Consider the following 115,343-nt stretch of genomic DNA (forward strand, 5'->3'; position numbering starts at 1 on the left):
AGAAAAATTTGACTCAAATCTTCAAGAGTCTGACATCTTAGCTACCGGACAAAATAACCTTGTCAATCTAGTTTATGAAAATAATGTTTCAGACTATCGTTATACCTATTCATGGCCAGAAGCAACTACTGGAGTTGCTTATAGAACCTTTGTAAAATACCAGGATATCACAGATAAAACCATAACCAGCAGGTATATGGTTCCATTAATTCGGATTTCAGAAATGTATTATATCGCTGCGGAATCTACTACAGATCAAGCCCAGGCCTTATCATACTTAAACACCGTAAGAAACCACCGTAATCTATCTGCTAATATTACAGATTATGCACAATTTGAAAATGAATTAACCAAAGAATACATGAAGGAATTTTATGGTGAAGGACAATTGTGGTATTTCTATAAGCGCAAACAAAAAACCAATATTTTCTCCGTAAATACAGGTGATAATAAATTGAATGTAACCAATGCGGCATACTCAGTTGCAATTCCTGAAGAAGAAACTAATGGTCGTTAATCTTTAATCACATGAAATACATAAATAATTACATATGGCTTCTTTTGATAGTTTTGTTTGCACAAGGCTGTAAAGAAGATACCCTTTCCACATACCCAGAAGAAGAGGGCGGAGACAACATCTATTTTGTTGAGAAATTTTTCAGGAACTCTCAAGATCCTATGGTCAGAATGATCTCTTTGGGGCAAACCCCAACTAGTGTGAAGGATAGTTTAATCAATATTCTTATCCGAACCACTGGGGAACCATCTACAGAGGATAGACCTGTAACAGTGTATGCTGCAGACACTTCTTCCATGAAGGAAGGTGTGCATTACGACTTCGTTGGATCACCAAAAATCCGTGCAGGTCGTGTCACTGATACATTGCAAGTGTTATTACACCGAACAGAAGATCTTTTAACGACTCGTGTCTATTTAAATCTTCAATTAAAAGGTAATGAAAACTTCCAAACCAATATTGCTACTAAAAAGAACGGCAGTAATGTTCAGGATTTATTAAGTCTACAGCTTTATTTGGATGACCTTTTCCCTGTACCGTATTTATGGACAACATTTTCAGGAAAATCCTTAGTAGAGGGTTATTGGGGTCCTTATTCTAGAAAAAAGGTAGAATTGATGTTAGAGGTAATGAAAGTGGATGCTAGTGTATTCTACGATAGCAAAAAACCATTTTCCCTTGGTACTCTACTCAACTTTGCTAGTTACATGAAATACTGGTTAACAAAAGAGGAAAATGAAGGTCGAATTTACTACGATGACAAAGGAAACAAAATCACAATGGGACCTTTTGCAAATTAAGCCAAAATGAAAAAGAATTTACTAATAATGCTATTCTTCGCCAGCGTTTTGGCGGTTAGCTGTAATAAAGATCTTGGAAATTATTCTTATTCGGAACTGGACCAAATGGCCATTGCTGATTTCCCAGATACAGTCAATATTAAAGTTGGAGATGAACTCCTTATTTCTCCTAACCTTACTTTAGGAAATGGTGCTTATAATCCTGAGGAATTCACTTATGAATGGTATTCCTATGATTATTCAACAGGAAATGACTCAAAAGCAAGAATTTTTTTAGGTAAAGAATTAACCTTAAAAACTATACCTAAAATGCTAGTTGGACAATACCGTTCTTATTTAAAAGTTACGCATGTTACAACAGGAAGAATATGGTCTTATAAATACATCCTTAATATTGATGGAACTTTTGGTAAAGTAGGTTGGTTTGTTCTATCGGCAAAAGATGAAAAAGCTCATTTAGATTACTTCCAAGATGATCCTAAAAATTGGAATAGCAATGGAACTGTCTATAGAGATATTAATACATTTTGGAATGACCAAATCACGAATACATCTATTGATTTTCAAGGTGAACCAGTTTCTATGGAAATTTTTTACAATCGTGACCCTGTTGTCCCTGCAGTTAAATCCTACTTGTATGTAAATACGAAAAGTCAAACCTACAAGATCAACCAATCGGACGGATTTACTTACAATTCGGTAAAAAACAATTTCAAAAATGAAACAGCTAGTGGAAGCCCTGCCTCCGCAGAATTTCTTTCTCCTAGTGATGATTTCGCTAATTTAGCTTATAAGGATAATAATATTTATAGTTATTACTATATGCTAAATAAATATTATAATGTTCCTTTAAATAATAATCCAAATGGCACAGTATATCGAGTTGCTCCTTTTATCGCCATGCCGATGGGTAATTTTTATTTGTACTCGATGTACTACGATATGGATGCGAAACGCTTCATGCGTACTTTTTATACATCTGCAAGAGGAACTGTTGTTAACTTTCAAAGTGGTGATTTTAGCACAGCAGACACAAAAATGGATATGGTTTGGATGTCCCACACCGCAGCATTCAACGGTCAAACTGTAGCAATTCTTAAAAAGGACAGTCAATATTTTTTAGTTAGAATCAATTTCACAGCAAATGGAGCAGTCTCTTTACATTCTGTAACCGATGTGACCTCAATCTTAACAGACTTATCCTCAGCTAAACATTTTGCCTTAGATAATAAATATGGGTATTTATTCTATGTGGCAAATGACAAGCTTTATCAGTTTGAAATGGACACCAAAACCTTAAAAGTAGCTAAAAACTTAAATGGACGTAAGGTTTCTTTATTAAAATCAGAAAGGTTAGTAAGATTACATCCTTCATCAGGCTATAGTATCAATTTTACAGCTCGTATGGATCCTGTTTTATACAGCATCATCTTAGGAACTTACGATGAAGGTAGTCCAAACACTTCCGGCAAGGTGGAATTCTTGCATGTACAGGGTTTAATGGGTGACCTTATACAAACCATCAAGCCAATGGAAGGTTTTGGTATAGTTAAAGATGTTCAATATACCGATATGGTGTCCTAAGGCATTTTAACTACCCCATACTTTCATCTTGTAAAGTACATCAAATAAAAGATTAATTAACAGTTAGTGGTTTTATTTTGCATGTCAACCATAGATTTTGGAGGGAATAATTCCCGAGACAGAATTGTCCCTCCGATCCTATGGGAATGTTAAATCACTTTCCCTGCTCCAGATTCCTCATGTTATTCACACGTAAATTAGCTATACTATTTAGCCTATTGCTATGGTCAAGTCAGCAAATAAATGCCCAAGACATTAGCAGTAAACTTCAAGATGCATTCCTAAAAAAAGATAAAAGTAGTCTGCAATCCGTATTGTCAAGCAATTTCTCTATCGCTGGAAACACAGATGAATCTGCCCAATTTAGATTAGAGCAAATTATTAACAAATACCCTATCACCGCTTTTAAACAACTGGAAAACAACAAAGAAAAAACTAATAATACGATCCTACTGCAGGTTCATAAACCTAATAATACATTTGATACCACGTTGGTTCATTTATCCAATGATGGCAAAATCAAACATATTGACCTATTCGATAAATTGTATGGCTTGCAACGATTGCCTATAGCTAAACTTAGAGCAAGCATTCCATTTAAAAATCAAGCTGGAGCGATTATTTTCCAAGTATACATCAATAATCATCCAAAACCGCTGAATCTTCTATTTGATACCGGTGCAGACGGCATGGCTATCAATGAGGATGTGGCTAAAGAATTAAACCTAACGATTTCTCGTACCAACAACGCTTCTGTTGTAGGTGGAACTCAGCAAATACAAGTATCTGACAATAATAAAATTCGTATAGGAAACCTAGCACTTGACAACATGGGAATAGCCATCTTCCCAGCTCATAACGACAAACATACCGATGGACTTATTGGGAACACCTTGCTTAAAAGATTTTTAACCGAGGTAAATTATGACCAAAGTATCATCAACCTATATGATTTTGGTGCTTTTGAATATCCTAAAAAGGGTTTTACTGTACCCATTTCATTACCGGAAAGTTTAATCGAGATCCCCGCAAATCTAGAGCTTGTTGCTAATAAAAAAGCCGAAGGTCGTTTTATATTTGATACTGGGGCTTCGTATAACCTAATCTGCTTCCGTCCTTTTGTCCGCGAAAATAAAATGTTGGTCAGCGGCTTTAAACCGCAAGGGCAAACCTTCACCGTTAGCTTTGGAATCAATACCCCAACATTCTTTGGCAATGCCGCAGGTTTTACTATCCAGGGATTACCAAATTTAATAAACATGCCCGTTTCTTTAATGGGAGGTTCAGGCTCAGAGAATCAATGGAACCCTACTGAACAAGGATCTATCGGTAACCGATTGATTGCTCGTTATAACCTGATCGTCAATATCGCTGAAGGAGAAATTCATTTCTCCCCTAATAAACTATATGAACAACCTTTTGACTTTGTAATTCATAGCGCGGTATTAGGATGGAATGAAAAGGCACAATTGGTCATTCTAACGGATCCAGCCAGAAAGGAAATTCATGATAAAGTTGACCTCCCTATCAAAGAAATAAATGGTTTATCTGTGAAGGATCTCCTTAAGAAAAAAGAAAATATCCAAAAAATCATTGATCTATCTAAAAAAGGAAACATTACTGTCCAATTAGAAGATGGATCATTTTTATCCATTTAATCCAATACAAAACATTCCATAAAAATGAAAACTTTAACAACGATTGCATTCTCCCTATTCTTTCTATTTACAGCCTTGGCTCAACCCAGTAATATCACAGGAACCACGGAAAAAGGGAAATTTAAAAAAATCTACCTATACAAAGTCCTAAACGGAAGACTAAATGAAGTAGCAACCTATGTACCGGATGAAGAAGGTCGTTTCGCGTTTCGTTTCACTCCTGAGTACGAAGGCTTCTATTGTATTGGCTATGGCCAACCACACATGATTCAGGGAATGAACAAACTTTATTTCCGTGGAAAGGAAGATCTAACCGTAAAATTGAATACTGAAGGGCTTGAACTGATTAAAAGCAACAGTAAAGAGAATAATGCGTTAGCTAATTGGCATAAAATAAGCAATAACATTCAAAGCAAATCCACTAATATAGGCAACATGTCCACTTATGTTGACTTCTTCCCTGAGCTGGAAGAATTGCGGTCTAAATATGATTTATACAGTAAAAACCCGAAAACTGGAAATAAAATATTCGATGCCCTATTTCCTCAAATTGTAAAGAACGACATCGCTTTCTATGCTTTAAACTTTCTGTATACACCACATGCAGCACACCCTAGTAAAGAAGAATATACCGCATTCTACAACGATATCAATACCGATGAATACATGAATGATGGTTTATTAGCTTATCCATTTGGAGACCGCCTACTTTCTAGTCTTGTGATGTTCAAAAATATGGGAGGAAAAAAATTCGATATCAATAATCTGATTGAAAGCATCCCCAATCCAGCCTTAAAAGGTCAATATTTCTTAGCTTATGCTGAAAGATTAAAATCAATGGAAGATTACCTAGTCTTATTGGAAAAGAACAAATCAAATTTGATTCTCGAAGAGCAAAAACAACGTGCATCTGCTATTGAAGCAAAATTAGCAGAAACCAAAGCCGGAGTACCTGCCTTTAACTTCAGCTTTACCGATGTGAATGGGAAAGCCACTGGATTAACAGATCTACGTGGTAAAGTGGTATTACTTGACCTGTGGGCTACTTGGTGTGGCCCTTGTCGTGCAGAAGAACCACATTGGGAAAAACTCAATGAAGAATACAAGGACAAAGCTGTTGCATTTGTCGGAATCTCTACCGATCAAGACAAAGCAAAATGGGTAGAATATGTAAAAGAGAAAAATGCCAAAGGAATTCAACTACATGCTGGCCCAAGCAATCCGCTTTCGGAAGCATATAAGGTAAATGCAATTCCTCGATATATCCTAATTGACAAAAAAGGAAATCTAATCACCGCAGATAGTCCAAGACCATCAGATCCAAAACTTAGAGAACTTTTGGACACTTGGATAAAAAAATAGTTTGTTGTTTGTTTTATTTGTTGATGCAGCTCCCGGGCTGCATCTTCTTTTTCTACAGATCTCAGATTCAACCATTACCACTAACGCACAAGTTCCATAAAACATAAGACAGAATTTAGCGTTTAATAATAAAGTAAAATGCACTTATGTCTAAAAGAGAAGAAATAGTTAGAAATTACATCCAAGCTTATAATAACTTCGATGTAGAAGGAATGGTAGCTCATTTTTCCGATAATATTGTTTTTGAAAATATCCTGAACGGTCAAACGACCGATACCCTAGAAGGAATCGAGGATTTTAAAGAACAAGCTGAAACAGCAAAATCCTATTTCGAAGACAGAGAGCAAACCATCACGGAACTCATCGAACTGCGCGACAATATTGAAATCCGTATTCAATACACCGCGACTTTAGCAATAGACTTCCCAAATGGACTCAATAAAGGAGAAAAACTAGAACTCGCCGGAAAATCAATTTTTCAATTCAATGATGATGACCAAGTCGTAAGACTATTGGATATAGCTTAATAGACCGCTACGCCCTGAGGGCAGTATTTAGTAAAAAGTATTTAGTAGTTAGACCTATTGGCGATTACTATTCCCAACTCAGAGCGAAGTGAAGAGTCTCCTTTTTCCTCCCAAACATCCCGTTCATCCTAAAACGAAGGTTTAGGATCTTTGAACTATATAGGGATTTAAGGATTTTTATTTATTTAAACGGTCGAAGCATGCTTCGACCCTACAGTTATGGTATTTAGGTATCTTAAAATCACGAATGTTTGTAAGATGGATGCATGCATCGTCCGGTCAATTTAATTTAATTATATATTTATAAACGGGCAGACATTCCGCTCGTTTTCATCAGGGATAAACCTCTCTTCAAACTCGCTCAGTACTGCCCCTAGCGAACGTACAATCTATACAGTTTTCTAACCGCCCAGTAATCCGCCACGCGTAGGGGCAGTACTTAGTGCAACGGAATGTCTGCCCGTTGAAAAGTATAAAGTTTTAAATAGTGAGTACATTTAGATCTGAGGCTGTGCTAGACATGAGACCGCTTCGCTAATAGAAAAGGGTATAAGGTTGGATTTTCCGTTTCATGTAGGGCGATGCATGCATCGCCCGCCTATAAAACTATTCCCTTTTATTCTTTAAAACAATTCTGATTTACAGAAAAATGGTTTCTTCGGCCAGCCTCAGAATGAACTGGTCATGGGGAGGGGGGTACAAAGACTCTTCGCTTTGCTCTGAGTTGTAAATAGCAAATTTTTATCACGCCATAGGTCTTTATACTAAATACTAACTACTAACTACTACCGCAACAGCATAGCGATCTCTCTCTAAAAAGCATCCACAACAGCATTCACAAACTCAATCTCATCATCGCTTAGATTGATATCCATGGCTTTCGCATTTTCTACTGCTTGTTTGGCATTTCTAGCACCAGCAAGTGCAATGGTAATACCAGGTCTCTCAACGGTCCAGCGTAGCACCAATTGACCTAGAGTTACCCCTTTATCATCTGCCAGCGGCTTTATGCGCTCCAATAAAATATTGGTTTTCTCCACAAAATCCGGTTGGAAGTGTGGTAATTTAGCGCGGTGATCCCCTTCCTGAAAAGTGTAACCTGGATGAATCTTTCCAGTTAACAAACCTCTTTCCAAAGGGCTATATGCTAATACTGCCTTGTTATGTTTTATACAATATGGAACCGTCTCTTCTTCAACAGCACGATTAACCATGGAGAAGGGAATCTGATTAGAAACCAAAGGAAGAGTTCGCTCCGCCTCAGCCATCAATTTAGCATCGTAATTACAAACACCCGCATAACGAACCTTCCCTTGTTCAATCAAACGCCCTACGGCCTCAAAGGTCTCGTCTAACGGCGTTGTACTATCTGGCCAATGGATTTGATACAAATCGATATAATCAGTGCCCAAACGCCTTAAACTCTGCTCACATTCATAAATCACACTATCCTTACCAGCAAACTTATAGATCTCGATATCTTCACCTTGATTGTTCTTACTATGGAAGGCAAAGTCTCCAGCTTCATGATCCCAGCGCATCCCAAATTTGGTAAGCAATTGGACCTGATCCCGAGGAATATCCTTCAACGCTTCACCAACAATTTCTTCACTTGTGCCCTGACCATAAATAGGAGCGGTATCAATGGAAGTAACGCCTAAATCATAGGCTGCACGAATGGCCTCTACAGCATCGTTCCTGTCGGTACTACCCCACATCCATCCGCCTGCTGCCCAAGCTCCAAATGTAATAACGGAGACATTTAAATCGCTGTTCTCTAAAAATCTATATTCCATGGCTTTTGTTTTTTATGTATCTATAACGAATTGATTTACAATATTGGTATAACATTGTCTTATAAAGATAAGGCATCCAAAATTTGCAAACAACTTAACTAATACATACACGAAGTTTACTTATATTTATTGTCAAAATCACAGGTAAGCATTATGAAAAAACTCCCAATCATTTTTTTTGCTGCAGCATCTATTTGTCTTGTAGCATGTAATTCAGCACAAAAGGCAGATTCAAAAGATTCTGTTTCCACAACTTCTCAAGCAGAAAAAGAAGTGGATAAGTCCGTACCTTATGAGGAAGCAAAAAATTACTTTGTAAAAAACACCGTTCCTTCAGGTGAAGTTGGTGCTCGTAAAATCGAAACTCAAGAGCATTTTGACTCTTACTTCGGCCCTGCGGCAACAATGGGAGAAAATGGAATGCCAACAAAAATTGATTTCAACACACATTTTGTAATCGCCATTTTATCACCAGAAACCGACTTAAAACGTGAAGATGTACATGTTGGTCTAAGCCAAATTGATAGCAATATTATCGTTTCTTTCCATGAGCATCTGGGTGAAAAAATGTCTTTCACCACAAGAGGTGCCACCATCTTGATCGTTGATAAAAAATACAACGGACCAGTTACACTTCAAGAATCAGAAGAAGATCACTCTGGACATGACCACGGTCATGATCATTCTCATTAATCAAATAAACTAGGATGCTGAAGCATCCTTTTTATCACTGTAAATTTCATCCAGCAGCTCATAAAGCTCTGGATGATCTTCCTTTAGGAGTTTTGGCTTTTGAAAGAAGTATTCCGAAACAACTGCTAAAAACTCCGCCGGATTAGTTGCTGCATAATCACGGATATCTGATTTATCTCTTCGGATAGCACTTATCGTTTGATGCATTTCCTCCAACCATGGCTGAATCAATTCCTTAGGTATCAAATATTCTGGAATTCCATCTACTTCTCCATCGGCTTTATCTATGAGGTGAACAAACTCATGTATGGCAGTATTACCATCTGAATTCTTAGAAAACCCAGCTAATAAGGCTGGCAAGGAAAGTATCATTTTTCGGTGCATCGCACCATCACCTACCATACCTAGTATATTACGTTTCTCTTCAGCGGTATTGTATTTCTCGTTGAATGTACCAGGATAAATCAGTACCTCATCTAGATTCTCATAAGACCAATTGTGAAAATGAAATAAGGGAATGGTTGCACTTGCGGCCACTAATACCCGGTGTTCATCGGTTATGGATACCCCTTTCTCTGGTGAAATCTTCGTCGTCTTTAGGAAGTAAGCAACCCGAGAAATAAAGACCTCTTGTTGATCCTTTGATAATCGATTGAAAAATCCTACATGTGCCGTTAAGACAGCTTGTATCTGCTCCGTACTAGGGATAACACTATTGACTATCTTCTTATTTCCTACTCTTTTCCATACGAAATAAATCATAATAGCACCAAACAAAAAAACCAATACAAGCATCCATATCGCACGATCATCCATAATTAAATACATTTTTATCCTAACGAATATACTGATTTCCAAAGGCTCTTAAAACTTATAAAAAGAAGAAAGAGCCTCCAATATGGAAGCTCTTTCGGTAATATTATATGAATTGGAATAATGATTACATCATGCTGCCCATGCCACCACCCATCGGAGGACCACCAGCACCTACTGGATTCTCTTCTGGTTCGTCAGCAAGGACACATTCTGTTGTTAATAACATAGACGCTACTGATGCCGCATTCTCTAAAGCAACACGTGAAACTTTAGTAGGGTCAATAACTCCAGCTGAAATCAAATTCTCAAATTTATCAGTGCGTGCATTGTAGCCATAGTCTGCAGATCCTTCTTTCACTTTCTGAACGATTACTGCACCTTCGATACCTGCGTTAGCACAGATTTGACGTAAAGGCTCTTCGATAGCACGTTTGATGATATCAATACCGATTTGCTCATCTTCGTTATCACCTTTTAGGTTAGCTAAAGCTTCAGTAGCGCGAATGAAAGCAACACCACCTCCTGCTACGATACCTTCTTCAACTGCTGCGCGAGTAGCATGTAAAGCATCATCAACACGGTCTTTCTTCTCTTTCATCTCCACTTCAGTAGTTGCACCTACATAAAGTACCGCAACACCACCTGATAACTTCGCTAAACGCTCTTGCAATTTCTCACGGTCGTAATCTGAAGTTGTAGTTTCAATTTGCGAACGGATTTGTGCTACGCGTGCTTTAATATCTTCTGCATTTCCTGATCCATTGATAATAGTTGTGTTATCTTTATCAACAACGATTTTCTCTGCTTGACCTAAGTAAGAAAGTTCAGCATTCTCCAATTTGAATCCTCTTTCTTCAGAGATTACAGTACCACCAGTTAAGATAGCGATATCTTCTAACATAGCTTTACGACGGTCTCCAAATCCTGGCGCTTTAACAGCTGCCACTTTCAGTGAACCGCGAATTTTATTAACTACTAAAGTAGCTAATGCTTCACCATCTAAATCTTCAGCAATGATCAATAATGGTTTACCAGTTTGTACTTGTTTTTCCAATACTGGCAACAATTCTTTCATGTTGCTGATTTTCTTGTCGTAGATTAAGATATAAGGATTATCTAACTCCGCTTCCATTTTGTCCGAGTTGGTCACAAAATATGGCGATAAATATCCACGGTCAAACTGCATACCTTCTACAGTTTTCACTTCAGTTTCTGTACCTTTCGCCTCTTCAACGGTAATAACACCATCATTACCTACTTTTTCCATCGCTTCAGCGATTAAAGAACCGATAATTTCATCGTTATTTGCTGAGATAGAAGCTACTTGTTTGATTTTATTGTTGTCAGCTCCTACTACTTGAGATTGTGATTTCAAGTTAGCAACAATCGCCGAAACAGCTTTATCAATACCACGTTTCAAATCCATTGGGTTTGCACCAGCTGCAACAGATTTAATTCCTGGCGCAACGATTGCCTGTGCCAATACGGTAGCTGTAGTTGTACCATCACCCGCTTGGTCAGCAGTTTTTGAAGCTACTTCTTTCACCATTTGAGCACCCATATTCTCAAGGGCATCTTTTAGTTCAATTTCCTTCGCTACAGTAACACCATCTTTGGTAATTGCTGGTGAACCGAATTTCTTCTCAATAATTACATTACGTCCTTTTGGACCTAAAGTTACTTTTACTGCATTTGCTAAGGTATCAACACCTTTTTTCAGGGCGTCACGTGCTTCAACGTTATATTTTACTTGTTTTGCCATTATCTTTTTTATTGTTTGTAAAAAGAACTACTCATGCAGCCTCCTGCCCGAGTACTCTTAAACGATTAATTTCTTTGGATTGATTGAATTATAGAACTGCGTAGATGTCAGCCTCACGCATAATTAAATATTCTTTTCCTTCATAGGTGATCTCTGTACCTGCATATTTACCGTACAATACTTTATCGCCTACTTGAACGGTTAAAGGCTCGTCTGGCTTACCTGAACCTACAGCTACAATTGTTCCTTGTGATGGTTTCTCTTTTGCAGTATCTGGAATATAGATACCTGATGCTGTTTTTTCTTCCGCTGGAGCAGGTTCTACAACTACTCTGTCTCCGATAGGTTTAATACTTAATGCCATAATAATATATCAGTTTTTTGATTTAAATGCTTAATTAATAATGAGGCATCACGAACTATGCCAATCCAAAATACAACTTTCTTTGTGTCAATTTTACATTTGTTGACAAAATAATTGACAGAACACGGCACCTATAGGTGTCAGCATGTCACCTTTAACAATGTCAGTTCAACTTAAACAACCTATAATAATAAAAAATCCCCAGCTGCATGGCAGTTGGGGATTCCTATATCTTCTCTAATTCTTATTTAGAAGAATCAGCAGGTGTTGTGCTTTGTGGAAGTGGTGCAGCTTGTGTTGGAGCAGCATTTGGATTCAAGTTTAATGTCGGAGATTGTGCCGGAGCCTCAATCTGATCACCTAAACCACCACTTGTACTTGACGACGGACCAAAAATATTGATACCAATACTGAAAACCATTAATGAAATGATTAAGATCCAAGTACCTTTCTCTAAAATATCACCTGTACGTTGTACCCCAATTAAGTTCGCTCCTCCAGAAAACCCAGATGATAAACCGCCTCCCTTAGGATTTTGGATAAGTACAAAAAATGATAATAATAAACTTACTAGAATAATTAGGATAATAAATAAAACGTCCATTTTCTATATTTCTTTTATAACTTTTGTTCTAATTCTTTAATTCGGGTCGCAAAGTACGATTTTTTTTCTGGATTCTCTGAAATTAATTTTTTAAATACAGATATCGCCTTTTCGTACATCCCTTGCGACTCATAAATATTTGCTAATGTCTCTGTTACCACCGAAAACTGATCCTCCGAACTGCTTCTCGCCTTATTCTCTGTATTGATCGTCTCCGCCTTTGGTGGCTGTATCTGTGGCTCCTCACGAATGAACTTTTCGATAACCTCATCATTTGGTTCATTTGAACGAAACTCGATCGTCTCCTTCTTGAATTGCTCGGAAAGTTTATCCTCCGGGTTCTGTAAATGAAAGATATTCTCGCGGATCTGTTGATCCAAAATAGCCTCATCTAATTTCTTTGGATCAAATTGACCATTTTGCGGCTTAGGCAATACTGGCGACACGAATGGTTGATAGGTATCGGCATGCTCCAAACGGGTCTTGTATAACCACCAACGGAAACTATAAGGCATCAAATCATCATTGTATAGACTGACATCCTCTTCCCGCTGACTAGTCTCCATCTCCAAAGTGGTCTCAACTATTTCTGCTTTGTTATCCTCCTCCAGAAAAACAGATTCAATATTGTATGCTAATGGTGGATCAAAAAGATCTTCTTCTAATTCTTCCTCTTTTACATCAACTTCCGCATCCTCCATGATAGGATTTTCTGCTTCCATTGGAACAGGCTCCTCTAACGGCTCTTCTGCTAGTAGAAGGTCATCCTCAACTATGCCTGCATCAACCTCAACCTCCTGCTCAATCTCTCCGCTATCCATCGTTTCCACTTCAATGAATGGAACATAATCATCCGATTCTGTTGCTAATTCCGGTATTTCTGGAATAGGTTTCTGAAGATAATCACGTAGCCAGAAGGAATTATAGGCATACATTAAGGTTTTCTGCTTATCAACTTCCCCACCTTCCAATGCTTTTTTGCGTTCATGAGCAAAGATGATCGGCTGAGAATATGGGAACTTGAATAACAGTCGTTGAAATTCAGCCTCCGATACTTCCAGGGGATTGTCTATTGCTTTACGAAATACAGTTTGTAAATCCATAGGTTGATTAAGCTTTTAATTTACCAGTTATTAAATGCCTTATTGAAGATATCTTCTGTCAACATCTTCACAATTTCCGCATTTAAAGTCTGCTCTTGTGATGTTACGTCGCCTCTAAACTCCTTAAACTGCGTAAAACTCTCCTCAAAGTCACTCTTTCCAGTGTCATCCTTACGATTCATGTATTTTACCTTTACCGTAATGGAAAGTCTATTCAATGCAGCCATCTCTGAGCCTGCTTCAACAGCAGCAGGAGTAATGGAATAGCTCGTAATCGTTCCATCAAATTGCGCATCTCCATCCTGATTGACTTGACTTAGCCTTGATTGCGTACGAATGCGCTCTTTTAACCCTTCAGTCATCGACTGACTTAAGGTTGCCGAAACCATAGGCGAGATATTCTCGAAAAATGTAACCGTATAAGTTTTCATATTCTCCGGAATCTTACTACCGCCTAAGCTATAACGTACTCCACATCCCTGAATAGTGAACATGAATAAGACTGTAATTAAAAACGCTATATGCGCTCCTTTTATTTTGAGCATGGTGATTTCCTTAATCTAGGTTTAAATCCTTAATTTTTCTATATAACGTACGCTCCGAAATACCCAATTCTTGAGCTGCAGCCTTACGTTTTCCTTTATGCTTCTTCAATGCCTTCTTAATCAAATCAGATTCCTTATCCATCAAGGACAAAGACTCTTCGACCTCTTCTACATCTTGCGTATCATAGGTAAGATAATCATTCGAATTGGCATTCGACGCATTCGGATTATGTATCGTCAATGTTGAAGAATTTGGTGTCACATACTCTTCATTCACTAGCGCTGCAGTATTTGGTCGAACCTCTTGATAAAGCTGATTGATATAAGGCGAATGTTGTTCTATAGTTCCTGGGTTAAAGCCTTTTTGAATCAACTCGACAACTAATTTCTTCAAATCGACCATATCCTTCTTCATATCAAAAAGAACCTTGTACAATAAGTCACGCTCCGAAAAGTTTTCCTTACTACTATCTTTAATCGCCATAGGCAGATTAGAACCCGATTCTTTTGGAATATACTGACTTAGAATCCTCACATCAACTACACGCTCCTTTTCCAGTACAGCAATCTGCTCTGCAATATTTTTCAATTGGCGAACATTCCCTGGCCAAGAGTAATTACGCAATAATTCCTGAGCATCCTCTGTTAATTGGATTCCCGGAGTACGGTATTTATCGGCAAAATCGACGACGAATTTGCGAAATAACAGGTAAATATCATCCTTACGTTCGCGTAATGGTGGAATATACAAAGGCACCGTATTTAACCGGTAGTACAAATCTTCACGAAATTTACCTTTCTTAACAGCCTCGAACATCTCCACATTCGTAGCAGCAATAACGCGAACATTTGTTTTTTGAACCTTTGATGATCCAACACGGATATATTCTCCTGATTCCAAAACACGTAATAATCGAGCCTGTGTACCTAATGGTAATTCCCCAACTTCATCTAAAAAGATGGTTCCTCCATCGACCACTTCAAAATAGCCTTTACGTGCCTCATGGGCACCTGTAAAAGACCCCTTCTCGTGACCAAACAATTCGGAATCAATAGTTCCCTCAGGAATAGCACCACAGTTTACCGCAATAAACTGTCCATGCTTACGAGAACTCAGTTGATGAATGATATGAGAAAAGACTTCTTTCCCCGATCCACTCTCCCCTTGAATCAACACCGATATATCAGTCGGTGCGACTTGTCGAGCAATGTCGATCGCACGATTTAATAATGGAGAGTTTCCAATTATGCCAAATCTATTCTTAATATCCTGATTATCCATGCTTTATTCTTCCTTCTTTTTTAGAGATTAATCGATGATCTTTCCGATTAATGTTGCTGAGGTACAGCTCTCCCCTAATACATGCACATAATCACCTACTTTATAGCGTGCATCTACTGGGAATACAACCATGGTATTCTGGTCATTTCGTCCACAGAAATCTTGATCAGAACGTTTCGAGAAACCTTCAATCAATACTTTCTGAACTTTTCCCACAAAATTCTTAATACGATATAAACTGTGCTCACGTTGTAAATCAACCACCTCGGTCAAACGACGTTTCTTCACCTCCTCTGGAATATCATCAGCATAACGTTTTGCCGCCAATGTACCAGGACGCTCCGAATAAGCAAACATATAAGCGTAATCGTATTTTACGTAATTCATCATGGAAAGGGTTTCCTGATGCTCTTCCTCTGTCTCTGTACAGAAACCTGTAATAACATCCGTCGAGATACCACACTCTGGAATAATTCGACGAATCGCATTTACGCGATCTATATACCATTCACGGTCATAGGTACGATTCATCAAATCCAAAACACGCGAATTTCCCGATTGTACTGGCAAATGAATATAGTTACAGATATTCTCGTATTTCGCCATCGTATACAATACCTCATCGGTTATGTCTTTTGGATGGGAGGTAGAGAAACGGATTCTCAGTTCTGGACTCACTTCAGCTACCATTGCTAATAATTGCGCAAAATTAATAGGCGCTGCAGCAGGCTCTCCCTCTGCGACAGGTGCTGTATATTTATAGGAGTCAACATTCTGACCCAATAAAGTAACTTCTTTATAACCGGCATCAAATAAACTTTGTGCCTCTTTTACGATAGAAACTGCATCTCTACTGCGCTCACGACCACGAGTGAATGGAACCACACAGAAGGAACACATGTTATCACAACCACGCATGATTGAAATAAAAGCAGAAATACCGTTAGTATTTAAACGCACCGGACTGATATCTGCATAAGTCTCCTCACGCGATAACAAGACGTTTACAGCACGGCCTCCATCATCAACTTTTTCAATTAGATTTGGAAGATCTCGGTAAGCATCCGGACCGACAACAACATCTACCAACTTCTCCTCTTCTAAGAATTTAGCCTTTAAACGTTCCGCCATACAGCCCAAAACCCCAACAATCATCCCCGGATTCTTAGCCTTTGCTGATTCAAATTCTTTTAGTCTATTACGAACGCGTTGCTCTGCATTCTCACGAATCGAACAGGTATTAATGAATACCACGTCCGCATCCCTATAATCTCTTGTCGTCTCAAATCCATTCTCCATTAAGATCGATGCAACAATCTCACTGTCCGAAAAATTCATCTGACACCCATAACTCTCGATATAAAGCTTACGGCCAGTAGATTGCCCTGTAGGGACCATATCCAATGCCTCGCCTTGGCGTGCCTCATCGTGTGTCTTCGTAGTATGTGATAACTCTAACATAGTCAATTTTCAAAGACTACAAAGTTAGCAATTAATTGCTAAATCAATGACACTTTGTCAGCAATGACTAAAATTTAACAAACAAAATCTTCTGAAATCAACGAGTAAAAAATTTAAAATATAGATTGACTCCCCAATTAAGAAATTCCTTTCCGATAATCAAAATAGCTGATATCAAAAAAAGGTTTGGATGATTATCACCCAAACCTCTTCTTATTATTATATAATCCTTAAGGACTATTTATTCAGAAATAAAATACTGCTTATTGACCAGCTTGTTGTTTCGCTTCTTCTTGCATTTTCTTCGATGCAACAATTACGATCTCTACACGACGGTTTTTAGCTCTTCCTGCCTCAGTATCGTTAGATTCAATTGGCTCAGAGTAGTTTTTACCTTCTGTACGGATACGTGAGCTCTTCAAACCTTGAGCTACTGCAAATGATTTTACAGATGCAGCACGACCATTAGATACCTTTTCGTTTGCTGCTAAAGTACCCACGTTATCGGTGTGACCTAATACTAAAATCTCAGTATCTGGCTCTTTATTCAAAGTCTCTACTAATTTTGCAATGTTATCTTTTGCAGTAGATTTTAACGCTGTAGAGTTAAAATCAAATAAGATACCTGAATCAAATTTCACTAAGATACCTTCACCAGTATTTTCAACTTCAGCACCAGCTACAGTATTTTCAATTTCCTTAGCTTGTTTATCCATTTTCTTACCGATCAATACACCTGCAGCACCACCAATAGCAGCACCTGCAATAGCACCAATCGCAGTGTTACCAGCTTTACCACCGATTAATGCTCCAATAGCACCACCAGCAGCTGTACCGATTACTCCTCCTTTTGTTGTATTACTTGTATTTTGGATGGTAGAACAGCTAGCGAACAACATCGCTGATGTAGCTACTGATAATCCATAAATCGCAATTCTTTTATTCATTTTCATAACCAAATAATTTATCTTTTTTACTAAAATATTTCTTTTTAAATCAATAGGAGAGTAAATGCAAAGCCAATGCCAAAAAGCTTATAGCCAAAAATCGCCTTTATAACATCTTGTATTTCAGTGTGTTATTTTTCTTGTGGTGGAATTTCCAACTTAGGCAAACGCTGTGGCTTCGGGCGGCCTTGTCCATCCCAAGATTTAAAAGAATTCAAAATATAGTTCATAAGATCATACTGCCCCCAACGTTCTACGGAACTTAATGACGGCCTATAGATCTCCATAAAATCCACTAATTCATCGCCTTCTAGACTGGTGATTTTCTGAACGATGGTCTTATTGAAAATACGATCTACCTTAGTAGCTTCCAATTCTTGGTTCATGTACTTTTCAAAACGCTTCGCATTTTTAGCATCTTTCCCAAATAGATTATACAAGGCAGTCGCAGGACTACTTAAATAGGTCATCGTTTTATTATGACCACCATTGTAAACACCCTTCTTCTCGTATTCTCTTAAGAACCCTTTTAACTCGGCTTCCTTAGTACTTCTGGTAATCACAACGGTCTCAATGGTATTTCCCGATTGAAGATCAATCAAAATGTCTTCTAACGTATGAATAACTGTTTTTACTGGTCCATACCCTACTTTGGATATCCGAATGGAGTCCCCAACCGAAACAGATAGTGTAAATACCCCATAAGCATTGGTATTCGCCTTTTGATTCGTTTTTAGGTTAACAACATTCGCATCTGCTACACGTATATTAGACCCTTTCTCCATCACCAAACCAGAAATCACCTTACTGGCTGTCTCTTGCGCTTGCGCAAATAACCCCATTAACAACAGAAAAGGGAGTACTATTCCAATATATTTAACTTTACTATACATCATTTTAAAGTTAGCAATAGTTTAGACTGTTAAATGTTAAATAGTTTAAAAAAGGAATAGTGCTTTTATGCATAGGGATAGAACACAAAGTTTGCCCCCTCAGGTACGATGACAAACAAACACATGTAGTCATTTGCAGACTTAAATTTCTGGATAAAATAGTCCTTACGCTCTTCTTGAACCAAACCTTTATCCACAAACTCCTCTAAAGAACTCGCATGAATGGTCCATGCTGTCTGTAATTCTTCTCGATCCAAAATTACCTCTCCTAATTCTACTTGCAATTGATGCGCAACAAAAATAGGATACAAGGTATAACCCTCAGCCATCATCTCAACCGAAACCTCCTTGATCGACTCCTTATAAAAATCCAAGTCCCGCTTTAGGCTAACTAAAGGGCTTTCGGATTTCTCGCCACTTCCACCTTCCGGTTGTTTATTTAATAGGTCTTGTAAGTCCATTTATTTTTTCAATTTCAGTAACACCACATTTTCTACGTGCTGGGTATGCGGAAACATATCGACAGGCTTAATACGCTCTACCGTATATTTCTCTTGCAACATATCCAAATCTCTTGCCTGTGTTGCTGCATTACAGCTCACATAGACCACACGGTCACTTTCCATTTCTAATATGCGGTTAACCACATCTGCGTGCATACCGGCCCTCGGTGGATCGGTAATAACCACATCTGGTTTTCCGTGTTCAGCAACAAATTCCGCCGTCAATACATCTTTCATATCGCCTGCATAGAATTTGGTGTTCGCAATTTCATTGATAGCTGAGTTGATCTTTGCATCTTCAATTGCAGTAGGGACATACTCTACCCCAACCACTTCTCTTGCCGATTTGGCAACAAAGTTTGCAATGGTACCCGCTCCTGTATATAGGTCATAAACCAATTCATCACCCTTTAAATCAGCAAATTCGCGAGTTATCTTATATAATTCATATGCCTGAAGGGAATTCGTCTGATAAAAGGATTTTGGTCCTACTTTAAATTTCAGGCCTTCCATCTCCTCATAGATAAAATCTCTACCAGCATATACTTCAATCTCTTGATCAAAGATCGTATCGTTTCGCTTCTGATTGATAATGTAAAGAAGGGATGTTAAATCTGGGAAGCGCTCCTGAATAAAGGACATTAACAAGTCTACCTGACCTTCCTCAGGATAAGCAAATACGACGATAACCATCACCTCGCCTGTTGACGAAGTACGAATAATCAAGTTACGTAATGCGCCTTCATGAAATTTTAAATCATAAAAGGATAACCCATTTGCTTGAGCGAATTCGAAAACTTCATTGCGAAGTGCATTAGAAGGATCTTGTTGCAAATAACAATGGTCAATTGCCAAAATCTTATCAAATCTTCCCGGAACATGAAATCCTAAAGCATCCATGGAATCTCCAGGCTGAACATCATCCAAATCCGTTAACCAACGCTTATTGGAAAAGGTAAACTCCAATTTATTACGGTAATATTTCGTTCCCTCAGAACCTAGGATTGGCTCCATACCAGAAACATCCACCTTACCTATACGGGAAAGCTGATTTCCAACATATTGCTCCTTGAACTTCAATTGCGCATCATAGCTCATGTGTTGCCACTTACAGCCACCACATACCCCAAAATGCTCACAGAAAGGATCTACCCGATATTCAGATGGTTTTACCACCGAAGTAACCTTGCCCTCAACAAAGCTCTTCTTCTTACGCATTAACTCCACATCCACCACATCACCTGGCACGGCACGCTCAATGAAATAAACCAAATTATCCTGTTTGGCAACACCCTTGCCCTCTTCAGCTATATCAATGATTTCCAATCCGGAAACAAATTTCTTCTCTTGCGGTATTCTTCTTCCCATATTGGCTGCAAAAATACGCAAATTTTAGACAAAATTTTTAGTCCCATAATATTTACAGCCGACTATCCTTTTTACCTGCCACATCAAAGAACCCTATAACAAAAACACTTTATCATAGTCTAAATTTATTTAGACAAGCAAATCTATTAAATGAACCTTGCTGTGTATACATGAATTATGGGTGTCTTTATCAATTTTTTGCATCTGTCGTCTTTTGTTTGTCGTCTTTTGTCTTAAATAAATTGAATTGCATAGTTTGAAGTTCCTCCATCGTCGATGGAGGATGACGAAGCTTTTGTGGGGTAAGATAGACTCTTCGCTTTGCTCTGAGTTGTAAATGCCGAATTTAATATCCCGCCATAAGTCAAACTGTCTAAAATCTGGTGTCTTTCGTCTGTTGTCTCATCGTCTACTATCTCACATCTAATAGCGTAGCGGTCTCATATCTATTTCTAAATCCTGTTGTCTTTTGTCTGTAGTCTCCCCACTTTTATCTCACATCAATTTCTTGTGTCTTTTGTCTGTAGGCTCAACGTCTCTCACAGGGGTTTTATTCGCCTCTCTTTCGGATCTCCTTCGGAACTTGTTCGGATCTTGTTCGGATCTCGTTCGGTTAGAAGCGAACGAGATCCGAACAAGATCCCTATCAGATCCGTAAAAATTCCTTAAGAGTCTCGAAGCAAAATGGAAGGAAGTAGTAGCTAAACTAATGACAAACCCATAGGGAAACTGGAGACAAATTAAAGTCTAAGCAGGTCTAACAATAAGAGAAAAGAAGGTGGATATAAAAAAATTGGTTACAACAAGGTTGCTTGCACCAAATATGGAAGCATTTCTTTTTGAAAGGAGATGAAATTTTTCTTCACATCAGCCTCTGATACAGCCGTAAAGGCAAAGGAGAAGACAATGTTTTTGCTTGTTTTGATGAGGAAGGTTAATCGTTCTTCAGGAATGGTACTGCCAATGGTTTCATTTTGCATAAAGGAACGAAGTAGGAGAAACTCCAAATCATCTGACAGTATTTTCAGGTATTCTTGAGCATTGGCCGATTCACGAATAAATTCCCAGCCTACAAACTCATTACACACGGTATAGGTTACACGACTCACTCGTAATATGGTGTTTGCTAGAAATGTCGAGAGATCGCGTTCATTGACATTCTTATTCAAGATGTCATATACATTGTCTTGGATATAGTCCATTAACACGGCATGGAGAATCAACTCCTTACTAGCAAAGTGCTTGTAAAAAGTAGCCTTCGCGATATGAGCATTCTTGGACAGCTCATTTACACTCGTCTTATTATAGCCATATTTCCTAAACAGATCCCTTGCGGATTTCTTAATGGCTATAACTATTTTATCTTCCATGGAGGGTGTATTGATGAAAAGGTTCAGATCCTGTCTAAAATACCTAGTAGAAGAATCTGAACCCTTAAAGTATATCTTTTTGCTTAGAAAAGCAAGGAATATTAATATTCCTTAATTGATCTCTGTCTCGAATTGCGATAAGAATCGAACGTCGTTTTCGGAAAATAGACGTAAATCACGGATCTCATACTTCAAATTGGTAATACGTTCAATGCCCATTCCGAACGCATATCCTGAATATTTTTTGCTATCAATACCACAGTTATCCAAAACATTAGGATCAACCATACCACAGCCTAAAATCTCTACCCAACCAGAGTACTTACACATCTGACAACCTGCACCTTTACAGATGGTACAAGAAATATCCATCTCTGCAGATGGTTCAGTGAATGGAAAATAAGACGGGCGGAAGCGTACTTTGGTATCTTCACCATACAATTCTTTCACAAAGTGATACAAAGTTTGTTTCAAATCTGCGAATGACACATCCTCATCCACATATAATCCTTCAATCTGGTGAAAGAAACAATGCGCACGAGCAGAAATAGCCTCATTACGGTATACCCTACCCGGCATAATGGCACGGAAAGGTGGTTTACCTGCTTCCATTAAGCGCACTTGTACCGAAGAGGTATGCGTACGCAATACCATATCGTTTCCATCTTGTTTCTTGATGAAAAAAGTATCTTGCATATCACGTGCCGGGTGTTCAGGAGCAAAGTTCAAGGCAGAGAAGTTATGCCAATCGTCTTCAATCTCGTTCCCCTCAGCAACGATGAATCCTAATTTCTTAAATATTTCCACGATTTCCTTACGTACTAAGGAAAGGGGATGTCTTGATCCTAGGGTAAAACCTGCCCCAGGAAGAGTCAAATCACCTTCTTTATTAGAACTTGATGCATCAACATCGCCGGAAAATTTATCTAATGCTGTCTTATAAGTATCCTCAGCCAAAATCTTGAACTCGTTCAACACTTTCCCCAAAGTTCTTTTTTCCTCAGAACTTACAGTTTTGAACTCTTCAAACAAGGCCTTTACGATACCCTTTGATACGAGATATTTTAACCTGAAAGCCTCTACTTCTTGAGAAGAAGCTGGATTGAATGCGTTAATCTCTTGCGTATACTGCGCTATTTTATCTTGCAACATGCGCCAAAGATACAGCAAATTTTAAAAAAGTAGATGATTTGATGGTTAATTAATTATGTAGATTAAAACGGTAATCCGTCATTATCGTCATCATTCTCCGTGAAGTCTACGGTTTGTTCTTTATTGTCATCCACATTCTGACTTGCTGTATTTGTACTTGTTCCTGCAGGATTCTGCGGTTCAAAATCAGAACGACGACCTAATAAATTAAAGCTCTCGGCTACAATTTCTGTCGTATAACGGCGAATCCCCTCCTTATCTTCGTAAGAACGAGTTCGCAATTTCCCTTCAATGTAGACTAATTTACCTTTACTGAGGTATTTGACAGCAACGTCAGCCAATCCGCGCCATAATACAATATTATGCCATTCGGTCTGTTCTACGCGACGACCATCTTTTGTAAAGGTCTCTGAAGTGGCCAATGGAAAACTAGCCACACTTACATTTCCTTCCAGATAACGGATTTCGGGGTCTTTACCCAAATGTCCGACTAAAATAACTTTATTTACTCCTGACATACAATAATTTAGGATTTAGTGAGCACTAAAAATATAATCCTCCACAAAGGAGCTAATCAGTTTATGTTTAGCTAATTTATCTAAATTTTCTGACAAACAATAATTCCAATGGCTTTTTTTGGCAAGCTTAACCTTATTAGCATCCAAGCGGTAAAAGTTTGCGAAAATTTGCTGATGACTTAATATATGTTTCACCGGTCCCTTAATTTTCTGAGGAAAAACCGCTGAAAAATTTTCCTTAAACTCAGCTGTTACCATTAATTCTTCTGGATCAACTGAAGATTCTGTTTCGATCATTGGAAACTCATATAAATTAGCCCAAATATCGCCTTCAGAACGTTGAGACATCAACCATCCTTGCGCATCTTCAATTAAGAAGTAATGGAAATGACGTACCCGACTTTTCTTGGACTTGTTCTTTTTGGGCAATTCAGAAACCAAATCTTGCTGTAAGGCAACACAGTCGGTTTGAAAGATGCAAACGGAACAATCAGGATTCTTAGGTTTACATTGCAAAGCTCCAAAATCCATAATCGCTTGATTATACTCCCCAGCTCGTAATGGATCAATCAATTCCTCTGCTAGTTCACTGAAAAGCTTTTTGCCAGCTGTACTATTAATGGGCTCCGCAATTCCAAAATAACGTGCAAGAACTCGAAAAACATTGCCATCTAAGACTGCCTTTGCTTCATTTGAAGAGAACGAAGCAATAGCAGCAGCAGTATAAGCCCCAACTCCAGGTAAATTTATCAAGCTGGAATAATCTATCGGAAATTCTCCATCATGCTGATCTACAACAAGTTTAGCCGCCTTATACATGTTGCGAGCACGGGAGTAATAGCCTAATCCTTGCCATAAACGGAGGAGCTCTGCTTCTTCCGCATCAGCAAACTTTGTTACATTAGGATAATTTTCAACAAATCTTAAAAAATATGGTAATCCTTGTTCAACTCGAGTCTGCTGCAGGATAATTTCGGACAACCAAATAATATAAGGATTCGTGGTTTCTCGCCATGGCAACGCTCTTTTGTTCGTTTGGTACCAAGCAAGAATTCTAGCTGAAAATGACATAGTGCAAAGATGATAATTTATAGCATTTGAGCTGCCAATAAAGTTATTAAACGTTAAATTTTAGTGGTATAATTTTAACAAGTCCTATTTTTACGGCCGACTAGAAAAATAGGGAGAAGAAAAAAATGATCAAACAAAAGACTTCCATTGTTATTTTAGATTCCAATGGAGACTCGAATCAGAAGATTCAAATACCGACCATTATCCTAAAAAACTGGAAAACCATCCTTTGCATCGGCATCTTTTTTATATGCTTTGTTTGCTCCATGGTGGCTTTCATTGCCAGCAAAACGACCAGCGATCATTATGAGCAGGTCTTGAACAAAAAAATGGAGGCACTTCAAAAAGCAAAACAATCTTTAGCAAATGAAGAAGCTTCAAATCAGCTGAATCTTGTACAAGTACAAAAATCCTTCAACTCCATCGATAGTGCATTAAACCAAATTAATGCCAAAATGCGTAAAAGAGGATTAAAAGAAGTAGCTCCTCAGCTGAAAAATGCCGGTGGACCAGTAGAAACAGAAGAAAATTTAGATGAATTAGGCAAATATTACGAGAGTAAATTAAAGAGCCTAGACAAGAAATTAGAAGGCATTCCTTTGGGAAAACCACATCAGGGCAAGATTACCTCACGTTTTGGATACCGTAGAAACCCTTTCACTAACCGTGGATTGGAAATGCACTCGGGTATTGACATCAAAGGTAATGTTGGTGAACTGATAAAAGCAACTGCTGCGGGGAAAGTATTGCATGCAGGTTATAAAGGACAGTATGGTAAAGTGGTCATTATTCAACACAGTAATGGTTGGGAAACTCGATATGCGCACCTTTCCAGAACAAATGTGAAGGTTGGACAGCATATTGAAGCTGGACAGGTTATTGGTAACCTTGGAAATACAGGGAGATCAACGGGTCCACACTTGCATTATGAACTACTAAGCTATGGCAAGAAAATGAATCCGGAAAAAACAATGTTGTTTTAATAAAGGATAAGAACAATACTATAAGGGCTATATCGAATGATCGATATAGCCTTTTTTTATGATTAAACAATTTGATGATTTTGATCTTGCTAGTAATTTAGAGGGGGCATTCAATAAACATGATAAATCACTAATTATCAGGATATTTGCCCTTTACAACTTCCAATTGAATAACAAAACTTTCTTGAATTTCTTTTCGAGAGTTTACTTTTAAAAGTAAGGAGGTCGAATCGGACAAAGTCAATCTGATTGGTGGGGGGTTTTTGGCATATCTAAACAATCCACAAGGTTCAATTTTTTTACCGAAATATTGCTCAACATCTTTGACCCTAAGTATTTCATGCATTTTATATGGAATAAGAATATTGCCGATAATTATGGATGTATCAATAGGTTTATTAATTTCAACATATATTCGACCGGCCACTCTATTCGAATCAAGAGGGTAGATTTCCAAATCATGGTCTTTCTTTATTTTTTGAATAATAAGTTTGAGCTGATTATCATTCCATTGGTCTTTTGGTAGGTTGGCCAAAGATTCAGCAAGGGACAATATGCCCCCTACTGTATCTTTTTGAATTAACCTTAAATTCGTATCGTTGTTTCCAATCTCTACATTATAGCTCGTATAGCTTGAAAACAGCAAGTTTAAACCTAATAATAGTGTGCAGAAAATAGAACCAATGCTTCTCATATCCTCTTCATTCAGATTATTCTTAAAATAGACTCTAAATTTTTAACGTTCAGTTAAACTAAATGTTTTGAAGAATAGAGAACATCTGATGTATTATTTGACAACCATATCGTTTAAATATATTTTTTGGGCTTCGGTATAGAGCACTTTTGCCTTTCCATCAGTCCATTGTATCGCTTGCGATTTGGTACCATTAAAATAATTCCCAAGGATATATACATGACCATTCACCACTTGAATTGCCTTAGCTTCCAAGTTTGCATTGACATTTAAATCATACAATTTGGTTTTGTTTTTATAGACCGTAGCACGACCTTTTTTGCCATCATAGAAATTGACGACAAAATAATAATCATTGCCAACCATAGTTCCTAAAACACTACTAACTATTTTTCCAAGTGGCAAGGTGAAAACCTCTACATCGTTTTTCCAAACAGCCGCAACATCTGTTTTTTGATCACTAGTTTTACGGTATCCAATAACATAAATATCTTTGTTAATGGTTTTAATGTAATGGGAGTCAGAATTTGCATCTGCCAACATAAACGTTGTTCCATCCACCCACATCGCAGCATTAACATGAAATTTACCAGTCATTACAGGTTTTCCTTCTCGAAGGGCAATACTGCGCAATCTAGACCCTCCTAAACAACAACCTTTGTTTTCATACTTCCCATTGGTCCATAGCGCTACACGAAGCCCCATAGGATCGGTCAACATACCTCCTACATAGACATTTGCTCCCTCAGCTAATATAGTTGTTCCAGAATTCTGACCTCCTGCAACGCTCAATAAAGTCAATGCTTTATTTTTCCAATAGGCCACACGTTTGTTGTTGGCATTCACTTGTTGGTAGCCTGTAATATGTGGCACTTTGTTTAATACGGAAACTGCAAGCGCCTCAGAAGCGACATTCGGAGACAATTCTACTAAGGAATTATTAATCCGCAATATGGCATTCCTATCCTTTTCCTGAAAACTAGAGCCATATTTATAGCCTACATAGTAAAAATTGACAGGATCTGGAGTAGGAGGGTTTGGAACCTCAGGTTCTTCAGGATCTGGCACCACCTCATCAACAGCGTTTTTACCACATGCTGCCATCCCCAACATCAGTAGCACAACCCAAAATCCTTGCTTGATATAATTTCTTTTCATAAGTACTTCTGCTTTCCTATTGAACAGCAAAAAGTGGGCAGTAGTTTGTTAATGGGTGACAAAGGGCTGTTGAAATTATATAAATAAGGGAGAAATGGGGTTGTCAAATGGTTGATTTGGTGATTGGAATAGCAAATAACAAGACTTAAATGCGACTCTTAATTATAAATCTTTGATTTTCGTGGACTAGGAGAATATCTAATCTTTTTGTATAAAAATTTAGAGTATATATTAGGAAGCACGAACAATTGATTGTAAATTTACAAGTATAGTAACGTAAATTTACAATCAACTCCTTGAATAATGACAAAGACATCAATAGCAAACCCTAAGAAATCTGGCCCGTCAAAAGCAGGTATTAAGGGCAAGGTGGTTGCCAAATTCAAAGAATTTTCACCATCTTGGGTGGTTCATCATGCCAAAAATGAGCCTGGTTTTAATGTTGAATTAATAGAAAGAATCAGGAAAGGAGTCAGGAAGTCTGATTGGAAGGACTTAATTGCTGTTATTGGTTCCAATGAAAAAGATTTTGAGCATATTCTACCAACTTCTATTAGTAGCATGCAAAAAAAGGAAGTTTATGATTTGGAAACTTCGGAAAGAATTTATGAAATATCAAGATTATTTGGTCTTGGTTATGAAGTTTTTGATAGCCCGGATAAATTCAAAAATTGGCTTTTTACAACTTCAAGAGCATTAGGTAATAAAAAACCCTTTGACCTTTTAGATAGTAGCTTAGGATTTACGATAGTCGAAAACGAGATTATTCGAATTCAATATAATGTTTATAGTTGATGATAGTCTTTCGCGTTGCCAACTTAAAATATAAAGAGTTTACACTCTCGGGTATAGGTGCTGAAAAGGTTGGAGGAAGATGGAATAAGATCGGGACTAGAGCCGTGTACTGTTCTGAAAATATTTCATTGGCTTTGTTAGAATATTATGTCCATTCAGAAAACATCGCTAATCTTCCTGATGAAATTGTTGTTGCAAAAGTTCATATACCAGACTCTTTTATCATTAAGGAATTAGAACAGTTACCTGAAAATTGGAATCAATATCCCTATACCTATCATACAACTGAACTGTTTAGTTCTCTTGCAAAGAGTAGAGATTTTTTCGCACTTAAAGTACCTTCCACTATAGTTCCTTTTGAACATAATTTTGTATTAAATCCATTATTTAAGGATTTCGGTCAAATTGAAGTAGTCGAATATCTCGAATTACCAATAGATGACCGACTGAAGTCTGATAAACATGGATAAGTCTATGGTTTAATCATTTGGTGAAAAAATAATCTCCGATTGTTTATCTTAGATGTGGAATCTATTTAATACATATGCCAGCTAAATACTTCTTTCCTTTTTTACTATTATTTGTGATTTACTCATGCAAAAGTTCATTTTATGAAGTGAATAAACTCAACTCCAATGCTACTATCATAAAAAGCGGGAAAATAGAAAGTGTATTTTTCTCCAAAGAAGCTGATTGCTTGCTTTGCAATTTTCCTGGAAGTAGATTTTCACCAACTTTAGAGGAGATAAATGAAGCAGAAAAAATTCTAAAAAAGGATATTAAATCGGCTAATAACCCAATGCGCAATCAAGGAGATGGGTATCCAATTATTCATAAGAATTTAAATAACTATAGAAGGCAATATTATGGTTATATAAACAAGAAGGGTGACAAGATTCTTTATGTTAACTTCTTATGGGCTAAATATACTGTTATAGACCGATTAAAAGGTTATCATAAGGATGAGCGTGAAAACTGGAAATCCAAAAGAGAGATTGTACTTGATGGTGGTAGTAATTATTGGCAAATTGAAATAAATCTTACCCAAAAGAAATTAGCAAACTTACATGTAAACGGAGTTGGGTAAAGAACAAAAATACTTTAACCATTTAGATTTAGATTATTATAATTACATTCACAAATAATATAACCGATCCTTTTTTATGAGAATCTTAATCCTTTGTCTCCTTATAGTATTCAACGTTCAAAGTGCTACCTCTCAGGAGATCAAAATCAATTTAAAACAAAAGACAGGGTATGGTCCATTCAAACCTGAAGCTGGAAATATTCTATTCAGTCCACCTAATAATCACCCGCTTTTTAACACATTCTCGAAATTAGAATTTAATAATATACCCGACGATTTAATCGAAGTGAAAAAAGGAATAATTCCTTTTGATTTTTTACAGTTTTTGTTTCAAAGTCTATACGGCACAGAAAACTATAAATTTTTTGAAAATTTTAAAAAACAAAGGTCATATGAAATTTCAAATGATGTTCTTTCCACAAAACAAATTAAGTGTTTTGTAAGAGTAATATTTGCAAAAAACACTCAAGATAATCCTATATATATTATTGATGCAAATCAAAATGGCAATTTCAACGACGATCCTATAATACAAATAGAAAGTATTCAATCTTTAGAAGAACTTAAAAACAAAAACCTTAAAATAATCGAATCTTCGTATCAAATTAGCAATGGGAAAAACACCCTAGAACGTAAAATACCCATTATTGTATTTTTTCATAGAAATGAGTTGAAATATAACATTCCATCTTATATGGTAGGTAATATTAAAAACCAGAAAGACATTTTTATTAGTCATGATTTTATCTTTCCAGACTATTGGGTTTCCACTATAAATATCGACAATGGTAATTCAAACATTAAAAAAAATGACATATTTCAATTAGACAATAAATATTATAAAAATAATGGTGTTGACATCCGGTCAAATACACTATTACTTACTGAAGAGAAAAACAACAATCAAAGATTTACCTTAAATAATCTCGAACAACCTGATATTAAAAGTGACAGTACAATCAATTTAGATGACTATAAGGGAAAGTATTTATTTATAGATTTTTGGGGCTCATGGTGCGCACCTTGTTTACAAGAATTACCAATTTTATCGAGCATATATAATGAAATTGATAAATCTAAAATTGACTTTATAGGAATAGCAGGCAGGGATGAGCCTAAAAAGGTGCTGAAAGTTATTATCGATCATAATATTTCATGGAAAAATATACTTTCTAATGATTCCAATAAGCTAGCTGAGATTTTTAATGTGGTAAAGTATCCTACAGGATTTTTGATAAATCCTGATGGGAATATAATCGAAAGCGACCTTAGTGTAATAGAACTGAGACCCTATTTGCGAAAATATAAATTATTAAAACAGGGACAGTAATAAGATAGATTTGATTAACCAGGTCTATTGCACAAATACTTATTCGTTTAATATTTATTTATGTTCACCGATTCCGACTGTTCACGTTTCGTGAACAGTTTCTTAAGAGATATTCATAAGGGTTTTAGTAATTCCATTTTAATTATTGTACATTCAAATTCCTTACCTCTGCTACATAAGAGCGTTCTTTAAGAACGTGTAATTAACCTAAAAATCAATCAGTTATATTTTTAAAGCTACAAGTGGAAAACATTAAAACCAGTTTTTATTGACAATCACGTTATAATAATTTCTTTAAATAAAATTTTCTATCTACATTCAGTTCCTAATTAACTAATCTATTAAATTTAAAAAAGTGAAAATAAACAAAGTATTCCTCGTATTAGCTTTTTCAATATTCAGCCTCAATTGTTTTGCTCAAATTCAATCCGTTAAAAATGTAGTTCAGTCATTTTTAGACACAGTTAAATCTAATGCATACATGAGTCCAAATTTAAATTGGGATTCCATTAGTAACTCGCTACTTAATGACACTAAAGAAATTGATTCAACTGCTCATTTAGCTCCACACTTTAATAAAGTTTTAAGAGCATTGAAAGATGGTCACTCAAGACTTTATCCTAAAAGTGCCTTAAACTCTCAACAAGACGAAAAATCGATGTTAGAGGTATTTGCAACAATGACCGATAAAGAAGCTGGACTTCCTCCTAAACGGTTTATTCATAAAATGATAAACAATAAATACGCATATATTAATATACCATCTGTTATGCTTGAAAATAGAGCATATGTAGACACTATTGGTAAACAATTATTAGAATTAGATAAACATAATCCAAAGGGATGGATCATTGATGTTACCGAAAATGACGGAGGAAATGCTTTTACAATGAATTGGCATTTCCCAACGTTGATAGATTCAGAACAAACATACTCAACAGTTGATAACAATGGTAAAGAAAGCAAGAATGATAAAATATTAGATTTAAAAAATACTTCAGAAGAGGAAAAAAGAGCTGCCGATCTATTTAAATTAAATCCTGACTCTGTGCCATACGTTAAATTGAAAAACACCAAAGTCCCAATTATTATTTTAACCAGCAAAATTACTGGAAGTGCTGGTGAATTTGTAACGGTTCATTTCAAAGGACAAAAGAATGTTCTTGTAGTTGGTCAAGTTACCGCAGGGGCTACTTCTTCCAATCATCCATTTGAAATAACAAATGAATACTTAGTCAATCTTACAACAGAAGTTATCAAAGATAGAACTGGAAAGATTTATAAAATAGGGGAAGGAATAACTCCTGATGTTCAATTTGATATTAATTTGAATAAAGTAGCACAGAAGGATAAACTTAGTCATAAAGAAGAATTGAATCTAATAATTGGACTAAAAGATTTATATATTGATAATGCTATAAAAGCCCTTGAAAATTGGAAAAAGTACAAAAAATAGATTAGTATCTTTGCCTCATACAAACTGAGCTACCCCCATGATCTACTTCCACATTCCATTTTGCAAGCAAGCCTGTCACTACTGTGATTTTCACTTTAGTACATCCTTAAAGTACAAGGAGGAAATGCTGGCAGCGATGAAAGCCGAAATAGACTTACGCGCAAGTTACCTCGAGGACAAAAAGATCGAATCCATTTACTTTGGTGGTGGAACACCATCCATCTTAGCAGCTTCGGAGATTATGGAACTGATTGACCATGTCTCTAAACACTTTGAAATCAGCAATACCGCGGAGATCACCTTAGAAGCCAATCCTGATGATCTGGACAAGCAGAAAGTCCAAGCCTTAAGACAAACTGAAGTAAACAGATTCAGTATCGGTATTCAATCCTTTTTTGAGGAAGACCTACGTTGGATGAATCGGGCGCATCATGCTGATGAAGCAAAATCAGCAATTATGCGGGTACAAGACGCCGGATTTGAGAATATCACCTGTGATCTGATTTACGGCTACCCCTTACTTAGCAATAGCAAGTGGAAGACAAATATGCAGGAACTCATCCAATTGCAAGTCCCACATATTTCCTCCTATTCCATGACGGTAGAGCGCAAGACCGCTTTGGACCACATGATAAACAAAGGAAAAACACCTCCTTTGAATGAAGAGCAAAGTGCTGAGCAAATGCTGATGCTTATCGACACGCTAACCACAGCAGGATATGAGCAATACGAAATCTCCAATTTTGCGAAACCTAATCGCTATGCGCGGCACAATACCAATTACTGGCGTGGTAAGCCTTACTTAGGTATTGGCCCATCCGCACATTCCTTTAACACCCAGTCGCGCGCATGGAACATAGCCAACAACGCTCTGTATATTAAAGGAATCCTAGAAAAAGAGCTCCCTTTAGAAACCGAAATACTCCAAAAAAGCGATCGTTTCAACGAATATGTCATGACTAGCCTTCGAACAAAATGGGGAATAGACAGCAACTATGTCAAACAAGAATTTGGATCCGATTATTATAGCGAATTAGAAAAATTGAGCAAACCTTACTTAGAGCAGGGCAAGCTAATCAATCAAGACGGACAAATCACCTTAACACCAGAAGGGAAACTCTTGGCAGATCAAATCGCTTCCGATCTATTTGTTATTGAATAACAGGCTTTGCGGGGGTTAACCAACATAATTTGTTGCAAGCTTATTTATCGCTCAAAAACCACTTTCAAGTGATGAACTCTTTATCTGATTAAAGATAATTCAAAATCAAAAAAGCGTTTTTTGATCAGCCAAGTAACAAATTAGGTGCTATTAAGGTTTATATTTGACTAAGCATAGAAGATATTTGTTAACTTCAAGAATTCAACTAAATCTAAATTCCTAATGAAAAAAATTACCCTGTTAATTTGGGTGTTACTTTGCGGAGTCATGTTTGCCTATGCGCAGAAAAAGCCCAATGTTTTGATGATCTATGTCGATGACCTTGGTTATGGCGATCTTTCCACCTATGGTGCCAGCAAGATTCAAACCCCAAATATTGATGCCATCGCTAAATCGGGCATTCGATTCACCAATGGACATGCCGCTGCAGCAACCTGTACCCCCTCCAGATATGCCTTAATGACTGGTAAGTATCCGTTCCGTAAATCAGGAACTGGCGTTTTACCTGGCGATGCCGCATTGATCATTGACCAAAATCAATTGACACTTCCCAAGCTCTTTCAACAACAAGGTTACCAGACCGCTATTATCGGAAAATGGCATTTGGGCTTAGGTAGCCAAGTTGAAAAAAACTGGAATCAAGATATTAAACCTGGTCCACTGGAAGTAGGTTATGCATACTCCTATATTTTCCCTGCAACTGCGGACCGTGTGCCTACTGTTTTCTTGGAAAACCATAAGGTCGTTGCTTTGGATAAAAACGACCCAATTGAGGTGTCCTATAAGCAGAAAATCGGTACTGAACCCACAGGACTAGAAAATCCCGAATTATTAAAGATGAAGGCTTCTCCAAATCATGGTCATAACCAAACCATTGTCAATGGCATTGGCCGTATTGGTTGGATGACCGGAGGAAAACAAGCCCGTTGGGTAGATGAAGAAATCACCCCTACTTTTGTGGATAAAGCGGTTAATTACATCAAAGAACACAAATCAACACCATTCTTCTTAAGCTACCATGCGACCGAACCTCATGTTCCGCGCATGCCGTCTACCATGTTCAAAGGAAAGAGTGGACTGGGTTTACGAGGCGATGCTATCCTGCAGCTAGACCATGCTGTAGGGCAACTTATTCAGGCATTAAAGGACAATGGCATCTACGAGAATACCATTGTTGTTTTTAGCAGTGATAATGGTCCTGTATTGGATGATGGTTATGTCGATGGCGCAGTAACCGAATTAAACGGACATGACCCATTTGCTGGAATGCGTGGTGGAAAATATTCTGCTTTTGAAGCTGGTACTCGAGTGCCCTTCTTGATCAGCTGGCCTAAGCAAATCAAGTCCAATCAAGTTTCTGCCGCCTTAGTTTGCCAAGTCGATCTATTGGCTAGTTTTGCGTCTTATTTTAAATCCAAAATTGAGCCTCAAGCCAATTTAGACAGTAAAAATGTATTAGCAGCTCTATTAGGAAAAGACAAAAAAGGTAGAGATTACCTGGTCAAATCGGCTTATACCTTCTCTATTCTAAAAGATCAATATAAATACATCTTACCGAATAAAGGACCAGCGCGAAACAACCAGGTCAACATCGAATTAGGCAATGACCCGAACGATCAATTATATGATTTAAGCAAGGATCCGGCAGAGAAAAACAACATCGCTAGCCAAAATCCTGAGCTCGTAAAACAATTAAAAGAAATCCTACTAAAGGAAACAAAGAAAAGCAACTAAAACAGAAAGGCCATTTATCTGCTCGATAAATGGCCTTTTTATAGCTAGTAAACTCCAATTAATCCATTAGTGCCTTAGCCTCCATATCATCGGTAGCTTCTATTTCCTTAGCCAACAGCTTTTTCATTTTCTTCACGATTCCCTTCGCTTTTGGATCGTCATAGATGTTTTTCATTTCCTTCGGATCCGACTTCATATCAAACAATTCCCAACCATTAACACGCTTATAATAACGAATCAACTTATAACGACCATCACTAACCCCAAAATGCGGAGAAACGGCATGTTCCCCATTTTCATAATAATGATAGAACAATTGCTTGCGTGCTGTTTTTTTCTTGCCTTCCATGACTTTCAAGAAAGATTTCCCTTGAACATCCTGCGGAATGGCTGTACCTGTCAATTCCATTATAGTAGGTGCAATATCGACGTTTAGAACCATGCCATTTACTTGAGAATGAGCAGGAATAACACCTGGCAGTTTTGCCAACATAGGTGTACGGAAAGACTCCTCATACATGAAGCGCTTGTCAAACCAGCCGTGTTCACCCATATAGAATCCTTGATCAGATAGATAAACCACTAAGGTATTATCCTCCAATTGATGTTCTTTTAGGTAATCCAAAACACGACCAATATTTCGGTCCATGGACTCCGCTGTATTAAGGTAATCTACCATATAACGGTGATATTTCCATTTCGCCAAATCATCACCTTTTAAATTTGCCGCTTTATATTGCTCATAAATAGGGCGGTAATAATCCAAATATTGTTGAAACTGTTTGTCATTCATACGCTTGAAGTTCCCATCCTGACGCATCTTTTCTGGCGTATCAAACATTTTCAAATCATAACCCATTTGCATATCCTTAGCCACGCTCATCTCTTGAACTGCCGCTGCTTTCCGTCCTTGGTAATCATCAAAGAAATTATCCGGAAGTGGGATCTGCTTATTATCGTTTTTACCGAAATCCTTAGGATCAGGCATCCATGTACGGTGGGTACTTTTATGACCAATGATTAGACAGAAGGGTTCATCCTTCTCTTTCTGTTCCAACCAATTTAGTGCACGATCCGTTACGATATCAGCAACATAACCTTCTTCCCTATCCGTTTTCTCCGTTTTCCCATCTGTACTACTGATAAAGTCCGGATTAAAATAATGTCCTTGACCAACTAAAATACTGTAATAATCAAACCCTTGAAGTTTTCTTCCCAAATGAATTTTTCCAATCCAGGCAGTTTGGTAACCGTTGTTCTGCAACTGTTTAACGAACATATCCTGTGAATGATCAAAATTGGAAGTCTCGTTATCCTTAAAACCATTTTTGTGACTATATTTCCCCGTCAATAGACTTGCACGGCTGGGCCCACAAATGGAATTGGTCACATAGGCACGATTGAAAGTTGCCCCTTCAGCAGCGATACGATCAAGATTTGGTGTGTGGGCAATCTTGGAACCATAGGCACCTATGGTCTGATAAGAATGATCATCCGAAATGATAATCACAATGTTGGGCTTCTTCTGTTGAGCATAACCCAAAATGCTCATGAAACAGAATGCCACTAATACTGGTAAACGCATATTTATTTAAGTTTAGGAATATCAAATATACATATTGAGGAAGATTTAACCCCTAACTTTTCCTGCAGAAGAATAAAATACAAAAAGCAAAAAGCAATACAACCTCAAAATCGCAGTAAGCCAAGCTCAAAATAGTATTGATTATCAAATTGTTCTATGTTTTACTTCATTTCCAATGCTAAATATTTCTGTATGCAATTTTTGAAGAAGATATTGTAAAAAAAATATCGACAAACTCTTTTGTAGTTGAAAAAAAACAAGGAAGTTTGCGGTAAACATTTCTTATATGAAAATCTTATTTTCCTTTTTAACTTTTTGTCTCTTTGTTCAATTGTCTTTTGCACAAGGACCTGTGTATAAAGTAGCTTATCAGATGCATTTTTCTGAAGAGTTGTTATTGGAATTGGAGGAACCAGACTTGGATACCAGCGATGCCAACATAAAATTAATCAAAACGGCCATTGAACAACGGGAACAGGGAAAATCATTGTTTGAAATTTGGACGAATAAGGATGTATTTCTAACAAAGAATACGATTACTCCAGATTATTACCAAATAACTAGCAAAACCAGCAATAAAATTTCCATGGTAAATTTATTAGACTCGGCCTATGCCAACATGGATGATTCTCCTTTAGGCTGGTTAAATATAGGTGATGAAGCTAATGAAGAATATGTAAGTGTAGAATTTGTTGCTGGAAGAACTGAAATGATTGCCGGTTTTCCATGTAAATTGGCAATCCTAACCGTGCTTTCTGATGATTTGTCTGTTATTGCTAATGACGAACAAGAGAAAATAGAGGTTTGGTACACGGAAAAAATCCCGAATTTTTATATCGGCAGTTTTATTTTTATGTCCAAAGTACCAGGAGCTGTTTTAAAAGTAGATGTTGGTGGCATGCAATTTATTGCGCATCAAGTAAGTCAAGAAAATGTTCCTGCCAATTTCTTCGAAATACCTGCAGGATTCAAATTAGTAGAAACAACTTATGCTGATGAAGATTTTGCTGACATGGAATTAGGGGAAGGCTTAGTTGGCTATTACGATACCACTGCTACCATGTATGGTTTAAAAAATTCGGATGGCGATATCATTACTAACCCCATCTTTACATCCCTGTCGGAAATCCGTGAAGGAGCGATCATTGCTTCCAATGCTGACGGCATGAGTGGATTTATTGATGCTAAAGGAAATACGGTATTACCATTCACTTATGAATATATTGCATTTGACGATGAATCTGCTGCCTATATCTTCACCAAAGATGGTAAAGCTGGCTTAATGGACAAAAGCGGAAAAAACCTTTGGGGTAGTAAGACTTTTGAATCATTGGGCAATTTTATAGGTGATTATGCCTTGATTTCTGAAAACGAAAAACATGGATTAGTCGATAAAAAGGGAAACATTGTTCTTCCTGCTTCTTACCCGCTTATCTCACAATATGACAATAAATATTTTGTCGTGCTAGACAATGAAAAATCACAAGTATTCGATTTGGCAACTAAAAAGCTTGTCGTAGAGGGTTTCCCAGAAATATACTTATCCAATGTGGACAACCTATTTATTGCCAGCAAGGATGGCGAAAAGTATGGTTTCATTAATGAAAAAGGGGCTACCGTTATTCCATTTATCTTTGCCTATGCTACCCCATTTGTAAATGGTATTTCTTCAGTTACCAAATTCGGTGCAGAAGAAATGTACTATATCAACACGAAAGGTGAAGTCGTAAACATCGAAGAAGAAAATTAATTACATGACCTTTCAAATAAATACCCTGCATCGTGGACGATTCATCTGGATATTACTAGCTGGACTCTTTGCTGCAGGGTTTTTACTTTCATTTTTTAATTTACAGGAAATCGTCAAGATTGTCATCTTGCTGTTCTGTATTCCTATTATCCTATTTGCTGCTGTCAAAATTAGCTTTCAATCCTCAACTTGGAAATTAACAGAGCAGGAAATCCATATTTCGCGTGCTGGAAAGGATATTATCCTTCCCCTTGCTCAAATCAGCTATATCAAAAATCACCTTCGTTCTGGAGGTAACCTTTTAGCTATTTTCTTTAATAACAAAAGATCAACTCTCCGTATTTGGCGGAATAAACTATTTGTTGCTGTGGATGACTTCGAATCACTACTTGCCGAATTGAAATCCAAAGAGATAGCAATCGTATTAGGCTAATTCCCATAAAAACTTTACGCAATCTACAAGTAGGTTTCATGTTACCATTATGTAAATTTTATATATTTGGTTTATGAACTTAAAACAAACAATTACAAGCCTATTATTGACTGTTCTTGCCTTGACAAGTTTTGCCCAAAGAAAAACCTATTGGCAACAAGGTGTGGATTATACCATGGACATTGATGTGAATGAAAAAACATATCAGTACGATGGTAAAATGAAATTGAAGTACAGCAACAATTCCGGTCAGGAGTTAAACAAAGTTTATTTCCATTTATATTTCAATGCCTTCCAACCTGGGAGCATGATGGACGAACGTCTGAAAAGCATTGTCGATCCAGATGCCCGTATGGTTACCAACTCGGGTACGCGTGAAAAACCTGTTTTGCATAGCCGTATTGCAGCATTAAAGCCTGATCAAATCGGTTATCAGAAAATTAAATCTGTAAAATACAACGGCCAAGCAGTAAACTTCAAAGAGGATGGCACCATTCTGGAAGTTTCCTTACCTACGGCAATTAAAGATGCTAGTACAGTGGAGTTCGACTTGGAATGGCAAGCTCAAGTTCCAGAGCAAATTCGTCGTTCTGGACGTAATTCGAGAGAAGGGATTGCATTTTCCATGACCCAATGGTATCCAAAAATGGCACAATTCGATGAGTTCGGATGGCACCTGGATGAATATGTAGGCCGTGAATTTATCGCTCCATTCGGAAATTTCGATGTGACCATACATATCAACAAAGATTACGTGATTGGCTCATCCGGAAAACTTCAAAACCCATCTGAAGTGAAGGGATATGTTAAAAATCCGAAAATTAAGGTCAACAACAAAAAAGCAACTTGGCACTATAAAGCAGAGAATATTCATGACTTTGCTTGGGCTGCCGATCCAAAATTAGTCGTTGACTCGGCTAAAACCAAAGGTGGAGTAACGGTATATACCGTCTATTTACCAACTGACCAGCAAGTAACGGACAACTGGAAAACAGCATTAGGTTTAGCGGTAGATTTCTTCGATTTTACCGGTCAACATTTCGGCGCTTATCCTTGGAAAACCTATACCATTGTACAAGGTGGTGATGGCGGAATGGAATATGGTACCGCAACATTAATCACTGGAGGACGTAACTTAAAAGGACTTGTAGGCGTTATTTACCACGAAGCTGCGCACTCTTGGTATCAGCATCTATTTGGAGTGAACGAAACAGTAGATGAGTGGATGGATGAAGGCTTCACAAGTTATATTGAGGAGTTGGCATTAACCGAATTGTTTGTTCGTCCTACTGACAATGCCTTGAACCCTATCGGATCAGCTTATATGGCCTATTACAAACTTGCCAAATCAGGCAAAGAAGAACCAATGAGCTTATTGGCCGATTATTACAACACCAACTATGCATACAGCAACGAAGCGTACAACAAAGGAGCTGTTTTAGCAGAGCAATTGGGCTATATCATCGGAAAAGAAAACCTTCAGAAAACTTTCTTGAAGTTCTATGATATCTGGAAATTTAAACATCCAACACCAAATGATTTTAAACGTGTGGCTGAGGAAGTATCCGGAATTAATTTGAAATGGTATTTCAACTTATTTATTAACACGACAAGAACCATCGACTACAGTATCAATACGGTTTCTGACAATTCCATTGAGTTAGTGAATAAATCCAATTTGGCTATGCCTATTGACCTATTGGTAGAATACCAAGATGGCAGCAAGGAATTATTCTACATTCCTTTGCGTGAAATGCGTGGTGAAAAACCTGCCGAGAAATACGACATTTATCAAGGGGTTAAACGTACCGTTTTGCCAGATTGGTTCTGGACAAAACCAACTTACACGGTTCCAGTATCTAAAAAAGTGAAGTCCGTTAAAATCGATCCTACAGAACGTTTGGCGGACATCAATCCTGAAGATAATAAGCGCTAAATAAACAAATACGCTTGACCTTGCGGATGAGTCTGTGAGATCAGAATATCATTTAAAGCACGTCCAAATCATTTGTAATCAAACAAATTATTGGGCGTGTTTTTTTATGGCGTATTCTTATTCATCAATCGGTTTAAACCTTAACCGATTTTGTCCAAAATGATTTTTCCTTTCAACCGATTTTCCTCCTATTATCCTTGTGTCAAACAATGGATTCCTAGGGGTCTACAAGGGGTTTTATTCGATACTCCTTCGGATCTCCTTCGGAACTTGTTCGGATCTCCTTCGGATCTCGTTCGGTTCCGACCGAACGAGATCCGAACAAAATCCCTATCAGATCCTAAGAAATTCCTTTAGAGTATAAAAGCAATATATACAAAGAACCAAACTGAATACGATTCACTTCTATACCTAAATTAACCAAAAAGAGGGAGATACAGTTCCTATACATTATTAGTTTGATATTTAACTGTTAAATGTTTAACTTTGCCCATCAATTCATTGTTATGCCAGAAGAATCGAAAGCCATCCGTCAGTTAATCAATGATATCATTGCCCTAAGGGTAACGATTAAACAATTCTATTTTCAACGCGTAAAGGAATTGAATTTGGATTTGACTTATGAGATGGTTCAAGTACTAGCGGTACTGTGGCGTAATAAAGAAGTAAATCAGCAAGATATTGCCGATGAGGTTCAAAAAAGTAAGGCAAGTGTAACCCCCTTGATCGATAACCTATGCAAGCGGGATTTGGTGGAACGTATTCCTGATCCTAATGACCGCAGGAATAACCGAATAACCTTAACTGAAAAAGGATGGGATTACCAGAAGAAAGTTGAACCAATACAAAAAGAGCTTTATGAATTGATCGTCGAAAAATCAAAAATTAAGCATATTACCGAGTTAAGCAAGCAACTCCAAAATTTAAAAAAGGCTATTGAATAGCTTTTTTAGTAATATATTAGTTCAATATCGAACTAATTTATTGGGTTTATAATCAGTGAAAACAACAATAAAGCATGAGCAATACAGCAACACATACTATTAGTCCAAAGGAGAAAAAGAGAAGAAGGAATATATACCTCATTAACTTGCTAACGATCCTAGTTATACTAGGAGCAATAAATTGGGGATTGGTAGAATTCTTTCATTTAAACGAGAGTGTTTATACGGAAGATGCACAGGTTGATGCCCACATCAATCCGGTCAATTCCAAAGTCAGTGGCTACATCAAGGATATTCGGTTTCAAGAACATCAAATGGTTCATCGTGGCGATACATTAGTGGTATTGGAGAACGATGAATATAAGATTGCAGTCGAGAATGCTATGGCGGCTCTTGCAGATGCCCGAGCAGGAAATGCTGTTGTGCACACGGAAGTGGAGATAGCCCGGAATGGGCAGCAAATCGCAGCGGCAAATATGGAAGAGCTAAAAAGCCGCTTACAAAATGCGGAGGTAAACTATAAACGCTATCAAGACTTGATGGACAAGGATGCTGTTGCAGTATATCAATATGAGCAAGTAAAAACAGAATATGAGTCCTTAGCTGCAAAATATAAAGCATTACAAGCGCAGCACCACAACAGTCATCTCACGACGGAAGAAACCCATAAACGTACTGGGATCAATGAAGCTAATATCCTTCGAGCAAAGGCGGCATTGGATCTGGCAAAGCTGAACTTGTCCTATACCGTAATTGTTGCGCCATACGATGGTGTGTTAGGGCGTATTCCTGTGGAGGTTGGGCAGCTCATTCAAGCCGGTCAACCCCTATTCAACTTGGTTAGAGATCAGCAAAAATGGGTTACTGCTAATTATACGGAAGGTCAGATGAAGCAAATTGCCTTAGGAAAAAAGGTGGAACTAAAGGTAGATGCCATTCCGAATGTCACATTCCATGGAGAGATAAAAGCCATTTCAGAGGCTACAGGCTCCAAATATTCTTCGGTGCCAGTAGATAACAGTACCGGAAATTTTGTGAAAGTACAACAACGTATTCCTGTACGAATTGAATTTACTTCGGATAACGAACCTAAGGATTTAGAGAAATTGCTGATAGGATTAAACGTAGTGGTAAAAGCGATATAGATGGGGAGTAGTGTTTTTCGGAATTGGGTACCACAATCGTGGAAGTTAAGCATTCTCTTGCTGATTGCCATTAGCTTATCCTGCTGCAGCGGGATACCTTCTACGATCTATACTTACCTAATCGGTGGTCAATCAGCCAACTCAGCAGATCTTTCCATGGCCATGTATGCTTACTGTACTGGGATGGTTTGTTCCATTTCGCTTATTTTCCGATTGACCCTCTTCTTACCTAAAAAGCGATTAATCGTCTTTTCCATTCTCTTATTAGCCATTATTAATACCGTATTGGCGATCAACCACTCCCCTTTAATCAATGTGATGTTGATGTTTGTATTCGGATGTGTTAAGATTATTGTCACCATGGCGTTAATAACAGAGCTAATGCCCTTTTTAATGCCTACGGGTGAGCGATATCAAATGTATGCGATATACTATCCAATGAACCTGGTATTCCCTATTGTTGGCGGATTGATAGCTGCCAATCTGGCACAGCATTATTTTTGGGAATTGGGTTTTCATTTTCAAAACCTCCTTTTGGGCTTATGTTTACTTGTGGTGATTATCTGCTTTAAAACCCAACATATTAAAACAGTACCGCTCTTCCAATACGATTGGCTTGGTACGGTCCTATTAGCGGCGAGTCTATTGAGCTTTTCATTTGTGGCCAGTTATGGCTTACAAAACAATTGGTTATACAGTAAAAGCATCCTAATCGGGATTGTATTAACCATCGTGTTCTTTGTGCTGTTCTTCAATAGAAATTACCGAAAGAAAAGAAAGATCATCAAATTTTCAAGTATTGGAAACAAGGCTACTTTTCTAACCCTGTTTACCGTATTCATATTGGGTTTGTTTTATAGCAATACCAGCTTGTTATCCAATTTGATGAATTTGCTGTTACCGGGCAACCCAACCAAACAAGCGGAGATCAACAGTTATATTATTGTGGGTTATGTATTGGGTAGTTTAATTGTTTTCCTGTACTTCAAGCGAACTAAAAAGGGTAAGGCAATCTTTCTCATTTCCGCCCTATTCTATTTGCTTTCCAATGTCTTGATTTTGCAGCTTCTGGATTCGCGAACATCGTTGGACATGTTGATTTTACCGATTATCATAAGGGGAATGGCGGTTATGATTTCCTTTATAGCCACAGCAGTTTACCTCGCTGGTAATGTTCCGGCAAAGGAGTTTTTACATAGCATAGTTCTGTTCATATTGGTTAGGACATTTTTAGTTACGGTTTTCTGGTCAAGTTTAATTAGCAATTGGTTCAATAGCTTGCAAATATTGCATCAAACCAGGTTAGCGGAGTTAATGCCAGGTAATACAAGCATTGATCGAACAGTCATATTAAGCTTTCAAAAACAAGCTAGCCTATTGGGTTTACATGACCTTTATTTTTATTTATGCTTAGCGAATGTTATGGTTATATTAATAATCGCTGTTCTGCCCTACCATTCTTCTACCGTAAGACATATTTTCAATTGGGGAACTAAAAAGAATACGAAGGAATTGATTCAGGTGACACCGATGGGGTAAACTCATAAAGAGTAGTACTTTTCTGATTATGTATGCCTTTGCCAAACAAGGCATTGGCTTAATAACTATAAAATTCTTAATCCATTTATTCCAATCACTTCATTATTCTTAAACAATAATTTTCTAATTTGTTAACATTGCAAGTCTTGTTTATATAACATTTATTAATAAATTAGGTACATATTATTCTACAGCAATTAACATAGATTTAATGACCAATATTAAAGAGCGCGTCCTCTTGATCGCAGAGACAAAGGGCATCCAAAAAGTAGAGTTTTTTAAAGGTTTAGGCTTATCATATGCAAATTTTAAGGGGGTCCAAAAAAACTCCTCATTAGGTTCTGACGCAGTTTCCACGATTTTATCCACTTATCAAGACATTAATCCCGAATGGTTATTAAATGGTTCAGGTGAAATGTTGCGCCCTACCTATCAGGAGATCAATGAACTGGCCATTACCTTACCTTCTAAAATCGATCGTCAAGACAGCAGCCCTGTTTTGGTAACGGCATTAGAAAAGGTAATCAATGCACAACAAGCAACCATTCAATCGCAAGAGATTACCATTTCAGCACTTACTGCACAGATCGACTTGTTGGAGAAAAGAAAGAAAAACAAAAAGAAGAACAAATAAATAATTGGTTTAGCTGTACTTTATCAGGTAACGAAGAAACTGGCTATTATTAATAATAGCTGAGAACTATTGGCTAAAAACTTAGCTGCAATTAAATAAATTAGCTTTAAAACTTTATTCTCCTATAGGAATGGAGAGAATACAACAAAAAATTATATATTGTGTATTAGGCCTTAATAAGGGCCTATTTTTATTATTTCAAGTTTATATTTTTCGAGGATAAAAGGAATAAGAATGACTATTAGAAGAGGACAGAAAAATGATTCAGAGGCAATAGCTGGATTTTTGATGATGGCGATGGAAGATATTGCTTATCGGTTTATTGGGTGTGAGGATTATCAAGAGGCTTTTGATTTTTTAAAGACCTTGGTAGAAATGGAAGGGAACCAATATTCCTATTCAAATAATTGGGTTTTGGAGGATGATGGGGTATTAGTAGGCACAGCATTGTTGTACGATGGAGGAGAATTAGACAAATTGCGCGCACCTGTAGCAGAATTAGTTGCCGAACGATATCAATTACCTTTTAATCCAGAGCATGAAACTGAGGCAGGAGAAATTTATATCGACTGTATAGCGGTAGATCCAAGTCAACAAGGTAAGGGGATAGGAAGTAAGTTACTCGGCTTTCTAATAGAAGAATATGTCGAGAAGAATCAACAAACTTTAGGCTTATTGGTAGATTTGGACAACCCAAAGGCTAAGAAACTATATGCACGCCTAGGTTTTGAGGTTATTAAAGAGAAAACGCTTTTAGGCAAGCAATTGGAGCAAATGCAGTTTAAAGCCAATAGGGGTATTTCATAGTGTACTATATACACGTAAAAACAGGTGGATTTTTAACATAATTTCAATTGATCGGGTCATATTTTGTCACAAAATATGATATTCTAAAAAATAAGCGTCAAATATTATTAAAATGACTATTTTTGCGGCAATACCCATTCAACGAAAATTATGACACAACAAATTACTTTTGAGGAGCAGATCAAAAGTTACAAAATGAACCAAAATGCTTGCGTGAAGCTGGTTCAAATCGTGAGCGATTTGTGGTATAACCACTCCATCGAACTTGTCTTATTCCGAAATCAATTGATCGATCGTCGAGTAAGCTTTATCCTCAATCTTCATCAACAATCCAAAGTCTATATGGATGTTCCATTGAACATTTCAGAGACCTTAAAAGTTGCTGAAGTTATTGCTGGTATGAACTTAAAGCCGTCTCGTATCGACATTGGAAAGTTGGCTTTAGAAATTCGTGAAGAGAACATTAGCGAAGATGCTATTTCAAGTTTCCTTCAGCAAAAATTAGCTGGGGCAAATGACCATCAGCAATTTGAACCGAAAGACGTAGTATTGTACGGATTTGGTCGTATTGGACGTTTGTTGGCTCGTGAATTAATCAGTAAAGCGGGTGCTGGTAGACAATTACGTTTGCGTGCGATCGTAACAAGAGATGAAGTTGATGAGAAATCCTTATTGAAGAGAGCAAACTTATTAAGTCAGGATTCTATCCATGGATCATTTGATGGAGAGACTCAGATCGATGTAGAAAATGGTTCTATCATTATGAATGGTATTCCGGTTTACATGATTTCTGCGAAGAATCCTGAGGATATTGATTATACACGTTATGGCATTCAGAATGCCTTGGTAATTGACAATACGGGTGCATTCCGCGATGATAAGGAACTATCTAGACATTTATTATCCAAAGGTGCAGGCATGGTATTGCTTACAGCGCCCGGAAAAGGTGTACCTAATATTGTTTATGGTGTAAATGAACATGATGCTGACCCTAAGGCTACTAATATTTTCTCGGCGGCATCTTGTACCACCAATGCAATATCTCCAGTATTAGCTGTTATTGAGAAAGACTTAGGTATTGAAAAAGGCCATATTGAAACCATTCACTCGTATACAAACGATCAGAATTTGGTGGATAATATGCATAAGAAATCACGTCGCGGACGTGCTGCTGCACTAAACATGGTTATCACCGAAACAGGTGCTGGAAGTGCTGTTGCTAAGGTATTGCCTGTTTTAGCAGGAAAATTGACTTCCAATGCGATTCGTGTTCCTGTTCCAAATGGTTCATTAGCCATCCTAAACTTGGAATTGAAAAAAGGAACAACTGTTGAAGGTATTAATGCGATCCTAAAACAAGCTGCCCTAAACGGCGATTTAGTAGAGCAAATTAAATTCAGCGATAACCCAGAGCTGGTATCTTCCGACATTATTGGATCTTCAGCTGCCTCTATCGTAGATGCTCCAGCTACCATCGTATCGGATGACGGCATGACAGCTATATTATATGTTTGGTATGATAATGAATATGGTTATTCGCATCAGGTAATGCGTCTGGCAAGACATGTCGCTGGTGTAAGAAGGTTTACGTATTATTAGGAGATCGCTTTGTTGCCCTGCGGGCAGTATTAAGTATATAGTATTTAGTATTTAGACCTATTGGCGAAAAAAAAAGATCTTCATTCTGAGGCTAGCCGAAGAAACTTTAAATAATAGAATATCTAGTGAAAATTGTTAGAAGCGGTCGATAAATCGACCGCTTTTTTGTTGGATATGGTTATTTAAATATGGATTATAAAAAGCGAACGATGCATGCATCGCCCCTACAAACATTCGTGAAAAACAAGAATGATACATCCTTTACCGTAGGGTCGAAGCATGCTTCGACCGTTTAAAAATCTATAAAAACCAATTAGCCAAAAGATCAATATATTCCGTAATACATGACAATTTAATATCTAATAGCGTAGCGGTCTACCATTAAGGCCTTAGTGGCTAGTTTTGAGTATAATCTTTTACAGAAACACGTGATACAATTGTATTTTTATACAAGTCAAATACCTTATTCAAGTCTATCTTTTCTGATTGAAAACAAAGTGCATTTATAGTATCAAAATCTGTAGGTACGTTATTAAAATGTACGACTATAAAGTGTTTATCCTCAAATTCTTTCCCATCATTCAAAAATAAATACATATAAATTCCAAGATTATTCTTGTTAACAAGCTCTCCATTCCATCCCCCAACTAATATGTCTTTTGGTTTAACTTTTAAATCTTTAAGAAGTGTAGTGAAAGTTTTCCCAGCATATTTTCCTTTTTTCATATCAAATTCATGAATGAGATAATTCGCCGTATCCTGATACGTTTTCAACTGCATATAATCTTGGGCTTTGATAGTATGGGCTGATAATACAGCGATACAGCTTATGAGAATTATTTTTATATGCTTCATAAATATAGAACAACGGTTATGCTAATAAAAATAATGATAATTTTTTAAGAAAAACGATATCCATTTAAACACTGTGAATGCACTTACCTTAAAAAATCATCACCCCTACAAACATTCGTGAATTGCTGGTGGCATATTGATGGTTAATGGATGGTTCTAACTTACAATGCTTAGCCAGTTTTATTTATTATGAAAATACCCCTATACAGTTTAAAGTTCATTTATCTTCGATAAATGATGACGTGGCCTTGTGGGGAGAACAAAGACTCTTCGCTTCGCTCTGAGTTGTAAGTAGCAAAATTACTATCCCGCCAATAGGTCTAAATACTCCGTACTAAATACTTAATACTGCCCGAAGGGCTCAGACTCTTCGCTTCGCTCTGAGTTGTAAGTAGCAAAATTATTATCCCGCCAATAGGTCTAAATACTAAATACTACATACTAAATACTGCCCGAAGGGCAACAAAGCGGTCTCACATCTCATATCTAATAGCGAAGCGGTCTCACCCCAACAACTTCTCGGTTTCCAGATACTTCATGATGATTTGTGTAGCACCCGCTCGTTGCTGTACATAGTTTTTAGCGGCTGTAGCGGCAGGAATTCTTTTTGCTTCTACCAACATGGCATTGAAGACTTGGTTCAATTCTTCCGCATCGGAAATAGAAAATCCTGCACCTATTTCAATGAGATCCTTTGCTTCTTGGAATTTCTCATATTTTGGACCGAAAACAACAGGGATACCATAAGTTGCGGCTTCCAGAGTATTGTGGATACCAACCCCAAAACCTCCACCGATATAAGCGATCTGGCCAAATGCATATAAGGAGGAGAGCATACCGATATTATCAATAATCAACACTTGTGCTTGCTCTATTTGTGATTCGTTATAAGCGTTAAACTGTGAAAAACGAAGGGCATTTGGGAATAACTTCAGTATCTGAAGGATATGTTCTTCATGGATTTCATGAGGTGCAAGCACCATCTTCCATGTTTTATGTTTCTCTAGTAATTCTTTTAACAAGGCTTCGTCAGCTGGCCAAGTACTACCAGCAACAAGCACAGGATGGCTGTTAGCAAAAGCCTTGACTTCTGGAATATCCTTATGTTCCTTAGGCAATTCGACTACACGATCAAATCGGGTATCACCAGCAAGACCTGCATTGCTTATTCCGATCCATTTTAGAAGGTGGACACTCTCCATATTCTGCGTAAAGAAATAGGAAACTAGTTTTAAAATGCTTCGATAAAATCGAGCGTATTGTTTGAAGAAAAGTTGATTCTCACGGAAGATAGCGGATATCATCAATAAGCGAATTTGACGACGCTTTAAGGCTCTAAAATAAAAATACCAATACTCATATTTAGTAAATACGGCAAATTTTGGATTGATAAGTTCAACAAATCGCTCCGCATTTCTTGCTGTATCTTCAGGCAAATAGAACACATAATCTGCTAATGCGGTGTTTTTTCGGATCTCATATCCTGATGGGGAAAAAAAAGTTACAATTATTTTTTCGTTAGGATACTTGGCTTTAATTTGCTCCATAACGGCTCTCCCTTGTTCAAATTCACCTAAGGAAGCAAAGTGAAACCAAATGTATTCTTGCCCTTTTTCAACCGTTTGCTCTATGCGCTTGAGTAGCCCTCTACGTCCTGCCACCCACAATTTGGCTTTGGGGTGAAAAGGAGCTACAAGGCGTAATAAAAGCCCATATAAAAAGATACTCAACTGATAGAGGAAACGCATAATGTTAAAATATTGCTTATATTCGTCAAAGATATTTAAACCTTTTCAATTTCACTATTGTGCAGGAGAACAAGCGCAAGCGAATATTAATAACCGGCGCAGCTGGATTCTTAGGATCACACCTATGTGACCGGTTTATTGAGGAGGATTTTCATGTTATTGGGATGGATAACCTTGTAACTGGAGACCTAAAAAATATCGAACATCTCTTTCAATTATCCAATTTCGAGTTTTACCATCATGATGTATCCAAGTTTGTCCATGTACCTGGAGAACTGCACTACATCCTACATTTTGCATCTCCAGCAAGTCCTATAGATTACCTTAAAATCCCTATTCAGACTTTAAAAGTTGGATCATTGGGAACTCATAATTTATTGGGATTAGCGAAGAGCAAACAAGCAAGAATCTTAGTAGCATCTACATCGGAAGTTTATGGTGATCCTTTAGTATCTCCACAGAACGAGGAATACTGGGGCAATGTCAATCCGGTTGGTCCACGTGGGGTATATGATGAAGCCAAGCGTTTTCAGGAAGCAATGACCATGGCATACCACAACTTCCATGGCCTAGAAACGAGAATTGCACGTATCTTCAACACTTTTGGTCCGCGTATGCGTTTGGAAGATGGAAGGGCATTACCCACCTTTATAGCACAGGCTTTACAACAAAAGGATCTCACGGTATTTGGGGATGGCCGACAAACACGCTCCTTCATCTATGTGACTGATCAGGTTGAAGGAATATTCCGTTTACTGTTTTCAGATTATTGTTTACCGGTCAATATCGGAAACCCGGATGAAATGAGTTTACTGGAAATGGCAAAAGAGATTATTGAATTGACAGGAAGTAGTTCAAAAATCGTATTTGAACCCTTACCTATAGATGACCCAAAGCAAAGACGTCCTGACATCAGCAAAGCAAAGAAGATTCTAGATTGGGAACCGACGGTGAGTCGTCAAGATGGATTAAATAAAACAATCGCCTATTATCAGGAATTATTTGAATCTAAAAACTATTAATAGAAATTAAACATTCGTAATACATAAAATATGAGCAAGAAGATATTAGTAACTGGTGGTACCGGTTATATTGGTTCACACACAGTCGTAGAATTACACAATGCAGGATATACTCCTATTTTGGTTGATAATCTTTCCAATTCAAGTGTTAAGATTTTAGATCAGATTGAGAAGATTATTGGAGTAAAACCTGAGTTTTACGAATTTGATCTTTGTGATACAGAAAAAGTAAATGCGTTTATTTCTGAGCATTCGGACATTTCTGGAATTATTCACTTTGCAGCTTCAAAAGCTGTTGGAGAATCTGTTCAGAATCCATTGAAATATTACCACAATAATTTCTTCTCCTTAATCAACTTGTTGGAGTCTTATAGAGAAAAGCCAATCAATTTTGTATTCTCTTCCAGCTGTACTGTATATGGCGAGCCAGATGTATTACCTGTAAATGAGGCGGCTCCCGTTAAGAAGGCAACTTCTCCTTATGGTAACACCAAACAAATCGCTGAGGAGATTTTAGAGGAAACTGCAAAAGCAGCAAGCAATTATAACATCATTGCCCTACGTTATTTCAATCCGGTAGGAGCACATGAGTCTGCTCTAATTGGTGAATTGCCGATTGGTGTTCCACAGAACTTATTGCCATTCATTACGCAGACGGCTATTGGTAAACGCGAAAAACTAACGGTATTTGGCGATGATTATGATACTCCAGATGGATCAGCGGTTCGCGATTATATCCATGTAGTGGATTTAGCAAAAGCACACGTTGCAGCAATTCAATTATTAGAAAAAGGAAATCCAAACGGCAATTACGATGTATTCAACGTAGGAACTGGTAATGGATATTCTGTATTGGAGGCTATTTCTGCATTTGAGAAAGCATCAGGTAAGCCATTAAACTACGTTGTTGGTCCACGTCGTGAAGGCGATATTATTAAAGTTTGGGGAGATGTTACTAAATCTGCTGATCAATTGGGCTGGAAAGCACAATTGGGAATCGATGAAATGATGGCATCTGCTTGGGCTTGGGAAAAATACTTAAGTGAGAATCCTATTCAGTAAGCTGAATAACTAGCATATAAAAAAGCAGTGGATCAAAGATTCACTGCTTTTTCATTTATTAAACCGTTATAAAAACTATAAAATTGCGTTGTATTCTTAAAACCCTTCTTCTTTAACCCGCTCATAAATCTTCGGGTTAAATTTAAACATTGGTGTCATCCAATAAAGCAGGATGATACGTGAATAGCGATTGTTAAATGGTGCCATTAACAGTGTTACTGCAAGAGCAACGAAGACATAAAGCCAAGGGCTTTCTAAGTTACCACTGATAAAATAAGTCAAAACACAGGCAGTAACTAATTCCGCTACACTTAAGGCATAACTTACATACATGGCCACATAAAAGTATCCGGGCTCTTTCTCAAATTTCAAATCACATGCAGGACATCTTTCATACATCCTTTGCGATTTAAAGCTTAGCAAAGGTGCGGCAAACATATTCCCTGTTCTACAACGCGGACATTTACCATCAATTGCACACTTTATTTCGGATGGGATGCTATATTTTGTTTCCATATTTGTATTTATTTCCATTGTGACCTCCTAAATTCCTCTGGGGTTATCCCCTCAATTTTCTTAAAAAACTTTGTAAAATATGAATTATCATTAAAACTTAATTCGTAAGCTACTTGCGACACTGTCCAATCAGGAAGAATCAAAAGTCTTTTCGCTTCTAAGATAATACGATTTCGTATAACCTCGCCTGCTTGTTGACCCAAGTATTCTTTACAAACTGAATTTAAATGATTCGGTGTTACGAATAATAATTCAGCATACTCTTTTGGCAAATGTAAGTCTTTGTAATGTTGATCGACCAATGCTATAAAGTTTTTAATCAAAACTAAATGATAATCTACCGTCTTGGAAGGGAAATTAGGCGCATAAGCCTGATCCAACTTTAGTAAGATATACAAAAGCAACGAACGATTCAAATCCGAGACAATCGGTTTTTCATTGAGTTCAATCAATTGACTCATCAATCCCATCATTTCTCTCAGTTGCAGTTCATCCAAGGTAAACACCCCTTCATTTAAGGAGGAGAACATTGCTAAGCTTTCTACGTAATCCGATTGCAACAATAAAGATTTAAAATAATCGATATCAAAATTGACAATATAGCCTTTCATGTCGCCTTCAAACATCCAAGAGTGAACTTGACCAGGTCCCATAACATATACTTGACCCCGAGTAATGGAATATTGCTTAAAATCGATTTCATGTTTCCCTGCACCCGAAAGAAATAATACCATATGGTAGAAATTATGTCTATGCGGAAAAACAAGATTGGAATTCCTCTCCAAGTACACATCCAAGCGATCCGCTAGGAAATGCTTATCCTCTTTATAGGAAACCGTACATTGCTCGATTACAGGTATCTTTGCCATCAATACAAAAGTACTCAATAACTACCATTAGGTATGGTATAAAAAGAGAAATGAATGGTACTTTTTACTTGTTATGGATATAACATATGTAAATATGATAGAAAAATTACCATTATAGACCGCTTTTGGTTAGTATTTAGTAGAAAGTATATAGTATATAGACCTATGGGCTTAATAAATCTTTAAGAATTAGATTGTTAAATGAACATAAAAGCATGAATTGAACGTCCTATGTCAATCTTTTCTGCTACTTACAACTCAGAGCAAAGCGAAGAGTCTTTGTTCTCCGCACAAGACCACGTCATCATTTATCGAAGATAAATGAACTTCAAACTGTATAGGGGTAATTAAAGTAGACTAAGGTTTGTAGGCCTAATACATCCATTAACCTATACGCCACAATAAATTCACGAATGTTTATAGGGACGCTGCACGCATCGCCCATTTAAATATCACCCATCTAAAAAACAACGCAAAACACAATTTCAATTACAATGTTTATCTTTAAGCATGTCATTACACAAGGATTCCGTTTTGAAGGAAGCGGTATTAAATCTACCGGCAAAAGAGAAAGATAAATTATTGGTTCGGTTAATCAATAAAGATAAAATGTTGTTAAAGCAGCTTCACTATGAGTTGTTGGAAGATGAGACTGATTTAGCGGATCGTATTGAGGATTTAAAGAACAGATTAGATGACTTATATGACCAAGCTAGAAGTCGGATTAAAAACCTTCCGGTTTATTCTAATTTCAAGGAGTTGTCGAGTTTAATTCGCCAAGGTAGTGGGATGATCAATGAACATGAAAAGATTACTAAGGATAAGTTTTCTGTATTGGAATGTCGTTTATTGTTAGTAGAGGAAGCATTTGATCGCTATCCAAATCTGTTTACTCCATCTGCTTTAATGCCTGCCATCAAATTACAAAAGTACTTGATGGGACGGGTAAAAAACATCATTACACTGCACGATAAGCTTCATGAGGATTTACAATACGATTTAAAAGAACAAATGGAATATGTTCTTCATTTTGCTGAAGAGCATCATCTTATCGTCTAAAAAGTATGTTTTTTTATTTAGCTATACGGATTATCCATCGTGTATTAGACTGCCAATCAAAAGTTTTGTAAATTTGCAAAAAGACTCTTCCGCGTGAATATTCAAGAACTATTAGATCAATACAGCCAATCCCAATTTGTTAAAACATTACAGCAAGGTATTCAAGCCGAAAACCCAAAGATTCATCTAAAGGGTCTCGTTGGCTCTGTAGATGCATTTATAGCGGCAGCTTGTTATCAAGTGGAAAAACGATTAAATGTATTTATCCTTCCGACGCATGAGGATGCCTCCTATTTCTTAAGTGATTTAGAGAGTCTTTTTGACAAGCAAATCCTATTTTTTCCTGCATCCTACCGTAAGGCTTATGAGTTCACCCAATTGGATAGCGCGCATGTTTTACAGCGGGCAGAAACGTTAAGCTCTTTAAACCAACAATCCGAATTACCGAAGATTGTGGTTACTTATCCTGAGGCTATAGCCGAGAAAGTTATCAACAAACAGGATTTAGAGAAAAATACCCTTGAAATAACACAGAGCAGTAAACTCAGCATTGATTTCATCAATGAGTTTCTTTACGAGTACGATTTTGAACGGGTGGATTTTGTTTATGAACCAGGTCAATTTGCTATTCGTGGTGGTATTGTCGATATCTTCTCTTTTTCCAATGATCTACCTTATCGTATCGAGTTTTTCGGTGATGATATCGAGAGTATTCGGACATTTGATATTGAATCACAATTATCAGTCAGTAAAATCCATACAGTTACTATTGTTCCCAATGTACAAGCGAAATTCTTAAGCAATAACCATATTTCCCTACTAGAATATATTGAAAAGAATTCCATTATCTGGATAAAGGATGTACAATTTACCTTGGATATTTTAAAGGATGGCTATAAAAGAGCCTCTCAGTTTTGGAAAGCCCTTTCGGAGAAAGATATTCAAGCAAATCCTGATTGGGTAGATCCTCGATTTACCTTTACCGATGATAAAAACTTCAATGCTTTGTTATTCGAATATCCAATCATTGAATTTGGGAAGCAGTTCTTTTACAAAGCTGATGAAACGATACAATTTGATGCGCATCCTCAACCTTCCTTCAACAAGGATTTCAATTTATTGATCCACAATTTGAAGGAAAATGAGAAGCATGGTATCCACAATTATATTTTCTCTGACTCTAGCAAGCAGATTGAGCGTATTTATGCCATCCTAGATGACCTGGACAAGAGTATTAGTTTTACTCCCATATATAAAGCTTTACGCGAGGGCTTTCGGGATGATAGCTTGAAGCTTGCTTGTTATACCGATCACCAGATTTTTGATCGCTATTACAAATACAAACGCAAGAAAGGTTATGAGCGTTCGCAGGCGATTACCTTAAAAGAACTGGGTGAATTAAAGCCTGGTGATTTTATTACCCATATTGATCATGGTGTCGGTAAATATGCCGGCCTTGAAAAAGTCGATGTCAATGGTAAAACCCAGGAGATGATTCGTTTAGTATATGCGGATAATGACCTGCTATATGTTAATATCAACTCCTTAAACCGCATCTCGAAATACTCCGGAAAGGAAGGCACGGTTCCGAAGATGAATAAACTGGGAACTGATGCCTGGGACAAACTAAAGAAGACAACGAAGAAAAAGGTTAAGGATATAGCCCGTGACCTGATCAAATTATATGCTAAGCGAAAAGCTCAAACAGGTAATTCTTTTAGTCCTGACAGTTATTTGCAACGCGAATTGGAAGCTTCCTTCATCTATGAGGATACTCCAGATCAAGAAAAAGCAACAAATGATGTCAAGAAGGACATGGAGTCACCTCACCCTATGGACCGTTTGGTTTGTGGTGATGTTGGTTTCGGAAAAACCGAAGTTGCTATTCGGGCAGCATTCAAGGCTGTAGCAGATAGCAAGCAGGTAGCTGTATTGGTGCCGACCACTATTCTAGCTTTACAGCATTACCGCACTTTCTCAGAACGCTTAAAGGGATTGCCGGCTAACATCGATTACATCAATCGTTTTAAAAGCAGTAAGCAGGTAAAGGAAACGTTGAAGAAGTTAGAGGAAGGGAAAATTGACATTATCATCGGGACGCATAGGTTAGTGAGTAAGGATGTCAAGTTTAAGGACTTGGGCTTGATGATTATTGATGAAGAGCAGAAATTTGGAGTTTCTGTCAAGGAGAAGTTAAAGGTTATGCGTGCAAACGTAGACTCCCTTACCCTGACGGCTACTCCGATTCCAAGAACCTTACATTTCTCTTTAATGGGAGCAAGAGATTTAAGCATTATCTCCACACCACCACCAAACAGACAACCTGTACAGACGGAATTACATGTTTTCAATGAGCCACTTATCCAAGAGTCTATTAGCTATGAGTTAGAACGTGGAGGACAGGTGTTCTTTATTCACAATCGAGTTGCTGATTTACCACAATTAGGCATGTTGATTCGCAAGTTAGTTCCTGGAGCACGTGTTGGAATTGCACATGGTCAATTGGAAGGCGATGAATTGGAAGATGTGATGTTAAAATTCATCAACCACGATTACGATGTTCTTGTGGCAACCACCATTATTGAAGCAGGTTTGGACATCCCTAATGCCAATACAATCATCATTAACCATGCTCATATGTTTGGTTTAAGTGATTTGCACCAAATGCGTGGTCGTGTGGGAAGAACCAATAAAAAGGCCTTTTGTTACTTATTAAGTCCACCACTTTCAACCTTAACCAGCGAAGCCTATAAACGCCTATCTGCAATTGAAGAGTTCTCTGAATTGGGTTCAGGATTTAATGTTGCCATGCGTGATTTAGATATTCGAGGTTCAGGTAATCTATTGGGGGCAGAGCAGTCTGGTTTTATTGCCGAGATAGGATTTGAGATGTATAACAAGATCTTGGATGAAGCGGTACAAGAGTTGAAGGACGATGAATTCGGAGAATTATTTGCCGATGAGGCTAATCGTAAATATGTCTCCTTCACGCAGATTGATACTGATTTAGAAGTCTTGATTCCGGATGAATACGTAACGAACATATCGGAGCGCTACAACCTCTATAATGAGATTGCGAAGTTAAAGGATGAGCAGCATCTAAAAGCATTTGAACAGGAGTTAATCGATCGTTTTGGTCCAATACCAGAGCCTGTATTTGAGCTGTTCAATACCCTTAGGTTGCAGTGGCTAGGTAAAGAAATTGGATTAGAGAAAATTTCCTATAAAAAAGATACCCTGAAAGGCTTCTTTGTGAGCAATCCAAAATCGAGTTATTACCAATCGGAAAAGTTTGGACAAGTATTAGCCTTCGTTCAAAACCATGGCAGTATTTCCAACCTGAAGGAAGTCAAAGGTCAATTGCGTATTGCCATCAACAATGTCAATAACATCGAATATGCTATTCAGTTATTATCTGAAATGGTATAATTCATTGAAAATATACAACAAGAAAAAAGGCGAGTTAGATGATTCCAACTCGCCTTTTTCTGTATATTAATCGTTGCTAAGGAATAAGGCATTTGCCATAATAAGCTTACCATTTTCCCAGAAGTTTCGAAATAGAACATTATCCGTCAGGTAAATTACCGTTCCTGCACCTACTCGTTGTGTTCCGAATACTAATCCGTTTTTGAGTTTCTTATTTAAGTTATGTCCAACGAAACCACTCATTTTAGAGTCCTCGGTAATATAGCCTACATTCCAGCCTGCATTGTTCTCAAAATACTGGTATAAATTTGCATCTGTTTTCAAAGTGAAATATTCTTTGGTTCCATACATCAAAGGATGAGTTTCATCAAAGCTTACCTTATAAATAGCTCCTGAAGTATAGTTTTCTAAAGCTCCACGCTCTCTATCAGCATATTTCTTTAACGGGTTTGGCTTGTTTTTCTTAGATGTATCAGCTTTACTGGCTTTCAACTTACTCCATTCTTGAGATGCCAATTGCGAAACTGCCGACTCCAATGCAATAACTTTACCACCTGCTTTTATCCAATCCCCAAAGGCTTTATTTTGATTACTATCTCTAAGGAAAGTGTAAAAGCCGCTAGGCATGATAAAAACATCGATTTCATTCCATTTAACACGAGAGAAATCATTAGGATTAATCAGCCCAATAGGATATTTCAATTGTTGATCAAAGTAATGCCAAACCTCCCCCACATTAGTTGCTCGCAATCCTTCACCTGCCATCATCAGGACCTTTGGCGCCTTTATTGTCTTTACATCCGAACTTCCCAAATCTCTTCCTCCATCCACAATACCAGATGCTATTGGGTAAATCCGAACCTGTAGTTTATCTGATTCCTCTTTAATCAGCCTTTCTAAATCTTTATTTCTATTACCATTTTTCATGATGAGTAAAGATCCTCTCGGGAAATTATCCGTACCTAGTTTAAAAGCATAATCTGAAGACTTTACAGTCACCTTATGTTTCAACAAGGCCGCTGCCAATTGAGCGGTGGAGAAACCATTCCATTTTACAGCATAACCAAATGCAGCATTACTCGGGTTACTGACCTTATCTAAATTATAGGTATTTAAGTTGGATATCTTCGTATGGGATGCTACAGCAGGCAGTCCATAAACATAAGGCAATGCCCAAGCGGTAATATCGTACGTAACGGAATCCGTTAGTTTAGCTTCAGGTTCAAAAAGTACACGTATCAGTGCCGCCTTGGATTGATTAGCAGGAATAACAATATCCTTCGCTGATAACTGCTGACTTTGCTCCTTTTTACTGAAATAATCCAAACCTTTAATCGTTCCAGTCGAACTGTAATATTTAATATTATTCTTGTCCAGTAGATCTAATAAAGCATGCGTATTTGAAGACCTATTTTCATCATATTTCACTATATAAGTTTGATAGGAAGATAGTTTTCCAGCAATGGCATCATCTCCAAATTTCTTAAATTCTGTTACAACCTTACTTGCATGTTGTGATACCACTTCGATAATATTCAATCCAGAAGCATGATGTTGAATTGCTCGATCCACTAATGTTAAAGTATCCTTTTCATCGGTGTAAACACCTAATCCTGCTGAACCATTTCCAGCTTTTTCAAATGTCATTCCAATGGCTCCGGAATAAAGCGGATAAGTATCCCCATAAGAGGGGTAAAATAAATCGAATCGTTCTTTGGTAAAATACAGCCAGCCTTTCGTATCAAAATAAGCAGCATTATGCTTACCAATGGTCGTTTGGAATTCCCTTTGCCAAGGAGTTATTACTTCGTGAAAAGGCTCAGCTGCAGGCGGGAAATAATAAGGTGAATTAATGCCTTGCTCATGAAAATCAGCATGAATATGTGGTAACCATTTGTTATATATTTTGGCTCTCTGCTCACTTTCCTGTTGCGTCTGCCATGCCCAATCACGATTCAAATCAAAATAATAATGATTAACACGTCCTCCCGGCCAAGGCTCTCTGTGCTCGCGAGCATAAAGATCTGGGTTATACTGTACACCTATCATTCCATTATACCAATTGTTATATCGTTCAGTTCCATCAGGGTTTAAGCATGGATCCATAATAACTAAGGTATTGTTCAGCCAAGTCTTTGAACGATTATTCTTGGGATTGACCAACTCAAATAATGTCAACATAGACGCTTCAATGGAGGAAGTTTCATTACCGTGTACATTATTGGAAATCCAAACTATGGCAGGAATATCCGTGCTTCCTTGGCCTTCCATGGCATGAGCTAGTTGAAGGTTGTTTGTTCGAATGCTTTCTATTCGATTGATGTTGGATTCGGAAGATATGTAAAACACCTGCAAGGGTCTACCTTCTACAGATTGACCATAAGCCTCCATTTTTATTTGATTTGGGAATTGTTGTGCCAGGTATTGGTAATAGTCCAGAACTTTCCAATACGGCGTTACTTTGGCACCAACTTGATATCCTAGAAACTCTGAGGGTGATTTCACCTGTGCAAAAGCACAAAAGCTTATGAAACAACCAATCATACTCAGTAATCTTTTCATAAATTAGCAATATTAATAGGTAAATAATCTTTACAGTTTAGAGCTACAAATTAACTATTTAACGGATAATTTTTTAAATTTCTACCTTATATTTTCTAAATCAACCAAAATGTCAAAAATAGAAACAGATCTGATCCATCAGGGCAGTGCATTTAATGAGACCAATGCAGTCGTTACACCGATATTTCAAACATCGACTTATTATGCAGATTCGGATTTACAAGCATACATAATTGCAGCAACAGCAACCAAGCATCCAGGCTTTTATCATCGACATGGAAATCCAAGTAATTCACAGGCTGCAGCTATAATTGCCAGCTTGGAGAAAACAGAGGATGCCTTAGTTTTAGCTACTGGAATGGCAGCAATTAGTACAGCCATACTCGCCGTTGTCAAAGCGGGAGATCATGTAGTCACGCAGCATTCACTTTATTCTGGTGCCATGTTGTTTTTCAGAGAATTCTTGTCAGATTACGGAGTCCAAGTGACTCATGTCAACCAAACGGATAATAAAGCCTTTGAGGATGCTATTCAGGAAAACACCAAGCTCATTTATGTAGAAACACCATCTAACCCTAATCTAGCCATTACTGACTTGGCCTTTATAGGTGAATTAGGCAAGAAACATAATATAACCACGATGGTTGATAATACTTTTGCCTCACCGATTAATCAGCAACCAAAGGATTATGGGATTGATGTTATTGTACATTCTGCCACTAAATATTTGGGTGGTCACAGTGACTTGACTGCAGGTGCTGTATGTGGAAGTAAAGACTACATCCATAAGGTCTGGAGACGCTCTTTGACCTTGGGAGGCTCACTTAGCCCTTTTGACTCTTGGCTTCTTGTACGGGGCTTAAAAACCCTTTCTATGCGCGTGAAGCAAATCAACGAAAATGCTTTAGCACTAGCTAAATGGTTTGAAGCAGATCGACGTATAAAATATACCGGCTATGTCGGTCTAGAATCTCATCCACAATATGAATTGGCTCAAAAACAAATGAAAGGTGGAACGGGCATGTTGAGTGTAGAGTTAATCGGAGATAGTGAGGAGCAAGCGTATCAGAACGCGCAACAAGTATTAAACAAACTAAAGATTTTTGCCAATGCAGCCAGCCTAGGAGGTGTTGAATCGCTCGTGGTACATCCAGCAAGTATGTGGGGAGGACATCATAATCAGCAACAAAAACAAAGTGGTGGTATTACGGCAGGAATGCTCCGCATTTCTGTAGGAATAGAACATATTGATGATTTGATTGCAGATTTTGACCAAGCATTAGAAGGTCTGCAAGCTTAAGGCAATAGCACAAAATAAAAACGGTCGGGGATTTATGTTTCCCGACCGTTTTTTTATTGTTTACCAGAATATGGTGTATAAGGCAGCTGTAATACCAAGCACGATAAGTGCTCCAACAGCAAAGCTTGTTTTTGTTTTGAACATAGTAGTGTCCACTTCGAGACCTTTCGGTACCACTCCTCTTTTATTCTCATAAATGGAAATAATGTACATACCTATCACACAGAATAAGAATACAAATCCTACGCGGTCAATAAATGGAATTTCATAAACACCTTTTACCGGCACGGAGAAGCCTGTTGATGCCAAGAAAGATAGATCCATAAATTTCGGAAGGAATTTAAGAACAATTGACATCAAGAAACCACCAATGGTTGCAAATAAAGCGGCATTGGATGTTGTTTTCTTCCAGAAGAATCCCAGAAGGAACATCGCAAAGATACCTGGTGAAACAAAACCAGTATATTCCTGAATATATTGGAAACCACCTTTTTTATCAATTCCTAAGTGTGGAGCAATAATGATTGCCAATACCATAGAAACTATAATGGTGATTTTACCTACGTTGACCAATTTCTTCTCTGAAGCATTCTTATCGAATATTTTTTGATAGATATCCAAAGAGAAGATAGTTGCCACCGAATTGGCCTTTCCAGCTAAAGAAGCTACTACCGCAGCTGTTAATGCAGCAAATGATAAACCTTTCAATCCTGTAGGTAATAAGTTTAATAATACCGGATATGCTCTATCTGGATTAAGTTCACCACCAGCCATCATTTCTTGGGTAAATTTACCATCTTTATAAAGAACGAAAGCAGCAATACCTGGCAATACAACGATTAATGGCATTAATAACTTCAATACTGCGGCAAATAATAAACCATTACGTGCTGTACTAAGATCAGCTCCCAAAGCACGTTGTGTGATGTATTGATTACATCCCCAATAGCTTAAATTGATAACCCACATACCACCAATCAAAACACTTAAGCCTGGAAGATCGATGTAGTTTTCATTATCAGGCTTCAGAATCATATGGAAGTGATCATTTGCTTTTTCATGAACAATATTGAAACCATCCAGAATGCCAGATCCACCAAAATGTGAGGAAACTAAGTCTAAAGCAAGGTAGGTTGTTGCCAATCCACCTAAGATTAAGAAGAATACCTGAATAACATCGGTATATCCGATTACCTTCATCCCCCCTAGTGTAATGATGATAGCAAATACAGCCAAACCAATCATACAGAACTGGAAATCCAATCCAGAGATAGAAGAAACGGCAAGAGCTCCTAAGAACAAAATGGAAGTCAAATTCACCACGATATATAGCAAGAGCCAGAACACCGCCATAATCATAGAAACCGTACCGTTATAGCGCACATTTAAGAACTGTGGCATGGTAAAAATCTTGTTCTTGAGGTACACCGGCAAGAAGAACACAGCGACAACAATTAAGGTAGCTGCGGCCATCCACTCATAGGTTGCAATAGCTAATCCGATATCAAATCCGGAGCCTGACATCCCTATAAATTGTTCCGCGGAGATATTAGATGCGATTAGTGATGCGCCAATAGCCCACCATGTTAATGATCCTTCGGCAAGGAAGTAATCTTTAGAGTCGCCAGAAGCGGATTTCTTTTTGTAGTAGATGTATAACCCATACCCCGCCACAATAACGAAGTAACAGAGAAATACAATGTAATCTTTGGTTTCCATACTATTTTATGGTGCTAAATTTATAAATTGATTTTGTGCTATAGGTATCTCCAGGATTTAATATCGTAGAGGGAAAATTCGGTTGGTTTGGGGAATCTGGGAAGTGTTGTGGCTCTAAGCAAACCGCCGTACGGAAGCTATCTGTTTTTCCAGATTTTAAGGTCACTTTATCACCCATAAAATTACCACTGTAAAACTGTATACCTGGTTCCTGGGTATAGATATCCATGATAATACCCGTCTGATCTCCTGTTAAAGTGGCTGCATGATTTAAACCATCAACCTTCGTTCCATTTAACACGAAATTATGATCATAACCCTTGCCATAAGCCAATTGTTGATTATCCTGATCAATATCTTTACCAATGGTTTTTGGAAAATTAAAATCAAAAGGCGTGTCTTTCACACTTGCTAACTCCCCTGTAGGGATAAGCGTGCTGTCTACAGGTGTGTACTGATCTGCAAAGATGCGAAGATCATGATTTAAAATTGACCCTGAACCTTCACCATTCAAGTTAAAATAAGCATGATTGGTTAGATTAATCACGGTTTTCTTATCACTAACCGCTTGGTAATTAATATGCAGTTCATTGTCATCTGTCAAACTGTAGACAACCTCAATTTTGATGTTTCCAGGGAATCCATCTTGCATATCTGGATGGGTATAGCTAAATGAAACTACCTTATCATTTACTTGCTTAGCTGTCCAATGCACAAAGTGCAAACCTTTTTCACCACCATGTAAGGTATTAGGTCCATTGTTCACAGACGTCGAATAGCTTTTTCCATCTAGGCTAAACTTTCCATTGGCAATTCTGTTTCCAAATGGGCCTACAATAGGTCCGAAATAAGGTTCAGCAGGATTATTATAATCAGCTACATTCTTAAATCCTAGTACCACATCTGTTAAAGTTCCTAATCGATCAGGTACCCAAAGACCGACAATCCTTGCACCAAATTCAGTTAGATAAGCTGTCACGCCATTACTGTTTTTGATTTGATACAGTTTAGCAGCCTTGCCATCAATATTAGCACCAAATGCGACTGAATCAAGTGTAACTGTATTAGAATCCGAAGTGTTTGTTGACTCCTTTTGCTTTGTAGACTGCTGACATGCCAAAAACGGCAAGAGCAGGGCAAAAAGAGATAGGTAGGTTAATCTTCTTTTCATAATTTTAGTTTATAATAGAAACTAATATACTAATTCTGAGCCATTATCTGTTTTGACGAAAATCGGCGTAAGTTCCAAATCAAAAGCTTCTTGGTACAATGGGGCTAATTCGTCTGCCCACTGTTTACCATATCCTTTTTTCACGATATTAATAGTACAACCACCAAAACCGCCCCCCATCATTCGAGCACCTACTACTTCGTCCTTCTTTTTTGCTTGATCAACCAAGAAATCTAACTCCTTGCAGGAAACTTCGTATTCATTACTTAAAGCATCGTGGGCTAAGAATAATTGCTCTCCTAATGCGGGAATATCTCCAGCTATTAAAGCATCACAAGCTTTATTTAAGCGCTCATTTTCTTCGATTACAAACTTGCCTTTATTGAAGCTGTCTTCATTAACTGGTTTCACCAATTCCAAAAGCATTTCCATAGTCACATCCCTCAAACTATTAACTTCAGGATACTTTTCTTGTATTAAAGCTACGGCTGTCTCACAGGACTGCCTACGGTCATTGTATGCCGAAGATGCTAAAGAATGTTTAACATTCGTGTTAAGCAATACCACTTCATAATCGCCCAATTCTAAAGGTACATAGGTATAGGAAAGATCTCGGCAATCCAGTTTTACTACATTGCCCGCTTTACTAAGAATAGATGCAAACTGGTCCATGATACCACATTTCACCCCTGCATAGGTATGCTCTGCCAATTGACCAATTTTTGCTATTTCAACGCGATCTAATCCAAGATCATATAAATTGTTCAATCCATACCCAACTGCACACTCAACTGCAGCAGAAGAAGATAGACCAGCGCCTAGAGGCACATCCCCATCAATAAAGAGATTAAACCCGGTTAAGGGTAAACCTCTTTCTAAAAGTTGGTTAACAACCCCTAATATATAATTTGGCCAACCTTTATCGGTTGGAGCTAAAGATTGTAAGTCCGTATGATACGATTCCTTAAAATCAGCAGCATAAAGATGGATTTCTTGATCATCACGTTTTCCCAGAGCAACATAAATGGCTTTATCGATAGCTGTTGGCAATACAAATCCTTCATTATAATCCGTATGCTCTCCAATAATATTAATACGACCAGGTGATTTTACGACTAAGTCGGGTTCCTGATGATAAATAGCTTTGAATTGATCGCTTAATTGTTGTCTTTCCATTAACGGTTAGCTCCTTCTTTATAATGTATAGTTGATTGATTTCTGATGGTTTCAGCTGCCATCTCTGCTGTAATATCGCGTTGAGGATTGGCTAACATTTCATATCCAACCATAAATTTCTTTACGGTTGCCGAACGAAGCAAGGGCGGATAAAAATGCATGTGCCAATGCCAATGTGCTTGTTCGCCTAAGTTTACAGGTGCTTGATGCATACCTGCTGAATACGGAAATGAAGTGTTAAAAATATTGTCGTAACGCGTAGTTAACTCCTTTAGTGTTTTTGCTAAATCTTCGCATTCCTCTTCAGTGAATTCAGCAATATTTGTAATCTGTCTCTTGCTGATGATCATCGTTTCATAGGGCCATGCTGCCCAAAAAGGGACTAAGGCTACAAAATGCTCATTATCAATAATTACACGTGTCTTTTCACGCAATTCCGTATCCAAATAATCTGATAAGATGGATTTTCCATGTTTATAAAAATAAATCTTTTGTTGCTGATCCTCTTTTTCGATCTCTACGGGCAAGGTGTTTTGTGCCCATATCTGACCATGCGGATGCGGGTTACTACATCCCATAATAGCACCCTTATTTTCAAAAATCTGAATATAGTTTATCCATGGAATTGCCGCCAATTCTTGAAACTCCGACTTCCAAACCTCAACCACCAATTTAAGATCTGCAATGCTCATCTCTGGTAAAGTGAGGTCATGACGAGGAGAAAAAGCAATTACCTTACAGATTCCTCGTTCTGTCTCAGCGATCAAAAGGTTATCTACATTGATTTGTCCATCGGGACTATCCTTTAACAAGGCTGAAAAGTCGTTTACAAAAACAAAAGGCTCCGTGTATTTTGGATTCTGATCACCATCTGCACGTCCATTTCCTGGACATAAGTAGCACTTCGGATCATATTCTGGTCGGTTATCCGGCGCAAGGTCTTCCACCTGTCCCTGCCAAGGACGCTTACTCCGATGTGGAGAAACCAATACCCGTTCACCAGTTAGTAAATTCAATCTAGTATGCGGTACGTCATTTATAGCGAACATAGCGTGCGATTATATTAATTTAGGTGCTCTAATATACGAATCCAATTGTAGTTAAAAAGCAAAGAGGTGTACTTTTAACACGTTATTTTCGTCCTTTATCTAAAACAATCGATTGTTTGCTAAACATTTATTCCATACGCAAAGAAGATGCTATCAAGGTTTATTGATGAATTTATATATCGCGATCAATTACCTAGTAATTACAGTAGGTTTCGTAATAGGTTTAAGGTTTGCAGTTCCGGGGCCTATTCTTGGCCAGCCATCTATCCACTGTAATTCATCTAAAAAGAGAATTCTTCGATTGGTTTTATTTCCGATACGAGGTTGCTTCTTTTCTATCGCATGGTAATAGATCCACTCTTTTCCTTTATCGTCTAAAACCACAGCAGAAGTATGTCCGGGTCCAGCTATTTCACTGTTACCTGCCAAGACTAATGTGCCATTTCCTCGTTCTCGGATATCCTTTGCATCCTTATCCAAATAAGGCCCTAATAGTTCTTTTGAACGTGCCACTAATACATGGTACTGGCTCTTTTCACCTTCACAACAAGAACCTTTTGAACCAAAGAAATAATAGTAGTCTTGTTTTTTATAAATAGTTACAGCCTCAAAATCACCAGCTGCTATTTTTGTTTTATGCTTAGATTTTAAAGATTTACCATCCTTTGTCAATTCTACAGCAAAGGTTCCCTGTTTATTGGAATGATCAAAAGAGCCCCAAAAAAGATAATTCTTTCCATTATCCTGAATAAAGAAAGGGTCGATAGAGTTGGGCACATCTATTCCTTTGGAATCGAACAATTTTCCTTGATCTATAAATGGCCCATTCGGCTTGTCGGCAATTGCCAAACCAATCCCTGGATTTGGGTCTCCCCAGGTAGACATGGAATAATAAAGGTAATAGCGTCCATTCAATAAGTTAATATCCGGCGCCCATATACTACCTGCCTTTTTCCATGTTGGCTTATCCGAAAACGCAGAACCCACGTATTTCCAATTAAGCATATCTATAGATTCCAAGATGGGAACAAACCGAATTCCTTGATCATCTCCCCAATTGACTTGCGTGCCATAAGCATAGAAGAGTTTACTTTTTGGATCTCGAATGACAGTAGGATCAGCTAGAGCGGTAGCAAATACCGGATTATTGAAATAAGTAGTTGAACTTGTTGCGGCTTGTTGAGTTTTATTTATTCCTGCACAAGAAGCACAGAATATAATCAGGGGTATACATAGGCTAATTAGCCATACAGGCGCATCATATTGTTCGGTTTTCATAGGTTTAAAGCTGACTATTAATTTCTTAGTCTAAGCAAGTTAATAAAAAAATAAGTATCTTAGTATAAACCAAAGTATTAACCGGTCTCTTGAAGATAGTTATTGATCTCAGCTGACCTTATTTTAACAAACTCATGAATCTGCTTGAAAAGGAGTTTTTCGGCATTGAGCATCGCATAAAATCCGGCAATCTTAATCTGCAGGACATTGGAGATATCGTTCCTGCATCACTTATGCTTCATCATGTAGATGGGCTTATGCCAATTGGCTGTTTTTACATGAACGCATGGGGCTGTTCAAACCTTGGCTCTTCAGCTGAGGAAGTCAATGCCCTGGGGGAATCCTATTACGATAAATACTTTATTGCTGAAGAATTAACATTACATCGTGATGGTATTGCGAAATATTTAATGACCGGCGATTTTAGCACACAATTCAACTTCTTTCAACAGGTAAAGCTATATGGCAAAAAAGAATATACCTGGTTCTATACGGTCTGTAAATTAATGGCCTTCAACGGTTCAAAAGGTAGTGCACAAAATCTAGTTTTCCTGTCTTCACCTATCCAAGGAATTGATAATATTACCGAACGTATGCACCGGGTACTGGAACTTGACAAATATATTCAAGATAATTATTGGAAGTTCAACCAATTGACCAAACGTGAAAAAGAGGTCATCAGCCAACTAGCCAATGGCAAATCCAACAAACAAATAGCAGATGTTTTATTTCTCTCCAACCATACGGTATCTACCCATCGAAAAAACATCATCCGGAAACTAGATTGTAACTCCTTTGCTGATTTAATGCGGTTTGCAATAGCGTTTAATTTGGTAGATGGCCAATAGTATCGTAGTCTAAGGACTTATTTATTGGAGTATTTCCCTAAGGGATTGACATTGCCTTTCTCTGTATTTTCTTCCATATTGCTTCGTGACTCTTAAGGAATTTCTTAGGATTTGATAGGGATCTCCTTCGGATCTCGTTCGGTCGGAACCGAACGAGATCCGAAGGAGTTCCGAACAAGTTCCGAAGGAGATCCGTTAGAGTCTCGAATCCAACCCCTAGGAAAGACGATGAGACTACAGACAAAAGACAACAGATTTTAGACCTAATGGTGGAATAGAAAAATTGGTTTTACAACTCAGAACGAAGTGAAGAGTCTCATCTCACTCCCCCTCAAGACTCCGTCATCACGAAGCTTGCTGAGTGAACTATAAACTATGCAAATCAGAATAGTTAATTTATTGGATGTGAAACGGTCGAAGCATGCTTCGACCCTACGGTTAAGGGTAATAAAAAATAATAAAATCACGATTGTTTGTAGGGTCGATGCATGCATCGACCGCACTAAAATATTCTTTCTACACATCTTTAAAGCAATTCTGCTTTCTGATGCCTGAACTCTGTTCTCTTTCAAAACAAAAAACGGGCGGACATTCCGTTCGCTTTTGAACGGGATGAATCCCTTATCTTCAAGCTCTCTCAGTACCGCCCCTACCTAACGTGCTATTTAGTTGGCTCGATATTAGGCGTTTAATAGCACCCACGCGTAGGGGCAGTACTTAGCGCAGCGGAATGTCTGCCCGCCTCAAAAAAATAGTATTTAGTAGATAGACCTGCAAAGTCTGTTATCTACCATCTCCCCTCTCAAACATGGTCACAGGTTTCAATTCTTCTGTTGGTTTTTCAACAATACGGTCAGGGAAAAGGATTCCATAAAGGTGGTCTACCTCATGTTGGAAAATAACAGCTGTAAATCCTTCAATATTTTCTTCGATGATGTTTCCTTGTTGGTCAGTATATTGCAAACGGATTGCGTAGCTACGTGGAACTTCCTGACGAAGGTCAGGAATAGAAAGACAGCCTTCCGGGCCAATGCGTTGTAGTTTGGATCGCCAAAGTATCTTCGGGTTGATATAAAATTCAAAGGGTTCATTTGCTTTATCAAAGCGCTGTACCCATATTGCATTTTTATTGATACCGACCTGTGGGGCAGCAATTCCAACACCCTTATATTCCGGATCTTGTACCGTTCGTAGCATGCGATCTGCCAACAATTGCAGCAAAGGATCATCATGCTTGATATCCTGTGAAGTTTTCTTTAAAACAGCCAATTCTTGTTCATTGGTTGTTTGAAAAACATGCATGATCTGTTCTTTATTGCCAGATTGAATGATCTTCTTTTCATCATCATTAAATCCTTTCATATTTTCTTTATTCACTGGTCTTTCGTTTTTAGGTCCATTGTACTTTTGTTCTCCTGCTTCTATTGATACGTTCAAGTTGTTCTCTTGAGGTGGCTGCGGACAACGGTAACCGTTGCTATAAGCACAATAGGGGTTATAAGCATAATTGAAATCAATAGTCAATTTACCATTCTCTATGTTGCTGCTTTTTAGATCGATGTATCTTCCGCCTTCATAAGTACTCTTTCCATTGGTCAGATCCATAAACGGAAGAAACAAATGGTCTTTGTAGATGGGATTTTGAAATAATGCCACACTTTGATAAGCAGTCAACTTATATTCCTTACCAAACAGTTTGAAATGAAGCAGGGCATAACGTTTATACTCGTTGGATGTACCATCGTAAGTAGGCATACGGAAGCTCGGCTCATTGAAAAGCAGTTCTACTTCAGCCTGAACCTTATAATTAGCATTCGGGGCAAAGTAGTTCAAATAAGCAATTTGATTCTTCCGCAATGGTCCAAATTCGTCCTTAGTAAAAGCTGTGGCAGCTTGCTTACGATGTGCCAATAATTCGGCGGAATAATCTTGAGCTTGTACCTTACTGCTACAGATGAATAGCAGTACAATACCCATGGTTATCAAAACGTTTTTCATGATACTCAAATGTATTGTTTTTTTGAATGGTTTGAAATGGGAGAGTTCTAAGTTTAATCGTATTTTTGTCTGAAAGCGGAAAAAGATGAGAATAATGGCATTTGATTATGGGACTAAGCGTATGGGCATTGCGGTGACAGACCCTTTGCAGATTATAGCGACTTCCCTAACGACCATACATCCCACAGAGGTTTGGGACTTCTTAACGGAGTACATGAAAACAGAGGGAATAGAAACTTTTGTCGTTGGTAAACCTCGGCAGATGGATGGCACCCCTTCTCAATCTGACCAACATATCGTTGGTTTTGTCCGCAAATTAAGAAAAACCTATCCCCAGATTAATGTGGTGGAAGTTGATGAACGATTCACTTCTAAAATGGCTTCAAGAGTCATAATTGAGTCGGGAGTAAAGAAAAACAAGCGACAAGACAAGAAGTTAATCGACACGGTTTCAGCAACCATTATCCTACAATCTTACCTGGAAAGTAAAGCATTTTAATATGGCATTAAAAGACATTCAATTCTTCACTGAAGATATAGACTTCAATATTAAAGAGAAGCAAAAACTGAGAACCTGGATTGGGGAGACCATCAAAGCAGAAGGTTTTAATCGTATTGGTGAACTTAGCTTTGTCCTTTGTTCCGACAGTTATCTATTAGAGATCAACAAGCAGTATCTTAATCACGATACCTATACGGACATTGTAACATTTGATTCTTCCGAAACGGAGGATAGCATTGCGGGCGATATATTTATTTCGATAGAACGTATTCAAGAAAATGCATCCAAGTTTAATGTTAGTGAACGGGATGAATTACACCGTGTGATTATTCATGGGGTTTTGCATTTATGCGGCTACTATGATAAGAAAAAGGAAGATAAGACCCGAATGACCGAGATGGAGAATTATTATTTAGGGAAAAGATCCTTCTAGGACTAACCATAAAAAAGGCGATTCATTCTTTGAATCGCCTTTTTTATATGCTTTTTTTGCCTTTAAGGCTTAGAAACGTTCGAATTGAGAGAAGAAGAAGTTACCTTCGATTTCTGCATTCTCATCAGAGTCAGATCCGTGAATAGCATTTGCGTCAATAGACTTCGCATATTTGTTACGGATAGTTCCTTCTTCAGCTTTTGCAGGATCAGTAGCACCGATTAAGGCACGGAAATCTTCCACTGCATTGTCTTTTTCTAAGATTGCTGCAACGATAGGTCCTGAAGTCATGAAGTTTACTAAATCTCCATAGAAAGGACGCTCTTTGTGCACTGCATAAAAATTACCCGCATTTTCGTTGCTCAATTGAATGTACTTCATTGCAACGATTTTAAATCCGCCAGCAATAATGTCGTTTAAAATAGCACCAATGTGGCCATTTGCTACCGCATCCGGCTTAATCATCGTAAAAGTTCTGTTAGTTGCCATGTTTCTTAAAAAAATTTTTTGCAAATGTAATCATATCTATCAATTTTCAGAAATCTCTTGAAATAAAGCATCAAGAGTTTCCGCTATTTTGAAGGGAAATATTGCCGATAGACACTATCAGGCATCAATTTTTTTAATCGAATAAATTGATTGTTATAAGATTGGAATTGCGTAAATCTATCCTTAGCATCCTTTCCTGCATCAGCCTGAGGAAGAAGATCTTCCTCCAATTCCTTACTTAAAAGATAAGCTTGTTTTTCATGAACATGTATATCTGTATATACAAAATCAATTTGTTGCGACTTACTTTGCATCATCGGTATACCCATTCCCTTTTTACCTGCACCAATGCCTAAGCCCTTGCCTATCCATGTAACTTGTGACGGTGTTTTTAAGCCGTAGTTATTACGGTAAAAAGCCAATAAGCTTGGTGCTACATCAAAGTGACTGACCAATTGGGGAAATCTCCGTTTTGTTTTAAGTAATGGTGAGTAGATGACCAAGGGAACATGAAATCTGTCAATTTTACTCTGCAATGGAATTTCAGGCATACTATGATCACCAGTTATCACAAAGATGGTATTGGCAAAATCAGGACGTTTCTTATAGGCTTCAAAGAAATTTTGAAGAGCATTGTCAAAGTTGAGAACAGATACCAATTGTTTTTTATTCTCCAATGCAAAAGCACGCTGTTCCTTACTCAGTTTAGCTGTTTGGAGTCTTTGATCATACATGGCCTCGAATTTTGGGGCATCATTAATCAGAAATGGATTATGCGTTGAAAGGGTTAAAGCAACATGGAAATAAGGTTTACCAGCAGGAAGATTAGCCTTGGACAACATATCAAAAACCGCTTGATCCTCATATCCCCAACTTTCTCCTGTTCCCGATGGTAATTTTCGATAGGACTTCGGGAAATTAGCCTCTTCCGTTATATTATCTATTTGGCTTGCCTCCAGGAAATTACTCATAAAGTCAAAGGAGGCATTACCTCCATAAAAGAAGGCTGTGCTGAATCCCTGACTGCCTAGGATATTGACTAAATTAAAGTTTTCAGGATAAGTAGATTGTTCTAGGAATCCGGACTTACCAAAAGGAAGGGAACCTAAGATGGTAGGCAATACAGAGAAAGTTCGACCAGAGGAACTTAGATTCTGATCCCATACTAATGAACTATCTTTTAGACTACTGAGAAATGGTGTGAAATCACCAATATATCCCTTTGGATTGCTGTAGGCATTTCCCAATCCTTCAATGATTAGAAACACCAAATTGGGTGTTTGATTCGCCTTATGGAAAAAAGGTCCTAAATAATCCTCTGTTTTTTCCTCTTGTAAAAATGGATAATCTGAAGAAAGTACATTAGTTTGATCATCTCCGTCAAAGAAGTTCTCTTTGACCTCTGAGATTAATAATTCTGTATTTCGATTGAAAAAATAGCCTATTTTACTCCTAGCGGCAGACTCAGCAAAATCATCGGTCTTGGATGATCTAAATTCTCCTGAAAAAGATAAAAAACCAATAGAAAGTAGACCTATTAAAAGAAGACCAATAGCAAAAGGCACAGAGCCTTTCCATTTTTTACTTAGCCAATTAATGGAAAAGTACAATAAGCCAATTCCTACTACTAATGCTGTTATAGTCATCCAATTCCATACGCCACTAGCCTCCAGGATATGGATTAACTCTTCTTTGGAATAATAAAACAGATCAATTCCCAATAAATTTCTAGAGGTAGCAAAATAAAAGGCTAATAACACCTGTGCAATCACAAAAGCTGTTACCAAAACATTCAGTATAATCTTGGCAAGAAATTCATTTAAGAAGGAAACCAAGAAATACAGGAATCCAAATAGAAGTAAAAATGAAAAACCGAATAAGAGGTTATTGCCAAGTACTAATAAGAATGCTTGAAACCGTTGAAGATCTTTAGCAGCCCCTGAATAGAGCAACCACTCCATACCGCTGATTAGGAAAGTTAAAATCAGGAATACAGTTGCTACCGGAGCAAAGTGCTTGAGTAGGTAAGCAGCATAAGCTTTCGCTCGCTCCTTAAGGCTCATTTCCTCGTTTGGTGAAAATCCTTGACGAACCATTTCTCCCCAACCTTGTTGCTTACGGAAATAATCGAGCATCCCCTTAAGCCCAGCAAAGACCACTAAGGGATGAAAATAGAATGGTTCAACTACAGCTGTTAAAATCAATCTTCCTAAGTCCTTTTGCTTCGAATACACCTGTTGGCTCATGATATCCACAAATACCGCATAGACAGAATACAAGACACTTGAAAAGATTACCAAAGCCCAGAGGGCAAAAAAGAATGGCCAATTTAGAATACCGAACAGCACGAATAACCAAAAGACGATATAACCGAGAAACTCAATTAAGGGGCCTAAGAATTCGAAGAAAAACCAATAGGGCAAACTGACCATGCCCAATTTTCCATATTTCGGATTGAACAGCAGTTTCCTATGTTTCCACAGTGTCTCCATAGTTCCCCTCATCCATCTATTTCTTTGCTTCCGGAGGATTTCTTTATCCTCAGGGACTTCGGTCCAACAGAGTGGATCAGGAATCGTTATCACCTGATGATCCAGTCCATTTTCGGTCATATACCTTCGCATGCGTACGACAAGCTCCATATCCTCGCCAACAGTTGCTGAATCATATCCACCACAAGCCAAGACAATCTCTTTATCAAAAGCACCAAAAGCACCAGAGATCAAGATCAAACCACTGGCTCTTGACCAAGCCATTCGTCCCAATACAAAGGCTCGAATATATTCCAAAGCTTGACTGCGACCTAAAAGGGTTCTAGGAAGTTGAACTTCCACAACTTTACCATGCGAAACTTTACAATTATTAGCTAATCGAATAACCCCACCACAAGCAATCAATCGCTTGTCTTTTTGTTCCATGAATGGTTTGGCAAGCTTAAGGACCGCATCTTGCTCGATGATACAATCTACATCAATACAAACCAAATAGTCACATTTAGAAACATTAATCCCAACATTAAGTGCATCAGCCTTCCCTCCATTGACTTTATCCACTACGATAAGTTTTCGGAATGCTGGATTTTTACTCTTATAGACTTGCTTAATATCCTTTGTTGGAATTCCTCCAGGTATTAGATAATTAACTTTTTCCAACTGATAGGCTTCCACCAATCGAGCGATGGAATCGTCCTTTGAGCCATCATTGACAATGATGATTTCCAATTTATGGTAGTAGATGGATAATAAGGATCTCACATTCTCCACAATGGTCATTCCTTCATTGTATGCCGGCGCAATAATACTAAAACTAGGAGCATTCGGATCCGATGCAATGATGGAATAATCCGTAAAAATATTGCCTTGCTTATATCGGCGTACAGCACCAAAAGAGAATAGGGCTATCCAAGTGTATACACTAAAAATGCCTATCGAATAAAGTAAAAATAACCAAATAATGATATCGTAAATAATCTTTAAAACATCATTCATATTTATGCTGTAACGTGTGATTTAAAATGTGTAATGTTGGATCTTCCAGATGTAATTGTCTCTGCAATTCAAAAAGATAATTCATTTGCCCGAGTGTGACTAAAGTTTCAACGGATTTGATTTTTAGACTTTCATCAGTATTTTGTGTCAACTGCTGTTTTAAGAAACTTATTTGGTCTAGTGCTCTACTGTCTCCTAATCCTGTCATAATCGCCAGTTGCTCTCGTTTATTGGCCTGATGGAAGTAAGCTAATAATCGAGTAGAGCTATACGATTGTTCAATACTAAAGATGGTTTTGATGACCTCCTCATGTAATTTTGCAGATCCTGTACCTAAAAGCGTAAAAAGATCTTCATGTAGGGCAAGCAATTGAAATTTTCGAATAAGCTTCAAGCATAATACCTGCCCCGATTCATTGCTGCTATTCAACCAACTGCGGAGTCGATCTATCCCATCTGTTGGGAGTGCAGTAATGGAATTCAAAATGCGCAATTGCTGCCAATCAGAAAGCACAGAATCTAACTGGTCCATAAATGCCAGTCCATCAAAGCCTTTAAATGATACCATGGCGTATTGTACTTCTTGCACAACCTGTGGATGGTAATGGTTAATCTTCTGTTCTATTTCTGGAAGTGCTTGACGATCCTGCATCACTGTTAATGCCTGTATTCCACGCGCTATCAAATGAGAAGAACGGCTTCTCAATAGATTATAAGCTTCTTGATCCAAACTATAGCCATCATAGATTTTTAATAATGTTTGTATGGCAGCCCCAGAGAACTTTCGCTCTGAGGCAATCAATAAGCCTAGAAAAAATCTCCTGAAATTCTCTTGTCGCATTAAAGCTTGCAGCTTAGAATCAAGCTGAAGTTCATCTACAGGCCCTAGCATCAGTTGCTCCAATAAATAAGCTTCAATCTGCTCCTTCCATTGTTGTCTATTCGCATGACTGCGATATTCCCGAAAACTGTATAACAGCAAACCGATGATAAAGAGGAAAATCAAGATCAAACTGACCAAGATTCCCAATAGCAACTCATGTAAGGTTAATGTCGCAAGCATACTTACCCTTTCGCGATCAGTCGATTTACCCGAATTATTAATTCATTTGGGCTGAATGGTTTAATCATAAAATCCGATGCTCCCAGTTCAAAAGCCTCTAAAACAATATTCTCTTGCCCCATGCTAGAAAGCATGAGGATAGGAATTGGATTTGTTAATCTTTTAACCTCTGCCAAGAGTTCAATCCCAGAAGCGAAGGGCATCATAATATCACTAATAATCAAGTCGATTCCTCCAGCTTGTATCAGCGATAATGCTTCCAAGCCATTTCTCGTCAATATGACTTCAAATCCTTCTTTTTTTAGTTTATGAGCTATAGTTTGAAGGATTAATTCATCATCCTCCGCTATCAACACCACCATCTTTTAATCTTTTAATGCTTTAAATAATGTTATTAATAAGTCTATTTCTTTCTGTAGAGCTGGCAATGCAGCATAATCTTCCTCACCCTGGAGGAACTTACTTTCCAATGCAGCTGTTAATCTATTCAGTTCACCAAGTCCAGCACTACTGGATGTGCCTTTGAGCTTGTGAAGCAGGCGTTTAATTTCCTCGGCATCCTTTTGCTTCACTTGCGCATTTAAATGTGCTGCTTGCTCATTTAGCTCATTTAAAATCAACCCAATAAACTGTTGCTTGAATTCTGGATCACCATCAGTGGCCTGATCCATAACGTCCATATCCAAATGGATAACCTCTAATATTTCTTCCTTAGGTTTAGAGTATACACCATTCAGCAGCTGTTTAATGGCTTTTTTAAATTCCGCTCTTTTTATAGGTTTTGTTAGGAAATCGTTCATACCGGCTTCAAGACTTTTCTCCCGTTCCCCTAACACATTCCCGGCCGTTATCCCTATGATAGGAACATCCACATAACCTGAAAGTTTCCTGATCTTGCGGGTTGCTTCCAAACCGTCCATGATTGGCATTTGAATATCCATAAGGATGAGATCAAACTGTTCTTTTGTACAGGCATCAACAGCCTCCAAACCATTTTCAACAGCCATGGTAGTACATGCAGGCAATAGTTGTTCGATTAAACGAACGTTTAGCGCCATATTTACAGTGTTATCATCCGCTAATAGAATATTAAAAGCTTCCTGACCGAAATCCTCCTCGGCTAAACTTATTTCTTCAGGGACTTCCTCTATTTTTGTTGGAGCATTTGGATGGCTGAAAATGCGGTATAACTCTTCAGAGATAATTGGTTTTGCCAAACAATGGCAATTTGGCTCCTGACAGAATCCGCCTATTTTTTCTCGATCTTCTGAAGAGCTGTGTAGTACTAAGGTTGGCACCTTAGACCCTTCATTATGATAAAGTTCCCTTATTTTTTCAATGGTTTCTAAACCGGAAAGAATGGGCATTCTATAGTCCATTAAAATAGCATCAAATTGCTCTCCTTTAGCCAATAATTGTAGTGCCTGATAGCCATTCTCTAAGGAAACAGATTCTACACCCTTATAGGCCATCATATGTTCCAAGATCATGCGGTTATTCTTATTGTCATCAACAATTAAAACCCGTTGTACTTGTAAGGTATCGGAATACTCTACAGATGATTCATAAGGGACTTCAATTTCAAAGGAGAAAGTAGAACCAACTCCTACCTCACTCTTTAAAGCTAGCTTACTGCCCATATAGCGAAGGATGTTGTTAGAGATGGTCAATCCCAACCCGGTTCCGCCGTATCTTTTACTTACTGAACTATCCTCTTGGGTAAATGCATCAAATATCCTTTGTTGTTTTTCCTTAGGAATACCAATCCCGGTATCACGTACCGAAAAACGTAATTTTACAGATTCCTCATTAATACCAATCTGTTCAACCTGCAATTCAATTTCACCCGTATCGGTAAACTTCACCGCATTGCCTAGGAGGTTAATTAAGATCTGCTTTATTCTACTTTCATCAACATATATAAATGCTGGTAAGCCTGGTGCAATATTCAATAAAAGCTCAATCTCTTTGTTCTGTGCCTGGTAAAGAATAACGTGGATCACTTGGTTAACCAATTCATATGGGTCAAAGCGGTCGACATAAAATTCCAATTTCCCAGACTCTATTTTTGAGAAGTCAAGGATATCATTGATAATGGCCAGTAGATTGGTACCTGATTCATGAACATAGGTTAAGTATTGTTGCTGCAGTTCATTTAAAGGGGTTTTCATCAACAAGTCTGAAAAGCCTATTACTCCATTTAATGGCGTACGGATTTCATGGGACATATTGGCTAAAAACTCTGACTTTGCTTTACTTGCTAAATCTGCCGATTCCTTGGCTTGTTTAAGTTCTTCATTAAAGGCAACTTGTTCTGTGATATTTTGGGTGAAAATAATTATACCACCAATTGATCCATCTGCTAATCGCCAAGGCCTTACCTCCCAATTAAAATACTGTTCTTCCTCGTGGCTATCAATTTTTAGACGCTCATTGCTATTCTTGTAAGGGATTCCTTGCAATGCACGTTCATAAATCTGTTTTCTTTCCTCAGGTACATTAGGAAAAAGCTCATAAAGATTGAGTGGAAGTGCTTGGGTAGTACCCTGATGAAACTCATCTATCCATTGTTGGCTGATTGCTAAATAATCCAATTGATTATCAAACATGGCTACCGCAGCTGGAACATATTTGACGAAGGTCTGCAACATGGCTTCCTTCATTTGCAATTCCAGATACATCTGCTTACTTTGCTCTATATCTTGTATGATTCCAAAGACACGCGTGCATTGACCATCTACTATTTCTGGTATTCCCTTGATACGAACCCAGATTAACTCGCCATTTCCTTTGAGAAGTCTTAGCTCCAAATCATAAGGTTTACCTGATTTAATAGCTTGTTTAAAGCGATCTTTAATTAAGACCGTTGTTTTCTCATCATAGAAGCTAAAGGCATTGTCCATGTCGGGAATAAAATCCATTGGTACCCCATGAATAATTTTAGTCGAATCAGACCAAAACAGGGTGTTATTCCTCAAATCGGCCTCCCAACCACCTACTTGAGCTACAGAGTTCGTTTGTTCCAGTAGCTGTTTCGTTTGTAGGAGATCTTTCTCCAACAATATGCGGTCCGTAAGATTGGAAGCCGAGCTCATGACATAAGGTCTACCATTAGAATCCTGCTCTAAGAAGTTATTGTATAGCCAATAGATACTTTGTCCTTGCCTACTTTCTAACACCATCATGCCACTATCTTCACCATTCTCGCGAATGCGGTCAAGGTAAGGGTCTACCAAACTCTTATTGGCCTCTGGAACTAGATTACGTAAATTCAGCTGATGTACCTCATCAGCGTCATAGCCTAAGGTTTCCCTTCCTTTCTTATTGACCTCCAGGATATTTCCATTCAAGTCATGCATGCTCATCAAGCCCATGCCATTTTCGAAGAAGTTTCTAAATTTCTGTTCAGAAAGCTCTAATTTTACTTTCTCTGCATTTTCTTGGGTAATATTCCTTCCAAAGGCAAATATCTCCTGGTGCAGGGGATCAGGCTTTAGATACCAATCTATGATGATTTCCTCTTCAGATGAAAGCTTCGTTTTTGTCTTTAACTGAACACCTTGTTTATTATCCCTAACCGTATTTATTTTCTGAAGGAGTTTGCTGTTTTTAATCTTCAATAGTTCTGTAAATTCCAGGCCAACGCATTCTGGAATGCTGTGCTCCATAAGATTTGCAAAAGCTGGATTTACTTGCTTAATGCGATTTTCATTGTCCAATACACAGATCATATTCTGTGTTACGGAAAGTATTTCTTGAAAATAGTTGGCCTGTAATAATCGGCGCTTTGCCAGGAGCACGGAAACAACTGAATCACCAAGTTTTTGTAAGGAAATTAATTGTTCAGGGCTAAGTTCTTTTGCTTCATAATCGACCACACAGAGTGTTCCTAAGGCATGTCCAAGCTCATCAAACAAGGCAACACCCGCATAAAATTGTATATGACCTGCTTGGATTAAGGGATTATGACGAGTCCGGTCATCCACAAATGTATCGGGTATCATCAATGGGTCAGTACTCATCAGCGTATATTGACAAACTGTATTTCTACGTTCAACAGTCTCCAAATCGAAACCCACACAGCTTTGAATTCGCTGCGTATCTTCTTCCATGATAGCAATAATACTCGATGGACTACCTGTTAACTGACATGCCAATTCAGCAAAAACATCCAAATCGGGCATTTTGCCTAATCCGATCAAACCGAAATTATATAATGCATCAAGACGGTCAGCCTCGTTTTGGGGAACAGGTTGAAATTCCATAGGTGTTTTTCTGGTAGCTAAAATGTAATTATGGTGAATATACGTATATTCTGAACTAAAATGTTTCAATAAAAACTATTTTAACTTTAAGTACAATTATGAGAGTATAGTGTACTTTTTTTGAGATTGAGGATAGTAAAAGGACAAAATCCATGTCATAGAAAAGACAAAATTATTCAATGCGAGTTGCATGATTCATGATCTCATCTAAATGCTTACCTTTGTGTTATGGCTATGAATTTGCAAGTTACAATCGATAAGGACTCCGGCTTTTGCTTTGGTGTGGTATATGCCATTGATATGGCTGAGGAAATCCTAGATCAAGAGGGCTACCTGTATTGTCTAGGTGACATTGTTCACAACGATGAAGAAGTTGCTCGACTGAAAGCCAAAGGATTACGCATCATTGCTCATGCTGATTTACAGGGATTACAAAATGAGAAAGTATTGATCCGTGCTCATGGTGAAGCTCCTGAAACATATAAAATAGCCCTTGAAAACAACATCACGCTAATCGACGCTTCTTGCCCCGTTGTACTGAAACTTCAGAATAGAATTAAGACCTCTCATGATGATGAGGAGAAGATCTTAATTTTCGGAAAACATGGGCATGCGGAGGTTATTGGACTGCAAGGACAAACCAACAATGAAGCACTAGTTTTTCAAGATCTGGAAGAGCTTGATCATGTCGAACTCCCAGCTAAATTCACGCTATATAGCCAAACAACGAAAAGTGTAGATCGTTTTTATGCCATTAAAGATGAGCTATTGAAACGTGGTTATGAGGTCAAAGCCAATGACACCATCTGCCGTCAAGTATCCAATCGTTACGAAGATTTGGAAAGCTTTGCTAAACAATACGATAAGATTGTATTTGTTTCCGGAAAGAAATCTTCTAATGGCAAAGTCTTATTCGATGTTTGTAAACAGGTCAACCCAAACACGTATTTTATTTCTGATCCGGCAGAATTATCTGAAAATCTATTTGCGGAAAATGAAACGGTGGGGATATGTGGTGCCACTTCTACCCCTATGTGGTTAATGAAAAAGGTAAAAGAAGCTATAGAATCCTATTAATAGTCATCCGAATTTAAAAATAACCTATACCAGGCCTTGAAATCAAGGCTTTAGACAATTAAGCTGTAAATAATATATTACTTTTGTATTTAGTATGAGTAAAAAAGCTAAAAAGGCTGTGCTGTTGGTGCAACTTGGAACGCCTAATGCACCAAACACTAGTGAAGTGCGGAAATATCTTACCGAGTTTTTAATGGATCCACGCGTAATGGACATCCCTTATGTATCGAGAACCTTATTGGTAAAAGGCATTATCGTCCCTCGTAGAGCTTCAAAGTCCGCTCATACCTATTCCACCATCTGGGACAAAGAAACTGGCTCTCCGCTGATGTATTACAGCGAAATTCAAAGGGATTTATTACAAGAGTCTCTTGGTGAAGAGTACCATGTGGAATTGGCCATGCGCTATCAGGAACCTTCTATTGCGAAAGCGATGAAGAAGCTAGAGGGCATGTTTTTAGAGTCGCTTACCGTTATCCCTTTATTCCCACAATATGCTTCAGCAACTTCAGGCTCGGTTATTGACCGTGTAATGGAAGTTATGCGCAGTTGGCAATACTTTCCAAAGCTACAATTCGTTAGTAGTTATTGTGAGGATCCACTAATGATTGATGTGTTTGCAGAAAATGCGCAGAAGCATGATCTAGCGTCTTATGATCATTTCTTATTCAGCTATCACGGTCTTCCGGTTAGACAGTTAGGAAAAGTAGATCCAAGCAAGCAGTTGACCTGTCCAGACTTTGGTTGTGATTCATGTAAGCAAGATGTTAAGCCATATTGTTATTTATCGCAATGTTATGCTACAACACGGGCATTGGTGAAAAAATTAAATATTCCCGAAGGTAAATATTCGGTCTGTTTTCAATCGAGGTTAGGAAAAACCCCTTGGATACAACCTTATACTTCGGACACACTACATAACTTGGCTAAAGAGGGCAAGAAAAAACTATTGGTATTCTCACCTGCTTTTGTGGCGGATTGTATTGAGACCTTGGATGAAATCCAAGTTGAGTATGCCAATGAATTTAAAGAAATGGGCGGTGAAGAGGTCCACATGGTAGAAAGCTTGAACACACATCCGAAATGGATACAAGCATTGAAGAAGATGGTGTTGGAAAATGGAAATTAGCAGATGTTAAAATTAAACGCAGTTATATTATTCTTATTGGACTTTTACATATTCTTTGCCTTGCGGGCAACGAATATTAAGTTCATGCGTACGAAGTGGTTTACTTTTCTATGGTGGGGTTATTCTATTGCCCTCTTGATTGGATTATTTATCTCATTTCAATATTCCATTCCTTTAGCCATCAGATCAATCATTTTAGTCGCTTTCTTTATAACTGCTGTTAGTAAATTTATCTATGCTATTGTTTTAATCGTTGATGATTTGCGCCGAGGCGGTATATGGGTCTCACGATTGTTTTCAAATAAAAAGGGCCAGAATCTCGAAGAAAAGCTTGAAGAATTAGAGAAGCCACTTCCTGAAGTACCAAAGAAAGGCATTTCAAGATCTGATTTTCTTTTAAAATCCGGAATAGTCGTAGCTGCTCTACCTATGCTACCTTTAGCATGGGGAGTAATTTCAACGGCTTATGATTACCGTATAAGACGTCAAAAGCTTTATTTACCTAATCTCCCGAAAGCCTTTCATGGCATGAAGATCGGACAGATATCCGACGTGCATTCAGGTTCATTTTTTAATAAAAAGGCGGTATTAGGTGGAGTTGAGATGTTACTGAAAGAGAAGCCTGATGTTATTTTCTTCACTGGAGATTTAGTAAACAATGTCGCATCGGAGATGCGCGAATATCAAGATATCTTTAGCAAGGTTCAAGCTCCTCTAGGGGTGTATTCTACTTTGGGAAACCACGATTATGGGGATTATTACTTCGGTCCAACGGATTCACCTGCTAAGCGCAAGAACTTGCAAGATCTTATTGAGACCCATAAGGTAATGGGATGGGATCTACTGATGGATGAAAACCGCAAGCTGAAAGTCGGCAATGAGGAGATTTCCATTGTGGGAGTACAGAATTGGGGAACCGGAAGATTCCCTAAAAAGGGAGATCTACAAAAAGCCCTATTAGGAACTGAAGAACAAGCTGTGAAATTGTTATTGTCACATGACCCTTCACATTGGCGAGCACAAGTATTGGATACTAATATCGATGCTATGTTTGCCGGACATACGCACGGAATGCAATTTGGTGTCCGTGGTGAAAACTTCCAATGGAGTCCTGCAAAATACATCTATAAAGAATGGGCAGGCCTTTATAAAGAAGGAAATTCCCAATTATACGTCAATACAGGTTATGGCTTCCTTGGCTACCCAGGCCGCGTAGGAATAGCTCCTGAGATCACTATTTTTGAGTTGGTGAGTGGGTAACTTAGACCGCTGCGCTACTAGATGTGAGATATGAGATGTGAGATAGAAAGGGGGGATAGGGTTTTTAGAATGAGACATCAGACACAAGACAACAGATAACAGAGGTTTTTCTATATACTACTCAGAGCAGATTATTATTTTTCAATAACCATAAGATTGAAGCATGCTTCGACACGTTAAAAAAACCAAATCTCAAATCTCCTATCTAATACGCCAATAGGTCTATCTACTAAATACTTGGTACTATATACTGCCCGCAGGGCAACACCCCTTACCGCTCATTCAAGCGGATTTCATACAATTTGGTCCAGTCTTTACCGGTTACTAACAGGGTTTTGGAATCAGTCTTATAGGCTACACCATTCATTTCATTGCCAGTTGAGGCTCTTTTACCATCATATAGGCCAACAAAATTAACTTTTCCTTCTACGATACCTGTGTTTGGATCAATGATGATCATCTCATCACGATCTGCATGGTATAGGTTAGCATATACTTTTCCATCAATAAACTCGAGCTCATTAATAGCATCCACCGTACCGTTATCATCATAGATGACAATGGAACCTGTTTCCTTAAGCGTAACAGGATCTAAGAAGTAAAGCTTATTGGACCCATCAGATTTAATAAAACGAGATCCATCATGTGTTAATCCCCAACCTTCCTTACTCTCTTGATAGGCAAATGTATTCAGTTGTTTAAAGCTCGCTTTATCGAATACAAAACCTTTCATATCTTCCCAGGTCAGCATGTAGATTTTATCCCCTACGACAGTCATCCCTTCGCCAAAACTATTTCCATCAAGATCATGTTTCAATAAAACCTTGCCTGTTTTTAAATCCACCTTACGTAGAGATGAGCGTCCTTGCATTCCGGTAGACTCATATAGAACCCCATTATCGTAATATAAACCTTGGGTAAATGCTGTGGAGTCATGCGGGAAAGTATTGATCACTTCGAAGGCGTAGGTTTTAGGTGCAGGAGGTACAATCAGTAACTCACTATAAGCCATATCTTCTTTTCCAGCAGCATATATTTTTGCAGAAAGACGTTTGCTGCCGTAGCCAATATTATTGGAATCAAATAGTACCGAACTCGTATCTGTTTTGGTTTCAAAAACTTCTCCATCTATCGCATAAACAACCGAGTCTAAGGTTGCATCTGGGAAATTCAGTTTAACTTGAACCTTTTCACCCTTTAACACCTTACTTCCAGTTGTAGGAGTAACAAATTCTAATTTTCCCTTTTGCGATTTACAACCTGCAATAAATAACATAGGTAGTAATAGCAAAGAAATTCCAGTAATCTTTAAACTTATTTTCATATTTAATAGTTCCAAAAAGCGTCTTTTATATATTGTATTCTATTAGCCACGAAGGCAATTAAATCAAATCTTACTTCACCCTGATGTGGATTTATCTGTAGGTATGCCTCTGCAGCTCGTGTTAATCGTTCTTGTTTTTCCAAGCTCAGCAATTGCTTCGTATCTACAAATGTATCTTTGCTTCTCGCCTTAACTTCCACAAAGACCAATACATCGCCCTCAAATGCAATTAAATCAATTTCCAATTGCTTATATCGCCAATTCTCTGCCAGTATTTGCAAACCTTGGCTTTGAAGAAACAAACGTGCCATTTCCTCAGCTGCTTTCCCCGACTGATTACTCGAAGAAGCATCCATACCTATTTCACAATGGTATTCCCTAGAAACCCAGCCAATAGTTTCTCTCCCTCTTTGAGTTTCTGATATTTACTCAACAAAATAGCTAATTCATCCGCATCGGTGATCGATTTCATCTCTTCGCGAATTCCTGCCATTTGTTGTTCAATTTTATTCTTTTTCATCCGGAAAATCAACTGATTCACCAAATCTTTTAGCTGATCCTTTTCCTCTGGGACAAAGATCTTCCGCTTATCATCATTCCAATTCGGACTGATATCGTATTTACTAGCCAAGCTATCCACAGCTAAGGTAGCGACTTCCGAGTTACTGTTGCTGAAGAAAAACTTAGCCTCAGGCACTTGGTAGTCCAGAGCTTGCTTCTTAAACTCATCCACAATCAATTTACAAGCAGAATCTACCAGATCCACATCTTCTAAACTTGCCAGTAAAAAAGGAGCTACAGGGATATCGCCATCGCCTTCCCAAGTTACAAGTTCCCTACCGTAGTTTAGCAGTACCCGAACCAATTCCCTTTCCATCAGAATTTCGGATGATATCTGCTTAGGCGCCTCGGGCAATGCTATACCTTCTGCTTGCATAGCAGCCAACATCTCCGCAGGAATAAACTCATCCAATGCAGGAGCTGAGGCAGCAGCAGATTGTGTAGCCTCCTTCCTGTCTTTAGCCTTTGCTTTATCTAAGCGAATTTTATTGAGCTCAGTTAACAAAACCCGCTCTTCGATATCCAAAAGTCCACTACACTGTTTAATATAGACCGAAACCTTGATTTCATCTGGTATTAAAGCAATACTTTGCACCACCTCTCGGATGACCTCTGCACGTTTTATAGGATCTCCTTTGGTGTCCTTTAAAAGGATATTTGTCTTATAAAAGACAAAATCTTCTTGATTATTTTTTAGGTATTCATGAAAGGCCGAAGCTCCAAATTTCTGTATATACGAGTCCGGGTCATTCCCATCAGGGAATAGGAGTACTTTAACATTAAGTCCTTCTTCCAAGAGCATATCCGTCCCTCGAAGGGAAGCCTTAATACCTGCGGCATCTCCATCATAGAGAATCACGACCTGCTTGGTATAACGAGAGATCAATTTTATTTGACCTGAAGTTAGTGAGGTACCAGAAGAGGAAACCACATTCTCCACTCCAGCTTGATGGCAGGACAATACATCTGCATAACCCTCCACCAGATAACAGACATCATGATCCATGATGGCCTTTTTCGCCAAGTGCAGTCCATAAAGAACATTGGACTTATGGTAAATCTCCGACTCGGGAGAATTCACATACTTTGGAACAGTCTTCTCTGTTTTTAAAGTACGTCCACCGAAACCTATGACACGACCGGTGAGATTATGAATAGGAAAGATAACCCGACCTCTAAATCGGTCATAAATAGATTTATCGTCCTTTTCGATAGCAAGACCAATATCAACCAGGTATTCCTTGCTGAATCCCTCCTCCTGAGCTCTATCCGTTAAACCGTTCCATGCTTCCGGTGAATATCCTAAGTCGAACTTCTTAATGATGTCCTCGCGGTATCCCCTTTCCAAAAAATAACTCAATCCTATGGAACGCCCCAAATCCGTTTCCCAAAGTTGCTCTTTGAAAAACTTAGATGCCCATTGATTAAGAACATAAAGGCTTTCTCTTTTATCTTGAGCAGCCATCTGTTCCGGTGATCGCTCAACTTCTTCAATTGGAATATTATACTTGTTCGCTAAATAACGAATTGCCTCCGGATAAGGATATTTTTCATGCTCCATTACGAATTTAAGAGAATCCCCACCGGCACCACATCCAAAGCATTTATAAATCCCCTTTGAAACAGAGACATGAAAAGATGGAGTCTTTTCATTGTGAAAAGGACAATTCCCGATTAAGGAAGTACCTCTTTTCTTTAAATCCACGAAATCCCCTACCACCTCCTCTATTCGAGCAGTATCCAGTACCTTTTCTATCGTTTCTTTTTTAATCAATGATCCAATCTCCTTTTTACAAATGTAATGATTTCGAAATAGAGATAAGCCAATTCAAAGGGCAGAATTCAGATTCTAACCATTTAATTAAAATACAATTCTTCCCAAATCAGCTATCTCAATATAGCCCTCTTCAATCAAAAAAAGGCCTCTATGTTTAAAAGAGGCCTTAGATTATTTTTAATAAAATTCTGTCTTTCTAATCTCGAATTAACTTACTTGTTGTGCCTTGTCTAACTGTGCGAAGACTGAATTCTTAGAAATGTATTCAGGTACAATTTCCTTCAACAATTCTACCAATAACATCGGGTTATGGTCCCCTGCTTGTTTAGACACGATAGCACATAAGGCTTCGATTTTATCCTTTTTGTGATCCACCTCATCGGTATTTACACGGGCAATCATAATCTTCTCATGGTGCGTTTTGGTGGTATTTTCATTATCAGCCAAGAGCTCTTCAAAGATCTTTTCTCCAGGACGTAGACCTGTTACAGCAATGTTAATGTCCTCTGGATACTTATATCCTTTTAAGCGAATCATACGAATGGCTAAATCCATGATTTTAACGGGTTGTCCCATGTCGAATACATATATTTCACCACCTTTACCCATTACTGCAGCTTCTTGAACTAACTGACAAGCCTCAGGAATGGTCATAAAATAACGCGTAATATCCTGGTGAGTTACGGTCAATGGTCCACCGCGCTTCAATTGTTTCTCAAATAATGGAATAACAGAACCATTGGATCCCAATACATTCCCAAAACGAGTAACAATGAAATTGGTTTTGCTGTATTTATTTAAGCCTGACACATAAATCTCCGCTGCACGCTTAGTCGCTCCCATAACATTCGTTGGATTAACAGCTTTATCTGTAGACACCATAACAAATTTTTCCACGCCATATTTATCCGCCATATCAGCAAGGTTTTTGGATCCCCAAATATTAGTTAAAATGGATTCGTATGGATTTTGCTCCATTAATGGAACATGCTTATAGGCTGCAGCATGGAAAACAATTTGTGGGCGATACTGTTCAAAAATGGAATCCATAAAATGACGATCTCGAACATTCCCAACCATAAACAATACATCTTTATGACAAGATGCTTTTAATTCCTGTTGCACATCGTATAAAGCTGATTCTGCTTGATCGACAACAATTAATTTATCGAAATCCGTAAAGCTAATTTGTCTAACTAATTCTGAACCTATGGAACCTGCTCCTCCTGTCACCAAAATAACCTTCTCACGGAACATTTCATGGATAACTGGATTTTCTAATTTAATAGCTTCTCGACCTAACAAATCATCAATCTTCAAGGTTCTCAATTGTCGAGTTGCTACATTTCCACTCAACATTTTCGCTGAGGTAGGCATGATCTTTAATTTCACAGGCAATGGCTCAATCTGCGAAGATATACGGGATAAGCGATCCTTATTATTATCATCCAAAGCGATAATGATACTTTCGATTTTTAACTTCCGAACGTATTCTTCCGTAAGCTCCTTCATGTGCAAAATCTTATAGCCATTAATTAACTTACCAATGCGTCCCGGATTATCATCTGCAAAAGCAACTACCTTTACTTTTCTGCGAACATCATTACGCAATAAGTTCAAGGTAATAGTACCCATATTTCCCGCTCCAAAGATCAACACATTTTCAACCTCACGACCACCAAAAAAGAAGCTTTCATATATGGTCCTATAAAACACACGAGCGGCTACTAAACAGACAATAGTAAAAAAGGCATGTGTAAATAAAACGGCGTAGGATAAGCGTAGGAACTGCCCAACCACACCGTACTCCTCAAAGTTCGCACGAATGAAGAATGCCACGGCCATCAAGGTTACCCAAGCTACAGCGACAGCCTTAAAAATCGCCCAAGCATCCCTAAAACCCGTTTGCCGAACTATACCTCTATAAGTCTTAAAATATAAAAATGACAGGTAATAGAATAGAGAAACTGCTAAGGCTTTTTTAACCATCAATGAGGTATCAAACTTCCCTTTAAAACTATTGATAACAAAATTGGATAAGAAATAACAAAAAAGTACAATAAGTACATCAATTAGCAAGATTACCCAGCGCGGGCTATCTTTCCGAAAGTATCTTCTCAATCCGGTTATATCCATTTTTTTGTTTCTTAAACTGTTATTTGAATTTCGCTTAGACCATGTTCCAACATGTACATGAACTTAATCAAAGTTGATGCCACATTGCATCCCGATATTCGAATTCAAAATAATTAATTAGTATGCGTTTTATACCTTATAGGTATACTGCACAAAAGTAAAATATAATTCGAGTAGTAATAGGACGAAAATGAATTTGTTTAAAATTTAATATCTTATTAACATAAGAGGAAGGATTTTACCTTCCTCTTAATTCATTTCATTCTCGCTTTTTATACTGTTTTAGGGGCAGTAAATGGTTCTAAATCGGCCAAATACATGCTGTCTGAGTTTACATCAGTTGCCTCATCTCGAACAAATGCCCAACCACTTATGGATGCATTTTGCATATCTGTCGGAACATCTATTTCAAAGGATTCATCCTTTCTTTTCCCTCCCTGATAGAACTCAAAACGATTTTTGCCAATATGGTAAAGGACAATAACCAAACCATCTTCTTCATCGTTTCTTCCGATAAAAGGTCTATGCTCCCAAATAAGTTTCACTTTCTTGGCACCACTTCGTTCCCATTTCAAATTTCCTAATGTACGCAATGGACCTTCGCTGATTGAAAAGTTGCTGAAATTAACTCTAAAGGATGGAAACTGACCCGACAAACCAGCTAATAGTAAATGCTGCACAGCTTCCGCATAATTTGTTGAACGACTAAGCGGTCTATCTGGGAATCCAAAATTCAAGAGTGAATCTAACTGCTTTAACGTCTTGGAGACATAATGAAACTTCTGTCTTTGCACCAGTTGTTTGGCGCTAGCTTTTCGTTTTATACGCTTGGGCAATCCTCTGATGACTTGAATACCTCGCCATGATGAACCTACTACTGAACCTGTTTTTCCGTGGAAACCTCCTAAAATACCTTGATGAATTACACCCATTTTTTTTGTTTTTTAAATGTTAAATAATCACGCCTGCAGTGCGTTTGTTCCTGATATCTATACGAATGTAAAACAGATTTCTGGACCTTAAAAATGCCTGACAGTACCTGACACAATATGAGAATAATTGATAGTGGGTGGTAGATGAGACAACAGATAACAGACAACAGATAACAGACTTTGCTGTCTTTTGTCTGTTGTCTTTTGTCTGATTTCTATTCTTAAACCTAACAAACTATCTAGATAGCACGTAAGGTAGGGGCGGCACTGAGTGAGTTTGAGGGAAGGGGATTTATCTCCGAGAGAACGAACGGAATATCCGCCCGTATTTTTTTGGAGACAACAGATAACAGACAACAGATAACAGACTTTGCTGTCTTTTGTCTGTTGTCTTTTGTCTGATTTCTATTCTTAAACCTAACAAACTATCTAAATAGCACGTAAGGTAGGGGCGGCACTGAGTGAGTTTGAGGGAAGGGGATTTATCTCCGACGAAAACGAACGGAATGTCCGCCGGTATTTTGTTTTGAAAGACAACAGAGATCAGACGTCAGAAAACAGATTGAAGGATATTCTTGATGGCGGGCGATGCATGCATCGCCCCTTCAAACAATCGTGATTTTATGATTTTTTATTCCCCATAACCGTAGGGTCGAAGCATGCTTCGACCGTTAATACCTTCATAAAATCTATCCCGCCAATAGGCCTATCTACAGTTGAGACACCAGACAATAGACACCAGAAGACAGACTTTGCAATGTCTTTTGTCTGTTGTCTTTTGTCTAACAGCGTAGCGGTCTCAAACCTCAAAACCTCCTTTTATACCCTACTGTAAAATCCACTTGATTGTCTTTGGTTTGTGGTCGGTATTCCACATGGTAATAAGTAGTGGAGATATTGAAAAAGTTATTGTTTTTTAGGGAGAAATTATAATCCAATCCCGTTTTAAAGGTTTTTAGTTTATTGGGATTGTCGGACCATAGGTTCTCTCGGTTTTCCTCTGGGCTTATACCGGTGCCTATGACGAAGCCTATGTAATCATCGGCGCCTTGGGTATAGTAGCGTACTGTAGCGGCATAGGAGTGCGAGATTTGGCTGTCTCCGGGGGTGAGGTAGGTGCGGGCATTAAACCAAAAGTTCTTATAGTACTTACCTACGGATGCCGTATAGATCCAAACATGATCAGTGAACTTCAATTGCCTAAAGCCTACTTCGGCTTCAAAGCTAGCCGGAAGATTCGCATATAAAGAAGCGCCAGTGCGGTAATTGGGAAAAATGCCAACATTATCAGAATAGCCAGCTCCTAAGTACATATAGAATATTTTTGATAAGCGTGGATAAGCTTCCACTTCGAATTGCAGCCCATTACTCGCAAACTTGTTCGCAAAATTGGTTTTAAAGATCAGGGATCCAAGTTTAGTACCCTGCTTGTAGCTTAAACCTAGGATATGCCAATTATCCGCAAATTGTTTGTCAAAGTAGAGGAAATTATAGGATAAGCCGATCTCTCGATCTCCAGATTGATTCTTTAGCCTATTCCACAAATCACGAGCCTCTGAATTAGTCGGTTGTTCCTCTAGAATGGTCTTAACAATATCCTGTGCAATTGTGTACTGCCCTTGACTGTTTAGGATCTTAGCTTTCAATAGGCGCAAGTCAATGGATTTCGGGGAGTACTCCAAACCTCTGCTTACTATAGCTAAAGCTTTTGCTTCCTGATCTTCCCAATATTCCATTGAGGCATAGGCCAAGTGAAAGTCAGCATCTTGAACTTGCTTTTGTTCCAATTGTTGAAAAACCAGGCGGGCGGAATCCACCTTGTCCATCCAGGTATAAAGTCGACCTAGGAACACTTGAATATCCGTATACTCCGGACTACGTGCTAAGGCTTGTTTAGAAAGTTGAACGGCTTTTGGATAGTCCTTTTGGTCAAATGCTGTTTTTCGTGCTAACTCAAAGAGCTGATCTGAATCCAAATCCTGCGCCAATAGGTTAAGCGGTTGAAAAAATAAAAAAGCCAATATGCCCAATAAAGTTTTGATGTGGAGCTGCATAGGTTAAATAGATAGATTGAGCCAAAGATAAGACTTAGTCCGTAGATGTAAGAACGATACATGCTGCTTTTAAGATTTATTTTATGGGAGGAAATTAAAGATGGAAATCTAAATACAGCCAGCAAATAATCGAAAATTAAAAATTCAACCAAAATCACCTAAATTTTATACGCATTATTTTTCAATAAATAGCTAGTCGAAAGCATTCTTAAAAAAAAGTTAAATAAATGTTAACGATTTATTGTTTCTTATTTTGTTTTATTTTTACTTATAAATAGATATTTTGATTAAATGTTTATTCATATGGTTAAAAACAAAAAATATTCAAGAAAATGAAATCAACTAACCAGGAATCCGAAATCTATCGCAAAACACTAATTAAAATTTATGGTCAAATGAGTAGACGTCTTAACGTGATGGAAGAGATTTTAAAGCAACTCGCCATCAGAAACAAAAGTTCAGAGGATAAAGAAGCATTCGACCCCTTTGAAGAAGGGGCCACCATGGAACTCTTAGATGCTAATGATGTGATGAAAATCCTAAAAATTAGCCAAAGTACCTATTACCGTTTAGTTAAAACGGGTGTACTTAAACCCATTGTTATTGGACGAAGACATTACTATAGCAAACAACAGGTTGAAGGAATGTTAAAAAGTAGAATGAAAAGATAGCTAGCTTTATTTTAACTAATGAAAAAGGGTTCCAGAATTTGGAACCCTTTTTATTATTTTTTCTTTTTCTTGTTGAACAGTTTTTTGATTTCTTTTTTCAGCTTGGCTCTTAAGGACACCGAACCGGAGTCCACATAACCATAACCATAGCCATAACCATAGCCGTATCCATAGCCACGAGCGAAATCCACATCGTTGATCACAACTGCCATGTTCTTCAATTTACCATCCTCATAAAGCTCCTTAGGAACATTCAACAAGCGCTTATCCAAGTAATTCGCACGCGATACATAAATGGTCATATCGGCATTATCCGCAATCAATAGGGTATCTGTCACCAAACTAACCGGAGCCGTATCCACCAAGACAAAGTCATAGTTAGCACGCGCATATTCAATTACCTCCTGGAAATGACCATTCATTAGCAATTCCGCAGGATTCGGCGCAATATAACCCGAATAGATAATATCAAAATCATAAGGTGCTGGCTTCTTAATGATAATATTATCCACCGGCATATCCGGATTAATCAAATATTGTGTAATACCAATATTGGTATGTTGTAAATGCGAAAGACCCAAATAATCCAACACCTTTGGCGATCGAATATCTGCCCCAATTAATAAAACTCGTTTACCAGACATGGCCAGTATACGAGAGAGGTTAGTTGCGACAAAGGATTTACCTTCCCCAGAAGTAGTAGAAGTCACAAAGATAACCGCTGAATCCTTCTTGGTTCCCAACATAAAGGCAATATTTGTCCGCAAAATACGGAAGGCCTCCGCCAAAGAAGAACGATCATTGTCTTTAACAATAGGATCTTCTGAACTTGGAATTTCACCCAAAATTGGCGCATTAAATCGCTCTTCAATATCCTTGCGAGAATGAATTTTATTATCTAACAGGAATTTGATATATAAAATACCAAATGGAATTAAAAGGCCAGCAATTAAAGATCCAAGAAGAACAATCGATTTTTTAGGAGCAACAGGGACGGACGATCCATAGGCTTCATCAACGACTTTCAAAATCGCTGGTGTAGCAGCAGCCTGAATTTCTGTTTCTTCTCTTTTTTGTAATAAAAATAAATATAGAGATTCTACAATTTGCTGTTGTCTGGAAATATCCTTAAAACCACGCTCCTGATTAGGCAATTGATTAAGTCTTCCTTCAAATTTATTTTTTTGAGATTCTAGTGAATTTACATTACTCTGCAAAATTTGCCTATAATTATTCAAAGATGTTTGTAATGTTGAACCTAGTTCATTTATACTCTTGTTGAGATTTTGAATGATTGGGTTATCTGGTGTAGCTGATTTTAATAGATCTTCACGCTCTAACACCAATTCATTATAACTTTTTACAGTCTCTTGAATTGTTGGATCATCCAAACCAATGTTTGAAGGCAAAAGATTTCCAGTATTTTTATTTGTTCTTACCACTCCACCAATCATATCTGCTAAACGCAATTGCGTCTGAAATTCAATTAATTTCTTCTCATTCTCAGAAGCAGTTTGCATATATAATTGTGCTTCCGAACTCATGTCTACTAAGTTATTACGGTCCTTAAAATCTGCAACCTTAGAATCAGAGCTTGCTAAATCTTTCGAAATTAATTCCAATCTAGAATCAATGAAATCTGAAGTAGCGCGTGAAATTCTGGTCTTATCTTCCGTTACGTCAATATTATATTGATAGATTAAGGAGTTTAAAATCATTTGCGCTTTTTTAATATCACCTGAATTCATCGAGAAATTTACTACATAAGATTGTTTTTCCTTATTAGGAACTATGTTAATTTCACGTAATAATTGATCAACAGAAATATTAATTGGTGAAATTGAAATTTCAATTTCATCATAATTGGAGTTATTATCAATTTGCAATAACATAGCTGTACCTAACGGTGTGTCAAAATTTTGACCAGCTTTTATCGCTCTTTTGCCATAAATATTATCTTCTAAACTTAATTGATTATTCTTTTTTATCACTTTAAAAGAATAAGAAATTGAATCAAGCTGCAATTTTTGAGGCTTGACAATAACAAATTTGACTGGTGAATACGATTCTAATAATTCAGCTGACTTGACATTCCCTTTAATCTTATAAATAATATTTAATCTATTAGATTCAACGACTTTTCGAAAAATACGTCTGGATTTCATAACATCAATTTGATCGGAAACAAAGGCAGAAGTAGAGCTCCCTATTCCAGATAAAGATGCGATTTCAACAAGACCAGCTAATTCACCATTTGCTTTATTTTCATCTTGCAGTAAAACTTTAGCTGTAACATTATATATCTTATCTGCATACCTTAAATAAACTAAAGCTAGTATTAACAACGTTACAACAGAAATAAGAAACCATCTCCAATAATAAGCATATTGTTCAAAAAGCTGTTTAAGATTAAAATCTTGTTCGTCGGTTTTTAATGGACTTGAATTTGGAAGATCACTCATGTAAAAAAAATTATTTAACAATAACTGCAATGATAGTAATGATTAAACCGGCTATAGAAACAAATATCGAAGTGTTTTGGGTATACTTAGAAGATTGTATTTTTGCTCCATTTGGCTCAACATAAATAATATCATTTTGTTTTAAAAAATATACAGAAGAATTTAATGCATTTCTATTAGTTAGATCAATGCGATACTCATTTTTTGTACCATTTTCTTCTCGAACAACTAAAATATTATTACGCACTCCATTTATAGTCAAATCTCCTGCTAAAGATAATGCCTCAAGCAAAGAAATTCGGTCATTTTCTATCGAAAAAGTTCCTGGTCTTAAAACTTCCCCTAATACTGTTACCCTAAAATTCTGTATACTAATATTTACTCCAGGATCAATTATATAAGGTTTAATTTTTTCTCGAATAAATTCTATGGCCTCCAATCTTGTCAAGCCAGAAAGTTTTATCTTTCCAATTTTTGGAAAATCTATAAATCCATCATTATTGATTGTATAAGTTGGAATAAATGGATTTGTGTTTTGAACAGTACCAACCTGATATGCGTTAATTTGGTTGAATGGTGCAGTAACTTTAATATCATCAGCAGTAACCGAAATTGTTAAAATATCACCAGCCTGAAGTTTTGGGGCCTGCATTTCAAACGCAGTATTAATCGCTGTAGAATCAGCTTGAAAATAAACAATTTCTTTCCTCGATGCACAAGAGCCTAAAAAAACTAATATAATAAAGCCTAATAATATTCTCATAAAATTTGTTTTGAAAACTAAATGTTAAAATTCAATAAATTGACAAAAATAATCAATTAAAACTATTAAGGACTGACAATCGAATATTGCCTGTAAATATTAAATCCTATTTATAAAATGATGAACATCATAAACATAGTCATCCTCTTTAGCATGTTCTATATTAAAATCCGCAAAAATCAACAATTCATTTGAACTTGTTAATGATTGAATTAATGTAGCATATCCCTCAGGTATATTTAAAACTTTATTATCTCTTTCATGTAAAAAATAACTGCAAACTTCTAAATTTTCACTTGGTGATTCCCAATTATCAATCTTAACAACATCTATTTTGTAATTACCTCTTATTGAAAAAAACCACCTGTTCTCTGTTCTATGACCACGCCATCCCCGAAGAATTTTTTCGCTAGAATTACTTAAAATATAGAACCTTCTAATGGAAGTCATATCAAAATCATTAACAAATCTTATGAATCCTCGTTCATCCTGAAATTCTCCCCCTTTTATTATTTCCATAACGTAATTAAAAATAGTTTGTAGTTTTTTAGATTTTTTTTAATAAAAACTTCCTATATAGGATGTTTTTTATCCATAAATATATTATACTTAAAAATAACAATATCAATATTGAACTTATCAATTGAATGTTGACTGAGAGTTTAGAAATATAAATTAATAATAAGCCAATTATTAATTGTATAGTAGAGTATATTATTGAAACAACTAATTTATTTATACCAACTTCATTTGCTAAATATTGATATAAATGACTTCTATGAGCCTCAAAAATATTTTCCCCATTTTTTAACCTATGAATAATTGTCCATATTGTATCAATACCATATACCGCCAAAAATAAAATGAATATCAAATTCTGTGCCTTTATTATCAAAGCCCCAATCGCAAATATAATTATATATGCAATAACAACTGACCCAACATCACCAGCAAAACATTTTGCTGTATTTCGAAAATTATAAAAACTAAAAACTAATACAGATAACACTGTAATAATTAACAATTTCTCATCAATAAATTGAAGCTCCTTATTAATAATAAAGAGTAATAATAATACAATCAAACTATATAGTCCTGTTATCCCATTAATCCCATCCATAAAATTATAGGCATTGATTACTCCTACAACAATTATAAATGCAACTATTAAAAAATACCATGGCATTGAAAAAATATCCAATTGTAAAGCCATTAATAGTACTGAAGAAAAATGCACGAACAATCGTAACCTATTTGAAAGAGTAAAAACATCATCTAAAAATGAAATTATTGCCATTAAGCTGATCCCAATAAAAAACCATGGATATTGATATTTTGAAACAATAAAATAAATAACAATTCCTAAATAAAAAATAATCCCTCCTCCTCGTAAAGTAATCCTATTATGAGAAGATCGTTCATTTGGTTTGTCAATTATGTTGTATCTATCAGCTATTCTAAAATATATTATTTCAAGTACAAATAAGATTGCCAAGATAGTTGTATATAAAAGATAATTTTCCACGATGATGAATATTAGCGACCAATTTGTTTAAATGATAAAAGCGTACTATACAGTCCTTCTTTAGCACTAAGTGGTAATTGTTTAATTTTTAGAACTGAATTAATTTTTGAGTTAGATACGACTAATGTAGAAGTCATTTTCTTTATTCGTGTGCTATTTATAGGCAAATGAAGAAAATCTCCAATTTTCCCTAAAAAAAGAATAATATTTTTTGAAATTTTTAATTTCAAAACTTTCTTATTCAAAATTTCGCAAATTATATCTATTATTCCATTTGTAGATATAGCTTCATTATCGGAGATGTTATAAACCCCATCCTCCATTATCTCCTCCTTGGATATAATTTCATTCAGGTAAAAAGAAAAATTCTGGATAGAAATAAATGATCTAAAATTGTTAAAAGAATAAAAGGGATATGGTATTCCCTTAGCTACCACCTTAAATAATAATCCTAAATTTCCTTTATCACCAGAGCCATGAACCATAGGTGGTCTAATTATAATTACTTTCTTATTTAAATGTTTTTCTTGGGCCAAAAGCCATTCCTCACCCATTCGTTTAGATTTCCCATAAAATGATATAGGAGAACTTTTACTTTCCTCTGTAAGTGGATTAATCGACTCTATTTCTTCAACTGCTGCAATTGAGCTAACATGTATTAATAATGTAGCTTTACTTTTGACGAAGGCACCATATATTTCCTTAACCTTTTCGAAATTTGAATCATAATAATCTTCTTCACGAAAGACTCCTTTATGATCATGGGCCTTTCCAATTAGATTAATAATCACAGAACTATTTTCTAATTTTCCTTCCCAGTCTTTTTCTCTTAACGAAAGCCCTTTAGAGTTCGGAATACTTTTTAGTAAATTGCTTCCAATAAAACCGTTACTTCCCAATATCGTTACCATGATGTATCTTTTCTAAAATTCTTAACATTTTATCTGAGAGTATTTTTTTATCAAAATATTTTTTAGCTACTTCAAGTGCTTTTTGTCCCATTAACTCTGTTAATTCAACATTATCATGCATTTGCATTAGTTTATTCGCTAAATCGAGAGGATTATTAGGATCTAATGTATATCCAACAAAATGCTCTGTTAAAAAATCTTTCATCCAACCATTTGTATTTTGAATAATCGGAACACCCGCTGCCAAGGACTCAAAAAACTTATTGGGAGAGGATGTGTCTAATACTGGGGTGCCCTTTAATGGAACTAATGAAACAAAGGCATTTTGAATAAAGCTAATTAATTTATCCTTAGGCATTAAACCAATCCTAATAAAATTGGTAATATTTTCCTTTTTTGCTAGTTCCTCTAATTCTTCTCTTTGTTGTCCTTCACCGATTAAAACGATTTTTATATCACTTCGATTCAATCTTTTTAATTCTTTTGCAGCTTCAAATAGCCAATAAGAATTATTAACCATACCTATATTACCTGTATAAATTGCATAGGTCTTGGGCAGCAATTCTGAATTAGATAAAGGTTCATATTTGGAAAACATTTCAATATTAGCGGCATTTGTTACATCATCAATATGATCTATTCTATACCTTTTTTTAATATTTTCTGTCATCCCTGGGGACAAAGTAACAATATAAGAGGATGCCTTATAGCAAACCTTTTCAAACCAAAAAGCTAATTTCTTAACCAGATTATTTTTTATTATTCCTAACTCTATTGCCCCCTCTGGCCATAGATCTCTAGTTTCAAACACTAGTTTTCTACCTCTAAAAAAGCGAGCAATTAAACCTGGCAAACCAATCGTGATTGGACCTGAAGAGGCTATGACTATATCAGCTGGTAATTTTATAGCAAAATAAGAAGATATAATACTAAATTTAATAAAGGAAAATATTCGCTTTAAAAATGATTGTTTATTATCAATAATAACATTAATTACTTTTACATGAATCCCTTCAAAATACTGATCTTCAACCAATTTAGTTGCTATCAGGTCAGATTTTGAATATACACTAGTAATAACGGTAACTTCATGTCCTTTTTCAACCCAATCTTTTGCAAACTCATACACCCGCGTACCCCATGAGCCTTTAGGAGTAGAAAAATACTGATAGAAATATAATATTTTCATAAATTAATAAAATCGAATGGAGGTTTCTAAATTACCTTTGAATTCTGTTAGTATCTTTTGCGCTGTTTTATATAAATTGAATTCTTCTGCATAAGAATAATTCTCAATCCTTATATTTTGATAATTCTTAAATGCAATAGTTATTATCAATTGCCCCCTATCAAAAATCTTTACTTCGCCTTTGTCAAGTAAAATTTCTTTTCCTTCAGCTATATGAAAATATGCAATTGAAGAAGAAGCGTTGCCAAGAATTTCATCCGTAATTATAAACTCTTCTTCATTGAATGAAAAATTTCGAACGTGCGTAATTCCAAACTTTTTATAGCCATTATGACTCGCTTGTAAATTATAGCTTTCATCTCTTAATAGGTCAACCTTAGCCCTATTTCCCACTCGAAATCCGCCCCAAACTTCTGATTGATTTTTATTATTTACAACTACAGTATTATGTGACGATGTGGATCTCTCCAAGTCCCTTTGCCTCCCAATATTATATGTAGAAGTCCCATATTCAACAAAAATTGGTTTATCAAAGGACATCAATTGGAAGCTTAAAGCATCAGCATGGGCATGACCAGGTTGATATCTCGCCCCTATTTGTCCAACATCTATTTTAATTTCGTATGTTTTAGTTTTGTAAGTTCTATAACCCGAGTCAGTTAATTCATATGATACATCCTCAATACCAATCGATTTCGAATAGGATAATAAATCGCGAACTTCATAAGCTACTCCATGAGCAGCATCGTTAAACAATGGAATAATATAATTATCAAATGATACCTGTTTTATCCATGACATCATCTTTGATGCCTTATTCCTTAAAAAAGAATCAAAATCGATTTGAAAATCTTTCGAACCTCCATACCAATCAACCAATTCTAATATGCGGTAAAAAATAATATTATGATACATGGGGCTAAGTTCAAAATGCCCACCATCATTTAAAATTTGTTCATTTAATTCCGCTATCAATATTTTCTTTGCCTTTAGAACCCATTCCTTTTTATTAAAAAAGTTACCCGCCAAGAACATACAAAATGCATTTTCAAGTAAATGATTCCCCAAAAGATGTTTCTCGTAGTTATTATGCAAAAAAGCCAACTCTTCAACCAAATAATTAAAGAAGTCTGTGTTCTCAATTTTATTTTCAATTGAAAATTTAATAATATTAATAGCCCTTAAGGAAATTGGATATGGCTCTAATGGTCTCTTATTCTTTATTGAAAAAATATAAAAATTATTAATTAGATCAAGTTTGTCTTCAACAGTTACCTCTTCTTGAAATAAATAGTCGAAATATTCTAAATTATAATTCCATAGCTTGCCAAAACCATTAAAATTCCAATCGATATTCTCATTAAAACTTTTAGAAAGATTTAAAAATCTAAACTTATTGTCACCAAAATAATTTTTTGCTCTTCTAATTGAGTTTTTAAATCGAATGGAATTATCAATGTTTATTAAAACCTTTTGATCACCTTTGAGATATCTCCGTTTCTTGAGTCTATATAATATTTGAAAATAATATTGACTCAATTTTAAGAACTTCAATGTATTAAGGATGATTAACAGTTTTCTCATATTAATTTACTTGAACCCAAGCACCTTGTTTTAGACTCTCTATTGCACAAATTGCAGCTTTTGATGTATTAATAATTTCATCAAAAGGAATAATTGATTCTCCACCTTCAATTACCTTTCCTATTAGAGTTTCAAATTGATTTTTATGACCTTTATCAATGCGAGTATTTAAATTTGAAAACCCTTTTGCACCAAATCCTTCGGTTTTTCTAAAATTATCCATAACAAAGGTTCTTTCTTGGGAATATACTTCAACTCTCTCCTTTGAATATGCCTTTGAACCATTAGAAAAATAATTAATCACACCAGTAGAACCGTTTTCATATTTTAGCAGGATTGATGCATTGTCAGTATTTTCTTCTGGATTAACACCCAATGAATTCATACAAACCGCCACAACTTTACTACCAGTTAAATATGTAATTAAATCAATATAATGACAAGCTTCTCCAATAATCCTACCTCCACCAATTTTTAAATCATGTACCCAAAAATCGTACGGGATGTGCCCTGCATTCATAGTAGCAATCACATTCATTTGTGTGTTGCCAGCATGCTGCTTGATTTTTTGAATATGTGGTGAAAACCTTCTATTGAAACCAACAGTTACAACCTTTTTGTTTCTAATTTGCGCTTCGATGATGTCATTTAATTCAATAATAGTTAATGCTAATGGCTTTTCAACAAAAACATTTTTACCTGAGTTTAATGTTTCAATAACGAGCTTTGCATGTGAATCATGCCTTGTGGTTATCATAACTAAATCAACATCGCTGTCTTTCAAAATTTCCGAATAATCCGTCGTAGATCTTGAAATTGAATATTTTTTTGCCAATGAGGTTCCTGTCACCCCACCATTACTGGCTATATATTTTAATTTTGCTTGACTATCTTTTAATGACGGAAGCATTGTCATTTTTGTGAAATTACCCGCACCAATAATACCGACAACTCCTTTGGATCCTTGAAATGAAAAATCATTTAATTTGATCGTTCTTTCAGGTATTAAATCTAAATCATTGTATTTTAGTATAGATGCAATAGATCTACTTTGACCAATATCCCCGTAAATCTGTAAATAATCATCCAATTCAATGATTTCTGAAATCATGGAATTTACCTTTAAGAATTGGGTACTTATTTTATTTAAAATCGTTTCAAAATTCCTTTTTTCAGTCCAACGAACAAAAGCTAATGGATAATCAATACCTTGTTGTTCATATTTATCATCATATCGACCTGGACCGTAAGAACAAGATACTTGAAATGATAATTCTTTTTCATAAAATTCTGCACGACTAAGATTTAATCCAATAACACCGACAAGCACAATTCTGCCGCGTTTTCTACTCATTTTGGCTGCTTGAGAAATGATATCATTCGTTTTTGCTGATGCTGTTATAATTACTCCATCAGCTCCATAATTGCCAGTTTGTTCTTCAACAAACTTTACGACATCCCCATTTCTAGAATTAAATGGAATGACCCCCCATTCTTCAGCCATAGCCAATTTTTTATCATCCAAATCAACGCCGATTACCCTACAACCATTTGATAATAATAATTGAGCTGTTATTAATCCAATTAATCCAAGACCCATAACGACAACTGTCTCTCCAAGTGTTGGATTTAATAATCTTATACCTTGTAATCCAATTGAGCCAATTACTGTAAAGCATGCCTCCTCATCACTAATATTATCAGGAATATGAGCAACTAAGTTTTTAGGAATACAAACAAATTCTGCGTGATGACCATTAGAAGCAACTCTATCCCCGATCTTAAAATCATTTACTCCTTCACCAACTCCGATAACCTTTCCTACATTGCAGTATCCTAATGGAAGTGGCTCACCTAATTTCGTAAACACCGCTTCAAGAGTGGGCATTAATCCATCAGTTTTTATCTTTTCTAAAACTTGTTTTACTTTATCAGGTTGTTGCCTTGCTTTTTGAATAAGATTGGATTTGCCAAACTCAACTAACATACGCTCTGTCCCTAATGAAACCAAGGAACGTGTAGTCTGAATCAAAACGCAACCTCTTCTAACCAAGGGTGCTGGAACTTCCTCTAATATTGTTTCTCCCGTTTTAAAGGATTGAATTATTTGTTTCATAATATTTATTTTATCAATAGTCCTACTTTTCCTGATATTGACCTAATTGGTTCATCCAACTTTTTAAAGGATAAATCGAAGTTCAAATTTTCTTGGTCAAAATATTCTGAGGCTTCATGCTCTGGGATAATATCAGATACATAATAAACCTCTAGTTTTCCATTTTCTAATTGTTTTATTTGAATAAATTTGGAATAATTAAATAATTTATGGTGCCTTCCAAATATTAAGGCAGTTAAATTTATTGATTTTCCTAACCTATCAATGACAAATTCACCACTTCTTCCCTTTACTATTTTGAAAGAAGTGAGAACACCATTCTCAGTAATCGGATCATCAATAATGTCTTCAGTATTATATCTAATTAAAGGGGAAGTAAAATTATAATATGAAGTTGAAACCAACTCCCATTCTTTCAAATTATTAATTACTGCTTCGGCGTAACCATAGCTAATGAATGGAGAATAATGAAACGGTTTTTCTTTCTCATATGCTAATACTGCTCTTTCTGTATGCCCGTACCATGAAATTGTCTTAATATTAAAAACCTCCTCAATTTTATTTCGATAGTGATAATGAGGATACTCAGAACCTAAAAATGCTCCTTTCAAAGATTTTCTTAATAATTTTAACAATTCAGGATCAAACTTTTCACAGTAAACAGCAAAATCGTATATAGAGGAAGGATATCCATGTAAGTATTTAATCTTATATTTTTTTAATATTTTTTTTAATTTCTTACTTACTTTATCATAAGAGGCATAAATATCAATGGCGAAATGATTTCTCAAAACATCATAATTTAGTAAGTTTTGAATATCACTCCGACCACCAAAGAGTAGCTTTAAATCTGAGGATTTATATCCCAATTTTTCCCAGATTGAATGCATATGAGCCCATTCATGCCCCATAGAATCTGGAAGAATATAAAAACTAAATGGAGTGCCAGAGGATCCTCCTGTATTAACTACATAGCTATCTTTAAATTTATAACTTCGATCCTCTAATGGAAATTGATTTAAGATCGATTTGTTAATAATAGGAATTTTAGAAATATCTTCAAAACTAATTAAATCGCTTGGCTTAAAACCAACTTTATCATAATAATCTTTATAAAATTTGATGTTTGAATACGAAAAATCAACTAGGGTTTTCATTTTTTCAAAAATGAAAGCCTTTGTTTCCAATATATTGCTTTGTTCGAAAAATGCAATTTCTTTTTTTCGATTTCGATAAATTGTTCCTAATCCTGGCCGAAGACTATAAGGAATTTTATTGATTATCCTTCCAATACTTGGAGGTATATTTGTCAAATTATTTTTTAATAATAAACTAATACTCATTTCCCTTTGTTAAATAATGTTTTCAACAAATAATCTCTAAACTTATTGCTCAAATTTTTTACTTGAGTCAAAAATAATCCATCCTCCCAATAATAAACAGGCAAGCCTTTATTTTTATGATAATGGTTTGATTTATACCATTTTTTATATTCAAATTTATCTAACCCGTCAAATGGTGTGAGATTTTTCATCGTTGCACTTAAACATGTTTCTGTATTTTTATATTGCAAATTCGATGTAATTTTATTATAATAAAAAAAATGAAATTGAAATTTTTCATTAATAAAATCCCATTCGAATGCAAGTTGAAGATTACAAAATTCAGGAAATTTCAGTTTTCCTCCCATATAATGATTTTGTTTAAATAACCAATTACCTAAACTATACACTATTGGTTTATTCTTATATAATTCAAAACCGCCAACACGATGGGGATGGCAACCAATAATTCCTGCAGCACCCATGTCAATTAATTTTTTGGCAAGATCTCTTTCAAATGGTTGGGGCTCACCTTCCAATTCGTAACTCCAATGCAAGAATGGAATTATTTTGGCAGTCGGATATTTTTTCTTTAATTCTGACATCGTAGATAAAACATGAGATTTTCTCAACGGGTTTACTCCTTTGTAATCTCCTAATGTAATTTCACACTGTATTACTTCCCAACCAAAATTGATGATAATTATTTGAACACCGTTTTCAAAAATTTCAATTTCTTTGTTAGCCTCATCTAAACTTTTTCCTATACCACCGAACAACAAATTATTCTTTTTTAAGAAATTTAATGTTTCTTCATAAGTACCTGTATCAAAAATATGATTATTGGACAAGCTGAAACCTAAAAAATTAAATTTTTCAAGAAGCTCAGTTATGCCCTCCTCATGATTATAAACTGCTAATAATTCATTATTATCTTTATTAACGATAGCTCCTTCTAAGTTTCCATACCACTTTTTTTTATAAAAACAATCTGGAAAATCAGAATAATTTATAGCCCCCTTATGCGGGATTGCAATATCACCTACAAATACCATATGTTAATGATTCAATTTAAAAACTAGCTTTTTATCAACAATATTATTAAACTCAAACTCTTCTAAATAAATTGCTCTGCCATTCTCTCCAATTGATTGTGCTAATGAAACAAATTGAGAATCTGCTAATTGCTGCCAACTTTTATCGTAGATATAATTAATTACCAATCCTATATTTTTTTCTTTTATAAATTTGGAATTTATTACATCACTGTTTGTAATCACAGGGATTCCCAACATCATAGCATCATAAACTTTATTAGATGCTGCTAATCTATTAATTTCAATTTTTGGATTATATAAAGAGAAGATACCACAACAATCTTGCATCAAAGCAAAAAGATCTTCTTGAGGCATAAAATTATATTTTTTAATATTATTTAAAGATTGTATAATATTATTCATTTCTTCATCAAGTACTTCACCAACAAATAAAAACTCAATATGAGGATATTCTTGGGCAAACTTTAATATTTGGTCAATTCCTCTAATTTTGTTTAATAATCCCGTCACAGCAAATTTATGACGTACCTTTTCGTATGAACGTGGCGATCCTTTATAAAAGTCATTTGGAGTATTCTCAATAACAATTGATTTCTCTTTATGTGAATTTACCCTGTTACTGTCAACATGGATAATTAATTTGGCTCGATCCATGATGCGTTCGTCTAATTTTAATAATAACTTTTTAAGGAATTTTGGAAAATTATAACTAATTGCGAATTGATCATATATTTCATAGATGAATTCAAATTTTCTAAATTTTGACACCAAATAAATCGGAAAGGCTGTATCAAAATTAACAGCAATCAAATTATAATTTCTTAGATTCTTTTTGAAAAGAAAATGAAAAAAAACAATAAGCATCCAAAACGGGTAGTAAAACATTACATACTTATTATTCTTCCCGCCACCATTGAAGATATATTTAATGTTCGAAGTCTCTTTCGAATCAGTATTCCTATTCCAACCGATAAAATAATTTTGTATGTTTTTATCGTTGAAAAATTTCAAAAATTTACTTAATCGAACATCCTTTTCAGTAGTTCCCTTTACATATAAGATTGGTCTCATATAATACCTTAATATTGATATAATTCCTTATGATTATCAACCCATTCCTTCATATCCTGAACCATTTTTAGATAGGAGGGAACTTGAAAATCAAAATCATTCCTTGAATTCAATAGAGATTTGTCAAGAATCAGATTGTTGTCAGGTAGAATCTCTACATCATTATTCCTGAAATTAGCATTAAATAATTTTAATAACTCAAACTTAGAAATCGAATCATTATTTACTAAATTATATAGGCCACTAATGTCAGATGAAATTGCATGATCCATTGCCTTAGCTAGGGTACACGTAGTCACACCTGTCCAAATTGCTTTGGAAAAGCCTTTTATTGGTCCCTTTTGTTTCATAAACCAATTAAACAAACCTATTCCATTATTATTAATATCAGGTCCAACTATTGAATTTCTAAATGTCAGGTGTTTACTATCATAATCAATTTCTCCTAATGCTTTTGACCTATCATAAAATGAATGTCCGTCACGAACTGAATTTTCAAAATAAGGACCAGTATTTCCTGCAAACACACAGTCTGTGCTCATATGAATGAGCTTCCCTTTTTTACCTTTCAGAAGGTCTACAAGAAAATGAGGAAGATAACTATTTATTAAAACGGCGCGGGATCTATTTTCTTCAGCATCTTGATTTAAGATGCCAACACAATTTATAATTACATCGTAGTCATTTACTTCAATTAACTTTGATAAAAATGGAAAATCCAAAACATCTCCTATTATATTGTTTGGGAGAAATAATAATGGTCTGCGGGATAATGAACTAACATCATATCCCTTTTCAGAAAAAAACAAGGAGATCACATGGCCTGCCATCCCACTGGCACCTAAAACTAGAATTTTCATAAATTTATTTTATTAAATCCTGCTTAATGAAATCCAATTTCAGCAATAGATCTTTCATTTCCTGAACATTCAATTGGTATGTGTTATGCGAATGGTAGTCATCAAGAGAACTAATATCAATTGCTCCTGAGGATAAATAATTCTCATAATTTAAATCACGATTATCAGCAGGAATTCTATAATACCCTTCCATATCAATAGATTTTAACATTTCTTCTCTATTTACTAATGTCTCATATAATTTTTCACCATGGCGTGTACCTATAATTTTAATCTGCGATTTTGAATTATATAATTCAATTAATGCTTGAGCTAAAATTCCTATTGTAGCGGCAGGAGATTTTTGAACATAAATATCACCACATTCCCCATTTTTAAATGCAAATAAAACAAGATCGACAGCTTCTTCAAGAGTCATCATAAACCTGGTCATGTTTGGATCAGTAATTGTCAAATCTTTACCGTTTTTTATTTGCTCGATAAATAAAGGAATTACAGACCCCCTACTACCCATTACATTTCCATATCGCGTTGAAGCAAACATAATTTTATTTGGGTCAACATCTCGTGAAAATGCCACTGTAGTCTTCTCCATTAAAGCTTTTGAAATACCCATTGCATTAATTGGATAAACCGCTTTATCAGTACTTAAAGTAATAACTTTTTTTACATTATTTTTTTTTGCAGCTGTTAACACATTCGCAGTACCCAAAACATTTGTTTTGACAGCTTCAATTGGGAAAAACTCACAAGAAGGAACTTGCTTTAAAGCAGCAGCATGAAAGACGTAATCTACATTATGCATAGCACCATCTACACTGTCCATATCACGTACATCACCTATATAAAATTTAATTTTGGAATTGTTAAACAAATGACGCATATCGTCTTGTTTTTTTTCATCTCTTGAAAATATCCTAATTTCTCCAATATCTGTATTTAAGAATTTATTTAATACAGCCCCTCCAAAGGAGCCCGTACCTCCTGTTATTAATAATACTTTATCTTTAAACATATCTTTATTTATTTGAATTTTTTTCTAAAATGTTCATTACATCATTTATTGATTTTACATCAGCTACCTCTTGCTTAGTTTTATAATCTCCTCTTATTTTCATCATTTTCTCAATTATAGCAGATGGACAGGTGAATAACAATATTTTAAAATATCGTTTGAAATATGATTTAAATAAATTCAAGTAATTTTTAGAACCATTTCCATTATTCAAATACAACTGATTCACTAATGGAAGTGCTTGTTTAGGACATGAAAATATCATACTATCATATACTGCCTTATAATTTAATTTAGGAGCATTTCTTAAAGATAAAACATGATAAAAAGATTGTGACCAGATGGTTTCCCTACTGAAAATACGTGGCAATGAAGGATTCCAATCTTCAATATCCTTTTGATTCAGCCAACTTTTTTCTTCTAATTTTACCACATGTGCATTAGTAGGACCTTTTCCTCCTTCACTAGCAGAAGAATTCCCAGCAACAGACAAGGGAATATTGATTCTATGATGATGATTAATAAGAGTAGCAATTGCTGCGCTGGTAGTCATATCTGGACATGGCCCAGGAACAAATTTGCCATATACACTCCTTACTTCTTCAATTAAATCTCTATTTATTATACCGTGATATAATCTAGGTAAATCTAAAATAAAAATCCCCCCTATTTGTTCAACCCTCTCTATTTCATGCTTGGTGTCTAATTTCGTAATATTAAAATTTAAATCCGTATTAAAACTTAATAAGCCCGGTTTGTGAAATCCATACTCTTTATGAAATTCCACATCTGGATAAAAATAATTTGCAATTGGATATATGATACTTTTTATATTTTCTTCTTCCATTGTATTTACGACATCCAAAATCTTCGGATTAACAATATCATCGTCACCAATGAAAATGAGATATTTACCAGATGAATTTGCTATGGCAAGTTCTGAATTTTCAACCATCGAAAGCTTACTGGGGTTATAATAATACTTTACCTTTTCCAATTTATGCGTTTCAAGATAAGTTGTAAATGAATTATTATCATCAGAATTATCCTGTACCAATATTTCAATTTTCGAATTGGAAAATTTTCCATTAATCGATTCTATAACTGGAATTAAAGTTTTATATCTATTCCGTGTTGGAATAATAATTGATAAAAGTGGTATATCCATTTTTAATTTATATTTAACATTTTTAAAGCTTCCTCTAAGTTATAACTAGAGCCCAATATGAATAAGGAAGCATAGTAAAACCACAATATTAAGATTAAAAAAACGCTTAAAATTTTAATTCTTTGTGTACTTCTTTCTGACCCTTTATATAAGTTTAAAGTAAATAAAAGATAACTTATCCAGACAATACTAAATGAGAACACAAATCTGATCGCCAGGATCCTGAAAACTAAACCCGTAGATATAAATAAAAAACTGAAAATACAAAGAGTATATAGAAACTTATAAACCGAATTTTCAAGTATGTTAGGCAGAGATTTTAAAATCCTGTAATGATTTGTAAATAATAGCCAAATAATCAAGATAAGAGGTAATAATTCAAAAACACCACCAATAATTGATGATTTACCTTTGTCATCAATGAAATATTTAATAAACTGGGGGAAAGCACTTGAAATAATCAATATTAGAAAACTAAAAGAAATTAATAAAATAATATTGATAATAATAAGACGTTTGAGCGTTAAATTTAACAGGAAATTCCTAATAAAAGGTATAATACAAATTACAATTAAAGAAGAATGTGATAATATCCCCAATGTAGCTAAAAATACAGCAATTCCTTTTCTATCTTTAACCATATATTCATATAAGGCATTGAGAACTAAAAAATACCCCATATAGTACCTAATCTGATTCCCATAGTCTATGTATCGATAGGCACAAATCAATATTACAATGAAAATAATATTATTTGAAAACTTAATGGCAAAAAGAGTGAAGAATAAGCCAATAATAAAAATGTGAAAATTGTATAAATCTTGAAATTCCCAGCCTATATTATTAGCTACCGTGACCAGATAGGTAAACATAAAATCTGTAGAATAACTATCTATATTGTTAAACATAAATTGATAATTATACATATCATCAAAATATTTTATATCCCAATAAATTGACATAAATAGGAATAAGCCTAATATGCCATAAAACCCTTTCTGTTTAACGGAGTTAGGATAAATAAAATATTTAGCGAAACCAATAATTAAAATCAATATGAAAACAAATGATAACATTATTTTGATTTTATTTTATTTAGAAGGGATAATAATCTAAAATTGCCCCTTTTTTGAATAACATTAATTGTATGTAAGGCTGATACTAGAAAAATGAAATAAGACAAAAATGAAAAATTAGAGTAAGTATATAATAAAAAAGCTAGTATGGCTAAACAAATACTGATTAATGCAGACTGAATAAATTTATTGTCAAATTTTACATTAAATTTCTTGCTAACAACTAAGTACAATAATCCCGAAACCAATATGGAATTAATAACAAAAGAATATCCTAGACCAACTAAGCCAAAATTTAAATACATTAAAACATTAATAATTAGTACCGAACCGTTGCCTATTAAAGCATCAAAAATAAAATATGCTTTTTTGTCCCCTTGTGCTAATAATACATAGGACATAGATTGCCAAATTACGCGAAATAACAACCCTAAAGACATCAATTGTAACATAGGTATGATTACATAAAACTTCTCAGAAAGCAATAATCTAACAACCAATGGGGCGGCTACAATTAAAAAAATAACCATGGGTGCCGTTAATAATACAATTAGTTCTGTTTGTTGATTTACAATCTGATTCGTTGAAATTATATCTTTCGAAACAGCTGACAATCTTGGGAAATAATCCGAAGTTAAAACTGAGAGCAAAATTAATATATTACCATTTGTAATCGCAAAAGCAGCATTATAGTAACCTAAATCTTCTAAGCCTCCATACTGACTAATAAATGCATTGAAAATAATGTTGAAAACATTAATTAGAATCAAGCTAGTCATTAAGATCACACCAAGTTTCAATATTGATCTGGACTTTTTTAGGATATCTAGATTATTATAATGTTTATTAGTTTTTATTTTTTTTAATAAAATTTTCCCGGTCACGAACTGAGCTCCATAAGAACCGATTAGAACTGGTACTATTGCTGAAACACCAAAATATTTATAACCAACTATACCAAAACATAAACTCGCAAATGCAGAAATTAATGAAGTTAAAGCTATACTTTTGGCCTGCCTAGTTGCTTGCATAATAGCGAGTTGCTTCTGACTTAATACATGCAAACCTACAGCAACACTTAAAGTCATTAAAGGATAAACATGATTTCCATTCTCAAATGTAAAGACACTTAGAGGATAAGAAAAAATCAACATGGAAATGACTCCAATTAAGGACAATAAATTCAATAATCTTGAAAAAATGTAAATTAAATCTTCTCGTTGATCATCTTCTACATTTGAAATTTCCTTCACTCCACTTTGTGGTGTACCCAAGCTACTTATTTGACTCATTGTCAATATTGAAGTCTGATAAACACTAACAATCCCCATTCCAACAGCGCCCAAAAACATTGCAGAAACTTTTGTCCTTATCAACATAATAAGCATTTGGAATACTTGGGTACTACCAAATATGAATGTAGATTTGAAAATACTCTTAAATTCGCCCTTCTTATCTTCCATGAAGAATTAATTTTTAACCCCGCAAAAATCCAACAATATTTTCTCTTCTGACATATCAAGTCCCTTAAACTCCTTATGAGCTACTAAAAACGCAATAATATCCGCTTTTTCAATAGCCTCTTGATATTCCGTCAATTTAAAAATTTTGTGTTCATGAATATTTGGTTCAACGATGAAATATTCCTCTTCATTAGCATCTTGCAAAACGCGTTGAACAATGTATTTTGCAGGCGATTCTCTTAAATCATCGATATTTGGTTTAAATGCCATACCCATTAAGGCTATCTTTGGCTCTTTATTATTTTTTAGCTGAAATTCTTTACGAGCTTCTTTAATTTTTTCAGCAACCCAAAATGCTTTATGGTTGTTAATTTCGCGTGCTTTTCCAATTATTCTAGACTCCAAAGGAAATTCTGAAACAATAAAATAGGGGTCTACCGCAATACAATGTCCACCAACACCACATCCAGGTTGTAAAATATTCACACGAGGGTGTTTATTAGCCAATTTAATTAACTCCCAAACATTTATACCCGCCTTATCACAGATTAGGGAAAGTTCGTTGGCAAAAGCAATCTGAACATCACGAGAAGAATTCTCCGTTAATTTACACATCTCGGCTGTACGTGCATTAGTTGGATGAAGTTCACCTTTCACAAATTGCTTGTAAAAATCTATAGCTTTTTGAGTTGATTCTTCATTAACTCCACCGATAACACGGTCATTGTGTACTAGCTCATACATTACATTGCCTGGCAATACCCTTTCTGGACAATAGGCCAAATAAATTTTACCTTCTAATTCAGGACGTCTAGCAAAAATTAGAGCCATCATTTTTTCCGTGGTCCCAACAGGAGAAGTGGATTCAATAATATATAAGTCTCCTTCTTTCAATAAAGGAAGTACAGCCTCTGTAGCGGCTTGAACATAAGAAATATCCGGTTCATGATCACCTTTAAATGGGGTGGGAACAACAATCAGATAAGTATCTGCTGGCACAGGTGTAGTCCCCGCTTTTAGGAAACCATCTTGTACTGCTTGAGCCACAGCTTTATCCAATTCTGGTTCTACAATATGAATTTTACCAGCATTAATGGTATCAACTACATGTTGTGAAATATCTACGCCATGCACAGGGATTCCTGAATTTGCAATTAATGCGGATGTGGGTAATCCAATATAACCTAATCCTACGGTAACTACTTTAGCTTGCATTTCTCTTTATTTATTTAAGTTTCTAATAAAATTTACAATTCGTTCACATGCCTTTCCATCTCCATAAGGATTATGTAAGGCAGACATTTGCTGATATCTATTTTGATCATGCAATAGACTATCTGCTTCAGTAGTAATTTTGTTTTTATCGGTGCCAACCAAAATAACCGTTCCGGCATCCACAGCTTCAGGACGTTCTGTTGTATCGCGCATAACCAATACAGGTTTCCCTAAACTTGGTGCTTCTTCTTGTACG

Annotated in this window: 96 protein-coding genes (2 of these 96 only partly in view); 36 read left to right on the plus strand and 60 right to left on the minus strand. The window is 36.6% G+C overall.

Going from position 1 to position 115,343, the window contains the following annotated elements; translation table 11 throughout:
• The 6 genes from ABD676_RS15910 to ABD676_RS15935 all read left to right on the plus strand — a co-directional run.
• Positions 1–517 carry the end of a RagB/SusD family nutrient uptake outer membrane protein gene (locus ABD676_RS15910; RefSeq protein ID WP_344675724.1) on the plus strand. Its footprint begins 905 nt before the window's first position, so the window shows 517 of its 1,422 coding nt (coding positions 906–1,422); its start codon lies beyond the left edge, outside the window; the stop codon is at positions 515–517.
• An 11-nt stretch (positions 518–528) separates the two neighbouring features.
• Entirely contained in the window at positions 529–1,317 is a 789-nt protein-coding gene (locus ABD676_RS15915) for a DUF4843 domain-containing protein (protein WP_344675725.1), read from the plus strand.
• Positions 1,318–1,323: 6 nt separating this feature from the next.
• Positions 1,324–2,901: a PKD-like family lipoprotein gene (locus tag ABD676_RS15920; RefSeq protein WP_344675726.1), complete on the plus strand. Its 1,578-nt coding sequence runs from the start codon at positions 1,324–1,326 to the stop codon at positions 2,899–2,901.
• A gap of 179 nt (positions 2,902–3,080) precedes the next feature.
• Positions 3,081–4,559, plus strand: a complete 1,479-nt coding sequence (locus tag ABD676_RS15925) for a retropepsin-like aspartic protease (RefSeq protein WP_344675727.1) — start codon at positions 3,081–3,083, stop codon at positions 4,557–4,559.
• A gap of 24 nt (positions 4,560–4,583) precedes the next feature.
• Positions 4,584–5,921 carry a TlpA family protein disulfide reductase gene (locus tag ABD676_RS15930; protein WP_344675728.1) on the plus strand — a complete coding sequence of 446 codons (1,338 nt, stop codon included), beginning with the start codon at positions 4,584–4,586 and terminating at the stop codon, positions 5,919–5,921.
• Positions 5,922–6,067: 146 nt separating this feature from the next.
• Entirely contained in the window at positions 6,068–6,448 is a 381-nt protein-coding gene (locus ABD676_RS15935; RefSeq protein ID WP_344675729.1) for a nuclear transport factor 2 family protein, read from the plus strand.
• Between the two features lie 812 nt (positions 6,449–7,260).
• On the opposite strand, the gene ABD676_RS15940 is transcribed toward ABD676_RS15935, so the two are convergent.
• Positions 7,261–8,244, minus strand: coding sequence for an aldo/keto reductase (locus tag ABD676_RS15940; protein ID WP_344675730.1), 984 nt, complete (start codon positions 8,242–8,244; stop codon positions 7,261–7,263).
• Positions 8,245–8,397: 153 nt separating this feature from the next.
• Here ABD676_RS15940 and ABD676_RS15945 point away from each other — a divergent pair, with 153 nt between their 5' ends.
• Positions 8,398–8,937, plus strand: a complete 540-nt coding sequence (locus ABD676_RS15945) for a hypothetical protein (RefSeq protein WP_344675731.1) — start codon at positions 8,398–8,400, stop codon at positions 8,935–8,937.
• Between the two features lie 9 nt (positions 8,938–8,946).
• On the opposite strand, the gene ABD676_RS15950 is transcribed toward ABD676_RS15945, so the two are convergent.
• The 16 genes from ABD676_RS15950 to mutY all read right to left on the minus strand — a co-directional run bounded on the left by ABD676_RS15950 (position 8,947) and on the right by mutY (position 24,696).
• Positions 8,947–9,765 (minus strand): M90 family metallopeptidase, encoded by an 819-nt coding sequence (locus ABD676_RS15950; RefSeq protein ID WP_344675732.1) that lies wholly within the window; start codon positions 9,763–9,765, stop codon positions 8,947–8,949.
• Positions 9,766–9,877: 112 nt separating this feature from the next.
• Positions 9,878–11,515: a chaperonin GroEL gene (gene groL, locus ABD676_RS15955; protein WP_344675733.1), complete on the minus strand. Its 1,638-nt coding sequence runs from the start codon at positions 11,513–11,515 to the stop codon at positions 9,878–9,880.
• An 88-nt stretch (positions 11,516–11,603) separates the two neighbouring features.
• A complete protein-coding gene (locus ABD676_RS15960) occupies positions 11,604–11,879 on the minus strand; it encodes a co-chaperone GroES (protein WP_344675734.1) in 276 nt (91 codons plus the stop codon).
• 244 nt (positions 11,880–12,123) lie between these two features.
• A complete protein-coding gene (secG, locus tag ABD676_RS15965; protein ID WP_344675735.1) occupies positions 12,124–12,483 on the minus strand; it encodes a preprotein translocase subunit SecG in 360 nt (119 codons plus the stop codon).
• Between the two features lie 14 nt (positions 12,484–12,497).
• Positions 12,498–13,586 (minus strand): tetratricopeptide repeat protein, encoded by a 1,089-nt coding sequence (locus ABD676_RS15970; protein WP_344675736.1) that lies wholly within the window; start codon positions 13,584–13,586, stop codon positions 12,498–12,500.
• A 20-nt stretch (positions 13,587–13,606) separates the two neighbouring features.
• Positions 13,607–14,131 (minus strand): LptE family protein, encoded by a 525-nt coding sequence (locus ABD676_RS15975; protein ID WP_344675737.1) that lies wholly within the window; start codon positions 14,129–14,131, stop codon positions 13,607–13,609.
• Between the two features lie 10 nt (positions 14,132–14,141).
• Positions 14,142–15,413 carry a sigma 54-interacting transcriptional regulator gene (locus ABD676_RS15980; RefSeq protein WP_344675738.1) on the minus strand — a complete coding sequence of 424 codons (1,272 nt, stop codon included), beginning with the start codon at positions 15,411–15,413 and terminating at the stop codon, positions 14,142–14,144.
• A 27-nt stretch (positions 15,414–15,440) separates the two neighbouring features.
• Positions 15,441–16,874 (minus strand): tRNA (N6-isopentenyl adenosine(37)-C2)-methylthiotransferase MiaB, encoded by a 1,434-nt coding sequence (gene miaB / locus ABD676_RS15985; protein WP_344675739.1) that lies wholly within the window; start codon positions 16,872–16,874, stop codon positions 15,441–15,443.
• A gap of 263 nt (positions 16,875–17,137) precedes the next feature.
• A complete protein-coding gene (locus tag ABD676_RS15990; RefSeq protein ID WP_344675740.1) occupies positions 17,138–17,827 on the minus strand; it encodes a YiaD family glycine zipper/OmpA-like lipoprotein in 690 nt (229 codons plus the stop codon).
• 125 nt (positions 17,828–17,952) lie between these two features.
• On the minus strand, positions 17,953–18,717 hold the full coding sequence (locus tag ABD676_RS15995) for a peptidase associated/transthyretin-like domain-containing protein (RefSeq protein WP_344675741.1): 765 nt from the start codon (positions 18,715–18,717) through the stop codon (positions 17,953–17,955).
• Between the two features lie 62 nt (positions 18,718–18,779).
• Entirely contained in the window at positions 18,780–19,175 is a 396-nt protein-coding gene (locus ABD676_RS16000; RefSeq protein ID WP_344675742.1) for a hypothetical protein, read from the minus strand.
• A complete protein-coding gene (gene rlmD, locus ABD676_RS16005; protein ID WP_344675743.1) occupies positions 19,176–20,585 on the minus strand; it encodes a 23S rRNA (uracil(1939)-C(5))-methyltransferase RlmD in 1,410 nt (469 codons plus the stop codon). It abuts the gene before it with no gap.
• Positions 20,586–21,382: 797 nt separating this feature from the next.
• Entirely contained in the window at positions 21,383–21,955 is a 573-nt protein-coding gene (locus ABD676_RS16010) for a TetR/AcrR family transcriptional regulator (protein ID WP_344675744.1), read from the minus strand.
• A gap of 111 nt (positions 21,956–22,066) precedes the next feature.
• Complete coding sequence (gene pheS / locus ABD676_RS16015; protein WP_344675745.1) at positions 22,067–23,107, minus strand: phenylalanine--tRNA ligase subunit alpha; 1,041 nt, start codon at positions 23,105–23,107, stop codon at positions 22,067–22,069.
• A gap of 62 nt (positions 23,108–23,169) precedes the next feature.
• Positions 23,170–23,625: a single-stranded DNA-binding protein gene (locus tag ABD676_RS16020; RefSeq protein WP_344675746.1), complete on the minus strand. Its 456-nt coding sequence runs from the start codon at positions 23,623–23,625 to the stop codon at positions 23,170–23,172.
• Positions 23,626–23,640: 15 nt separating this feature from the next.
• Entirely contained in the window at positions 23,641–24,696 is a 1,056-nt protein-coding gene (gene mutY / locus ABD676_RS16025) for an A/G-specific adenine glycosylase (protein WP_344675747.1), read from the minus strand.
• 125 nt (positions 24,697–24,821) lie between these two features.
• On the opposite strand from mutY, the gene ABD676_RS16030 reads away from it, so the two are divergent.
• The gene (locus tag ABD676_RS16030) at positions 24,822–25,679 is read left to right on the plus strand and encodes a M23 family metallopeptidase (protein ID WP_344675748.1); all 858 of its coding nucleotides are present in this window, start codon (positions 24,822–24,824) and stop codon (positions 25,677–25,679) included.
• Between the two features lie 130 nt (positions 25,680–25,809).
• On the opposite strand, the gene ABD676_RS16035 is transcribed toward ABD676_RS16030, so the two are convergent.
• Both ABD676_RS16035 and ABD676_RS16040 read right to left on the minus strand, forming a co-directional pair.
• Complete coding sequence (locus tag ABD676_RS16035) at positions 25,810–26,373, minus strand: hypothetical protein (protein ID WP_344675749.1); 564 nt, start codon at positions 26,371–26,373, stop codon at positions 25,810–25,812.
• 93 nt (positions 26,374–26,466) lie between these two features.
• The gene (locus tag ABD676_RS16040; protein WP_344675750.1) at positions 26,467–27,531 is read right to left on the minus strand and encodes a hypothetical protein; all 1,065 of its coding nucleotides are present in this window, start codon (positions 27,529–27,531) and stop codon (positions 26,467–26,469) included.
• Between the two features lie 303 nt (positions 27,532–27,834).
• Between ABD676_RS16040 and ABD676_RS16045 the strand changes: the two genes are divergently transcribed.
• The 7 genes from ABD676_RS16045 (at position 27,835) to ABD676_RS16075 (ending at position 35,095) form a co-directional block, all read left to right on the plus strand.
• Positions 27,835–28,326, plus strand: a complete 492-nt coding sequence (locus ABD676_RS16045) for an antitoxin Xre/MbcA/ParS toxin-binding domain-containing protein (RefSeq protein ID WP_344675751.1) — start codon at positions 27,835–27,837, stop codon at positions 28,324–28,326.
• Positions 28,326–28,796, plus strand: a complete 471-nt coding sequence (locus tag ABD676_RS16050) for an RES family NAD+ phosphorylase (protein ID WP_344675752.1) — start codon at positions 28,326–28,328, stop codon at positions 28,794–28,796. Before ABD676_RS16045 ends, ABD676_RS16050 begins: the two co-directional genes overlap by 1 nt.
• Before the next feature lie 74 nt (positions 28,797–28,870).
• Complete coding sequence (locus ABD676_RS16055) at positions 28,871–29,413, plus strand: hypothetical protein (RefSeq protein WP_344675753.1); 543 nt, start codon at positions 28,871–28,873, stop codon at positions 29,411–29,413.
• 76 nt (positions 29,414–29,489) lie between these two features.
• On the plus strand, positions 29,490–30,743 hold the full coding sequence (locus ABD676_RS16060; RefSeq protein WP_344675754.1) for a peroxiredoxin family protein: 1,254 nt from the start codon (positions 29,490–29,492) through the stop codon (positions 30,741–30,743).
• Positions 30,744–31,098: 355 nt separating this feature from the next.
• A complete protein-coding gene (locus ABD676_RS16065) occupies positions 31,099–32,199 on the plus strand; it encodes a S41 family peptidase (RefSeq protein WP_344675755.1) in 1,101 nt (366 codons plus the stop codon).
• A 37-nt stretch (positions 32,200–32,236) separates the two neighbouring features.
• A complete protein-coding gene (gene hemW, locus ABD676_RS16070; RefSeq protein ID WP_344675756.1) occupies positions 32,237–33,361 on the plus strand; it encodes a radical SAM family heme chaperone HemW in 1,125 nt (374 codons plus the stop codon).
• Between the two features lie 222 nt (positions 33,362–33,583).
• Complete coding sequence (locus tag ABD676_RS16075; RefSeq protein WP_344675757.1) at positions 33,584–35,095, plus strand: sulfatase family protein; 1,512 nt, start codon at positions 33,584–33,586, stop codon at positions 35,093–35,095.
• A 58-nt stretch (positions 35,096–35,153) separates the two neighbouring features.
• On the opposite strand, the gene ABD676_RS16080 is transcribed toward ABD676_RS16075, so the two are convergent.
• On the minus strand, positions 35,154–36,680 hold the full coding sequence (locus tag ABD676_RS16080; RefSeq protein ID WP_344675758.1) for a sulfatase family protein: 1,527 nt from the start codon (positions 36,678–36,680) through the stop codon (positions 35,154–35,156).
• A gap of 286 nt (positions 36,681–36,966) precedes the next feature.
• Here ABD676_RS16080 and ABD676_RS16085 point away from each other — a divergent pair, with 286 nt between their 5' ends.
• The 9 genes from ABD676_RS16085 (at position 36,967) to ABD676_RS16125 (ending at position 47,467) form a co-directional block, all read left to right on the plus strand.
• Complete coding sequence (locus ABD676_RS16085; RefSeq protein WP_344675759.1) at positions 36,967–38,430, plus strand: WG repeat-containing protein; 1,464 nt, start codon at positions 36,967–36,969, stop codon at positions 38,428–38,430.
• Positions 38,431–38,434: 4 nt separating this feature from the next.
• Positions 38,435–38,863 (plus strand): hypothetical protein, encoded by a 429-nt coding sequence (locus ABD676_RS16090; protein ID WP_344675760.1) that lies wholly within the window; start codon positions 38,435–38,437, stop codon positions 38,861–38,863.
• 73 nt (positions 38,864–38,936) lie between these two features.
• Positions 38,937–40,799, plus strand: a complete 1,863-nt coding sequence (locus ABD676_RS16095) for a M1 family metallopeptidase (RefSeq protein WP_344675761.1) — start codon at positions 38,937–38,939, stop codon at positions 40,797–40,799.
• Between the two features lie 476 nt (positions 40,800–41,275).
• Entirely contained in the window at positions 41,276–41,743 is a 468-nt protein-coding gene (locus tag ABD676_RS16100; RefSeq protein ID WP_344675762.1) for a MarR family winged helix-turn-helix transcriptional regulator, read from the plus strand.
• Between the two features lie 74 nt (positions 41,744–41,817).
• Entirely contained in the window at positions 41,818–42,888 is a 1,071-nt protein-coding gene (locus tag ABD676_RS16105; RefSeq protein ID WP_344675763.1) for an HlyD family secretion protein, read from the plus strand.
• Entirely contained in the window at positions 42,889–44,427 is a 1,539-nt protein-coding gene (locus ABD676_RS16110) for a hypothetical protein (protein ID WP_344675764.1), read from the plus strand. It begins immediately after the preceding gene.
• Between the two features lie 211 nt (positions 44,428–44,638).
• Positions 44,639–45,061, plus strand: a complete 423-nt coding sequence (locus ABD676_RS16115; RefSeq protein ID WP_344675765.1) for a hypothetical protein — start codon at positions 44,639–44,641, stop codon at positions 45,059–45,061.
• A gap of 234 nt (positions 45,062–45,295) precedes the next feature.
• Positions 45,296–45,868 carry a GNAT family N-acetyltransferase gene (locus ABD676_RS16120; protein ID WP_344675766.1) on the plus strand — a complete coding sequence of 191 codons (573 nt, stop codon included), beginning with the start codon at positions 45,296–45,298 and terminating at the stop codon, positions 45,866–45,868.
• A 150-nt stretch (positions 45,869–46,018) separates the two neighbouring features.
• Positions 46,019–47,467 (plus strand): glyceraldehyde-3-phosphate dehydrogenase, encoded by a 1,449-nt coding sequence (locus ABD676_RS16125; RefSeq protein ID WP_344675767.1) that lies wholly within the window; start codon positions 46,019–46,021, stop codon positions 47,465–47,467.
• A gap of 396 nt (positions 47,468–47,863) precedes the next feature.
• On the opposite strand, the gene ABD676_RS16130 is transcribed toward ABD676_RS16125, so the two are convergent.
• The gene (locus ABD676_RS16130; protein ID WP_344675768.1) at positions 47,864–48,322 is read right to left on the minus strand and encodes a hypothetical protein; all 459 of its coding nucleotides are present in this window, start codon (positions 48,320–48,322) and stop codon (positions 47,864–47,866) included.
• Positions 48,323–48,825: 503 nt separating this feature from the next.
• Positions 48,826–50,070, minus strand: a complete 1,245-nt coding sequence (locus tag ABD676_RS16135) for a 3-deoxy-D-manno-octulosonic acid transferase (RefSeq protein WP_344675769.1) — start codon at positions 50,068–50,070, stop codon at positions 48,826–48,828.
• A gap of 59 nt (positions 50,071–50,129) precedes the next feature.
• On the opposite strand from ABD676_RS16135, the gene ABD676_RS16140 reads away from it, so the two are divergent.
• Positions 50,130–51,092 carry a UDP-glucuronic acid decarboxylase family protein gene (locus ABD676_RS16140; protein ID WP_344675770.1) on the plus strand — a complete coding sequence of 321 codons (963 nt, stop codon included), beginning with the start codon at positions 50,130–50,132 and terminating at the stop codon, positions 51,090–51,092.
• A gap of 30 nt (positions 51,093–51,122) precedes the next feature.
• A complete protein-coding gene (gene galE, locus ABD676_RS16145) occupies positions 51,123–52,154 on the plus strand; it encodes a UDP-glucose 4-epimerase GalE (RefSeq protein ID WP_344675771.1) in 1,032 nt (343 codons plus the stop codon).
• A 96-nt stretch (positions 52,155–52,250) separates the two neighbouring features.
• On the opposite strand, the gene ABD676_RS16150 is transcribed toward galE, so the two are convergent.
• On the minus strand, positions 52,251–52,670 hold the full coding sequence (locus ABD676_RS16150) for a DUF983 domain-containing protein (protein ID WP_344675772.1): 420 nt from the start codon (positions 52,668–52,670) through the stop codon (positions 52,251–52,253).
• A gap of 8 nt (positions 52,671–52,678) precedes the next feature.
• On the minus strand, positions 52,679–53,539 hold the full coding sequence (locus tag ABD676_RS16155) for a helix-turn-helix domain-containing protein (RefSeq protein WP_344675773.1): 861 nt from the start codon (positions 53,537–53,539) through the stop codon (positions 52,679–52,681).
• A 510-nt stretch (positions 53,540–54,049) separates the two neighbouring features.
• Between ABD676_RS16155 and ABD676_RS16160 the strand changes: the two genes are divergently transcribed.
• A complete protein-coding gene (locus ABD676_RS16160) occupies positions 54,050–54,598 on the plus strand; it encodes a hypothetical protein (protein WP_344675774.1) in 549 nt (182 codons plus the stop codon).
• A gap of 93 nt (positions 54,599–54,691) precedes the next feature.
• Positions 54,692–58,027, plus strand: coding sequence for a transcription-repair coupling factor (mfd, locus tag ABD676_RS16165; protein WP_344675776.1), 3,336 nt, complete (start codon positions 54,692–54,694; stop codon positions 58,025–58,027).
• Positions 58,028–58,093: 66 nt separating this feature from the next.
• On the opposite strand, the gene ABD676_RS16170 is transcribed toward mfd, so the two are convergent.
• Entirely contained in the window at positions 58,094–60,589 is a 2,496-nt protein-coding gene (locus tag ABD676_RS16170) for a M14 family zinc carboxypeptidase (RefSeq protein ID WP_344675777.1), read from the minus strand.
• A 109-nt stretch (positions 60,590–60,698) separates the two neighbouring features.
• Between ABD676_RS16170 and ABD676_RS16175 the strand changes: the two genes are divergently transcribed.
• Positions 60,699–61,889 (plus strand): trans-sulfuration enzyme family protein, encoded by a 1,191-nt coding sequence (locus tag ABD676_RS16175; protein ID WP_344675778.1) that lies wholly within the window; start codon positions 60,699–60,701, stop codon positions 61,887–61,889.
• 60 nt (positions 61,890–61,949) lie between these two features.
• On the opposite strand, the gene ABD676_RS16180 is transcribed toward ABD676_RS16175, so the two are convergent.
• The 5 genes from ABD676_RS16180 to ABD676_RS16200 all read right to left on the minus strand — a co-directional run bounded on the left by ABD676_RS16180 (position 61,950) and on the right by ABD676_RS16200 (position 68,282).
• Complete coding sequence (locus ABD676_RS16180; protein WP_344675779.1) at positions 61,950–63,608, minus strand: sodium/sugar symporter; 1,659 nt, start codon at positions 63,606–63,608, stop codon at positions 61,950–61,952.
• A 1-nt stretch (position 63,609) separates the two neighbouring features.
• Positions 63,610–64,779, minus strand: coding sequence for an aldose epimerase family protein (locus ABD676_RS16185; protein WP_344675780.1), 1,170 nt, complete (start codon positions 64,777–64,779; stop codon positions 63,610–63,612).
• 21 nt (positions 64,780–64,800) lie between these two features.
• The gene (galK, locus tag ABD676_RS16190) at positions 64,801–65,955 is read right to left on the minus strand and encodes a galactokinase (protein ID WP_344675781.1); all 1,155 of its coding nucleotides are present in this window, start codon (positions 65,953–65,955) and stop codon (positions 64,801–64,803) included.
• Positions 65,955–67,004 carry a UDP-glucose--hexose-1-phosphate uridylyltransferase gene (locus ABD676_RS16195; RefSeq protein WP_344675782.1) on the minus strand — a complete coding sequence of 350 codons (1,050 nt, stop codon included), beginning with the start codon at positions 67,002–67,004 and terminating at the stop codon, positions 65,955–65,957. The genes galK and ABD676_RS16195 overlap by 1 nt, the downstream gene beginning before the upstream one ends.
• 189 nt (positions 67,005–67,193) lie before the next feature.
• A complete protein-coding gene (locus tag ABD676_RS16200; RefSeq protein WP_344675783.1) occupies positions 67,194–68,282 on the minus strand; it encodes a family 43 glycosylhydrolase in 1,089 nt (362 codons plus the stop codon).
• Between the two features lie 134 nt (positions 68,283–68,416).
• On the opposite strand from ABD676_RS16200, the gene ABD676_RS16205 reads away from it, so the two are divergent.
• Entirely contained in the window at positions 68,417–69,130 is a 714-nt protein-coding gene (locus tag ABD676_RS16205; RefSeq protein ID WP_344675784.1) for a LuxR C-terminal-related transcriptional regulator, read from the plus strand.
• A 783-nt stretch (positions 69,131–69,913) separates the two neighbouring features.
• Here the strand turns inward: ABD676_RS16205 and def are convergent.
• A complete protein-coding gene (gene def, locus ABD676_RS16210; RefSeq protein ID WP_344675785.1) occupies positions 69,914–71,128 on the minus strand; it encodes a peptide deformylase in 1,215 nt (404 codons plus the stop codon).
• An 85-nt stretch (positions 71,129–71,213) separates the two neighbouring features.
• On the opposite strand from def, the gene ruvX reads away from it, so the two are divergent.
• Together ruvX and ybeY are read left to right on the plus strand one after the other, a co-directional pair.
• Positions 71,214–71,627, plus strand: a complete 414-nt coding sequence (gene ruvX, locus ABD676_RS16215) for a Holliday junction resolvase RuvX (RefSeq protein WP_344675786.1) — start codon at positions 71,214–71,216, stop codon at positions 71,625–71,627.
• A 1-nt stretch (position 71,628) separates the two neighbouring features.
• Positions 71,629–72,063 (plus strand): rRNA maturation RNase YbeY, encoded by a 435-nt coding sequence (gene ybeY, locus ABD676_RS16220; RefSeq protein ID WP_344675787.1) that lies wholly within the window; start codon positions 71,629–71,631, stop codon positions 72,061–72,063.
• A 69-nt stretch (positions 72,064–72,132) separates the two neighbouring features.
• On the opposite strand, the gene ABD676_RS16225 is transcribed toward ybeY, so the two are convergent.
• The 5 genes from ABD676_RS16225 to ABD676_RS16245 form a co-directional block, all read right to left on the minus strand.
• Positions 72,133–72,552, minus strand: coding sequence for a nucleoside-diphosphate kinase (locus ABD676_RS16225; protein WP_344675788.1), 420 nt, complete (start codon positions 72,550–72,552; stop codon positions 72,133–72,135).
• 83 nt (positions 72,553–72,635) lie between these two features.
• Positions 72,636–76,040 (minus strand): sulfatase-like hydrolase/transferase, encoded by a 3,405-nt coding sequence (locus tag ABD676_RS16230; protein WP_344675789.1) that lies wholly within the window; start codon positions 76,038–76,040, stop codon positions 72,636–72,638.
• The gene (locus tag ABD676_RS16235; protein WP_344675790.1) at positions 76,033–77,103 is read right to left on the minus strand and encodes a hypothetical protein; all 1,071 of its coding nucleotides are present in this window, start codon (positions 77,101–77,103) and stop codon (positions 76,033–76,035) included. The genes ABD676_RS16230 and ABD676_RS16235 overlap by 8 nt, the downstream gene beginning before the upstream one ends.
• 2 nt (positions 77,104–77,105) lie before the next feature.
• Positions 77,106–77,465, minus strand: coding sequence for a response regulator transcription factor (locus ABD676_RS16240; protein WP_344675791.1), 360 nt, complete (start codon positions 77,463–77,465; stop codon positions 77,106–77,108).
• A 3-nt stretch (positions 77,466–77,468) separates the two neighbouring features.
• Positions 77,469–81,368 carry a response regulator gene (locus ABD676_RS16245; protein WP_344675792.1) on the minus strand — a complete coding sequence of 1,300 codons (3,900 nt, stop codon included), beginning with the start codon at positions 81,366–81,368 and terminating at the stop codon, positions 77,469–77,471.
• A 228-nt stretch (positions 81,369–81,596) separates the two neighbouring features.
• On the opposite strand from ABD676_RS16245, the gene ABD676_RS16250 reads away from it, so the two are divergent.
• The 3 genes from ABD676_RS16250 (at position 81,597) to ABD676_RS16260 (ending at position 84,834) form a co-directional block, all read left to right on the plus strand.
• Positions 81,597–82,445 carry a 4-hydroxy-3-methylbut-2-enyl diphosphate reductase gene (locus ABD676_RS16250; RefSeq protein WP_344675793.1) on the plus strand — a complete coding sequence of 283 codons (849 nt, stop codon included), beginning with the start codon at positions 81,597–81,599 and terminating at the stop codon, positions 82,443–82,445.
• Between the two features lie 94 nt (positions 82,446–82,539).
• On the plus strand, positions 82,540–83,574 hold the full coding sequence (gene hemH / locus ABD676_RS16255) for a ferrochelatase (protein ID WP_344675794.1): 1,035 nt from the start codon (positions 82,540–82,542) through the stop codon (positions 83,572–83,574).
• A gap of 3 nt (positions 83,575–83,577) precedes the next feature.
• On the plus strand, positions 83,578–84,834 hold the full coding sequence (locus tag ABD676_RS16260; RefSeq protein ID WP_344675795.1) for a metallophosphoesterase: 1,257 nt from the start codon (positions 83,578–83,580) through the stop codon (positions 84,832–84,834).
• A gap of 271 nt (positions 84,835–85,105) precedes the next feature.
• On the opposite strand, the gene ABD676_RS16265 is transcribed toward ABD676_RS16260, so the two are convergent.
• The 6 genes from ABD676_RS16265 to ABD676_RS16290 form a co-directional block, all read right to left on the minus strand.
• Positions 85,106–86,158, minus strand: a complete 1,053-nt coding sequence (locus ABD676_RS16265) for a glutaminyl-peptide cyclotransferase (RefSeq protein ID WP_344675796.1) — start codon at positions 86,156–86,158, stop codon at positions 85,106–85,108.
• Between the two features lie 2 nt (positions 86,159–86,160).
• Positions 86,161–86,514, minus strand: a complete 354-nt coding sequence (locus tag ABD676_RS16270) for a YraN family protein (RefSeq protein ID WP_344675797.1) — start codon at positions 86,512–86,514, stop codon at positions 86,161–86,163.
• Between the two features lie 2 nt (positions 86,515–86,516).
• Positions 86,517–88,493, minus strand: coding sequence for a DNA primase (gene dnaG, locus ABD676_RS16275; RefSeq protein ID WP_344675798.1), 1,977 nt, complete (start codon positions 88,491–88,493; stop codon positions 86,517–86,519).
• A 210-nt stretch (positions 88,494–88,703) separates the two neighbouring features.
• On the minus strand, positions 88,704–90,632 hold the full coding sequence (locus ABD676_RS16280; RefSeq protein WP_344675799.1) for a polysaccharide biosynthesis protein: 1,929 nt from the start codon (positions 90,630–90,632) through the stop codon (positions 88,704–88,706).
• Between the two features lie 272 nt (positions 90,633–90,904).
• On the minus strand, positions 90,905–91,564 hold the full coding sequence (locus ABD676_RS16285) for a DUF6266 family protein (RefSeq protein WP_344675800.1): 660 nt from the start codon (positions 91,562–91,564) through the stop codon (positions 90,905–90,907).
• An 806-nt stretch (positions 91,565–92,370) separates the two neighbouring features.
• Positions 92,371–93,618, minus strand: coding sequence for a YaiO family outer membrane beta-barrel protein (locus tag ABD676_RS16290; RefSeq protein WP_344675801.1), 1,248 nt, complete (start codon positions 93,616–93,618; stop codon positions 92,371–92,373).
• Between the two features lie 332 nt (positions 93,619–93,950).
• Between ABD676_RS16290 and ABD676_RS16295 the strand changes: the two genes are divergently transcribed.
• Positions 93,951–94,289: a helix-turn-helix domain-containing protein gene (locus ABD676_RS16295; protein ID WP_344675802.1), complete on the plus strand. Its 339-nt coding sequence runs from the start codon at positions 93,951–93,953 to the stop codon at positions 94,287–94,289.
• Between the two features lie 53 nt (positions 94,290–94,342).
• On the opposite strand, the gene ABD676_RS16300 is transcribed toward ABD676_RS16295, so the two are convergent.
• From ABD676_RS16300 to wecB, 18 genes are all read right to left on the minus strand, one after another.
• The gene (locus ABD676_RS16300) at positions 94,343–96,751 is read right to left on the minus strand and encodes a GumC family protein (RefSeq protein WP_344675803.1); all 2,409 of its coding nucleotides are present in this window, start codon (positions 96,749–96,751) and stop codon (positions 94,343–94,345) included.
• 10 nt (positions 96,752–96,761) lie between these two features.
• A complete protein-coding gene (locus tag ABD676_RS16305) occupies positions 96,762–97,514 on the minus strand; it encodes a polysaccharide biosynthesis/export family protein (RefSeq protein WP_344675804.1) in 753 nt (250 codons plus the stop codon).
• Positions 97,515–97,613: 99 nt separating this feature from the next.
• On the minus strand, positions 97,614–98,033 hold the full coding sequence (locus ABD676_RS16310; protein ID WP_344675805.1) for a WxcM-like domain-containing protein: 420 nt from the start codon (positions 98,031–98,033) through the stop codon (positions 97,614–97,616).
• Between the two features lie 28 nt (positions 98,034–98,061).
• Positions 98,062–99,039: an MraY family glycosyltransferase gene (locus ABD676_RS16315; protein WP_344675806.1), complete on the minus strand. Its 978-nt coding sequence runs from the start codon at positions 99,037–99,039 to the stop codon at positions 98,062–98,064.
• 11 nt (positions 99,040–99,050) lie between these two features.
• Entirely contained in the window at positions 99,051–99,950 is a 900-nt protein-coding gene (locus ABD676_RS16320; RefSeq protein ID WP_344675807.1) for an NAD-dependent epimerase/dehydratase family protein, read from the minus strand.
• Positions 99,928–101,139 carry a glycosyltransferase family 4 protein gene (locus ABD676_RS16325; protein WP_344675808.1) on the minus strand — a complete coding sequence of 404 codons (1,212 nt, stop codon included), beginning with the start codon at positions 101,137–101,139 and terminating at the stop codon, positions 99,928–99,930. Before ABD676_RS16325 ends, ABD676_RS16320 begins: the two co-directional genes overlap by 23 nt.
• 3 nt (positions 101,140–101,142) lie before the next feature.
• Positions 101,143–102,723: a heparinase II/III domain-containing protein gene (locus ABD676_RS16330; RefSeq protein ID WP_344675809.1), complete on the minus strand. Its 1,581-nt coding sequence runs from the start codon at positions 102,721–102,723 to the stop codon at positions 101,143–101,145.
• 1 nt (position 102,724) lies between these two features.
• Positions 102,725–104,839 (minus strand): bi-domain-containing oxidoreductase, encoded by a 2,115-nt coding sequence (locus ABD676_RS16335; RefSeq protein WP_344675810.1) that lies wholly within the window; start codon positions 104,837–104,839, stop codon positions 102,725–102,727.
• Positions 104,840–104,844: 5 nt separating this feature from the next.
• Positions 104,845–106,182 (minus strand): hypothetical protein, encoded by a 1,338-nt coding sequence (locus tag ABD676_RS16340; RefSeq protein ID WP_344675811.1) that lies wholly within the window; start codon positions 106,180–106,182, stop codon positions 104,845–104,847.
• The gene (locus ABD676_RS16345) at positions 106,179–107,216 is read right to left on the minus strand and encodes a CapA family protein (protein ID WP_344675812.1); all 1,038 of its coding nucleotides are present in this window, start codon (positions 107,214–107,216) and stop codon (positions 106,179–106,181) included. The genes ABD676_RS16340 and ABD676_RS16345 overlap by 4 nt, the downstream gene beginning before the upstream one ends.
• Before the next feature lie 3 nt (positions 107,217–107,219).
• Positions 107,220–108,290 carry a glycosyltransferase gene (locus ABD676_RS16350; RefSeq protein ID WP_344675813.1) on the minus strand — a complete coding sequence of 357 codons (1,071 nt, stop codon included), beginning with the start codon at positions 108,288–108,290 and terminating at the stop codon, positions 107,220–107,222.
• Between the two features lie 8 nt (positions 108,291–108,298).
• Positions 108,299–109,150 carry an SDR family oxidoreductase gene (locus ABD676_RS16355; protein WP_344675814.1) on the minus strand — a complete coding sequence of 284 codons (852 nt, stop codon included), beginning with the start codon at positions 109,148–109,150 and terminating at the stop codon, positions 108,299–108,301.
• A gap of 4 nt (positions 109,151–109,154) precedes the next feature.
• Entirely contained in the window at positions 109,155–110,165 is a 1,011-nt protein-coding gene (locus tag ABD676_RS16360; protein ID WP_344675815.1) for a polysaccharide biosynthesis protein, read from the minus strand.
• A gap of 4 nt (positions 110,166–110,169) precedes the next feature.
• A complete protein-coding gene (locus ABD676_RS16365; RefSeq protein WP_344675816.1) occupies positions 110,170–111,333 on the minus strand; it encodes a glycosyltransferase in 1,164 nt (387 codons plus the stop codon).
• Between the two features lie 2 nt (positions 111,334–111,335).
• Positions 111,336–112,409: an EpsG family protein gene (locus ABD676_RS16370; protein WP_344675817.1), complete on the minus strand. Its 1,074-nt coding sequence runs from the start codon at positions 112,407–112,409 to the stop codon at positions 111,336–111,338.
• The gene (locus tag ABD676_RS16375; RefSeq protein WP_344675818.1) at positions 112,409–113,872 is read right to left on the minus strand and encodes an oligosaccharide flippase family protein; all 1,464 of its coding nucleotides are present in this window, start codon (positions 113,870–113,872) and stop codon (positions 112,409–112,411) included. The genes ABD676_RS16370 and ABD676_RS16375 overlap by 1 nt, the downstream gene beginning before the upstream one ends.
• A gap of 6 nt (positions 113,873–113,878) precedes the next feature.
• On the minus strand, positions 113,879–115,087 hold the full coding sequence (wecC, locus tag ABD676_RS16380; RefSeq protein WP_344675819.1) for a UDP-N-acetyl-D-mannosamine dehydrogenase: 1,209 nt from the start codon (positions 115,085–115,087) through the stop codon (positions 113,879–113,881).
• A gap of 6 nt (positions 115,088–115,093) precedes the next feature.
• Positions 115,094–115,343, minus strand: partial view of a non-hydrolyzing UDP-N-acetylglucosamine 2-epimerase gene (gene wecB, locus ABD676_RS16385; protein ID WP_344675820.1) — the 3' portion only. It continues 872 nt past the right edge of the window; only the last 250 of its 1,122 coding nucleotides appear in the window; its start codon lies off the right edge, out of view — the gene reads right to left on this strand; the stop codon is at positions 115,094–115,096.

Origin of the sequence: Sphingobacterium kyonggiense (assembly GCF_039536825.1) — a bacterium.
GTDB lineage: Bacteria > Bacteroidota > Bacteroidia > Sphingobacteriales > Sphingobacteriaceae > Sphingobacterium > Sphingobacterium kyonggiense.

What these genes read in the sequence shown, in the direction of transcription:
- ABD676_RS15915 (WP_344675725.1), top strand. Translation starts at nt 529, where the DNA reads ATGAAATACATAAATAATTACATATGGCTTCTTTTGATAGTTTTGTTT.
- ABD676_RS15920 (WP_344675726.1), top strand. Translation starts at nt 1,324, where the DNA reads ATGAAAAAGAATTTACTAATAATGCTATTCTTCGCCAGCGTTTTGGCG.
- ABD676_RS15925 (WP_344675727.1), top strand. Translation starts at nt 3,081, where the DNA reads ATGTTATTCACACGTAAATTAGCTATACTATTTAGCCTATTGCTATGG.
- ABD676_RS15930 (WP_344675728.1), top strand. Translation starts at nt 4,584, where the DNA reads ATGAAAACTTTAACAACGATTGCATTCTCCCTATTCTTTCTATTTACA.
- ABD676_RS15935 (WP_344675729.1), top strand. Translation starts at nt 6,068, where the DNA reads ATGTCTAAAAGAGAAGAAATAGTTAGAAATTACATCCAAGCTTATAAT.
- ABD676_RS15940 (WP_344675730.1), bottom strand. Translation starts at nt 8,244, where the DNA reads ATGGAATATAGATTTTTAGAGAACAGCGATTTAAATGTCTCCGTTATT.
- ABD676_RS15945 (WP_344675731.1), top strand. Translation starts at nt 8,398, where the DNA reads ATGAAAAAACTCCCAATCATTTTTTTTGCTGCAGCATCTATTTGTCTT.
- ABD676_RS15950 (WP_344675732.1), bottom strand. Translation starts at nt 9,765, where the DNA reads ATGTATTTAATTATGGATGATCGTGCGATATGGATGCTTGTATTGGTT.
- groL (WP_344675733.1), bottom strand. Translation starts at nt 11,515, where the DNA reads ATGGCAAAACAAGTAAAATATAACGTTGAAGCACGTGACGCCCTGAAA.
- ABD676_RS15960 (WP_344675734.1), bottom strand. Translation starts at nt 11,879, where the DNA reads ATGGCATTAAGTATTAAACCTATCGGAGACAGAGTAGTTGTAGAACCT.
- secG (WP_344675735.1), bottom strand. Translation starts at nt 12,483, where the DNA reads ATGGACGTTTTATTTATTATCCTAATTATTCTAGTAAGTTTATTATTA.
- ABD676_RS15970 (WP_344675736.1), bottom strand. Translation starts at nt 13,586, where the DNA reads ATGGATTTACAAACTGTATTTCGTAAAGCAATAGACAATCCCCTGGAA.
- ABD676_RS15975 (WP_344675737.1), bottom strand. Translation starts at nt 14,131, where the DNA reads ATGCTCAAAATAAAAGGAGCGCATATAGCGTTTTTAATTACAGTCTTA.
- ABD676_RS15980 (WP_344675738.1), bottom strand. Translation starts at nt 15,413, where the DNA reads ATGGATAATCAGGATATTAAGAATAGATTTGGCATAATTGGAAACTCT.
- miaB (WP_344675739.1), bottom strand. Translation starts at nt 16,874, where the DNA reads ATGTTAGAGTTATCACATACTACGAAGACACACGATGAGGCACGCCAA.
- ABD676_RS15990 (WP_344675740.1), bottom strand. Translation starts at nt 17,827, where the DNA reads ATGAAAATGAATAAAAGAATTGCGATTTATGGATTATCAGTAGCTACA.
- ABD676_RS15995 (WP_344675741.1), bottom strand. Translation starts at nt 18,717, where the DNA reads ATGATGTATAGTAAAGTTAAATATATTGGAATAGTACTCCCTTTTCTG.
- ABD676_RS16000 (WP_344675742.1), bottom strand. Translation starts at nt 19,175, where the DNA reads ATGGACTTACAAGACCTATTAAATAAACAACCGGAAGGTGGAAGTGGC.
- rlmD (WP_344675743.1), bottom strand. Translation starts at nt 20,585, where the DNA reads ATGGGAAGAAGAATACCGCAAGAGAAGAAATTTGTTTCCGGATTGGAA.
- ABD676_RS16010 (WP_344675744.1), bottom strand. Translation starts at nt 21,955, where the DNA reads ATGGAAGATAAAATAGTTATAGCCATTAAGAAATCCGCAAGGGATCTG.
- pheS (WP_344675745.1), bottom strand. Translation starts at nt 23,107, where the DNA reads ATGTTGCAAGATAAAATAGCGCAGTATACGCAAGAGATTAACGCATTC.
- ABD676_RS16020 (WP_344675746.1), bottom strand. Translation starts at nt 23,625, where the DNA reads ATGTCAGGAGTAAATAAAGTTATTTTAGTCGGACATTTGGGTAAAGAC.
- mutY (WP_344675747.1), bottom strand. Translation starts at nt 24,696, where the DNA reads ATGTCATTTTCAGCTAGAATTCTTGCTTGGTACCAAACGAACAAAAGA.
- ABD676_RS16030 (WP_344675748.1), top strand. Translation starts at nt 24,822, where the DNA reads ATGATCAAACAAAAGACTTCCATTGTTATTTTAGATTCCAATGGAGAC.
- ABD676_RS16035 (WP_344675749.1), bottom strand. Translation starts at nt 26,373, where the DNA reads ATGAGAAGCATTGGTTCTATTTTCTGCACACTATTATTAGGTTTAAAC.
- ABD676_RS16040 (WP_344675750.1), bottom strand. Translation starts at nt 27,531, where the DNA reads ATGAAAAGAAATTATATCAAGCAAGGATTTTGGGTTGTGCTACTGATG.
- ABD676_RS16045 (WP_344675751.1), top strand. Translation starts at nt 27,835, where the DNA reads ATGACAAAGACATCAATAGCAAACCCTAAGAAATCTGGCCCGTCAAAA.
- ABD676_RS16050 (WP_344675752.1), top strand. Translation starts at nt 28,326, where the DNA reads ATGATAGTCTTTCGCGTTGCCAACTTAAAATATAAAGAGTTTACACTC.
- ABD676_RS16055 (WP_344675753.1), top strand. Translation starts at nt 28,871, where the DNA reads ATGCCAGCTAAATACTTCTTTCCTTTTTTACTATTATTTGTGATTTAC.
- ABD676_RS16060 (WP_344675754.1), top strand. Translation starts at nt 29,490, where the DNA reads ATGAGAATCTTAATCCTTTGTCTCCTTATAGTATTCAACGTTCAAAGT.
- hemW (WP_344675756.1), top strand. Translation starts at nt 32,237, where the DNA reads ATGATCTACTTCCACATTCCATTTTGCAAGCAAGCCTGTCACTACTGT.
- ABD676_RS16075 (WP_344675757.1), top strand. Translation starts at nt 33,584, where the DNA reads ATGAAAAAAATTACCCTGTTAATTTGGGTGTTACTTTGCGGAGTCATG.
- ABD676_RS16080 (WP_344675758.1), bottom strand. Translation starts at nt 36,680, where the DNA reads ATGCGTTTACCAGTATTAGTGGCATTCTGTTTCATGAGCATTTTGGGT.
- ABD676_RS16085 (WP_344675759.1), top strand. Translation starts at nt 36,967, where the DNA reads ATGAAAATCTTATTTTCCTTTTTAACTTTTTGTCTCTTTGTTCAATTG.
- ABD676_RS16090 (WP_344675760.1), top strand. Translation starts at nt 38,435, where the DNA reads ATGACCTTTCAAATAAATACCCTGCATCGTGGACGATTCATCTGGATA.
- ABD676_RS16095 (WP_344675761.1), top strand. Translation starts at nt 38,937, where the DNA reads ATGAACTTAAAACAAACAATTACAAGCCTATTATTGACTGTTCTTGCC.
- ABD676_RS16100 (WP_344675762.1), top strand. Translation starts at nt 41,276, where the DNA reads ATGTTTAACTTTGCCCATCAATTCATTGTTATGCCAGAAGAATCGAAA.
- ABD676_RS16105 (WP_344675763.1), top strand. Translation starts at nt 41,818, where the DNA reads ATGAGCAATACAGCAACACATACTATTAGTCCAAAGGAGAAAAAGAGA.
- ABD676_RS16110 (WP_344675764.1), top strand. Translation starts at nt 42,889, where the DNA reads ATGGGGAGTAGTGTTTTTCGGAATTGGGTACCACAATCGTGGAAGTTA.
- ABD676_RS16115 (WP_344675765.1), top strand. Translation starts at nt 44,639, where the DNA reads ATGACCAATATTAAAGAGCGCGTCCTCTTGATCGCAGAGACAAAGGGC.
- ABD676_RS16120 (WP_344675766.1), top strand. Translation starts at nt 45,296, where the DNA reads ATGACTATTAGAAGAGGACAGAAAAATGATTCAGAGGCAATAGCTGGA.
- ABD676_RS16125 (WP_344675767.1), top strand. Translation starts at nt 46,019, where the DNA reads ATGACACAACAAATTACTTTTGAGGAGCAGATCAAAAGTTACAAAATG.
- ABD676_RS16130 (WP_344675768.1), bottom strand. Translation starts at nt 48,322, where the DNA reads ATGAAGCATATAAAAATAATTCTCATAAGCTGTATCGCTGTATTATCA.
- ABD676_RS16135 (WP_344675769.1), bottom strand. Translation starts at nt 50,070, where the DNA reads ATGCGTTTCCTCTATCAGTTGAGTATCTTTTTATATGGGCTTTTATTA.
- galE (WP_344675771.1), top strand. Translation starts at nt 51,123, where the DNA reads ATGAGCAAGAAGATATTAGTAACTGGTGGTACCGGTTATATTGGTTCA.
- ABD676_RS16150 (WP_344675772.1), bottom strand. Translation starts at nt 52,670, where the DNA reads ATGGAAACAAAATATAGCATCCCATCCGAAATAAAGTGTGCAATTGAT.
- ABD676_RS16155 (WP_344675773.1), bottom strand. Translation starts at nt 53,539, where the DNA reads ATGGCAAAGATACCTGTAATCGAGCAATGTACGGTTTCCTATAAAGAG.
- ABD676_RS16160 (WP_344675774.1), top strand. Translation starts at nt 54,050, where the DNA reads ATGTCATTACACAAGGATTCCGTTTTGAAGGAAGCGGTATTAAATCTA.
- ABD676_RS16170 (WP_344675777.1), bottom strand. Translation starts at nt 60,589, where the DNA reads ATGAAAAGATTACTGAGTATGATTGGTTGTTTCATAAGCTTTTGTGCT.
- ABD676_RS16175 (WP_344675778.1), top strand. Translation starts at nt 60,699, where the DNA reads ATGTCAAAAATAGAAACAGATCTGATCCATCAGGGCAGTGCATTTAAT.
- ABD676_RS16180 (WP_344675779.1), bottom strand. Translation starts at nt 63,608, where the DNA reads ATGGAAACCAAAGATTACATTGTATTTCTCTGTTACTTCGTTATTGTG.
- ABD676_RS16185 (WP_344675780.1), bottom strand. Translation starts at nt 64,779, where the DNA reads ATGAAAAGAAGATTAACCTACCTATCTCTTTTTGCCCTGCTCTTGCCG.
- galK (WP_344675781.1), bottom strand. Translation starts at nt 65,955, where the DNA reads ATGGAAAGACAACAATTAAGCGATCAATTCAAAGCTATTTATCATCAG.
- ABD676_RS16195 (WP_344675782.1), bottom strand. Translation starts at nt 67,004, where the DNA reads ATGTTCGCTATAAATGACGTACCGCATACTAGATTGAATTTACTAACT.
- ABD676_RS16200 (WP_344675783.1), bottom strand. Translation starts at nt 68,282, where the DNA reads ATGAAAACCGAACAATATGATGCGCCTGTATGGCTAATTAGCCTATGT.
- ABD676_RS16205 (WP_344675784.1), top strand. Translation starts at nt 68,417, where the DNA reads ATGAATCTGCTTGAAAAGGAGTTTTTCGGCATTGAGCATCGCATAAAA.
- def (WP_344675785.1), bottom strand. Translation starts at nt 71,128, where the DNA reads ATGAAAAACGTTTTGATAACCATGGGTATTGTACTGCTATTCATCTGT.
- ruvX (WP_344675786.1), top strand. Translation starts at nt 71,214, where the DNA reads ATGAGAATAATGGCATTTGATTATGGGACTAAGCGTATGGGCATTGCG.
- ybeY (WP_344675787.1), top strand. Translation starts at nt 71,629, where the DNA reads ATGGCATTAAAAGACATTCAATTCTTCACTGAAGATATAGACTTCAAT.
- ABD676_RS16225 (WP_344675788.1), bottom strand. Translation starts at nt 72,552, where the DNA reads ATGGCAACTAACAGAACTTTTACGATGATTAAGCCGGATGCGGTAGCA.
- ABD676_RS16230 (WP_344675789.1), bottom strand. Translation starts at nt 76,040, where the DNA reads ATGAATGATGTTTTAAAGATTATTTACGATATCATTATTTGGTTATTT.
- ABD676_RS16235 (WP_344675790.1), bottom strand. Translation starts at nt 77,103, where the DNA reads ATGCTTGCGACATTAACCTTACATGAGTTGCTATTGGGAATCTTGGTC.
- ABD676_RS16240 (WP_344675791.1), bottom strand. Translation starts at nt 77,465, where the DNA reads ATGGTGGTGTTGATAGCGGAGGATGATGAATTAATCCTTCAAACTATA.
- ABD676_RS16245 (WP_344675792.1), bottom strand. Translation starts at nt 81,368, where the DNA reads ATGGAATTTCAACCTGTTCCCCAAAACGAGGCTGACCGTCTTGATGCA.
- ABD676_RS16250 (WP_344675793.1), top strand. Translation starts at nt 81,597, where the DNA reads ATGGCTATGAATTTGCAAGTTACAATCGATAAGGACTCCGGCTTTTGC.
- hemH (WP_344675794.1), top strand. Translation starts at nt 82,540, where the DNA reads ATGAGTAAAAAAGCTAAAAAGGCTGTGCTGTTGGTGCAACTTGGAACG.
- ABD676_RS16260 (WP_344675795.1), top strand. Translation starts at nt 83,578, where the DNA reads ATGTTAAAATTAAACGCAGTTATATTATTCTTATTGGACTTTTACATA.
- ABD676_RS16265 (WP_344675796.1), bottom strand. Translation starts at nt 86,158, where the DNA reads ATGAAAATAAGTTTAAAGATTACTGGAATTTCTTTGCTATTACTACCT.
- ABD676_RS16270 (WP_344675797.1), bottom strand. Translation starts at nt 86,514, where the DNA reads ATGGATGCTTCTTCGAGTAATCAGTCGGGGAAAGCAGCTGAGGAAATG.
- ABD676_RS16280 (WP_344675799.1), bottom strand. Translation starts at nt 90,632, where the DNA reads ATGGATATAACCGGATTGAGAAGATACTTTCGGAAAGATAGCCCGCGC.
- ABD676_RS16285 (WP_344675800.1), bottom strand. Translation starts at nt 91,564, where the DNA reads ATGGGTGTAATTCATCAAGGTATTTTAGGAGGTTTCCACGGAAAAACA.
- ABD676_RS16290 (WP_344675801.1), bottom strand. Translation starts at nt 93,618, where the DNA reads ATGCAGCTCCACATCAAAACTTTATTGGGCATATTGGCTTTTTTATTT.
- ABD676_RS16295 (WP_344675802.1), top strand. Translation starts at nt 93,951, where the DNA reads ATGAAATCAACTAACCAGGAATCCGAAATCTATCGCAAAACACTAATT.
- ABD676_RS16300 (WP_344675803.1), bottom strand. Translation starts at nt 96,751, where the DNA reads ATGAGTGATCTTCCAAATTCAAGTCCATTAAAAACCGACGAACAAGAT.
- ABD676_RS16305 (WP_344675804.1), bottom strand. Translation starts at nt 97,514, where the DNA reads ATGAGAATATTATTAGGCTTTATTATATTAGTTTTTTTAGGCTCTTGT.
- ABD676_RS16310 (WP_344675805.1), bottom strand. Translation starts at nt 98,033, where the DNA reads ATGGAAATAATAAAAGGGGGAGAATTTCAGGATGAACGAGGATTCATA.
- ABD676_RS16320 (WP_344675807.1), bottom strand. Translation starts at nt 99,950, where the DNA reads ATGGTAACGATATTGGGAAGTAACGGTTTTATTGGAAGCAATTTACTA.
- ABD676_RS16325 (WP_344675808.1), bottom strand. Translation starts at nt 101,139, where the DNA reads ATGAAAATATTATATTTCTATCAGTATTTTTCTACTCCTAAAGGCTCA.
- ABD676_RS16330 (WP_344675809.1), bottom strand. Translation starts at nt 102,723, where the DNA reads ATGAGAAAACTGTTAATCATCCTTAATACATTGAAGTTCTTAAAATTG.
- ABD676_RS16335 (WP_344675810.1), bottom strand. Translation starts at nt 104,839, where the DNA reads ATGAAACAAATAATTCAATCCTTTAAAACGGGAGAAACAATATTAGAG.
- ABD676_RS16340 (WP_344675811.1), bottom strand. Translation starts at nt 106,182, where the DNA reads ATGAGTATTAGTTTATTATTAAAAAATAATTTGACAAATATACCTCCA.
- ABD676_RS16345 (WP_344675812.1), bottom strand. Translation starts at nt 107,216, where the DNA reads ATGGTATTTGTAGGTGATATTGCAATCCCGCATAAGGGGGCTATAAAT.
- ABD676_RS16350 (WP_344675813.1), bottom strand. Translation starts at nt 108,290, where the DNA reads ATGAGACCAATCTTATATGTAAAGGGAACTACTGAAAAGGATGTTCGA.
- ABD676_RS16355 (WP_344675814.1), bottom strand. Translation starts at nt 109,150, where the DNA reads ATGAAAATTCTAGTTTTAGGTGCCAGTGGGATGGCAGGCCATGTGATC.
- ABD676_RS16360 (WP_344675815.1), bottom strand. Translation starts at nt 110,165, where the DNA reads ATGTTTAAAGATAAAGTATTATTAATAACAGGAGGTACGGGCTCCTTT.
- ABD676_RS16365 (WP_344675816.1), bottom strand. Translation starts at nt 111,333, where the DNA reads ATGGATATACCACTTTTATCAATTATTATTCCAACACGGAATAGATAT.
- ABD676_RS16370 (WP_344675817.1), bottom strand. Translation starts at nt 112,409, where the DNA reads ATGTTATCATTTGTTTTCATATTGATTTTAATTATTGGTTTCGCTAAA.
- ABD676_RS16375 (WP_344675818.1), bottom strand. Translation starts at nt 113,872, where the DNA reads ATGGAAGATAAGAAGGGCGAATTTAAGAGTATTTTCAAATCTACATTC.
- wecC (WP_344675819.1), bottom strand. Translation starts at nt 115,087, where the DNA reads ATGCAAGCTAAAGTAGTTACCGTAGGATTAGGTTATATTGGATTACCC.